The 112954-nt window shown below is 58.6% G+C and carries 107 protein-coding genes and 4 pseudogenes (2 of these 111 only partly in view); 70 read left to right on the forward strand and 41 right to left on the reverse strand.

Translation table 11 applies throughout. The annotated features are described in order from the left end of the window. The 19 genes and pseudogenes from hcp to MKR05_RS02360 form a co-directional block, all read left to right on the forward strand. Nucleotides 1-160, forward strand: partial view of a type VI secretion system effector Hcp gene (gene hcp / locus MKR05_RS02265; RefSeq protein WP_023289393.1) — the final stretch only. It extends 332 nt beyond the left edge of the window; only the last 160 of its 492 coding nucleotides appear in the window; its start codon lies beyond the left edge, outside the window; the stop codon is at nt 158-160. 265 nt (nt 161-425) lie between these two features. Next, nucleotides 426-3080: a type VI secretion system ATPase TssH gene (gene tssH / locus MKR05_RS02270; RefSeq protein WP_248569333.1), complete on the forward strand. Its 2655-nt coding sequence runs from the start codon at nt 426-428 to the stop codon at nt 3078-3080. Between the two features lies 1 nt (nt 3081). Next, complete coding sequence (locus MKR05_RS02275) at nt 3082-5451, forward strand: type VI secretion system Vgr family protein (protein ID WP_284118201.1); 2370 nt, start codon at nt 3082-3084, stop codon at nt 5449-5451. Between the two features lie 3 nt (nt 5452-5454). Continuing rightward, the gene (locus MKR05_RS02280) at nt 5455-6231 is read left to right on the forward strand and encodes a DUF4123 domain-containing protein (RefSeq protein WP_238875468.1); all 777 of its coding nucleotides are present in this window, start codon (nt 5455-5457) and stop codon (nt 6229-6231) included. A 24-nt stretch (nt 6232-6255) separates the two neighbouring features. After that, on the forward strand, nt 6256-6786 hold the full coding sequence (locus MKR05_RS02285; RefSeq protein ID WP_101995592.1) for a DUF3304 domain-containing protein: 531 nt from the start codon (nt 6256-6258) through the stop codon (nt 6784-6786). A 95-nt stretch (nt 6787-6881) separates the two neighbouring features. After that, nucleotides 6882-7407 (forward strand): annotated as a pseudogene (locus tag MKR05_RS02290) (DUF3304 domain-containing protein). A 542-nt stretch (nt 7408-7949) separates the two neighbouring features. Next, nucleotides 7950-8438: pseudogene (locus tag MKR05_RS02300) on the forward strand (DUF2345 domain-containing protein); the annotation flags it as partial. Further along, a complete protein-coding gene (locus tag MKR05_RS02305) occupies nt 8438-9217 on the forward strand; it encodes a DUF4123 domain-containing protein (RefSeq protein ID WP_182962048.1) in 780 nt (259 codons plus the stop codon). The pseudogene MKR05_RS02300 and the gene MKR05_RS02305, both read left to right, overlap by 1 nt. A 63-nt stretch (nt 9218-9280) precedes the next feature. Next, a complete protein-coding gene (tli1, locus tag MKR05_RS02310) occupies nt 9281-9802 on the forward strand; it encodes a T6SS immunity phospholipase A1-binding lipoprotein Tli1-KP (RefSeq protein WP_060590946.1) in 522 nt (173 codons plus the stop codon). 68 nt (nt 9803-9870) lie between these two features. Continuing rightward, entirely contained in the window at nt 9871-10401 is a 531-nt protein-coding gene (gene tli1, locus MKR05_RS02315) for a T6SS immunity phospholipase A1-binding lipoprotein Tli1-KP (protein ID WP_060590945.1), read from the forward strand. Continuing rightward, on the forward strand, nt 10389-12830 hold the full coding sequence (locus MKR05_RS02320; protein ID WP_182962047.1) for a DUF2235 domain-containing protein: 2442 nt from the start codon (nt 10389-10391) through the stop codon (nt 12828-12830). The genes tli1 (MKR05_RS02315) and MKR05_RS02320 overlap by 13 nt, the downstream gene beginning before the upstream one ends. Before the next feature lie 20 nt (nt 12831-12850). Next, complete coding sequence (locus MKR05_RS02325; protein WP_002902252.1) at nt 12851-13108, forward strand: PAAR domain-containing protein; 258 nt, start codon at nt 12851-12853, stop codon at nt 13106-13108. Further along, the gene (locus MKR05_RS02330; RefSeq protein ID WP_182962046.1) at nt 13105-14244 is read left to right on the forward strand and encodes a hypothetical protein; all 1140 of its coding nucleotides are present in this window, start codon (nt 13105-13107) and stop codon (nt 14242-14244) included. The genes MKR05_RS02325 and MKR05_RS02330 overlap by 4 nt, the downstream gene beginning before the upstream one ends. Next, nucleotides 14228-17656: an ImcF-related family protein gene (locus MKR05_RS02335; RefSeq protein ID WP_284118044.1), complete on the forward strand. Its 3429-nt coding sequence runs from the start codon at nt 14228-14230 to the stop codon at nt 17654-17656. Before MKR05_RS02330 ends, MKR05_RS02335 begins: the two co-directional genes overlap by 17 nt. Continuing rightward, nucleotides 17653-19245: a type VI secretion system protein TssA gene (gene tssA / locus MKR05_RS02340; protein ID WP_049015149.1), complete on the forward strand. Its 1593-nt coding sequence runs from the start codon at nt 17653-17655 to the stop codon at nt 19243-19245. The genes MKR05_RS02335 and tssA overlap by 4 nt, the downstream gene beginning before the upstream one ends. A 79-nt stretch (nt 19246-19324) precedes the next feature. Beyond that, a complete protein-coding gene (gene tssF / locus MKR05_RS02345; RefSeq protein WP_072413099.1) occupies nt 19325-21079 on the forward strand; it encodes a type VI secretion system baseplate subunit TssF in 1755 nt (584 codons plus the stop codon). After that, entirely contained in the window at nt 21043-22128 is a 1086-nt protein-coding gene (gene tssG / locus MKR05_RS02350; RefSeq protein ID WP_060590930.1) for a type VI secretion system baseplate subunit TssG, read from the forward strand. The genes tssF and tssG overlap by 37 nt, the downstream gene beginning before the upstream one ends. Then, complete coding sequence (gene tssJ / locus MKR05_RS02355; RefSeq protein ID WP_023289403.1) at nt 22106-22648, forward strand: type VI secretion system lipoprotein TssJ; 543 nt, start codon at nt 22106-22108, stop codon at nt 22646-22648. The genes tssG and tssJ overlap by 23 nt, the downstream gene beginning before the upstream one ends. A gap of 126 nt (nt 22649-22774) precedes the next feature. Further along, on the forward strand, nt 22775-23269 hold the full coding sequence (locus MKR05_RS02360) for a hypothetical protein (RefSeq protein ID WP_238875559.1): 495 nt from the start codon (nt 22775-22777) through the stop codon (nt 23267-23269). Between the two features lie 4 nt (nt 23270-23273). On the opposite strand, the gene MKR05_RS02365 is transcribed toward MKR05_RS02360, so the two are convergent. Further along, a complete protein-coding gene (locus tag MKR05_RS02365) occupies nt 23274-24029 on the reverse strand; it encodes an SDR family NAD(P)-dependent oxidoreductase (RefSeq protein WP_087824920.1) in 756 nt (251 codons plus the stop codon). Nucleotides 24030-24187: 158 nt separating this feature from the next. Between MKR05_RS02365 and MKR05_RS02370 the strand changes: the two genes are divergently transcribed. Then, entirely contained in the window at nt 24188-25066 is an 879-nt protein-coding gene (locus MKR05_RS02370; RefSeq protein WP_064154719.1) for an AraC family transcriptional regulator, read from the forward strand. A gap of 50 nt (nt 25067-25116) precedes the next feature. Here the strand turns inward: MKR05_RS02370 and MKR05_RS02375 are convergent, their stop codons facing one another. After that, nucleotides 25117-25323 carry a DUF1471 domain-containing protein gene (locus tag MKR05_RS02375; RefSeq protein WP_085550778.1) on the reverse strand — a complete coding sequence of 69 codons (207 nt, stop codon included), beginning with the start codon at nt 25321-25323 and terminating at the stop codon, nt 25117-25119. A 25-nt stretch (nt 25324-25348) separates the two neighbouring features. After that, nucleotides 25349-26278 (reverse strand): aromatic alcohol reductase, encoded by a 930-nt coding sequence (locus tag MKR05_RS02380; RefSeq protein ID WP_023289408.1) that lies wholly within the window; start codon nt 26276-26278, stop codon nt 25349-25351. Nucleotides 26279-26416: 138 nt separating this feature from the next. On the opposite strand from MKR05_RS02380, the gene MKR05_RS02385 reads away from it, so the two are divergent. After that, nucleotides 26417-27322, forward strand: coding sequence for a LysR family transcriptional regulator (locus MKR05_RS02385; protein ID WP_064157534.1), 906 nt, complete (start codon nt 26417-26419; stop codon nt 27320-27322). Between the two features lie 19 nt (nt 27323-27341). On the opposite strand, the gene MKR05_RS02390 is transcribed toward MKR05_RS02385, so the two are convergent. After that, the gene (locus MKR05_RS02390; RefSeq protein WP_072413103.1) at nt 27342-28265 is read right to left on the reverse strand and encodes a LysR family transcriptional regulator; all 924 of its coding nucleotides are present in this window, start codon (nt 28263-28265) and stop codon (nt 27342-27344) included. Between the two features lie 87 nt (nt 28266-28352). Between MKR05_RS02390 and MKR05_RS02395 the strand changes: the two genes are divergently transcribed. The 3 genes from MKR05_RS02395 (at nt 28353) to MKR05_RS02405 (ending at nt 30693) form a co-directional block, all read left to right on the forward strand. Beyond that, nucleotides 28353-29216 (forward strand): MBL fold metallo-hydrolase, encoded by an 864-nt coding sequence (locus MKR05_RS02395; protein WP_072413104.1) that lies wholly within the window; start codon nt 28353-28355, stop codon nt 29214-29216. After that, nucleotides 29216-30127, forward strand: a complete 912-nt coding sequence (locus MKR05_RS02400) for an NmrA/HSCARG family protein (RefSeq protein ID WP_214183791.1) — start codon at nt 29216-29218, stop codon at nt 30125-30127. The genes MKR05_RS02395 and MKR05_RS02400 overlap by 1 nt, the downstream gene beginning before the upstream one ends. A 206-nt stretch (nt 30128-30333) precedes the next feature. After that, on the forward strand, nt 30334-30693 hold the full coding sequence (locus MKR05_RS02405; RefSeq protein WP_049015170.1) for a hypothetical protein: 360 nt from the start codon (nt 30334-30336) through the stop codon (nt 30691-30693). Nucleotides 30694-30712: 19 nt separating this feature from the next. On the opposite strand, the gene MKR05_RS02410 is transcribed toward MKR05_RS02405, so the two are convergent. Then, nucleotides 30713-31888, reverse strand: a complete 1176-nt coding sequence (locus MKR05_RS02410) for an aminotransferase class I/II-fold pyridoxal phosphate-dependent enzyme (RefSeq protein ID WP_238875561.1) — start codon at nt 31886-31888, stop codon at nt 30713-30715. Nucleotides 31889-32108: 220 nt separating this feature from the next. On the opposite strand from MKR05_RS02410, the gene MKR05_RS02415 reads away from it, so the two are divergent. From MKR05_RS02415 to MKR05_RS02425, 3 genes are read left to right on the forward strand one after another with little or no spacing between them, the layout of a single operon-like run. Then, the gene (locus MKR05_RS02415) at nt 32109-32912 is read left to right on the forward strand and encodes a MetQ/NlpA family ABC transporter substrate-binding protein (protein ID WP_048297379.1); all 804 of its coding nucleotides are present in this window, start codon (nt 32109-32111) and stop codon (nt 32910-32912) included. 8 nt (nt 32913-32920) lie between these two features. Then, nucleotides 32921-33934: a methionine ABC transporter ATP-binding protein gene (locus tag MKR05_RS02420; RefSeq protein WP_032429140.1), complete on the forward strand. Its 1014-nt coding sequence runs from the start codon at nt 32921-32923 to the stop codon at nt 33932-33934. Beyond that, nucleotides 33927-34595 carry a methionine ABC transporter permease gene (locus MKR05_RS02425; protein ID WP_044522560.1) on the forward strand — a complete coding sequence of 223 codons (669 nt, stop codon included), beginning with the start codon at nt 33927-33929 and terminating at the stop codon, nt 34593-34595. The genes MKR05_RS02420 and MKR05_RS02425 overlap by 8 nt, the downstream gene beginning before the upstream one ends. A 44-nt stretch (nt 34596-34639) precedes the next feature. Here MKR05_RS02425 and MKR05_RS02430 read toward each other — a convergent pair whose 3' ends face one another. The 3 genes from MKR05_RS02430 to MKR05_RS02440 all read right to left on the reverse strand — a co-directional run bounded on the left by MKR05_RS02430 (nt 34640) and on the right by MKR05_RS02440 (nt 37223). Continuing rightward, nucleotides 34640-35839: an amino acid aminotransferase gene (locus MKR05_RS02430; protein WP_032452610.1), complete on the reverse strand. Its 1200-nt coding sequence runs from the start codon at nt 35837-35839 to the stop codon at nt 34640-34642. Between the two features lie 38 nt (nt 35840-35877). Next, on the reverse strand, nt 35878-36492 hold the full coding sequence (locus MKR05_RS02435) for a YitT family protein (protein ID WP_188201193.1): 615 nt from the start codon (nt 36490-36492) through the stop codon (nt 35878-35880). Nucleotides 36493-36743: 251 nt separating this feature from the next. Next, entirely contained in the window at nt 36744-37223 is a 480-nt protein-coding gene (locus tag MKR05_RS02440) for an Lrp/AsnC family transcriptional regulator (protein ID WP_023289419.1), read from the reverse strand. A gap of 334 nt (nt 37224-37557) precedes the next feature. Between MKR05_RS02440 and MKR05_RS02445 the strand changes: the two genes are divergently transcribed. Beyond that, nucleotides 37558-38937: an amino acid permease gene (locus tag MKR05_RS02445; protein ID WP_043522066.1), complete on the forward strand. Its 1380-nt coding sequence runs from the start codon at nt 37558-37560 to the stop codon at nt 38935-38937. Nucleotides 38938-39211: 274 nt separating this feature from the next. Here MKR05_RS02445 and MKR05_RS02450 read toward each other — a convergent pair whose 3' ends face one another. From MKR05_RS02450 to MKR05_RS02460, 3 genes are all read right to left on the reverse strand, one after another. Continuing rightward, entirely contained in the window at nt 39212-39406 is a 195-nt protein-coding gene (locus MKR05_RS02450; protein WP_004203980.1) for a hypothetical protein, read from the reverse strand. 236 nt (nt 39407-39642) lie between these two features. Beyond that, nucleotides 39643-40761 carry an oxidoreductase gene (locus MKR05_RS02455; RefSeq protein ID WP_117264909.1) on the reverse strand — a complete coding sequence of 373 codons (1119 nt, stop codon included), beginning with the start codon at nt 40759-40761 and terminating at the stop codon, nt 39643-39645. Continuing rightward, complete coding sequence (locus tag MKR05_RS02460) at nt 40724-41467, reverse strand: DeoR/GlpR family DNA-binding transcription regulator (protein WP_032452613.1); 744 nt, start codon at nt 41465-41467, stop codon at nt 40724-40726. The genes MKR05_RS02455 and MKR05_RS02460 overlap by 38 nt, the downstream gene beginning before the upstream one ends. Before the next feature lie 278 nt (nt 41468-41745). Between MKR05_RS02460 and zntB the strand changes: the two genes are divergently transcribed. From zntB to dbpA, 3 genes are all read left to right on the forward strand, one after another. Then, nucleotides 41746-42729, forward strand: a complete 984-nt coding sequence (gene zntB / locus MKR05_RS02465; RefSeq protein ID WP_032436262.1) for a zinc transporter ZntB — start codon at nt 41746-41748, stop codon at nt 42727-42729. Between the two features lie 336 nt (nt 42730-43065). Continuing rightward, on the forward strand, nt 43066-43242 hold the full coding sequence (locus MKR05_RS02470) for a hypothetical protein (RefSeq protein ID WP_369707506.1): 177 nt from the start codon (nt 43066-43068) through the stop codon (nt 43240-43242). A 14-nt stretch (nt 43243-43256) separates the two neighbouring features. After that, nucleotides 43257-44630, forward strand: coding sequence for an ATP-dependent RNA helicase DbpA (gene dbpA / locus MKR05_RS02475; RefSeq protein WP_044522571.1), 1374 nt, complete (start codon nt 43257-43259; stop codon nt 44628-44630). A gap of 45 nt (nt 44631-44675) precedes the next feature. On the opposite strand, the gene ttcA is transcribed toward dbpA, so the two are convergent. Together ttcA and MKR05_RS02485 are read right to left on the reverse strand one after the other, a co-directional pair. Next, complete coding sequence (gene ttcA / locus MKR05_RS02480; RefSeq protein ID WP_023289425.1) at nt 44676-45611, reverse strand: tRNA 2-thiocytidine(32) synthetase TtcA; 936 nt, start codon at nt 45609-45611, stop codon at nt 44676-44678. A 48-nt stretch (nt 45612-45659) separates the two neighbouring features. Continuing rightward, nucleotides 45660-46094 (reverse strand): annotated as a pseudogene (locus tag MKR05_RS02485) (tyrosine-type recombinase/integrase); the annotation flags it as partial. A gap of 446 nt (nt 46095-46540) precedes the next feature. Between MKR05_RS02485 and MKR05_RS02490 the strand changes: the two are divergent. The 3 genes from MKR05_RS02490 to MKR05_RS02495 all read left to right on the forward strand — a co-directional run bounded on the left by MKR05_RS02490 (nt 46541) and on the right by MKR05_RS02495 (nt 47614). Beyond that, nucleotides 46541-46861, forward strand: coding sequence for a TonB family protein (locus MKR05_RS02490; protein ID WP_071996700.1), 321 nt, complete (start codon nt 46541-46543; stop codon nt 46859-46861). Nucleotides 46862-47010: 149 nt separating this feature from the next. Next, nucleotides 47011-47148, forward strand: coding sequence for a hypothetical protein (locus MKR05_RS27015; RefSeq protein WP_349950190.1), 138 nt, complete (start codon nt 47011-47013; stop codon nt 47146-47148). Nucleotides 47149-47353: 205 nt separating this feature from the next. Beyond that, a complete protein-coding gene (locus MKR05_RS02495; protein ID WP_004203992.1) occupies nt 47354-47614 on the forward strand; it encodes a bacteriocin immunity protein in 261 nt (86 codons plus the stop codon). Nucleotides 47615-47905: 291 nt separating this feature from the next. On the opposite strand, the pseudogene MKR05_RS02500 reads toward MKR05_RS02495, so the two are convergent. From MKR05_RS02500 to nifJ, 5 genes and pseudogenes are all read right to left on the reverse strand, one after another. Next, nucleotides 47906-48073 (reverse strand): annotated as a pseudogene (locus MKR05_RS02500) (SOS response-associated peptidase); the annotation flags it as partial. Between the two features lie 326 nt (nt 48074-48399). Continuing rightward, nucleotides 48400-48834, reverse strand: coding sequence for a universal stress protein UspF (gene uspF, locus MKR05_RS02505; RefSeq protein WP_023289426.1), 435 nt, complete (start codon nt 48832-48834; stop codon nt 48400-48402). Between the two features lie 81 nt (nt 48835-48915). Beyond that, entirely contained in the window at nt 48916-49128 is a 213-nt protein-coding gene (locus tag MKR05_RS02510) for a KTSC domain-containing protein (RefSeq protein ID WP_023289427.1), read from the reverse strand. Between the two features lie 144 nt (nt 49129-49272). Next, nucleotides 49273-50397 (reverse strand): porin OmpK37, encoded by a 1125-nt coding sequence (ompK37, locus tag MKR05_RS02515; protein WP_044522574.1) that lies wholly within the window; start codon nt 50395-50397, stop codon nt 49273-49275. Between the two features lie 358 nt (nt 50398-50755). Next, nucleotides 50756-54283, reverse strand: coding sequence for a pyruvate:ferredoxin (flavodoxin) oxidoreductase (nifJ, locus tag MKR05_RS02520; protein WP_284118046.1), 3528 nt, complete (start codon nt 54281-54283; stop codon nt 50756-50758). A gap of 361 nt (nt 54284-54644) precedes the next feature. Here nifJ and MKR05_RS02525 point away from each other — a divergent pair, with 361 nt between their 5' ends. Next, nucleotides 54645-54908: a DUF333 domain-containing protein gene (locus tag MKR05_RS02525; RefSeq protein ID WP_008805145.1), complete on the forward strand. Its 264-nt coding sequence runs from the start codon at nt 54645-54647 to the stop codon at nt 54906-54908. A gap of 31 nt (nt 54909-54939) precedes the next feature. On the opposite strand, the gene hslJ is transcribed toward MKR05_RS02525, so the two are convergent. The 3 genes from hslJ to MKR05_RS02540 form a co-directional block, all read right to left on the reverse strand. Then, entirely contained in the window at nt 54940-55380 is a 441-nt protein-coding gene (gene hslJ, locus MKR05_RS02530; protein ID WP_023289430.1) for a heat shock protein HslJ, read from the reverse strand. Nucleotides 55381-55503: 123 nt separating this feature from the next. Next, nucleotides 55504-56493: a 2-hydroxyacid dehydrogenase gene (locus MKR05_RS02535; RefSeq protein WP_032452619.1), complete on the reverse strand. Its 990-nt coding sequence runs from the start codon at nt 56491-56493 to the stop codon at nt 55504-55506. A gap of 147 nt (nt 56494-56640) precedes the next feature. After that, the gene (locus MKR05_RS02540; protein ID WP_023289432.1) at nt 56641-57141 is read right to left on the reverse strand and encodes a DedA family protein; all 501 of its coding nucleotides are present in this window, start codon (nt 57139-57141) and stop codon (nt 56641-56643) included. Nucleotides 57142-57347: 206 nt separating this feature from the next. Here MKR05_RS02540 and MKR05_RS02545 point away from each other — a divergent pair, with 206 nt between their 5' ends. The 3 genes from MKR05_RS02545 to MKR05_RS02555 are packed head-to-tail and all read left to right on the forward strand — an operon-like array spanning nt 57348 to nt 60500. Next, nucleotides 57348-59987 carry a YdbH family protein gene (locus tag MKR05_RS02545; RefSeq protein WP_044522581.1) on the forward strand — a complete coding sequence of 880 codons (2640 nt, stop codon included), beginning with the start codon at nt 57348-57350 and terminating at the stop codon, nt 59985-59987. After that, nucleotides 59984-60169: a YnbE family lipoprotein gene (locus tag MKR05_RS02550; protein ID WP_004204017.1), complete on the forward strand. Its 186-nt coding sequence runs from the start codon at nt 59984-59986 to the stop codon at nt 60167-60169. The genes MKR05_RS02545 and MKR05_RS02550 overlap by 4 nt, the downstream gene beginning before the upstream one ends. 7 nt (nt 60170-60176) lie before the next feature. Then, nucleotides 60177-60500 (forward strand): YdbL family protein, encoded by a 324-nt coding sequence (locus tag MKR05_RS02555; protein WP_023289434.1) that lies wholly within the window; start codon nt 60177-60179, stop codon nt 60498-60500. Here MKR05_RS02555 and feaR read toward each other — a convergent pair whose 3' ends face one another. Next, on the reverse strand, nt 60501-61403 hold the full coding sequence (gene feaR, locus MKR05_RS02560; RefSeq protein ID WP_044522582.1) for a transcriptional regulator FeaR: 903 nt from the start codon (nt 61401-61403) through the stop codon (nt 60501-60503). Between the two features lie 948 nt (nt 61404-62351). On the opposite strand from feaR, the gene MKR05_RS02565 reads away from it, so the two are divergent. After that, nucleotides 62352-63071, forward strand: coding sequence for an HNH endonuclease (locus MKR05_RS02565; protein WP_048297387.1), 720 nt, complete (start codon nt 62352-62354; stop codon nt 63069-63071). Between the two features lie 36 nt (nt 63072-63107). Here the strand turns inward: MKR05_RS02565 and MKR05_RS02570 are convergent, their stop codons facing one another. Both MKR05_RS02570 and MKR05_RS02575 read right to left on the reverse strand, forming a co-directional pair. Then, nucleotides 63108-63473, reverse strand: coding sequence for a hypothetical protein (locus tag MKR05_RS02570; RefSeq protein ID WP_228703126.1), 366 nt, complete (start codon nt 63471-63473; stop codon nt 63108-63110). A gap of 403 nt (nt 63474-63876) precedes the next feature. Further along, entirely contained in the window at nt 63877-64182 is a 306-nt protein-coding gene (locus MKR05_RS02575) for a hypothetical protein (protein WP_135717097.1), read from the reverse strand. Nucleotides 64183-64387: 205 nt separating this feature from the next. Here MKR05_RS02575 and MKR05_RS02580 point away from each other — a divergent pair, with 205 nt between their 5' ends. From MKR05_RS02580 to MKR05_RS02590, 3 genes are read left to right on the forward strand one after another with little or no spacing between them, the layout of a single operon-like run. Then, nucleotides 64388-64732 (forward strand): hypothetical protein, encoded by a 345-nt coding sequence (locus tag MKR05_RS02580; protein WP_048297390.1) that lies wholly within the window; start codon nt 64388-64390, stop codon nt 64730-64732. A gap of 36 nt (nt 64733-64768) precedes the next feature. Continuing rightward, complete coding sequence (locus MKR05_RS02585; RefSeq protein WP_135717098.1) at nt 64769-65047, forward strand: hypothetical protein; 279 nt, start codon at nt 64769-64771, stop codon at nt 65045-65047. 57 nt (nt 65048-65104) lie between these two features. Continuing rightward, a complete protein-coding gene (locus MKR05_RS02590) occupies nt 65105-65734 on the forward strand; it encodes a hypothetical protein (RefSeq protein ID WP_177335654.1) in 630 nt (209 codons plus the stop codon). A gap of 25 nt (nt 65735-65759) precedes the next feature. Here MKR05_RS02590 and MKR05_RS02595 read toward each other — a convergent pair whose 3' ends face one another. Then, nucleotides 65760-66410 (reverse strand): hypothetical protein, encoded by a 651-nt coding sequence (locus MKR05_RS02595; protein ID WP_177335655.1) that lies wholly within the window; start codon nt 66408-66410, stop codon nt 65760-65762. Nucleotides 66411-66932: 522 nt separating this feature from the next. On the opposite strand from MKR05_RS02595, the gene MKR05_RS02600 reads away from it, so the two are divergent. After that, nucleotides 66933-67142, forward strand: a complete 210-nt coding sequence (locus tag MKR05_RS02600; protein ID WP_048297394.1) for a hypothetical protein — start codon at nt 66933-66935, stop codon at nt 67140-67142. A 138-nt stretch (nt 67143-67280) separates the two neighbouring features. On the opposite strand, the gene MKR05_RS02605 is transcribed toward MKR05_RS02600, so the two are convergent. The 3 genes from MKR05_RS02605 to MKR05_RS02615 all read right to left on the reverse strand — a co-directional run bounded on the left by MKR05_RS02605 (nt 67281) and on the right by MKR05_RS02615 (nt 68799). Continuing rightward, complete coding sequence (locus MKR05_RS02605; RefSeq protein WP_248569338.1) at nt 67281-67994, reverse strand: hypothetical protein; 714 nt, start codon at nt 67992-67994, stop codon at nt 67281-67283. Between the two features lie 156 nt (nt 67995-68150). Next, nucleotides 68151-68318 (reverse strand): hypothetical protein, encoded by a 168-nt coding sequence (locus tag MKR05_RS02610; RefSeq protein WP_167878997.1) that lies wholly within the window; start codon nt 68316-68318, stop codon nt 68151-68153. Between the two features lie 340 nt (nt 68319-68658). Continuing rightward, entirely contained in the window at nt 68659-68799 is a 141-nt protein-coding gene (locus MKR05_RS02615; protein ID WP_238875567.1) for a hypothetical protein, read from the reverse strand. 275 nt (nt 68800-69074) lie between these two features. Here MKR05_RS02615 and MKR05_RS02620 point away from each other — a divergent pair, with 275 nt between their 5' ends. Both MKR05_RS02620 and MKR05_RS02625 read left to right on the forward strand, forming a co-directional pair. Beyond that, nucleotides 69075-70574: an aldehyde dehydrogenase family protein gene (locus MKR05_RS02620; protein WP_023289436.1), complete on the forward strand. Its 1500-nt coding sequence runs from the start codon at nt 69075-69077 to the stop codon at nt 70572-70574. Between the two features lie 124 nt (nt 70575-70698). Next, nucleotides 70699-71589: an oxidoreductase gene (locus MKR05_RS02625; RefSeq protein ID WP_064154705.1), complete on the forward strand. Its 891-nt coding sequence runs from the start codon at nt 70699-70701 to the stop codon at nt 71587-71589. A 17-nt stretch (nt 71590-71606) separates the two neighbouring features. Here the strand turns inward: MKR05_RS02625 and MKR05_RS02630 are convergent, their stop codons facing one another. Genes MKR05_RS02630 through MKR05_RS02645 form a run of 4 tightly spaced genes read right to left on the reverse strand, consistent with a single transcriptional unit; the run spans nt 71607 to nt 75617 of the window. Next, nucleotides 71607-72338, reverse strand: coding sequence for a class II aldolase and adducin N-terminal domain-containing protein (locus MKR05_RS02630; RefSeq protein ID WP_032452631.1), 732 nt, complete (start codon nt 72336-72338; stop codon nt 71607-71609). 5 nt (nt 72339-72343) lie between these two features. Further along, the gene (locus tag MKR05_RS02635; RefSeq protein WP_032452632.1) at nt 72344-73174 is read right to left on the reverse strand and encodes an ABC transporter substrate-binding protein; all 831 of its coding nucleotides are present in this window, start codon (nt 73172-73174) and stop codon (nt 72344-72346) included. Between the two features lie 23 nt (nt 73175-73197). Continuing rightward, on the reverse strand, nt 73198-74070 hold the full coding sequence (locus MKR05_RS02640) for a phytanoyl-CoA dioxygenase family protein (RefSeq protein WP_044522589.1): 873 nt from the start codon (nt 74068-74070) through the stop codon (nt 73198-73200). Between the two features lie 26 nt (nt 74071-74096). Beyond that, nucleotides 74097-75617, reverse strand: a complete 1521-nt coding sequence (locus tag MKR05_RS02645; RefSeq protein ID WP_023289441.1) for an amino acid ABC transporter permease/ATP-binding protein — start codon at nt 75615-75617, stop codon at nt 74097-74099. Nucleotides 75618-76105: 488 nt separating this feature from the next. Between MKR05_RS02645 and MKR05_RS02650 the strand changes: the two genes are divergently transcribed. The 7 genes from MKR05_RS02650 to MKR05_RS02680 all read left to right on the forward strand — a co-directional run bounded on the left by MKR05_RS02650 (nt 76106) and on the right by MKR05_RS02680 (nt 82590). Next, entirely contained in the window at nt 76106-77020 is a 915-nt protein-coding gene (locus MKR05_RS02650) for a LysR substrate-binding domain-containing protein (RefSeq protein ID WP_004204026.1), read from the forward strand. Nucleotides 77021-77190: 170 nt separating this feature from the next. Continuing rightward, complete coding sequence (locus tag MKR05_RS02655; RefSeq protein ID WP_023289443.1) at nt 77191-78447, forward strand: NAD(P)/FAD-dependent oxidoreductase; 1257 nt, start codon at nt 77191-77193, stop codon at nt 78445-78447. Between the two features lie 26 nt (nt 78448-78473). Further along, a complete protein-coding gene (locus MKR05_RS02660) occupies nt 78474-78908 on the forward strand; it encodes a RidA family protein (protein WP_004190423.1) in 435 nt (144 codons plus the stop codon). Further along, nucleotides 78905-79579, forward strand: a complete 675-nt coding sequence (locus tag MKR05_RS02665) for a DUF1028 domain-containing protein (protein WP_087827656.1) — start codon at nt 78905-78907, stop codon at nt 79577-79579. The genes MKR05_RS02660 and MKR05_RS02665 overlap by 4 nt, the downstream gene beginning before the upstream one ends. Further along, a complete protein-coding gene (gene argE / locus MKR05_RS02670; protein ID WP_372405403.1) occupies nt 79557-80741 on the forward strand; it encodes an acetylornithine deacetylase in 1185 nt (394 codons plus the stop codon). The genes MKR05_RS02665 and argE overlap by 23 nt, the downstream gene beginning before the upstream one ends. A gap of 24 nt (nt 80742-80765) precedes the next feature. Next, nucleotides 80766-81584, forward strand: a complete 819-nt coding sequence (locus MKR05_RS02675; RefSeq protein WP_044522619.1) for a phytanoyl-CoA dioxygenase family protein — start codon at nt 80766-80768, stop codon at nt 81582-81584. Between the two features lie 22 nt (nt 81585-81606). Continuing rightward, complete coding sequence (locus MKR05_RS02680) at nt 81607-82590, forward strand: zinc-dependent alcohol dehydrogenase family protein (RefSeq protein ID WP_162543131.1); 984 nt, start codon at nt 81607-81609, stop codon at nt 82588-82590. 2 nt (nt 82591-82592) lie between these two features. Here the strand turns inward: MKR05_RS02680 and tynA are convergent, their stop codons facing one another. Continuing rightward, complete coding sequence (gene tynA, locus MKR05_RS02685; RefSeq protein WP_044522621.1) at nt 82593-84860, reverse strand: primary-amine oxidase; 2268 nt, start codon at nt 84858-84860, stop codon at nt 82593-82595. A 366-nt stretch (nt 84861-85226) separates the two neighbouring features. Then, nucleotides 85227-87272, reverse strand: coding sequence for a phenylacetic acid degradation bifunctional protein PaaZ (paaZ, locus tag MKR05_RS02690; protein WP_050534148.1), 2046 nt, complete (start codon nt 87270-87272; stop codon nt 85227-85229). 286 nt (nt 87273-87558) lie between these two features. Here paaZ and paaA point away from each other — a divergent pair, with 286 nt between their 5' ends. The 14 genes from paaA to MKR05_RS02760 all read left to right on the forward strand — a co-directional run bounded on the left by paaA (nt 87559) and on the right by MKR05_RS02760 (nt 99128). After that, complete coding sequence (gene paaA / locus MKR05_RS02695) at nt 87559-88488, forward strand: 1,2-phenylacetyl-CoA epoxidase subunit PaaA (protein ID WP_032452647.1); 930 nt, start codon at nt 87559-87561, stop codon at nt 88486-88488. Between the two features lie 11 nt (nt 88489-88499). Further along, the gene (paaB, locus tag MKR05_RS02700) at nt 88500-88787 is read left to right on the forward strand and encodes a 1,2-phenylacetyl-CoA epoxidase subunit PaaB (protein WP_023289451.1); all 288 of its coding nucleotides are present in this window, start codon (nt 88500-88502) and stop codon (nt 88785-88787) included. Between the two features lie 7 nt (nt 88788-88794). Continuing rightward, entirely contained in the window at nt 88795-89550 is a 756-nt protein-coding gene (paaC, locus tag MKR05_RS02705) for a 1,2-phenylacetyl-CoA epoxidase subunit PaaC (RefSeq protein WP_110237609.1), read from the forward strand. Between the two features lie 11 nt (nt 89551-89561). Next, nucleotides 89562-90059: a 1,2-phenylacetyl-CoA epoxidase subunit PaaD gene (paaD, locus tag MKR05_RS02710; RefSeq protein ID WP_186982917.1), complete on the forward strand. Its 498-nt coding sequence runs from the start codon at nt 89562-89564 to the stop codon at nt 90057-90059. Between the two features lie 7 nt (nt 90060-90066). Then, on the forward strand, nt 90067-91137 hold the full coding sequence (gene paaE, locus MKR05_RS02715) for a 1,2-phenylacetyl-CoA epoxidase subunit PaaE (RefSeq protein WP_023289454.1): 1071 nt from the start codon (nt 90067-90069) through the stop codon (nt 91135-91137). Then, nucleotides 91134-91901, forward strand: a complete 768-nt coding sequence (gene paaF / locus MKR05_RS02720) for a 2,3-dehydroadipyl-CoA hydratase PaaF (RefSeq protein ID WP_107112602.1) — start codon at nt 91134-91136, stop codon at nt 91899-91901. The genes paaE and paaF overlap by 4 nt, the downstream gene beginning before the upstream one ends. 2 nt (nt 91902-91903) lie before the next feature. Continuing rightward, nucleotides 91904-92692: a 2-(1,2-epoxy-1,2-dihydrophenyl)acetyl-CoA isomerase PaaG gene (paaG, locus tag MKR05_RS02725; protein ID WP_064157551.1), complete on the forward strand. Its 789-nt coding sequence runs from the start codon at nt 91904-91906 to the stop codon at nt 92690-92692. Next, complete coding sequence (locus MKR05_RS02730; protein WP_072413122.1) at nt 92693-94117, forward strand: 3-hydroxyacyl-CoA dehydrogenase; 1425 nt, start codon at nt 92693-92695, stop codon at nt 94115-94117. After that, nucleotides 94107-94529, forward strand: coding sequence for a hydroxyphenylacetyl-CoA thioesterase PaaI (gene paaI, locus MKR05_RS02735; RefSeq protein WP_023289458.1), 423 nt, complete (start codon nt 94107-94109; stop codon nt 94527-94529). The genes MKR05_RS02730 and paaI overlap by 11 nt, the downstream gene beginning before the upstream one ends. Further along, a complete protein-coding gene (gene pcaF, locus MKR05_RS02740; RefSeq protein ID WP_044522629.1) occupies nt 94529-95734 on the forward strand; it encodes a 3-oxoadipyl-CoA thiolase in 1206 nt (401 codons plus the stop codon). Before paaI ends, pcaF begins: the two co-directional genes overlap by 1 nt. 26 nt (nt 95735-95760) lie before the next feature. After that, nucleotides 95761-97077, forward strand: a complete 1317-nt coding sequence (gene paaK, locus MKR05_RS02745; RefSeq protein WP_023289460.1) for a phenylacetate--CoA ligase PaaK — start codon at nt 95761-95763, stop codon at nt 97075-97077. Nucleotides 97078-97176: 99 nt separating this feature from the next. After that, the gene (gene paaX / locus MKR05_RS02750) at nt 97177-98103 is read left to right on the forward strand and encodes a phenylacetic acid degradation operon negative regulatory protein PaaX (protein WP_178944469.1); all 927 of its coding nucleotides are present in this window, start codon (nt 97177-97179) and stop codon (nt 98101-98103) included. A gap of 9 nt (nt 98104-98112) precedes the next feature. After that, nucleotides 98113-98709 carry a phenylacetic acid degradation protein PaaY gene (gene paaY / locus MKR05_RS02755; RefSeq protein WP_023289462.1) on the forward strand — a complete coding sequence of 199 codons (597 nt, stop codon included), beginning with the start codon at nt 98113-98115 and terminating at the stop codon, nt 98707-98709. Nucleotides 98710-98720: 11 nt separating this feature from the next. After that, nucleotides 98721-99128 carry a GFA family protein gene (locus tag MKR05_RS02760; protein ID WP_023289463.1) on the forward strand — a complete coding sequence of 136 codons (408 nt, stop codon included), beginning with the start codon at nt 98721-98723 and terminating at the stop codon, nt 99126-99128. A 36-nt stretch (nt 99129-99164) separates the two neighbouring features. On the opposite strand, the gene azoR is transcribed toward MKR05_RS02760, so the two are convergent. After that, nucleotides 99165-99770, reverse strand: a complete 606-nt coding sequence (gene azoR, locus MKR05_RS02765; RefSeq protein WP_002902889.1) for an FMN-dependent NADH-azoreductase — start codon at nt 99768-99770, stop codon at nt 99165-99167. A gap of 203 nt (nt 99771-99973) precedes the next feature. On the opposite strand from azoR, the gene hrpA reads away from it, so the two are divergent. After that, entirely contained in the window at nt 99974-103876 is a 3903-nt protein-coding gene (gene hrpA / locus MKR05_RS02770) for an ATP-dependent RNA helicase HrpA (RefSeq protein ID WP_048334923.1), read from the forward strand. 60 nt (nt 103877-103936) lie between these two features. On the opposite strand, the gene MKR05_RS02775 is transcribed toward hrpA, so the two are convergent. The 6 genes from MKR05_RS02775 to MKR05_RS02800 form a co-directional block, all read right to left on the reverse strand. Next, on the reverse strand, nt 103937-104611 hold the full coding sequence (locus MKR05_RS02775) for an O-methyltransferase (protein ID WP_087824905.1): 675 nt from the start codon (nt 104609-104611) through the stop codon (nt 103937-103939). Beyond that, complete coding sequence (locus MKR05_RS02780; protein ID WP_284118048.1) at nt 104612-105991, reverse strand: efflux transporter outer membrane subunit; 1380 nt, start codon at nt 105989-105991, stop codon at nt 104612-104614. It abuts the gene before it with no gap. Continuing rightward, on the reverse strand, nt 105988-107073 hold the full coding sequence (locus MKR05_RS02785; protein WP_087824903.1) for an HlyD family secretion protein: 1086 nt from the start codon (nt 107071-107073) through the stop codon (nt 105988-105990). Before MKR05_RS02785 ends, MKR05_RS02780 begins: the two co-directional genes overlap by 4 nt. A gap of 28 nt (nt 107074-107101) precedes the next feature. Further along, nucleotides 107102-108754, reverse strand: a complete 1653-nt coding sequence (locus MKR05_RS02790) for an MFS transporter (protein WP_032452666.1) — start codon at nt 108752-108754, stop codon at nt 107102-107104. Next, on the reverse strand, nt 108754-109185 hold the full coding sequence (locus MKR05_RS02795; RefSeq protein ID WP_023289469.1) for a MarR family winged helix-turn-helix transcriptional regulator: 432 nt from the start codon (nt 109183-109185) through the stop codon (nt 108754-108756). The genes MKR05_RS02790 and MKR05_RS02795 overlap by 1 nt, the downstream gene beginning before the upstream one ends. A 133-nt stretch (nt 109186-109318) precedes the next feature. Beyond that, entirely contained in the window at nt 109319-110233 is a 915-nt protein-coding gene (locus MKR05_RS02800) for a LysR family transcriptional regulator (RefSeq protein ID WP_023289470.1), read from the reverse strand. A gap of 100 nt (nt 110234-110333) precedes the next feature. On the opposite strand from MKR05_RS02800, the gene MKR05_RS02805 reads away from it, so the two are divergent. The 3 genes in view from MKR05_RS02805 to MKR05_RS02815 are tightly spaced (at most 49 nt apart) and all read left to right on the forward strand, a layout consistent with a single transcriptional unit that may run on beyond the window. Further along, entirely contained in the window at nt 110334-111332 is a 999-nt protein-coding gene (locus tag MKR05_RS02805) for an aldo/keto reductase (RefSeq protein ID WP_023289471.1), read from the forward strand. Between the two features lie 49 nt (nt 111333-111381). Further along, nucleotides 111382-112569 carry an MFS transporter gene (locus MKR05_RS02810; protein ID WP_087824900.1) on the forward strand — a complete coding sequence of 396 codons (1188 nt, stop codon included), beginning with the start codon at nt 111382-111384 and terminating at the stop codon, nt 112567-112569. Then, nucleotides 112566-112954, forward strand: the beginning of a protein-coding gene (locus tag MKR05_RS02815) for an aldo/keto reductase (protein ID WP_023289473.1). The gene runs 676 nt beyond the window's last position; only the first 389 of its 1065 coding nucleotides appear in the window; it begins with the start codon at nt 112566-112568; the stop codon falls past the right edge of the window. The genes MKR05_RS02810 and MKR05_RS02815 overlap by 4 nt, the downstream gene beginning before the upstream one ends.

Consider the following 112954-nt stretch of genomic DNA (forward strand, 5'->3'; position numbering starts at 1 on the left):
GGTGAAAGTGAATCCCCTGATGCACGACATCAAAGACCCTGCCTACGAGAAGCACAACCATCTGGAACAGATCGAGCTGCGCTACGAGAAGATCATCTGGACCTATAAAGACGGCAACATCATTCATTCCGATAGCTGGAACGAACGCGCTACCGCGTAATTGCCCGTCATTCTTCGCGCCGGAGGCGCGTTGGCGGCGTTCGCTCACCCCGGTCGCATCGTTATCTATGCGACCGGGGAGTAAGGAGGGCCATCGCCTGATGCGGACAGCGTTTCTCTGTCCGCCGTTTTTTGCTGAATGCCTGAGATGCGGGTACTCAGCAAAGAAAAACACAATCTGCCTGCCTGACCCTGTGCGCTATGGGTTCCTGTTGGGGAACAGCGACGGGCGGTAGCGTGTCCGGAACCAATAAAGAGAGGATCTCATGGAAAATCCAGCCAGCCTGTTACGCCGTCTTAATCCCTGCTGTGCCCGCGCGATGGAGGGGGCGGCCTCGCTGTGCCAGTCCCGGGCGCACGCTGAGATCCTGCCCGAGCACTGGCTGCTCAAGCTGCTGGAACAGGGGGAAGGCGATCTGACGGTGCTGGCGCGGCGCTACGAATGGGATATGGATGCGCTATGGCAGGATCTGCTTAGTTGGCTGGATAAACAGCCGCGCTCGGTACGTCATCGTCCTCAGCTATCTGGCGCTATCCTGAAGCTAATGCAGGAGGCCTGGCTGATTGCCTCGCTCAGCGGCGAAGCGCAGATCCGCAGTGTTCACCTGTTGATGGCGCTGGTAGCAAAACAGAATCTGATCCAGTGCGATGGCCTGTGGCCGCTGTTAACCCTGGGCCAGAGCCAGCTGGAACGCCTGCGCCCCCTGCTGGATACCCAGTCCGACGAACGTCCGCAAGCGCAGCAGGAGACTGCGCTGGCGCAGCGTCATGGCGGGGACGTGGAGTTTGTGGGGCGTCCTGCGGACGGGGTACCGAACACGGATGGGCCCAACCCGGCGCTGCAGAACGCCCTCGACAAATTTACTCTCGACGTCACTGCCAAAGCCAGAGACGGGCAGATTGACCCGGTGTTCGGACGTGATACGGAAATCCGCCAGATGGTGGATATTCTCTCCCGGCGTCGTAAAAACAACCCGATCCTCGTCGGTGAACCGGGCGTGGGCAAGACCGCCCTTGTGGAAGGCCTGGCGCTGCGCATTGCTGAAGGCAACGTCCCCGACGCGCTGAAGCCGGTGTCGGTGCGCACCCTGGACCTCGGATTGCTGCAGGCCGGCGCCGGGGTCAAAGGCGAGTTCGAGCAGCGTCTGAAAAATATCATTGAGGCGGTGCAGCAGTCGCCTACGCCGGTGCTGCTGTTTATCGACGAGGCGCACACGATTATCGGCGCGGGCAATCAGGCCGGCGGGGCGGATGCCGCCAACCTGTTGAAGCCGGCGCTGGCCCGGGGGGAACTACGGACCATCGCCGCCACCACCTGGCGTGAATACAAGCAGTACTTCGAGCGCGATGCCGCGCTGGAGCGCCGCTTTCAGATGGTCAAGGTGGATGAGCCGGACGACGACACCGCCTGCCTGATGCTGCGCGGCCTGAAGCCCCGGTATACCCACCACCACGGGGTGCATATCACGGATGACGCGGTGCGTGCCGCCGTGACGCTGTCACGACGCTATCTCACCGGCCGCCAGCTGCCGGACAAGGCGGTGGATTTACTCGACACCGCCTCCGCCCGCCTGCGCATGAGCCTTGATACCGTGCCAGAGCCGCTGACCCGCCTGAAGGCGCAGCTCACCGCGCTGGCGATGGAGAAGCAGGCGCTGCTGGAGGATATCGCGCTGGGCAACAGCGCCCACGGCGAACGGCTGGCGTTCATTGAGCAGGAGGAGAACCGCCTTATCCTGGCGCTGGATACCCTCGAAACCCAATATGGTCAGGAGCTGCAGCTGACGGAGGCACTGCGGGCATGTCGTCGCGATATCTCCCGCCAGGGGGAAATCAACGACCTGCAAAACGCGCTTACTGCCGCCCAGCACGGCAATCCGCTGCTCGGGCTGGACGTCGACGTCCGCACCGTGGCGATGGTGATTGCCGACTGGACCGGCGTGCCGCTCTCCTCGCTAATGAAGGATGAGCAGACGGAGCTGCTGAGCCTGGAACAGAGTCTCGGCAAACGGGTGGTTGGCCAGGAGGCGGCCCTGAGCGCTATTGCCCGGCGCCTGCGCGCCGCGAAAACCGGCCTGACGCCGGAGAACGGTCCGCAGGGGGTGTTCCTGTTGGTCGGGCCGAGCGGCACCGGCAAAACGGAAACGGCGCTCGCCCTCGCCGATGCGCTGTTCGGCGGCGAGAAAGCGCTGATCACCATCAATCTCTCCGAGTACCAGGAACCGCACACCGTCAGCCAGCTGAAGGGTTCTCCGCCGGGCTACGTCGGCTACGGCCAGGGCGGGATCCTGACCGAGGCGGTGCGCAAACGCCCCTACAGCGTGGTGCTGCTCGATGAGGTGGAGAAGGCCCATCGCGATGTGATGAACCTGTTCTACCAGGTCTTCGACCGGGGGGTAATGCGCGACGGCGAGGGGCGTGAAATCGACTTCCGCAACACCGTGATCCTGATGACCGCCAACCTTGGCAGTGACCTGCTAATGCAGCTGCTGGATGAACAGCCTGAAGCCAGCGAATCAGACCTGCACGAGCTGCTGCGCCCGGTGCTGCGCGGTCACTTCCAGCCTGCGCTGCTGGCCCGCTTCCAGACGGTGATTTACCGTCCGCTGCCGGCGGCAGCGCTGCGCGGCATTGTCGGCATGAAGCTCGGGCAGGTGAGTCAGCGTCTGGCTTGCCATTACGGGATGACCGCCACCCTCAGCGAGAGCCTGTTCGACGCGCTGACCGAGGCCTGCCTGCTGCCGGACACCGGCGCCCGCAACGTCGACATTCTGCTCAATCAGCAGATCCTGCCGGCGCTGAGTCAGCAGCTATTGAGCCATATGGCGGCGGGGCATAAACCGAACCATGTGACGCTGGGGTATCACGAAGAAGAAGGCATCGTGATGGCGTTTGACGAGAGGGCAATCGCCGATGAGTAGCGTGAAATCGTTGTTGTTCAGCCACAACCACCATCTGCTTTCGGTGAAGGGATGTGAAGCCGGGCTTGATGTGCTGGCGTTTGAGGGCGATGAAGCCCTGAGCCAGCCGTTCCGCTATCGTATCGAATTCACCAGCGCAGACCATGCCATCAGAAAAGAGATGATGCTGATGAAGGCTGCCTCCCTGACGCTGCAGGCGCCGGTGGCTCAGGGCTTCGGCATCAATGTTCAGCAAGCCGTGCGGGTGATCCAGGGCGTGGTGACGGGGTTCGAACGGCTCGGCACCTCCAGGGATGAAACGCACTACGCGCTGACCCTCCAGCCGCGCCTGGCGCTGCTTAACCGCTCGCACCAGAACGCCATTTATCAGGACCAGTCCGTTCCGCAGATTGTGGAAAAAATCCTCCGCGAGCGCCACGGCCTGCGCGGTCAGGATTTTCTGTTCTCGCTGACAAAAACGTATCCGCGCCGCGAGCAGGTGATGCAGTACGGTGAGGATGACCTGCGCTTTATCACACGTCTGCTGGGTGAGGTGGGGATCTGGTTTCGCTTTACCGCCGACACGCGGCTGCACATCGACGTCGCTGAGTTCTGCGACAGTCAGCAGGGCTATGAGAAGGGGCTGACGTTGCCTTCGGTCCCGCCGTCCGGGCAGCAGTCGGCGGGGGTGGACGCGGTGTGGGAGATGGCATGCCGCCACCGCGTCGTGGAGCAGCAGGTCAGTACCCGCGACTACAACTACCGCGAGGCGACGGCCGACATGAACGCGCAGGTGGATGTCACCCGCGGGGAGACCACTACCTTCGGTGAGGCTTACCACTGGGGAGATAACTACCTGACCGCGGGGAATGTCCATGACCGCCATCCGGCGCCGGAGTCCGGGGCGTTTTACGCCCGGCTTCGTCATGAGCGTTATCTGAACGGCCAGACCCGGATGCAGGGCACCACCAGCTGCCCGACGCTCTGCCCGGGTCAGGTGCTGAAGGTGACCGGCGGAGAGGAGGTGGCCGGAGAGTTTGCTGATGGTGTGCTTATCACGGCGATGCACAGCCACGCCCGGCGCGATGCCGACTTTGCGGTGGAGTTTGCCGGCATACCGGACAGCCCGGACGTCGGCTACCGGCCCGAGCCCGGCGCCCGCCCGGTGATGGCCGGGACGCTGCCGGCCCGCGTGACCAGTACCCGGGAAAACGACACCTACGGGCATATCGACAAACACGGGCGCTACCGGGTGAATATGCTGTTTGACCGGGCGCGCTGGGAAACCGGGTTCGAGAGCCTGTGGGTCCGCCAGTCCCGTCCGTATGCGGGAGATACCTACGGCCTTCACCTGCCGCTGCTGGCGGGCACCGAAGTGGCGATTGGCTTTGAGGACGGCAACCCGGACCGGCCGTACATCGCCGGCGTGCTGCATGACTCGGCGCACGGCGACCACGTCACCATCCGCAACCACAAACGCAACGTCCTGCGCACCCCGGCGAACAACAAAATCCGCCTCGACGATGAGCGTGGAAAAGAGCATATCAAGGTCAGTACGGAGTACGGCGGCAAGAGCCAGCTGAATCTGGGGCACCTGGTGAACAGCGACAGGCAGCCGCGCGGCGAAGGCTTTGAGTTGAGAACCGACAGCTGGGGTGCCATCCGGGCGCAGAAAGGGATATTTATCAGCGCGGACGGCCAGGCCAGGGCACAGGGCCAGGTGCTGGAGATGGAGCCAACGGTCAGTCTGCTGAAAGGCGCGCTGAATCAGATAATCGAATGGGGTAGTATTGCCCAGATTCATCATAATTATTCACCGGACGCAGATTCACTGAGAGATTTTGTTGATGGTGCCAGTAACCTGAAAGAAGCGGCTTTATTGATGGTGGCCCCTAAAGGTGTTGCTTCTGTTACCCCTGGTACTGCGTTAATGCACAGTGGTAAAGGCCTCTACCTGCAAAGTCTGGGAGAGGTCAATATTGCAACCGCGCAGCGCCACTCAGTAAACGCCAGTAAAGCGATTTCGCTACTTTCACAACAGGAAGGGATCCGGCTGGTCTCGGCGAAAGGACCACTTGAAGTAGAATCACACGCAGACACACTCTCCCTTACGTCACTGAAAGACGTCACGGTTCAGTCAACACAAGGTCACCTGCAGCTAACGGCAAAAAACGGGATCACTATTGCATGTGGCGGCGCTTACATCCAGTTGACATCTCAGGGAGAAATTAAGGTTCATGGACCTGGCCTGTTAAGCATGAAAGGGCAACACAACATGGAAGGCCCTGCGAGCCAGGATTTCCCGTTGCCTGAACTACCATCATCGGTCTGCAAAGATTGTCTGAAACGGGCACAGGAAATCGCTCAGGGTTTTGTTCCAAGGGAGGTGTAAAAGATGGATTTAGTTTCTCCGTGGATAGACAAAATCAGAAAAACCTGCCAGCGTGCCGAGATAGACTATGTTGATGTGATAATCGATCAGTGTGCTGTTAATTTCTCTGTCCTGCCCGCACTTAATACTTTCAGTAACCCTATGATGTGGCAGTCGCTATATCATGGGCTACCTGAAGATATTTATCCTGAGGATGCGCCTGTACTGGTTCGGGTGAATTTATCGGACGCTGAACACGTTCACTGGTTACATAACCTTGCAGCAGAAATGATGGAGTCGGCTCCCCTGCTGATATGCGGTTCTTGCTGGTCGTTTGAACAGCTTGCTGATTGGCTGAGGGATTGTGTTGATGCGCAACATGAAGGTCGGGAGGGGATTTTCCGTTTCTGGGATACCCGTGTTTTTCCTTTCTTGTTCAGCCACATTCTTGATGCTGAGCAGCAAAAGCAACTGCTGATACCGGTCTTATTCTGGACATGGCTCGACTGTGACTATCAGTCTTCCATTCGGTTGGGGAGTGGTGAAATCCCGGAATCTGACAAGTCCGTGGTGCAAATCGAATTTACCGATAGCCAGTTTGAGAAACTCATGTGTGTCAGTGATACGAGCCAGTTTCTGAGATACGAGAGTGTGCCAGAAGGGATGTTTACTAACCGGCAAGCCGAATTTACAGCCTGTTATGAGGCGATGCTGACCGCAACAGAGCAGAGAATTGTTTTTGATGATAAGCGCAATGACTGGGTTATGGCGCAGGTTATTTCAAATAACTCTGTTACCTGATTAATCCCTCACAAGGAGTTTTAAATGAAATCTCCCTTTCTCTTTTTAGTTGCAGAGATATTTCTGTTAACGGGCTGTAATCAGCCTGCTGAATCAGATTCAGTCAGCGGCGGTGGTGGAACCATCGAGGCCATTAATCATACCCACTGGGCCATCAACCACTATAGTGTCAACGGGCAGTCCGGTGTCGATATTATCGGCCCGTGGCAGGGAGGAGGCGGTGCGGGTTGCTTTGGTGTGCCTCCAAAATGGGAACCGGGAATGACGGTAAAAATTGAGTGGGAAACAGGAGAAGCTTCAACAGATGGCTTTCCAGGATACGATCATTGGGATGAGTATCTTGAATGGGAAAAAAAAATAAAAGCAAGTTATGTAGAGCACAGTGCAATAGTGCCTGTTCCTGATTATAACGGCCAAAAAACCTGTGGCATCAAAATACACTTCCTTCCGTGCGACAAGATAAAAGTGACAACCAGTTGTTACGATTACGGTAATCCGAATTACCCGATTAAGGATCCGATTAAGATGGAGGAGCCTGAAGTATGTCCAAAATAAATTCAGGGCTGCCAGGGCATGGTTAGCTCCTTTTGACACATGGCTGGGATAGGAACCTGTAATCTCTCATTATCCCCTAAGCAAAGGAATGTTAAATGAAATCTCCCTTTCTCTTTTTAGTTAAAGCGGTATTGCTGTTAACGGGCTGTAATCAGCCTGCTGAGTCTGATTCAGTCAGCGGCGGTGGCGGAACCATTGAAGCTATCAACCATACCCACTGGGCCATCAACCACTTTAGTGTCAACGGGCAGTCCGGTGTCGATATTATCGGCCCGTGGCAGGGAGGAGGCGGTGCTGGTTACTTTGGTGTGCCTCCAAAATGGGAACCGGGAATGACGGTAAAAATTGAGTGGGAAACAGGAGAAGCTTCAACAGATGGCTTTCCAGGATACGATCATTGGGATGAGTATCTTGAATGGAAAAATAAAAGCAAGTCATAAAGAACACATTGCAGTAGTACCAGTTCCTGACTATAACGGCCAAAAAACCTGTGGCATCAAAATACACTTCCTTCCGTGCGACAAGGTAAAAGTTGCAACCAGTTGTTACGATTACGGCAATCCGAACTACCCGATTAAGGATCCGATTAAGATGGAGGAGCCTGAAGTATGTCCAAAATGAACCCAGACTTAACATGGTATCCACCTCACTTTCCAAAACAAGGGCGTTTACCAACAGATACAGCAGCAACGAAGCGAAACTGTAAACAGCAGGACAGCCATGAGCTGGCATACCGGAATGAGCTCTGTCACGCTGCGGGTAAAATCGTAGAGCCGCCTTGCTGTAAAACTCTGCATATCAGTTTATTTTTTGATGGTACAGGAAATAACTTAAATAACGATCTGTATATTGCCAGTCCTAAGCATACAACAAATATTGCTCGTTTGTTTCGTGCAACTATCGGTCAGGGTTATGCTGGTGGGGTTCAGGGACATACTGAAGAGTTGGTTGATTTAGCAGGAACGTCAGGCAACAAATATTATAAATATTATATCCCTGGGGTTGGCACACCTTTTCCAGAAGTTAATGACCTTGATTATAGTACGCCAGGCCTGGCTTTTGCGACCTACGGTGAAGAACGCGTCAACTGGGGGCTGCTACGGATTATTGACGCACTCAGAAGAACATCGGGTTTAACCGAGATTTCTGATGCCGAGTGTTATGCCGCCGTCACACCGGAAACGACCCTCCTGCACAGCGGTAACGGGCTGTATCTGCAGAGCCTGGGAGAGGTCAACATCACCACGGCACAGCGCTGTTCACTGAATGCCAGCCAGGCTATTTCACTGCTGGCGCAACAGGAGGGAATGCGGCTGGTCTCCGCCAAAGGCCCGCTGGAAGTAGAGTCGCACGGCGATATTCTGTCGCTGACCGCGCTAAAAGATATCACCGTCCAGTCAACTCAGGGGCATCTGCAGTTGACGGCTAAAAATGGCATCACCCAGGGGTGCGGCGGCGCATATATCCGTCTTACCCCGCAGGGAGAAGTACAGATCCACGGACCGGGGGTGATTAGCCTTAAGGGGCAGCACGATTTGCAGGGGCCGGTCAGCGAGGCGTTTCCCTTACCTGATCTACCGGCATCGGTTTGTAAAGAGTGCCTTAAAAAAGCCCAGGCGCTGGCGCAGGGCTTCGTGCCGCGGGAGGCATAATGACCAGACAATGGATTGAGGAGGTCGCCGGAACCTCTCGGGTTTTCGGAACGGATTATCTGCACGTCATTATCGATCAGGCAGGGGTGGATTTTTCCGTTATTCCGGCGCTGAATTCGCTGTCAGTTGAGTGGCAGTCGCTTTTTCATGGACTTCCGGAAGCATTTATCGTCGATGATGCTCCGCTGGTAGCGCGCTTTACGCTTGATGATCTTGAGCAAATGCGCTGGTTACAGGATATCAGCCAGCAACTTGCCAGCCAGGCGCCGCTGCTCCTGTTCTGCACATACTGGCCCTTTTCGGCGCTGGCGAACTGGCTCACGCAGTGCATGGATATTCTGCAGGAAGGGCGCAGCGGAATTTTACGCTTTTACGATACCCGGGTATTTCCGCTGTTGTTTACGCACATTCTCAGTGAAGAGCAGCAAGAGCCATTGATGCGTCCGGCCCTGTTCTGGGCGTGGCAGGATCTTGACGGGCAGGCGAAAGGCATCAAAGGCAGTGGTCTCCCACCGGAACGCGATGAAAAGGCGCCAAAAATAGAACTCAGCGATCGCCAGCTCGAGCATCTGATGTGTATCAGCGATGTCATCGTCCTGTTGTCACACTGTGCTCCGCCTGCGGGCATATTTGATTCAAGACAGTCGCTGTTTTCGGCCTGTTATCAGGGCATGGTGGAGGCGACACGCCAGGGCATTCTTCTGGATGACGCCCGTGAAGACTGGGTAATGAAAAAGTGGCTTGCCGACATAAAAACCAGTGAGAGACCTTCGGAATGAAAAGTCTGGTCTGGCTGAGTTCATCCCTCTTTTCATTACCCTCAAACCGACAGGGAGAGTCCGATGAAATCTGCATTAATCAGCCCGCTGCTGGCGGGGCTGCTGCTGTTAACCGGCTGTGTACAGCCAGCCGCCCGGGCCGGAGGCGGAACAATAAAAGCCATCAACCATACAAAGTGGGCGATCAACCACTTCAGCGTCAACGGCCAGTCGGGCATCGACATTATAGGCCCGTTCCAGGGAGGCGGTGGCGGCTGCTGCTTCAGCGTGCCCGCCCGTTGGACGCCGGGTATGACGGTACGCATTGACTGGGAAAGTGGGGAGGCATCGACTGAAGGTTTTCCTGGATTTGCTGATTACGAAAAATATAAAGCCTGGGAGAAAAAAATGAGCTCTCAGAATCGGCAGCACAGTAAAACCGTCCCGCTGCCCGACTATAACGGCCAGGAGGTGTGCGGTATTACGGTGCACTTTTTACCCTGCGATGACGTGAAGGTAACCACCAGCTGCTGGTCACCGAGAAATGCGAACTACCCGATAAAAGAGCCCGTCAGGATGAAGGAGCCGGCCGTCTGTCCGAAGTAGCTCGCCTTCGTTTCCCCGGGATGGCATCACCATTCCTTAATCACCCTCAAACCGACAGGGAGAGTCCGATGAAATCTGCATTAATCAGCCCGCTGCTGGCGGGGCTGCTGCTGTTAACCGGCTGCGCACAGCCTGCCGCCCGGGCCGGAGGCGGTGGCGGCGGCACCATTGACGCCATCAACCACACAAAGTGGGCAGTTAATCACTTCAGCGTCAACGGCCAGTCGGGCATCGATTCAATAGGCCCGTTTCAGGGGGGCGGTGGCGGCTGCTGCTTCAGCGTGCCCGCCCGCTGGACGCCGGGTATGACGGTGCGCGTTGACTGGGAAACTGGGGTGGGGTACTCCATGGACTTTCCGGGGTATCAGGATAGGCAAAAATACCTTGCCTGGAAAAAAGGAATTGATGCCCAAAAGAGGCAGCACAGCAAAACCGTCCCGCTGCCCGACTATAACGGCCAGGAGGTGTGCGGTATTACTGTGCACTTTTTACCCTGCGATGACGTGAAGGTAACCACCAGCTGCTGGTCACCGAGAAATGCGAACTACCCGATAAAAGAGCCCGTCAGGATGAAGGAGCCCCCCGTATGTCCGAAATAACCGAAACCCATGCCGCCTGGGTCCCGCCGTCGTTTCCACCGCAGGGACGTCTGCCGGGCCGGGCGCTGGAGGTTGGTCAGAACTACTATCAACAGAACAGCGACGAGCGGCGCTATCATCAGGAGCTGTGCCTGGCTGCCGGACGGCGCGTGGAGCCGCCGTGCTGCAAGACGCTTCATATCAGCCTGTTTTTCGACGGTACCGGCAATAACTTAAATCATGACTTTTTTATCGCGAACCCGAAACATCCGACCAATATCGCCCGGCTGTTTCGGGCGACTATTGGAACGGGTACGGCTGGCGGGGTGCCGTCTGATGATCAGAGCAAGCTGTTTGATGGAGACGGCGAGGGAGACGGGAAATATTTTAAATTCTATATGCCCGGCGTGGGCACCCCCTTCCCGGAAGTGAATGACCCCGACTATTCCACCATGGGTCTGGTGGGGGCAGTTAAGGGGGAGGACCGGATTAACTGGGCGCTGCTGCGCATAATCGATGTGCTGATGTTTAGTGCCACCGAAAAATGGCTGACCACCACAGAGAGTCGTCGTTCACTGAAAGAAATGAGCACCAACTGGAACCTGCTGGGGTTTGGCGGCAGCCATAACCGCTATGAAGAGTTCACTCGTTTGCTGAATGGTCTTGCCCCGAAACTGATGCCGATGCTGATTCAGCCTGAGCCGGGCAAGCCGAAACTGACAGGCATCAAACTGTATGTCTATGGTTTTTCCCGCGGCGCGGCAGCGGCGCGCACCTTTGTGCGCTGGCTGAGCGAACTGCTGCCCCCGCCGGCGGCGGAGGGTGAAAAACCGCCGCAGTGCCTGCAGACAGGCGGGATGCAGCTGCCCGTCAGCGTGGAGTTTCTCGGGCTGCTGGATACGGTGGCCTCCGTCGGGGTGGCGCATGTTGTGCCGGTTGCCGACGGGCATATGTCCTGGGCAGACGGCACGATGGAGCTGCCGGATGATGAAACCTATGGCGGGCTGATAAAAAAATGTGTTCACCTGGTCTCCGGGCATGAGCAGCGTCTCTGCTTTCCGCTGGACTCGGTGCGCCGGGCAAACGGCAAATACCCGCCCTGTGCCACTGAGGTGGTTTACCCGGGGATGCACTCGGATATTGGTGGAGGATATCCGCCGGGGGATCAGGGGAAAGCGAATGGTGAGGATGATGCACTGTTACTCTCACAGGTAGTTTTGCATGACTTATATGCTTCGGCATTTGCTTTTGGTGCGCCACTTAAAGTCCCACCGACCACATTACCGCGAGATCTAAACCGGCAGCTTTGGCGAGCCATGTCGCCCGATTTGCAGGAAGAATTTGTAATTGATACACCACTAGTCAACCGCTTCAACGCCTGGCGCGAACTCACTCTGGGCCAAACCACGCCGAAAACGTTCGATCCCGAAGCAGCCTCTCACTACGAACCACTTGCCGCCGGCGGCAGCCTGGAAACCGTCATTGCTGAGCAGATGGCCTGGATCACCGCCTGGCGCATCGACCGCTATGCCAGAGGCTCGATGCTGAAAACGCCATTCTATCAGCGCGCCACGAATACCGAAGCGCTGCCTGCCGCGCGGAAGGCGGCAGAAGAGATTCGTGATGAAAAACAGGCGGCGGTGCTCAGGGCTCGCCAGAACCAGATAGCAAACCAGCCTCCTGACAGGATGGATGAGCTGGTTCTGCAGCCGGGTGTGAAGGATTTTGACCCAAAGATGGATCAAACCCAACTGTTCGACGCGGCGAAGGAGTTCGGAAAGGATTACCACGACGGTTACCGTATCCCGGAGAACCTGGCGCAGCTGGTGCTGGATACCGTGCTGCAGCCGGTGATTTTCATTCTGAATACCGATGATGAAGCGCAGGAATACCGGCGCATGAAGCGTGACGGAGAGGCCCGGGTGGCCGTCCTGTTCCCCGCGGCCGGGGAGGCCAGCAACGCGGAGCAGCCTGCCGGGCTGGTGAGGGCGCTGTTTGATGACCAGGTGCATGACTCACGCGCCTGGTTTATGTATGCCGTGCTCGGCACGCGCGAGATGTGGACCGGCTACTTCCGCTACCGGATGATTTACTTCGGCGAGCGCTGCAGTAAGCCGCTCTCGCCGCTGGTGCTCGCCGGAGACCTGGTGGGTTTTGCGACCGTGACTGCGGGCGTCGTGCTCAGTTTCCGGCAAAAGTCCCTGACCGGCAAGCTGGCCGGGCTGGCCGCTACAGGCGCCGTGCGCTCGCTGGAGGTGGCGGTGCTGGACAAGATAACCGGGGAAGCGCTCCCAGAGCTGCCCGGAGGGGAGCAGTTGCGGGCCTTTACCCACGAGCCGGGGACCGTTGTCGCACAGCAAAAGGCGCGGAAAGCGGAACAGCAGATGGCGCGGGGGCAAGCCGCGCTGCCGGCCAGCTGGCTTGAGGACGTTCTGACGACAACGGTCTGAACGCGGATAAGGAGGATCCGATGAATAAAGTCATCCGCAAAGGAGATACCCTGCGGGAGTATGGTGGCAGGGTGCTGATGGGGCATTATCAGTGTTTTGGTCTGGGATTCGCCTGCAAGGGCGACCCGGTCAAGTGTAACAAACACGGTATGACGACCATCGCTGAAGGCAGCGCGCGAACCACTATTGATGGCCAGCCGGTTGCGCTCCACGGTCATCGCTGCGCCTGCGGCTGCACGCTGGTCAGCTCTAACCCAGACTGCGGGGTTGATCAGTGAGGCCGGTACCGGAGTATCCCCCGTACAAATACGCGCGACCGCCTGGTACGGCCAGGTGGCTATCGGTTTCGGCCCTGCTGGTTCTGCTTAGCGGCGGGATCAGCGCTTTACTTCCCTCGTCAGAAGGAAAAAGCGCCCTGGCCGGCACCGGGATCCTGTTGGCCCTGGCGCTGGCAGGTACCGGCTGGTTGATCCGGCTGCTGTACTACCGCATGAGCGTGCATAACGCCAGGTTCTATGACCAACTGGTGGCATACGAACAACAGCAATGGTGGGCGGAGCATCGGCAGCCGATCGGGTTACAGGACGGTCTGCTGCTGGGCCCCGCGGGCAAAACGACCACTGACTGGCTGCGGGTGCTAAGCCGTCACGAGCGTCCGCCAGAGGAAGAGAACGAGGGCGGCGGCAGGGCGCTGCGAGCACCATACCTTTCAGTTTCTGAGGCTATCGCCCGCGAAAAACGGCTGGCGGAACTACTGGTGATGGAATGGCAACGACAGCGCAGTGAAAGAACGCTTACTCCGCCGCTGCGTTGCTACTGGCAGGGAACGGAACTCGCCTGGCAGGCGTTTCGTGCACAGATGACCCTCACTGTTGCGCAGATGACACTACCATCCAGCCCGCATACCTGGTGTGGGGAGGCCAGCCTCGCGGAGATAGCACACACTCTGGCCGAAGCTGACCCCCACGACACTGTGCTTATCGCCGGATGTCAGGTGGTTGTCGCCCAGACGGGGGCGGTGCAACCCGCCGGAGAGTCTGCGGTACTGTGGCTCGCCGGACGGGACGGTCCGGTGCACCTGACCAGGGGGGAAACCTATTGCGCAGAAAAAGGGGAGGCCCTGACTGCTGTAGCCGCTCGTGTGCTGGAGCAGAACGAACTGAGCGGCCCCCCGGAAGCCTGTGCGCTGTTTTTTCAGCCGGGACTGGAAGCGCTGGCGCACAGCGGTTGGGATATCAACCTGTATCGCCAGGATGCCTGTTGGGGAGACATCGGCGAGATGGAAGGCTTGACCGTTCTGTCGCTGGCGGCGATCTACGCCGCGCACTACCAACAACCGTGTGGCTGGATAGCCCGCGATCCCTTGAATACCCTCGCAATTGGAATTGTAAAACCTGATGGACAACGTCAATAAACCTGCAGCTATCTCTGTGGCGGCTACGGTTATCGTCAGTATTGCTGCGGTCACGCTTCTGGTGCTCCTGGGCGGGCTGGCATGGTGGCTGTGGGCGATGGATCATGCCACGCAGTGGGAAACGCTGCGCCCGTTTATCGCCATGGGCTTTATTATCTGGGGGATGGCGCTCAGCCTGCTGGTACTGGGGTTTATGGCCTTTCGACTGCTGATAAAAGATAAGGTTAAGCCTTCAGCAGCGCCTGTGCGGCAACCCGCCAGGCCCGATGGGCGCGAAGCCCTTTATGCCCCGCTGAAAAAGCATCTTCACGCACGTTACCGCCTGCGCTGGCACCGCAAAGTCCGCCTGCTTTTAGTCACCGGCGACGATGCAGCAATCGAACAACTGGCGCCTGGTCTGCGCCAGCAGCGCTGGCTGGAGGGCCAGCGTACCGTTCTGATTTACGGCGGCAGTCTGCTCTCCGAACCCGACGGTCAGCAATACGCCGCGCTACGCAAGCTGCGCCGCGGCCGTCCTCTGGACGGGATTGTGCGGGTGATGCCATCGTCTCTCACCCTGACGCCGCAGATAAGCGAAAACGACCTGCGCGGGCTGGAAAAAATTAGCGAACTGCTGGGCTATGCCGCCCCGGTTTGGCTGTGGAAACTGTGCGGCAGTGAGTGGTCGCAGGCTGACCGCGCGGTGCAGGCGGTAGGGGTTAGCTTCCCGTTACGCGCTACCGAGGACGATGTCGCCCGTCAGCTTGCGCAGATGCTGCCCACGCTGCGGGAGCAGGGGATGCGCCAGATCGCGGAGGAGACCCGCCACGACTTCCTGCTGCGTCTGGGGCAGCAGTTTCTCGACGGGGGGATCGCGCAATGGCGCTGGCAGCTGGCGCCATGGCTGACCGCCTCGCGACAGCGGTTTGCGCTGCGAGGCCTGATGTTTAGCCTGCCGGCGCCTCGTACCGTAGATCCTTATCAGGAGGCTGATACCTCGCCTGCGGGCCAGCCTCATCTCCTGACGCTGCCCGCCACCTGGCAGGGAATCGTCGATGACTGCCGCCGTTTACACGGGCATCACGTGGGAATGGCGTGGGAGCGGGGCCTGGCGTGCGGTTTGATGGCTATCCTCGGCCTGTGGGCGGCGGGACTGCTGCTCTCCTTTACCCTTAATTACAGCCAGATTGTTTCGGTAGCGGGAAAAGCCCGTGACCTGGTGACCCACCCCTCTGTTTCTGACTATCAACTGACGGCCCTCCATGCCCTGCGCAATGAGGCCGGCCGTCTCGTGCACGATGGGCAGAAGGGAGCGCCCTGGTATCGGCGCTTTGGTCTGGACCATAATCAGCAACTATTAGACGCCGTCCTGCCCTGGTACGGCGTGGCAAACAACCGCCTGATACGTGACCCGGCCAATGTCGCGCTGCGGCAGGCGCTCAGCGCGCTGGTCAACTCCGCACCCAATAGCGACCAGCGAGCCCGGCTGGCGAAACCGGGCTATGACCAGCTGAAAGCCTGGCTGATGATGGCTCGTCCGGATAAAGCCGATGGCGCCTTTTTCGCGCAGACCATGAAAACGGTCCAGCCAACGCGAAAGGGGATCTCGACCGGACTGTGGCAAAGTCTGGCGCCGGATCTGTGGGCCTTTTATCTCTCCCTGCTGCCCGAGCGGCCAGAGTGGAAGATCATCCCGGATGCACAACGTGTCAGTCAGAGCCGTCAGGTTCTGTTGCAGCAGATAGGTCGCCGCAATGCCGAAAGCACCTTGTATGAGAACATGCTCAAATCCGTGCGTCGTAATTTTGCCGATGTATCGCTGGAAGACATGACCAGTGGCACCGATGCGCGCCGCCTGTTTACCACCGATGAAGTGGTCCCGGGGATGTTTACCCGCCAGGCATGGGAAGGCGGCATTCAGCAGGCCATTGATAAGGCAGCCAGCTCGCGCCGGGAGGAAATCGACTGGGTGCTGAGCGATTCGCGCAAAACGGTGTCGACAGACCTGTCGCCGGAGGCGCTGAAAGCGCGTCTGACCCGACGCTACTTCACCGATTTCGCTGGCAGCTGGCTGAATTTTCTCAACAGTCTGCGACTTAATCCGGCGACCACCATTGCTGATGTTACCGACCAGCTCACGCTGATAAGCGATGTCCGCCAGTCGCCGCTGATTGCCCTGATGAATACCCTTGTCTGGCAGGGGCAGGCGGGGCAACAAAGGGAGGGGCTGTCGGACAGCCTTATTAAATCGGCCAAAGATCTGGTGGGCGGAAAAGACAAGCCGGTCATCGACCAGTCGGCAGCCGGGCCGCAGGGGCCTCTGGATGACACGTTCGGCCCACTGCTCCAGCTAATGGGGAAAAACACGGGCAACAACGTCATGTCGGCCGACAGCACCCTGAGCCTGCAAACCTATCTGACCCGCATCACCCGCGTGCGCCTGCGTCTGCAGCAGGTTGCGAATGCCTCCGATCCGCAGGAGATGATGCAGACCCTGGCGCAGACCGTCTTCCAGGGGAAAAGCGTCGACCTGACCGACACGCAACAATATGGCAGTCTGATTTCGGCAAGCCTTGGCGAAGAGTGGAGTGGCTTCGGTAACACTCTGTTTGTGCAGCCGCTGACTCAGGCCTGGGAAACCGTGCTTCTGCCGTCGGCGGCCAGTCTGAATGATAAATGGCGCCGATCGGTAGTCGCCAGCTGGCACACCGCTTTTGACGGCCGCTTTCCGTTTGCCGCCAGCAAAAGCGACGCCTCTCTGCCGATGCTGGCTGAGTTTGTGCGCAAAGACAGCGGGCGAATCGAACGTTTTCTTACGACGGAGCTGAACGGTGTTCTGCATAAAGAAGGTAGTCAGTGGGTGCCGGATAAGGTCAACAGTCACGGCCTGGTCTTTAATCCAGCCTTTCTGCGCGCCATCAACCAGCTAAGCCAGCTGTCCGACATTCTTTTCACCGATGGCAGCCAGGGCATCAGCTTCGAATTGCAGGCCAGGCCTGTTGCACAGGTCGTGGAGACACAGCTGACGATAGACGGCCAAAAGCTGCGCTATTTCAATCAGATGGCCGACTGGCAGACTTTCCGCTGGCCGGGGGAAACGTATAAACCCGGCGCTCTGCTGACCTGGACCACCGTCAATGCGGGCACGCGTCTGTTTGGTGACTACAGCGGAACCTGGGGTTTTATTCGCTGGCTGGAGCAGGGTAAACGCCAGCAGCTCGAACGCAGCCAGTGGATGATGAGCTTCACCGCTCCGGATGGCCGCACCCTGCAGTGGGTACTGCGCTCCCAGCTTGGGAGCGGCCCGCTGGTGCTTCTGGCGCTGCGCGGATTGACCCTGCCGGATCAGATTTTCACTGTCGATGCGGCTGAGAGCGCACAGGCCCTGACGGCGGGGGTAGGGAATAGTGACATGGATGAGATGGAAAAATGAGTATTTTACAAAATCTGGTTGCCGCCAGTCAGTTGGATGAAAGCGTACTGCGCCAGCAGGCCCGGTCACGCCAGGAAAACTGGCAGTCATGGCTTGCGCCAATCAGTGATAGCCAGCCCACCGGGGATGATCCGGGCTATGACGATGATTTTCAGCGTATCCGCGAGGAGGTCAATAAGATCTCCGGCGTCGATACCGAACTGATTTGCCAGCTCGCAGAAAAACTGCTGACTCATACCTGCAAGGATCTGCGCGTGATCACCTTTTACGTGTGGGCGCGTCTGCAGCAGGATGGCGAAACCGGTCTGGCCGAGGGCGTTACGCTGCTTGCGGCAATGCTTGAGCGGTTTGGGGATATGCTCCATCCCCAACGTGAACGTAGCTGCAAATCGGCGCTGGAATGGCTCGGCAGTCGCCGGATGTCGGACAGTCTGTCTCTTTATCCGGAAGTCGACATGACCACTATGCAGGTCATTATCGGGGCGTTATTGCTGACGGAAGCCTCTTTTGCTGTATTGGCTGAGGCCTCTCGCCCCGATCTTTCCGGGCTATATCAGCTCCTGGAGAACCGACTGGTGCAAAGCGGCGGCGCCCGCAGCCTGGTGCCGCAGACCAGCCGCGAAGAACACGATCTGCTGCCCCAACATGCAGACACCGCACCGGTAATGCATACCGTCACGTCAGGACGTGATTTGCTCGACCAGGTTAAAGTGCTGGCGAAATATCTGCGTGAGTGTCCCGGCGGATGGCTGGCAGGTCATCATCTGATGAAGAGTGTGCGTTGGGATACTTTAACGGAATTACCGCCGCTGGATGCCTCCGGCCGGACCCGGCTATTGCCTCCAAAGCCGGAGAGTAAAGCCCATCTTAAGCGGTTGTATTTACAGAAAAGCTGGTCAGAACTGCTGGAGCATACGGACACGCTGTTGGCGCAAGGCGTCAATCATCTGTGGCTGGACGTGCAGTGGTACGCCTGGCAGGCGCTGCTGAAACTGGATGCTGACACTGTACGGGCCGATATCCTGTGCCGGGATATGAAAGGGCTACTGGCTCGTCTACCGGGGCTGGAAACCCTGGCGTTTAACGATGGTACGCCATTCGCCGATGAAGTGACGCTCAACTGGCTTAACGAACATGTTCTGGATGAGATGGCCGGATGGCAAGGTGAGCCGGTGATGGCGGCGACCAGCACTGATGAGGTGCTGTCGCTGGAGGCAGAAGTGCTCGCCCGCGCGGACGATGAAGGTATTGAGTCGGCGCTGAACTGGTTACAGGCGCAACCGGGCTATACCACCAGCCGCAATCGGTGGCTGATGCGCTTATTGATGGCGCGGGTCAGCGAGCAGTACGGAAAAAATGAAATAGCGCTGCATCTGCTGGCGGAACTCGACAGCCGTGCCCGGGAAATGACGCTCGAACAATGGACGCCGGAGCTTATCTTTGAGATCAAAGCCCGCCGACTCCGGCTGCTAAGAGGCAAGGCCGGGCGCAGTGAGGCAGAAAAAAATCGCTTGCAGCCAGAGATGGAGTCTTTGCTTGCCGGGCTTATCGCTCTGGATCCCGCTCGCGCTGCGGTGCTGTGCGCATAATTGACGCGTCAACCGCACCTTATTACTTGCATCTGCTGTCTTCTGCATATCTGAAAGCTATTACTTCTTCTGGTGACTTATGGACGATTTAACCCTGCGTTATTACGACGCTGAAATGCGCTACCTGCTGGAAGCGGGTGAAGAGTTTGCCCGCGCTCATCCTGAGCAGGCGGCAATGCTCAATCTTGACAAAGCGGGCGCCCGCGACCCCTTTGTCGAGCGTCTGTTTGAAGGTTTTGCCTTCCTGATGGGCCGCATGCGCCAGAAGCTTGATGACGACCTGCCCGAACTCACCGAAGGCGTGGTTAGTCTGCTGTGGCCACATTATTTACGTACCATTCCTTCCCTGTCAGTCGTGGAATTCACCCCCGACTGGCAGGAAATGAAAGAGCCGATGACGATGGCCAAAGGCTTTGAAGTGCTTTCCCGGCCGATCGGTGAAAAGGGCACGCGCTGTCGGTACACCACCACCAAAGCGATCGCTCTGCAGCCGTTGTCCCTGGAGCGCGCTCAGCTGACCACCGATACGGATGGCCGGTCGGTGATCACGCTGCGCTTTAACTGCAGCAGCCTGACGGACTGGCGCCGGATCGATCTCAGCCATATCCCGCTCTACTGCAACGCCGATGCGCCGCTGGCCTGCGCCATGCACGAGGCCTTTACCCTCAAGGTGGCCAGGATGTGGCTGCGCGTACCCGGTGAGGAGGACAGAAAGCCGCTGGACGGGTATTTCAGCGCGCTGGGATTTGGCGAGGATGACGGCCTCTGGCCCGAAGATAGCCGCAGTTTTCGCGGCTACCAGCTGCTGCTGGAGTATTTTACCTTCCGTGAAAAGTTCATGTTCATCGACCTGCGCGGGCTGGAGACGGTGGCTTTCCCGGCCGGGATGGCGTGGTTTGAGATCGACGTCGTGCTGGCGGAACGCTGGGAACATGACTTCCGCTTCAGCGAAAAGCAGCTGCGCCTGCACTGCGTACCGGCGATCAACCTGTTCCCGCTCGAGTCCGATCCGCTGACCATCAATTCCCTGCAGACAGAATACCTGCTGCGCCCACTGCGCGTGCAGGACGGCCACACTGAAATTTACACCGTCGATTCCGTGATCTCCTCGAGCCAACAGGCTTACGCGCCGTTCTCAAGCTTTCGTCACAAAGGCGGCATGATGCGTCATGACGCGCCTGATTATTACTATCATACCCGGGTGCGCCGTGGCCCCTCCGGGTTGCATAACACCTGGCTTATCGTCGGCGGGGAAGCCTTTGACAATCATACCGTACCGGAAGATGAGAGCCTGTCGCTCACCCTCACCGGAACCAACGGCCAGCTTCCGCGTCGTGCGCTGCAGAGCACCGTGCTCGATACGGTGATGAAAACCACCTCGGCCAGCGTCGCGGTTCGTAACCTCTGCGCGCCGACGCTCCCGTGCTATCCCCCTGCCCAGGATCGTTTTCACTGGCGGGTGCTGAGCCATCTGGGCAGCAGTTTTCTTTCCCTGATGGACAACGCTGAAGTCCTGCGCGGCACCCTGGCGCTGTATGAATGGACCGACAGCGAGATGAATCGTCGGCGTCTGGAAGCCATCCTCGACGTGAAGCACCGCGCAACAGAGCGCTTTGCACAGGGCCATCTGGTGCGCGGCGTGCAAATTGAAGTCACCCTCGACAGCCGCGGCTTTGCCGGACGAGGCGATATATGCCTGTTTGGCGAGATGCTCAGCCGCTTCTTTGCGCTCTACACCGATATCTACTTGTTCAACCGCCTGATTATCATTCTGCAACCAACCGGAGAACGACTGGAATGGGAAGAGAAGCACAGCCGACGCATTCCCGGCTGATGCCGCGTCTGGAGGCCGACCTGCCGCGGATCAATTTTTACCGCTTTTGTCAGCTTCTGGAACGTCAGCACCCCGATAAACCGCTGATGGGGGCGACCAGCCATCCGGCTGACGATCCGGTACGTTTTTATCCGCATCCGGGGATGGGATTCCCCGCCAGCGAACTCCGAGCCGTGGAATACGATGAGGCCAATGACAGCGGGCCGCCGGTCATTCGCACCACCTTTATGGGCTTGTACGGTGTCGATTCGCCGCTCCCGACGGCCTGGCTCGATGATATCGCCCAGCGCAGGGAAGGGCATGAAGCGCTGCAGGGGGTGCTGGATATCTTCAGTCACCGGATTATCACGCAGTATTACCGCCTCTGGCGGAAATACTGCTGGCCCGCCACCTTTGAGCCCGGCGGTACCGACCGCCTGTCACAGTCGTTGCTGGGTCTGGCGGGGCTGGGCATCCCCGGCACGACGCGGCATATCGCCTCGCCAGCGTCGCGCTTTCTGGCGCTGACTGGCGTGCTGCGTCAGCCGGGCAAAACTCAGCAGGGGATCCAGGCTCTGGTCACGCTGCTGGCCCCGAAGACCACCGTCAGGGCGAGCCCTTACTGCCTGCGTCCGGTGGCGGTCAGCCAGCCGCTGGGCTTTTACGGCGATGACGACTTCTTACTGGACGGCAATACCCCGCTGGGTGACGAAGCGATGGACAGCAGTAGCCAGCTCCTCGTCGCCCTTATCACCGATAATCCCGAGGAGGCGCAGGGCTGGAAGCCTGATGGCCCGCTGTTTCGGGACTTTCTCATCCTGCTGCGGGTGTATCTGGGCTGGCGATTCCGGGCCAGAATCACCCTGACCGCGCCGACCCGACTGCTGGCTGTCCCGCCGCTGGGGGACGGACCGTTCTGGCTCGGTATGAACGGCGTGCTGGGCGCTGGAGAGGGCGAGAGTCAGGATGATATCCCACAGACATTTACCACCGAACTGGGCACCTATACCGGCCTGCAGCCTGCCACCTCATCGCAAGGAAACCGACGTGTTACGTATAAGTTTGATTAAAACCGCCTGCCTGCTGTCCCTGCTAGCGCTTTGCCTGAGCGGATGCGGGCTCACCCAGCGCGTCTCGGAGGGAACAAAATCCGCCTTCAACGCCGTTTTTTATAAGCAAATTAATACGCTGCATCTGGATTTTACGGCGCGCGAAGCGCTCAACACCGATGCCAGAGAGAATCACTCGCTCTCCGAACCGGTGGTGGTGCGCATCTATCAGCTTAAAGATCGCCGGACCTTTGACCGGCTGGTTTATCAGCAGCTGCTGGAGGAGGGGGATATTCTGCTCGCCGCCGATCTCCTCGCCAGTCGCGACGTAGTGATCAACCCCGGAGGGGACGCCAGTCTCAATATGCCGCTGGAAACGCAGGCGAAGTTCGTGGCGGTTGTCGGCCTGTTCCGCCATCCGGATACAGAAAGAAATACCTGGAAGCAGGTGCTGGCGCGTGAGGAATTGGATCCTGACAAGCCACGTATTTTTACCGCCGAAACTAACCAGCTAAGGCTCAGGCCTGAAGCGGCGAAGTAACGTCGAAAACAAATTTCTGCGGCGGGTCCATCGTGGCGATTGGCCCGTAATCTTCGTTAACCAGCGAACTGGCGGTAACCATCCTCATCCAGCCTCACCGGTTTCATCACAGCACAGGGAGATAACGTGACAGCGAGGGAGCGTTTTTTTAAGAAACTGCAGCACCAGCAAAATCCGCTGCGGACAACCACCTTCGATGGGGCGGCGGCCGCGGATATTGCCATGTTTCGCCAGCAGATGGCGGCGCTCGCCCGGCAGGTGAATCAGTGGTTTGACGGAACGGGCATCGAGGTGGTGGTTTCGACCCGCCACCTCCACGATCTGAGCACCCTTGGCTACAGCCTCAATAGCGGCATCTGCCGCTACGATATCCCCACTCTCCGCCTGCAAAACGGCGAGCGCAGCGTCAATATCGTGCCGCAGCAGCTGTGGGATGGCGTGGAAAAGGGGGTCGTGACCCTGAGCCTTGAGACACCTGGCGGGGCGGGCTCCCGGGAGGTGTTTTATCTGAGCCTGGCCCCGGACGGCGGCTGGTTGATCCGTCAGGCGCGCCAGCCCCCGGAGGCGCGACAGATTCTCACCGAAGACCGCTTTTTTATGGCGATCGACAGCCTGGCCTGACTGGTCAGATGGTCTGTCCGCCCGATACCTCGATCCGCTGGGCGGTCACCCAGCGGTTATCGTCGCGCAGCAGGCTGGCGATCATCGGCCCAATATCCTCGGGAACGCCCACCCGTCCCAGCGCCGTCATCGCGGCAAACTGCGCGTTAATCCCCGAGTCGTCCCGCACCAGTCCGCCGCCAAAGTCGGTGGCGATAGCGCCGGGGGCGACGGTATTGACGGTGATGCCGCGCCCGCCCAGCTCGCGGGCCATGTATACGCTCAGCATCTCCACAGCCGCTTTGGCCGCGGCGTAGGCGGAGAAGCCAGGATAAGAGACGCGGGTCAGTCCGGAGGAGAAGTTAACGATCCGTCCGCCGTCAGCCAGCAGCGGCAGCAGGGTTTGAACGAGGAAAAACACCCCCTTAACGTGGACGTTAAACAGCCCATCGAACTGCGCCTCGCGCGTTTCGGCCAGCGGGGCAAATTCGCCGTGTCCCGCGTTATTGATCAGATGGTCGAAGGTGTCCCGTCCCCAGACGCTGCCCAGCGCAGCGCGCAGGCTGTCTGCGAAGGCCGGAAAGCTGGCGGTCTGCGCCATATCCAGCGGCAGGGCGATGGCCTTGCGGCCGAGGGCGTGAATGTCGGCCACCACCGCTTCCGCCTGTTCAATATTGCCGCGGCAGGTGACGATGACGTCCCCACCCTGGCGGGCGATATCCAGTGCGGTCTGACGGCCAAGGCCGCGGTTGGCGCCGGTGATAAGTGCAATCTTAGTCATGTTCGATCCTCTCTGGTGTGTGGAGTCCTTACAATAGGGGGTGGCTACCAGACCGGGTTGCCCAATCCTTGTTATTTTTTGCCCATTCCTCTCAATACCCTCTCTTCTGGTGGGAAATAGCGCATAATGAGGCTTTAAAACTTGCCTGAAAGGATCTTATGCGCGACGAACTCTTCGCTCTCTGCCGCCGGTATGCCGATGCTCATGTCGATAGCAGCGGGGTGGCGGTTACCCCGGTTCCCGGCATCACTCTGGTGCGGGCCCTGCACCCAGGCGATCTGCAGGCGGCCATCGCCAGGCCGCTGGTGGCCATGCTGCTGCAGGGGCGCAAAAGCGTGACCACCGGCCTGGCAAGTTTCGACTATGGTCCGGGGGAGGCGATGGTGATCGCCGCGGATGTCCCCACCACCAGCCAGATCACCGAGGCCAGTCAGCGTTTTCCCTATTACGCGCTGGTGCTGGAGCTGGATCTGGCTATCCTGCGCGAGCTGCAGGAGGTGGGACCGTCAGGGGCGGATGAGGCGCCCCGCGTCGGTATCGAACCGATGAATGCCGACGTGACGGACGCCGCTTACCGGCTGGCAAGACTGTTTGATCAACCGGGGGCGCTGGCGGTGTTAGGCGAAGGGCTGCGGCGGGAGCTGCATTACTGGCTGTTGCAGAGTGTTCACGGGGCGGCCATCCGGGCGCTGGGCGTCGCAGACAGCCATTCGGCGCGGATCCGCCGGGCGGTGGCGGTGCTGCGCCGGGATTTTATGCAGCCAGTCAGCGTCGACGCGCTGGCCGACGCCGCCGGGATGAGCGTTTCGGTCTTTCACCGTCATTTCCGCGCCATGACCACCTTGTCGCCGCTGCAGTTTCAGAAGCAGTTGCGCCTGATCCACGCCCGCCGCCTGATGCTGGCGGAAGGGATGAGCATTGCGCAGGCGGCCGGCGAAGTGGGCTATATCAGCGTGTCGCAGTTCACCCGGGAATACGCTCGCCTGTACGGCGCGCCGCCGGGCCGCGACCGTCGACGGGAAAGAATGAGCGCCTGATCTGGCGCGCGGGCTGGCGGCGGCTCCTCCCTGAGCCGGATAGCGGTGGTTCAGTGGTCGAGTGTCGCCGTGATGTGCACTTTGTTACCCATTCGCGCCTCAATGATCCGATAGGCGGTTGCGCCCTCGCGGGCGGCCTGCTGGCGAATTTTACTTTCCGCGTGGTCCAGGGTATCGCCGGTGGCGGTGAGGGTCCTGGCGTTGACCGCCAGCGGCAGCAGGCAACTCAATACGATCAGTGGAATCAGCTTGTTCATCGTCATTCTGTCCTGTGAGAGAAAATCAGCGCGCGGCCTGCAGCCAGCCGGCAATGTCCTGGGTCGGCAGATGGTGGCGGGTATTCCAGGTGTCGCCCATCGGCCACCACACGCCATCCCCCCGGGCGAAGGCGGCGCGATAGCGCAGCATGGCGTTATCCGGGTCTGTCCGCAGCTGGTCCAGCAGGGCGGGCAGGGTGTGAACGGCTTTGCTGAACGTCTGCTGCGTCACGCGCTCCACGGTGTCCGCCAGCTGCCGGTAAGAGGTCGTTTCGCCGGCAACAAACGTCACCTCGTTGACGATCCGCGGCTGATGCAGATAAATCGCGGTGGTCAGGCGGCCAATATCCGCCGGCGAGGTAACGGTCACCTGGGTGTCCCAGCTGCCAAGGGCGTGAAGGGTTCGGGCGGATAAATTCACCACATCGAAGTCTGGCTCGAAGAGAAAGCTGGTAAACATGCCGGTGGAGATAATGACCCACTCCGTGGCCTGCTGCGCGCGCAGCAGGGTCCGGACATCATACTGCTCGTCCCAGACCGGCTGGCCGCTGCCTTTGCCGACCACATCGTAATTGACGCCAAACTGCCAGGGAAAATAGCGAGGCACTCCGGCGGCCAGCACCGCGCGGGTAATTTTCAGCTGCGTCCCCGGACCGGCGACAAAGCCCATGCAGTTAATCACGGTGCTGTACCCGCGAAACGCGCCGGTCAGGGTCTCCAGTGAACTACCGGCGATGTCGACGGCGAGAAAGGCGGCCCCGGCGTCGGCCAGCGCCCGGTGGCTTGCCGAACGCAGCTGGCCGGTTTCATCCCAGGCCGCCGGCGAGACGATCACCGAGACCGCGCCCTGGCGCTGGATCACCGCTGGCACCAGCGCATCCAGTACGGCGGCTCCCAGTTGTCCCGCTCCCAGAACTAATACCTTTTCCTCAAGATTAATATCATCAGTTTTCATTTTAACTCCTTGCTCAGTTAAGCCTTGTATTCACTGGCTACAGGCTCAGTGTAGGGGGGAGGGCATCATTCGATAAGAACAGGATTTCGGGTTAGACTGTTCGTCATAATGGGATAATAACCGTCGGGGGAGCACCAAATGGACAGACTGGATGCCATGCAGTTGTATGTTGCGGTTGTGGATGCCCACAGCTTCGCCCGGGCGGCGGAGGCGCTGGGGCAGCCGCGCTCAACGGTGTCGCGGGTAGTGAAGGAGCTGGAAGCCTGGCTTGGGGCGCAGCTTCTTCAGCGCACCACCCGCAAGCTCAGCGTGACGGCGGAGGGGCGTCGGTATTACGAAGAGTGTAAACGGCTGCTGGCCGAAATGACGGCGATGGAAGCCTCCTTTCCCGGCCGCTCGGCGCAGCCCGCCGGGCGGTTCAAGGTGGGGATGCCGCAATCTCTCGCCCGGCACTGCGTTTTGCCGAGGATCGGCGAGTTTCTGCAGCAGTATCCCGACCTGGAGCTGATCCTCTGCTCAAGCGACAACGTGGAAGATATTATCCAGGAGGGATTCGACTGCGTGATCCGTACCGGGCAAATCGAAGATTCCACCACCCTGGTGGCGCGCCCTCTGGCCCGCTACCGCTGGATGGTCCTCGCCTCGCCGGCCTGGATAGCGGCCCACGGCCGGCCGCAGAGCATTGACGATCTGCACCAGCACCGGGCGGTGGGATACCTGAACCACCGTACCGGGCGGACCATCGACTGGCTTTTCTCCCTCGATGACGGCGACTGCGCGATCCGCATGCGGGAGACGCTGGTGGTCGACGATACCGATGCCTATATCCAGGCCGGCGTTCAGGGGCTGGGCCTGATCCGCGTCGCCAGCTATCTGGCGCAACCCTGGCTGCAGAGCGGCGCGCTGGTCGCCTGTCTGGAGCAGGCCGCGTCTGATCTTCCCCTGTCGCTGGTCTATCCGCAAAACCGCTATCTGCCGCCGGCGGTGCGCGCGTTTTACGACTGGAGCAGGTGCGTTCTGCAACCCCCGCTCAGCGAGGCCTGATGACGGGGCATCGGCCCGGTTATTGGCCGCGCATGGCCTGTTTTATCCTCGCTATCAGCCAGTTCAGCGCCGGATCCTGCGCCCGGCGTTTGTGGCGCAGTATACACAGGGTAAATTCCGGGTAGGCCACCGGCGGGGCGTCCGCGCGCAGCGCATACTGCGCCTGCCAGCGTTGCGCCAGCCCCTGGGGGACGGTGGCGAAGAGCGGCAGGGTGGTCAGCAGGAGGGGAAAGGTGGAGAAATTCTGCGTGGCGAAGCGCACGCGCCGCGCGAGTCCCTGACTGGCGAGCTGGCGATCTATTTCCCCGTGGCCGGTTTCGCGATAGGCCACCATCACATGTTCCCAGGCGATGAAATCGCCCACCGACAACGGCCCGCGGCAGGGGATCTGCTGCGGCGACCAGAGGGTGGTCACCCCCATGCTCATCACCGGTTCGCTGACGATCTCCCCGCGGCTCTGCTTGTTGAGGGACACCGCGACATCAATGCGATCCGCCTCCAGCAGCTGGCGTACCTGGAAGGGGTCGGCGGCGAGTGTCTGGAGCGACACCCGGGGCGCCTCCTGCATCAGTCCGGGCAACAGCTGGGGCATCAACCAGTGTTCGCTCCAGTCGCTGAGGCCGACGCGGAAAAGCTGCTGCGCGCTGGCGGGGGAAAACTCCCCGGCGCCAAACATTGCCGAATGCAGGTGTTCCATCAGCGGCTGCAGCTCGGTCATCAGCGCTTGCGCCCGCGGGGTCGGCAGCATGCCTCTGGCGCTGCGCACGAACAGCGGATCGTCAAACATCTCGCGCAGCCGTTTCAGCGCCCCGCTGATGGCCGGTTGGCCAAGATGCAGCGCCTCTGCGGTGCGGGTAACGCTGGCTTCGCGGTACAGCACCATCAAGACCGTCAACAAATTCAGATCGATACGACTAAAATCATTTTCAATGATTTTCTTCATTATGATAATCAATTTGAATGTGGGTTATCCCGGCAGCATAGTGAATATCACCCCGGTAAATCAACCAGCGCAATTCGCGCGGAGGGAGTGATGCAAACTTACCAGACAGGCGACAGCCTGATATTCAAAGTGCCGGAACGCGAGATTAGCCTGCAGCCGGCGGCGCTCTATCCCGCGGCGTTCCCTGTGACGGAGGCGGACGCCGATAATCAGCCAATCGCGCTGTCAATCCACAGCTGGGTGGTACAGACTCCCCACGATCTGATCGTTATCGATACCGCCACCGGCAATGGTCGGGAGCGCGGCGGCAATCCGCTCTATCATCAACTTAACACGCCCTATCTGGAGAATCTCCGCGCCGCGGGAGTGAACCCGGAGGAGGTGACCCTGGTGCTACTGACCCACCTGCATACCGACCATGTCGGATGGAATACCGTCTGGCGGGACGATCGCTGGGCGCCGCTGTTTCCCAACGCGCGCTACCTGTGTTCGGCAAAAGAGCTCACGCGGGTGAAGAACAGCGAACGCTACCGGGCGCTGTGGCTCGACAGCCTGCTGCCGGTGATCGAGGCTGGCCAGCTGGAGACCGTGGATGTGGCGGCCAGGCCGCTGGTCGGCGGACGGATCGCCTTTATCCCTACCCCCGGCCACAGTCCGGACCATGCCGCGCTGATCCTCTCCTCTGGCGATGACTACGCCTGTTTCTCAGGCGATCTTCTTCATTCCCCGCGCCAGTTTACCCATCCGCACTGGAGCTCGGCGTTCTGCGGCGATCCCCGGCAGGCGGAACGCTCGCGACGCGAGATGATGGCGTGGTGCGCAAGCCATCATGCCCAATGGTTCACCGGGCATTTCGCCGGACCCTCCTGCGGTTGGCTGGAGGAGGACAGGCCAGGGGAGTATCGCTGGCGAGACGCCGGAGAACGATCTGCTGACGAGGGGGAACGGTGATGAATAATGCCCAAATCGTATTGGTTTTTGGCGCCACCGGCCAGCAGGGCGGCTCGGTGGCGCGGGCGCTGCTGCACCGCGGCTGGCGAGTGCGGGCGCTGGTCAGGGATCCTTTCTCCGCCGGGGCTGTCGCGCTGGCGGCGCGGGGAGCCGAGCTGGTCGTGGGCGCCTTTGAAGACCGGGCGGCAATGCGGGCGGCGATGGCCGGGGTCGACGGCGTCTTCAGCGTGCAGCCCAGCTCGCCGGGCGGGACGGTAACCGATGAGCAGGAGGTGCGCTACGGGATAACCATCGCCGACCTTGCCGTCGAGTGCGGGGTGAAGCATCTGGTATACAGCTCCGGCAGCGCGGCGGGGGAGACGCCGACCGGCGTAGCGCATTATGACACCAAAGCGGCGATTGAGCGGCATATCCGCCGCCTGCCGCTGGCGGCGACCATCGTGCGGCCCGCCACCTTTATGGAGCTGCTGGTGATGCCCGGTTTTGGCCTTGATGAAGGTCATTTTCACTTTTTTATGCTGCCGGAGGGGAGGATGCAGGTGCTGGCGGTGGAGGATATCGGCCAGCTTGTCGCAGCGATTTTTGCCGCGCCGGCGCGGTTTGCCGGCAAGACGTTCGAGATCGCCAGCGACAGCGTGACCGGTCATCAGCTCGAGGCGTTATTCTCCGCGGCGGCGGGACGGCCGATCCCCTATTCGCGATTTTCCGACGAGGTGCTGGCCGCCAGCCCTTTTCTGCACAAGCTGACCGGGCTGGTGGACGACGGGCGGCTGGCGGGGCACGCCGACCTCGACGCCCTGCGCCAGCTGCACCCGCAGCTGCACACCTTCGCCGGCTGGCTGGCGGGCCCCGGCCGTCCCGCCTTCGAGCGGGCGCTGACCAGCGGGACCCGCTGGGCGTTTAATCGTTAAAGACGGCTATATCCTTCCCGCCGGCGTCTCGTTGTCTGGCCCGGCGGATGAGCTGAGCAGGGAAGGCCTGCAGGTCGTTAAGACAACGCACGAGGAGTCTGAGTGTAAATTATTTTGCGGTTTTTGCTGGCAACGATAGGTGAAAGTGAACGTCCAGAATTTTCAGCCGCTTAGAATGGAGGAAACTCTCTGGGATCGCCTGAATAATGACAATTTACCGATGGGCCTCGGCCTGCCTGTTAAGCATAACCTGCGCCGCTACGGCGGCGGAATTTAAAACCATCGAGGCCGATCTGCTGGCCTCCAACCGGCTGTTCTGTATGACCGGCTATGACCATAAGCCGATCGGCGTGGCGTGGGAGAGCGTCAAATCCAGCCGCTATCAGCCACAGTCGGATGGCGACCGTATTTTCAGCGACACCGTCTCCCGGCGCTTTCTGGAAGAGGAGAATAAGACCGCCTTTTACAATGGCGCCAAATATCGCGTACTGGGTAAACCCGCCAGCGCCTGCTATGACTATTCCGCCGCGCGTATTCAACGCATGGCGGGCTACCTGAAGATGTAACGACTCCGCGAGGCGGGCGCTAAAACAGCGCCAGCCGGGCGAGACGGTCCAGCGCCTTGCGCAGCGCGTCGTCCCCAGCCGTCAGACTGATGCGAATAAACCCTTCACCCCCATCGCCAAAACCAGTGCCTGGCGCCACCAGAATATGCGCCTCCTGCAGCAGCAGGCGGGCAAACTCCTGTGAACGGTACCCGGGCGGCACGCTCAGCCAGAGGAAGAAAGTACCTTGTGCGGCACGAACCGGCCAGCGCAGTGCGGCCAGTCGACGCAGAACCCACTCCCGGCGCTGATGATACACCGCCGTCAGCTGCGCAATCCGTTCTGCCGGCAGGCTGAGCGCGGCGATTGCTGCATCCTGAATGGCGCCAAACACCGTGCTGTAGCTGTGGGTGTGCAGTTTTTTAAACGCCCGGATAATCGAGGCGTTGCCGACCGCGAAGCCGAAGCGCCAGCCGGCCATATTAAAGGTCTTGGAGAAGGTGTAGGTCTCCACTCCCCACGCTTTCGCGCCTGGCTGAGAGAAAAGGCTCAGCGGCGCATCTCTGGCCGCGCTGCCGATGGCCGCATAGGCAAAATCGTGCAGGATCGGCACCTGGTGACGTCGGGCAAACTGCAGGGCGCTGGCGAACAGCGCCGGCGTGGCGAGGGTGCCGGTGGGGTTATGCGGATAGTTAAGCACCACCAGCCCGGCCTGGTGAGCTACCTCCCGGGGGAGGTCGTTAAAATCCGGCAGGAAGTGGTTCTCAGCCCTGAGCGGCAGGCCATAAAACGCCGCCTGGGACTGCAGCGCCGCTGAGCGGTAAATGGGATAGCAGGGATCGGTGGAGATGAGGTATTGTCCGGGACGGAGCAGCGCCCGCGGGATGCCGCCAATACCGATATGCGAGCCCTGAAATACCGCGACTTCGCTGTGCGGATCGAGTTCCACATCATACTGGCGGCGATAAAAATGGGCGATCGCTTCGCGGACCTGCGGCTTGCCCCAGAACGACGGGTAGCCATGGTTTTCACGACGATGAATGGCGCTCTGCAGCGAGTCAATCACTTCCGGCGGCGTGGGCTGATCCGGACTGCCGCTGGAGAGGTCGATCAACGGCAGCGCGTCGGTGTTGACCTCCGCAGCCAGTTTTTCCAGCAGGCTGAACAGATTCTCTTCCAGGGCGTCCACCAGTGGTGAAGCAGCGAAATCAGGCATAATTTTCCCGGTTTACGTTATCAATAATCTGCCATCTTTAAGGGATTTATTGCGCCTGGCTAAATAACAATATATGCAAAGGATTATTGTTTTTAGGATATGTCGGGATGGCAAAAGTTTATGAGGAATAAGCAAAAGGAAATCCGGCGTTCTGGCTTACAACCCGCTTTCGGCTGTGATTTAATCGCTCAATATCGCCAACCTTCCAGGAAAATACCTTATGAACAAGTCAGTTGCGCTCGGAATGACGCTCGCCCTGTTATCCGCTTCCTCCTTTTACGCCACCGCCGATCAAATTATTCGCATCGGCTTTAACCCCGGACCGTATAAAGAGCAATTTGAAAAAGGGGTCGCCCCCTATTTATTGAGTAAAGGATATAAAATCGAATATAAAGATTTCAGCGACGGTATTCAGGTCAATGACGCGGTAGCTCGCGGCGATATCGAAGCGAATATTATGCAGCATCCGGTATACCTGAAAGCGATCAATGAGCGACTGGGGATCGATAACGTCGGCATTGTGCAGGTACCCACGCCGCCGATGGGTCTGTACGGCGGCAAACTGACGACCCTGGGCACCCCGGCAGCCGGCACGGTGGTGTCGGTGCCAAACCAGCCGTCGAACGAATATCGCGCGGTACTGGTGCTGGAAAGCCTCGGCTGGGTGAAGATTAAACCGGACAGCGATCCCGCCACCTTTTCGCAGCGTAACATCGTTGCCAACCCCTATAACATCGTGCTTAAGGAGATGGACAATGCCCAGCAGGTTCGCGCGCTGCCGGACGTCGACTATGGCCTGATTCAGGGCAATTTCGCCGTCTCCAGCGGCATGGCGCTTACCTCGGCATTAAAGCTGGAGGCCGCTACCAGCCATTTTATTAACGTTGTGACCGTTGCCGGTAAAAATCAGAAGGCGCAGTTTGCCAAAGATATCATCGACGGCTATCACTCTGCCGATTTCAAAAAATATATTCTCAGCCATCCGCAGTATGATGGTTACCTGCTGCCTGATTATTTAAAATGAATAACGCGATGATAGAATTTCGCCATGTCAGTAAAACCTTTAACAGAAAAGGGCATCCGGTTCTGGCCCTGCAGGATATTAATCTCAGTATCGACCGGGGCGATATTTTCGGCATTATTGGCTACAGCGGCGCAGGAAAAAGCACCTTATTGCGGCTGATCAATCGTCTGGAAACGCCGGGTGAGGGCGAGGTGGTGTTGAATGGTGAGTCGCTCCAGGACTGCAGCGGCCAGCGCCTGCAGGCGATCAAAAAAGATATCGGCATGATCTTTCAGAATTTTAATCTGCTGAATTCGAAAACGGTATTTCATAACATCGCTATCCCGCTTATTTTACAGGGACGCGACAAGGCCTTTATCCAGGCGCGGGTTGCGGAGCTGCTGGCGTTTGTCGACCTGAGCGACAAAATGCACAGCTACCCGAATGAGCTGTCGGGAGGGCAAAAGCAGCGGGTCGGTATCGCCCGGGCGCTGGCCACCAACCCGTCGGTGCTGCTGTGCGATGAAGCCACCTCGGCACTCGACCCCCATACTACGGTACAGATCTTATTGCTGCTGCAGGAGATTAATCGCCGCTATGGCATCACCATTGTGCTGATTACGCATGAAATGTCAGTGATCCAGACAATCTGTCACAAGGTGGCGGTGATGCAGGCCGGGCGCATTGTTGAGCAGGGGACGGTTTTCGATCTCTTTGCCCAGCCGCAGCATCCGGTCACCGCCAGTTTCGTGCAGTCGGTGGTGCACGATCGTCTGCCGCAGCGGGTGGCGTCGCTCCTGCAACGCGACAACGGCGCCCGGGCTTTACGCCTCGAATTTATCGGCGCGACGGCCCGGCAGCCGATCATTAACCGCCTGATCCGCGAGTATGCTGTCGAGGTGAATATCCTGTTTGCCAGCATGTCCGAAGTTCAGGGCCGGATACTGGGATTTATGATTGTGCAACTCCTCGGCGAGCCTGACGAAACCGAACGCGCCATCACCCATCTGGCCGACGCAGGAGTGAAAATCATCCATGTTTGATCTTATTGATACCGCCATTACCGGCGAGCAGTTTCTGCTGGCGCTGCATGATACCCTGATTATGGTCGCCATCTCACTGGGCTTTGGCGCGTTGCTCGGCGTCCCGCTGGGAATTGTGCTGGTGGTTTGTCGTCCTGGCGGCATCGTGGCCAACCCGGTGGTGCATCAGGCGCTGAATCCGCTGATTAACGTGCTGCGCTCGCTGCCGTTTATCATTTTGCTGATTGTGATCCTGCCCTTCACCAGGCTGCTGGTGGGCACGACTATCGGCACCGCGGGGGCCATCGTGCCGCTGATCGTTTTTGTCGCCCCCTATATTGCCCGGCTGGTGGAGAGCTCGCTGCTGGAGGTGGATGAGGGGATCCTTGAGGCCGCAGACGCCATGGGCGCGACCCCTCTGCAGACCGTCTGGCATTTCATGCTGCCGGAGGCGGCGGCGTCGTTGATTCTGGCCCTTACCACCGCGACCATCGGTCTGCTTGGCGCGACCGCCATGGCGGGAACGGTGGGCGGCGGCGGGATCGGCGACCTGGCGATCACCTACGGCTATCAGCGTTTCGACGCCTTTGCCACCCTCACCACCGCCCTGGTGCTGATTGTTATTGTCCAGCTTATTCAGACGCTGGGCACCCGCCTGGCTCGCCGACTGCGTCGCGAATAACTGCGATACCGCGCCGGGGTTGCCCCGGCCAGCGGGAAAGCGGATCAGCGTGCGCAGACCGCGGCGAAGGCGCTGGCTACCCGCGCAATATTGCCGTGGTTGAGCCCGGCCACGCAGACGCGACCGCTGGCAATCAGATAGATGCCATGCTCTTCACGCAGAACGTCTACCTGATCGGCGCTAAAGCCGGTGTAACTGAACATGCCGCGCTGGGTCAGCAGATAGGAAAAATCCACCGCCGGCAGGGCTGCCTGCAGAGCCTTCACCAGCGCGACGCGCATGGCGCTGATGCGGGTGCGCATGGCCTCCACTTCCCCCTGCCACAGGGCATTCAGCTCGGGATCGTTGAGCACCTGCGACACCACCTGGGCGCCAAACCCCGGCGGGCTGGAGTAGTTGCGGCGCACGGTGGCTTTCAACTGGCCCAGCACGCGCCCGGCGGCATCGGCGTTGTCACAGACCACCGACAGGCCGCCGACACGCTCGCCGTACAGTGAAAAAATCTTCGAGAACGAGTTGCTGACCAGCGCCGTCAGTCCGGCGCTGGCGATGGCGCGTATGGCATAGGCATCTTCATCCAGCCCGCGGCCAAAACCCTGGTAGGCAATATCGAGGAACGGGATCAGCTCCCGGGCGATCAACACCTCAATCACCCGATCCCACTGCTCGGGGGCGAGATCGGCCCCCGTCGGATTATGGCAGCAAGGATGGAGCAGCACGATGCTGCGCGGCGGGAGCTGCTGGAGTGCGGCAAGCATCGCGGGGAAATTGACCCCACGGGTGGCGCTGTCGAACCAGGGATAGGTATGCACCTCGAAACCCGCCCCGGCAAAGATGGCGACATGGTTCTCCCAGGTTGGATCGCTGACCCAGACCGCGGAGTCGGGGAAGTAGCGCTTGAGGAAATCAGCACCCACCTTCAGCGCGCCGGAGCCGCCCAGCGTCTGGATGGTGGCGATGCGTCCGGCACGCAACGCCGGATGGTGTTCGCCAAACAGCAGCGTCTGGACCGCGCGGCGATAGGGAGCCAGTCCCTCCATCGGCAGATAGAGGCTGGCCTTGTGCAACTGGCTCTGCAGCCGGTCAGCGGCCTGACGGACCGCCTCCAGCTGAGGAATGATGGCCTGCTCGTTATAGTACAGCCCGATGCTAAGGTTAACTTTGTCTGCCCGGGGATCCTGTTGAAAGGCTTCCATCAGCGACAGGATAGGATCGCCCGCGTAGGCGTCAACGTTCTGGAACACAGTGGTTACTCCTGAAATGACCGTTAAAGGTGAAGCCATTACACCGCGTAGCGTCCTGGGCGGTGGTTCATGGCGATAATCGAATTCAAAATCACGGCGCCGAGGACAGAGACCAGCAGCATCGGCAGGCTAACCACCCACAGGGAGGCGGTGACGATGCAGGCGTCCACCACCATCTGGAATTTACCGGCGCGGATGCCGCTTTTATCCTGCAGATAGAGGGCCAGAATATTGACGCCGCCGAGGCTCGCTTTATGGCGGAACAGCACCACAAAGCCGATACCGACCATGATGTTGCCGAAGAGGGTGGCGTAATAGGGGTTCAGGCGATCGACATGGATAAAGTAGCCGTGCAGGTCGGAGAACAGCGACACCAGTCCGACCGCGCAGAAGGTTTTCAGCGTGAAGGCGGCGCCCATCCGCCGGACGGAGAGCCAGTAGAAGGGCAGGTTAATGGCGAAGAAAACCACGCCGAACGGCAGGTGGGTGGCGTAGTGGATCAGAAAGGCCATGCCTGCCGTCCCGCCGGTCAGGGCGCCGGCCTGGCGAAACAGGATAATGCCAAAGGAGATCATCAGCGTGCCGAACAGCAGCGCCAGGGCATCCTCCAGCCAGGTGTGGGTCAGTTTTTCATGGGAAAGGACGTTATCCATAAATAAGCACTATCTTTTCGTTAACAAGGATAAGCTCTTGTTTGCAAAAATCGCACCAGAGGAGCGTGCCCGGGCGATTGGTTGCGGAAAAAATAGCCGTGGTTTAGCCTAACCTGTTGTTCTGTCGGAAAGAGAAAATCGCACGGGTCGTGCGCATAATGGTTATGAAATGCGTAAATTGTGCGAATTTACTGCTTATCACGCATTGACTGGCCCCGCATCTGCACCAGCGCAGGGCACTATGCTCCGGTTCAGCGCAGCGAGGGCGTGCCCGGCATCAGCTGGCCGTTCTCCTTCAGGCGGTTGAGCACGACGGCGGTTTTCAGATGAGCCACCCCTTTGTTTTGCGCCAGAATATGGCTGATCAAATGGCTTAGTCCGGGCAGGTCCGGGACCGTTACCCGCAGCAGATAATCGGCGTCGCCGGTGGTTTTCCAGGCGTCCAGAATGGCGTCCACTTCACTGAGCATCTGATGAAAGCTCTCCACGCATTGCGGGGTGTGATTCAGCAGGCGCACCTCAATCAGGCCAAGCATCTCCTGCCCGGCGGCATCCGGCGCCAGACGCGCATGGTAGCCGAGGATAAGCTGCGCCTGTTCAAGGGCGATACGGCGGCGCGAACACTGGGAAGCGGACAGGCCGATAAGCTCGCTAAGCTCCTGATTGGTCAAACGGCCATTGGCCTGCAGCAGGGTAAGAATTTTCAGATCATAGTCGTCGATGTTGTACATAGTGGCCACTAGCGGAACGTAAAAGTGGCTACCAGCCTAACAGTTTTTTGCCTGGCGTGAAGCCTGACCCGACGGCGGCAAACCGGATGCACCAAAACGGGTCAGCTTCATGCATTAAGCCACTGGTTTTCTCATGATCTGTGCGTCATCTGGCCAATTTTCGCGCGTTATGCGCCAGGTCAGCGCCGCGATGACCAGCTTTCAGAACGAACTGGAAAATAATATTTCAATATAATTCAATGAATTATTTTTGACCTGACGCTCCGCGACGATCCGCTGGCCTGAAAGTTGCTACCGGCGAAAGTGACTTTTTACAGACAGGGGCAGGTCAGAGATGACAACGCAGCAAGAGCATCAGTTAAAGCGCGGGTTAAAAAACCGCCATATCCAGTTGATCGCCCTCGGGGGGGCGGTCGGCACCGGACTGTTTTTAGGTATCGCGCAAACGATCCGTATGGCAGGCCCCTCGGTCCTGCTGGGATACGCCATCGCCGGGGTTATCGCCTTCTTTATCATGCGTCAGCTTGGCGAAATGGTGGTAGAGGAGCCGGTGGCGGGGTCGTTCAGCCATTTCGCCAACCGCTACTGGGGGCCCTTCGCCGGGTTTATGTCCGGCTGGAATTACTGGGTGTTGTACGTGCTGGTAAGCATGGCGGAGCTGACGGCGGTGGGCATCTATATTCAGTACTGGTGGCCGGAGGTACCCACCTGGCTGTCGGCGGCAATCTTCTTCGTGGCGATCAACGCCATCAACCTGACGCACGTCAAAGTGTATGGCGAGCTGGAGTTCTGGTTCTCGATTGTCAAAGTGGCCGCTATCATCAGCATGATCGCCTTTGGCTGCTATCTGTTATTTAGCGGTCACGGCGGGCCGGCGGCGACGGTGGCCAACCTGTGGCAGGACGGGGGATTTTTCCCTAACGGTATCACGGGCTTAGTGATGGCCATGGCGGTGATCATGTTCTCCTTCGGCGGGCTTGAGCTGGTGGGGATCACCGCGGCGGAAGCCGACGAACCGCATAAAACCATTCCCAAAGCCACCAACCAGGTGATCTACCGTATTCTGCTTTTTTATGTGGGGTCGCTGGCGGTCTTGCTGTCACTCTACCCGTGGCGGAACGTCGTGGAAGGGGGAAGCCCCTTTGTGCTGATCTTTCACGCCATTGACAGCAATATTGTGGCCAACGCCCTCAATCTGGTGGTGCTCACCGCCGCGCTGTCGGTCTACAACAGCTGCGTCTACTGCAACAGCCGGATGCTGTTCGGCCTGGCTCAGCAGGGCAACGCCCCGCGCGCGCTGCTGCGGGTGAACCACCGCGGGATCCCGTTGACCGCCCTGGCGGTGTCCGCCGTCGCCACGGCGCTTTGCGTGGTGATTAACTATGTGATGCCCGGGAAAGCCTTTGCCTTGCTGATGGCCCTGGTGGTGGCCGCCCTGGTCATCAACTGGGCGATGATCTGCATCACTCATCTTAAGTTCCGCCGCGCCATGCAGCGGGCCGGGAAGGTAACGGCTTTCCAGAGTTTCGCCTATCCCCTGACAAACTGGCTGTGTCTGCTGTTTCTCGCCGGGATCCTCGGGGTGATGTATCTGACCCCGGACATCCGCATCTCCGTCTGCCTGATCCCGGTATGGCTGCTGATCCTTGCCGCAGGCTATCTGCTGCGCAGGAAAAGCGCGCCGGAGCCGGTGGCGGCGCTGGAGGAGCGGTAGTCGCCGACGCCCTGCCTGGCGGCAGGGCGATATTGTGTCGACTAAAAAATCACGGGGAAATAGATAATTACGATAAATGACATCTCACGTTATCGGTCTGAAAATTGACAAAAGCGTGGGGCAGACAGCCTGGGGTTCTGGCTGGTCGTTATCCTGTTTATCGCCGGTGGGGAAGGAGAGCCGCCAGCGGGAACGAGGGCCGTGGCGGCGGAAGGGGGGAGATCAACGGCAGGCGCGTCGGCCAGGCCTTCGGTATACCGCAACAGGCTGCCTGTTAATCCACGTTAGTAAAATAATCGCGCGCGGCGGTCTCGACGCGCTTCGCGTCCAGCCCGGTCTTCTCAGTGATCTGCTCGATAAACGGTTTAAATTTTTCGTCCATCACGTTCCCTCCTTCCCAGTGGGCGACGTAGAATTTGCACTGATAGCGATAAAAATGGAGAGTGGTATCTCCTAACGTGTAGTACATGAGCTTCTCCTGTCCGGTATTGCGGTCACCGCGTCCACAGCGTCAGCAACCTTGTTCTCATCACGATCGATCTGTTCTCTATCCTCCTCCCAATTGGCTGAAATTTCCAGCGGTGCTTTAGGCAAAAAGGCAGGATAAAGAAAGGATAATCTGCTGACAGGCAGTGATTATTTCTGCAGTCGGGGTGGCGATCCGGTTACCTGCGGGCCGCACAGATAACCGGAGTAACGACAGGCTTAGCGCAGCGCGTTGCGCTCGTCGTCGGTCAGGTCGAGGGTCTGCGCCACGCCGCTTTCTGCAGAGCGTGCCGCCGCTTCCAGGACGGCCATCACCGCCAGCGCCTGCACCGGCGGCACCGGATTGGCGATCAGGCCCTTCAGCGCGTCGCGGATCTGCATATAGTACTGGCGCTGATCGCCCGGCGGGGTAGGCTGGGTTTGGGTCTGCAGCGAGGCGTCATAGATAACCAGCCCATCCTCATCCTCTCCCCAGCCGGCGCTTCCCGGCACCACACCCGCCAGCAGCTGGCTCTCCTGCTGGTCGGCCCGCGCTTTAACAACGCTGCCTTTATCGCCATGCACCGTGAAGCGCGAGGAGCCCCCCGCGACCAGCATGCTGCAGTGGAGGATCGCTTTATGCGCCGGGTAGTTTAAGACCACATGCGCCCAGTCGTTGATCTCCGCGCCGTCGCGCAGGGTGGCGATATTGCCCTGTACCGACTGCGGCAGACCAAACAGCTGCAGCGCCTGATCGATCAGGTGCGGCCCAAGATCGAACCATAAACCGCTGCCGGGGACGTTCTGCTCGCGCCAGCGGACGCGGACTTCCGGGCGGAAACGGTCGAAATGGGACTCAAAATGTTTCACCGTGCCGATGGCGCCCTGCTCAATAACCTGACGGATACCGAGATAGTCGCTGTCCCAGCGGCGGTTATGGAAGACGGAAAGCAGCCGCTGTTTCACCTGCGCCAGGGCGATCAGCTCCCGGGCCTCCTGCATATCAAGGGTAAAGGGTTTGTCCACCACCACATGCTTGCCGGCGTTCAGCGCCAGGCGGGCCAACGGCGCGTGCGTGGCGTTGGGGGAGGCGATAACCACCAGATCGACATCCGGGTGCTGGACCGCCGCTTCCGGGGAAGCGATCACTGTGACGTCCGGCAGGTCGCGTTTGACTTTCTCTTCATCGCGCGAGGCGACGAAGGCCAGGTTCAGGCCCGGCACCGAACGGATAAGCGGCGCGTGGAAAGTCTTACCGACGAAGCCATAGCCAATCAGGGCGATATTTATCGTGTTGTTACTCATCAAGTTCTCCACGTTGTTAAGCGTCAGCAATATGTACAGAGAGGGCAGGGTCATCCCCCAGCTCAGGCCAGGGACGATCGAGGAAAAGATGGTGAATGTCGCTGAGACCGGCCACCAGCCAGGGTTCGCAATGGTTGACTTTGGTATGGTCCGCCACCAGCCAGTGTTCCGCGCTGGCGGCGAGCATGGCGCGTTTTACGTCCGCATCGGCCTCCTGGCTGGCGCTCAGGCCCAGTTCGGCATGCAACGCGCAGGCGCCGAGAATCGCGATATCGGCGCGGTAGCGCGCCACCAGCGACAGCGTGGCGCTGCCGGCGAACAGCCGCTGTTCACTGTCCCACTGGCCGCCAAGCAGGATAAGCTGGATATCGGCGCGGTCGCTGAACAGCTGGGCGATATCCAGCGAAGCGGTGATCACGGTCATGGGGCCTTTCAGCTGGGTAGCGACGGCCAGCAGTGTGCTGCCGGCGTCGAGAAACAGCGTCGAGCCGGAGGGGATGCGCGCGGCGACCTGCTGGCCCAGACGCTGTTTCGTTCCGGGGAGCAGGGCGTTTCTTCCCTGGCGCGTCATCGCCGGGACGTTAAGCGCGATGGCGCCGCCGTGGCTTTTCTGCAGTACCCCCTGGTTTTCCAGCTCACTGAGATCCCGGCGTATGGTATCGGCCGACACCTGCAGCGCATCAACCAGTTCGCTGATGCTCAGCTGACCGGTTTCACTCAGCCGGTCAAGGATGTGTTTTTGTCGCGCGAGCTTATGCATGGCGAGGGACTCCGCAAATTGACGCAATAAACGGCATAATACAGCAAAAGGCCGCAAAATAAACCGCAAAAGGTCGCAGTGAACCGCGCAAAACCTGAAGAACTTGATTTCACTACACTTTAACGTTAAATGAGGAAAGCGGGCGTGGCCCGGGGGAAAGCGCTTTTTAATGAAGCGATTAGCCTCTTTCACCGGGCAATAAACAGCGAAAAAGCGCGCTTTCGCGTACCTTATACAGAGCGCGCGCAATGCGACAGGCATGGATTAACGGAGGTTGAGTGGACGCGATTAAAGGCTCGGAGTTGCAGATACCGGACGCGATCTTCGCGTGGGTGCTCGACGGGCAGGGGGGCGTGAAGCCGCTCGCCGATGACGATATTATCGACAAAGAGAAACCCTGCTGGCTGCATCTCAACTATACCCATAGCGACAGCGCCGACTGGCTGGCGGCCACCCCGTTGCTGCCCAATAACGTGCGCGATGCCCTGGCGGGCGAGAGCACCCGACCGCGGGTGACGCGGATCGGCGACGGGGCGTTGATTACCCTGCGCTGCATCAACGGCAGCACCGATGAACGGCCAGACCAGCTGGTGGCGATGCGTCTGTATATGGATGAGCGGCTGATCGTCTCCACTCGTCAGCGCAAAGTGCTGGCGCTGGACGATGTGCTGGGCGACCTGAAGGAGGGCAATGGGCCGACGGATGGCGGCAGCTGGCTGGTGGAAGTCTGCGACGCGCTGACCGATCATGCCAGTGAGTTTATTGAACAACTGCATGACCGAATTATCGACCTCGAAGACGACCTGCTCGATCAGCAGGTGCCGCCGCGCGGTTTTCTCGCGCTACTGCGTAAGCAGCTGATTGTGATGCGTCGGTATATGGCGCCGCAGCGCGATGTTTACGCCCGGCTGGCCAGCGAACGCCTGCCATGGATGAGCGACGATCAGCGGCGGCGGATGCAGGATATCGCCGAGCGGCTGGGGCGCGGGCTGGACGAGATCGACAGCTGCATTGCCCGGACGGCGATCATGAGCGATGAGATCGCCCAGATTATGCAGGAGTCGCTGGCGCGGCGGACCTATACGATGTCGTTGATGGCGATGGTGTTTCTGCCCAGCACCTTTTTAACCGGCCTGTTCGGCGTCAACCTCGGGGGGATCCCAGGTAACAGCTGGCATCTGGGCTTTAGCCTCTTCTGCCTGATGTTAGTCGTTGTCATCGGTGGTGTTGCGTGGTGGTTACATCGCAGTAAATGGTTGTAAAGAATCGCCTTTTGGCAGCGACGATGCCGGGAAAACCCGGCAATGTTTGAGCGAAATCAATAAACCCTCTACCCATTCAGGGCAATATCTCTCTCGCAGGTGAATGCAACGTCAAGCGATGGGCGTTGCGCTCCATATTGTCTTACTTCCTTTTTTGAATTACTGCATAGCACAATTGATTCGTACGACGCCGACTTTGTTGAGTCGGCTTTTTTTTTTGCGCTCTCCTGACCAGCTTCTACGCTTACTAAGACACCCGACGGTCTTCAGGCCGTTTACGCCTGCGGGTACGCCCGTATCACTTTCCGGGAGGCCACTATGCATTACGCTTCAGGGCTGACAGCCCAGTCCATCCCCATCTCGCCCGAGCCGAACGATCCGGTTCCTTTACCCGATCCGCGACCGCGCCCGCAGCCGCAGCCCGATCCGCCGCCTGATGAAGAGCCGATTAAATTGTCGCATCAGGCGCGGAGATCTGCGAGGATACGCGCCTGCAGATCGTCTGTCCTTTAATACGAGAATACATTGTGACCGCTTTTTCTACCCTGACTGTTTTACCTGCCGCCCAATTAGCCAACCTTAACGAGCTGGGTTATCTGTCGATGACGCCGGTTCAGGCCGCCGCCCTGCCGGCGATCCTCGCGGGGAAAGATGTGCGCGTGCAGGCAAAAACCGGCAGCGGAAAAACGGCCGCCTTCGGGCTGGGCCTGCTGCAGCATATCGATCCGTCGCGCTTTGAGACCCAGTCGCTGGTGCTGTGTCCGACCCGTGAACTGGCCGATCAGGTTGCCGGCGAGCTGCGCCGTCTGGCGCGCTGCCTGCCGAACATCAAGATTTTGATGCTCTGCGGCGGGCAGCCGTTTGGCGCTCAGCGCGATTCACTGCAGCACGCCCCGCATATTATCGTCGCCACCCCGGGCCGTCTGCTCGATCATCTGCAGAAGGGGACGGTTTCTCTCGACGCGCTGCAGACCCTGGTGATGGATGAAGCGGACCGCATGCTCGATATGGGCTTCAGCGATGCCATCGACGAGGTGATCCGCTTCGCGCCGGCTGACCGGCAGACGCTGCTGTTTTCCGCCACCTGGCCTGCGGCGATCGCGGCGATCAGCGGTCGGGTGCAGCGTCATCCGGAAACGATTGAGATTGACAGCGTCGATGCGTTACCGGCTATCGAACAGCAGTTCTTTGAAGTTTCCCGCCACGGCAAGATTGCGCTGCTCCAGCGTCTGCTCAGCCAGCATCAGCCGGCGTCCTGCGTGGTGTTCTGCAATACCAAGCGCGATTGCCAGGCGGTCTGCGATGCGCTCAACGCCGCCGGGCAGAGCGCATTATCGCTGCACGGTGACCTCGAGCAGCGCGACCGCGATCAAACGCTGGTGCGCTTCGCGAACGGCAGCGTTCGGGTTCTGGTGGCGACCGACGTCGCCGCCCGCGGCCTGGACATCAAATCTCTCGCGCTGGTGGTGAACTTCGAGCTGGCCTGGGATCCGGAGGTGCATGTTCACCGCATCGGCCGCACCGCCCGCGCCGGCGAACAAGGCCTGGCTATCAGCTTCTGCGCGCCGGAAGAGGCGCAGCGCGCCACCATTCTGGCCGACATGCTGCAATTATCCCTTAACTGGCTGCCGGCGCCGACGGGCAACGCTATCACGCCGCTGACGGCGGAGATGGCGACGCTGTGCATCGACGGCGGAAAAAAGGCGAAAATGCGCCCGGGGGATGTGCTGGGAGCGTTGACCGGAGATATGGGGTTTGATGGCGCTGATATCGGCAAAATTACCGTCCACCCGGCCCACGTCTATGTGGCGATCCGCCAGAATATGGCGCAGAAAGCGTATAAGCAGTTACAAAACGGCAAGATCAAAGGTAAAGCCTGTCGCGTACGACTGCTGAAGTAAGGGCAGAATAGCGCGTCTCAGGCGGCGGCCTGAGACGCTTTCGGGTTACTTCACTTCCACTACGTTCAGACGCAGCTCATCTAACCGGGCGTCCTCTTCCTCCGGCTGCCAGCCGGCAGGCTGCAGGGGAATCTCTTCCCGGTCAAACGCCAGATCGCCGCCGTCCACCACCTCAGAACCGTGGGTGATGCCTTTAAAATCAAACAGATTAACGTCGCTCAGGTGCGAAGGCACCACGTTCTGCATCGCGCTAAACATGGTTTCAATGCGTCCCGGATAACGCTTATCCCAGTCGCGAAGCATATCGGCGATCACCTGGCGCTGCAGGTTAGGCTGCGACCCGCACAGGTTGCATGGAATGATCGGGAAGCCCTTGGCCTGGGAGAAACGCTCGATGTCTTTTTCACGGCAGTAGGCCAGCGGGCGGATGACGATGTGTTTGCCGTCATCGCTCATCAGCTTCGGCGGCATCCCTTTCATCTTGCCGCCGTAGAACATATTCAGGAACAGCGTCTGCAGGATGTCGTCGCGATGATGGCCGAGGGCAATCTTGGTGGCGCCGAGTTCGCTGGCGGTACGGTAGAGAATGCCGCGACGCAGGCGAGAGCAGAGCGAGCAGGTGGTTTTCCCTTCCGGGATCTTCTCTTTGACGATGCCGTAGGTATTCTCTTCGACAATCTTGTATTCAACGCCCAGCTGCTCAAGATACGCCGGCAGAATATGCTCCGGGAACCCGGGCTGTTTCTGGTCGAGGTTCACCGCCACCAGCGAGAAGGAGATGGGCGCGCTTTTCTGCAGGTTACGCAGGATCTCCAGCATGGTATAGCTGTCCTTGCCGCCTGACAGACAAACCATAATGCGGTCGCCTTCTTCAATCATATTGAAGTCGGCGATCGCCTCACCGACGTTGCGGCGCAGACGTTTCTGCAGCTTGTCGATGTTGTATTTCTCTTTCTTTGTAAGTTCTTGATTTTCTTGCATTATTAACATTCTCAAAATCTTAAAGGGGCATATAGGGGGCAAAACGTGTTAAAGCCCAAGCCGGGAATTCAACATAGAAACCTGGTCGCCGTTCATTTCTTCTATCCATGTACTATAAACGTCGTACACCATTTGCGCGTTTTCATGCCCCATCTGATTGGCTATAAAAGACGGGTTTGCGCCAGCCGTCAGGAGCCAGCAGGCAAAAGTATGCCGCGTATGGTACGGATTCCTGCGGCGAATGCCAGCGCGTTTTACTGCAGCTTCCCATCTGCTGCCTATGCTGCTGTGCGAGTAGCAGGGTTTTTGCTCGCCTTTCCGTCTCCGCGGCATGAAAACAAGTCGCAAATTCTGTTCCTCGCTTGAGCCGTATTCCCTGTGGTGAAACGTGATAGTGGCGACCGGATGTCCAGCTGTCAGTTCATGCTGCGCTTTGAGCGCGTCCAGGGCAGGGCCGAGCAATTGTATCGTCCGGTTTCCTGCTGCTAATGCCATACCGAGGCCTTTTGCTGAGGCGCTGGTGAGAGGTAACTCGCCGGAGATGTGCCGGGCGTGAGAAACCGTAAAAGCACCTGGGAAGCAATAAAATACCCGGCAATCAGTGCCGGGTTTTGGGGCTCACATAAGATTGGAAATCTGGCTGTAAGAGAGGTGTTTACTTTACTTGATTCTAAATGATAAGTCGAAACTCCTCATTTTTTAATGGAATATAGGTGAATGGAAGCGTTATAGGGAAGGAGTAGCCCTGCGGAAGAATGGCGATGCCTCAATCCCCCGCAGAACGCAAAGCGCGCAGCTAACCCGGCTGTGATATATAATCCCCTCCATACCAGCGGGGATGTAGAAGTGGAGCCGCATTCTCAGGCGTTGCATGAAAAAGGCGTATTAGAGATCTATAGACATAAGGAAAACAACAATTGGTATCGGTTATGAAAAAAACATTACTTCTGGTTTGCGCTGTTCTTATATCAAACTTGGCACTTGCTGCAGAAAATAAAGAAGAAGTTGTGCCTGTGCGGATAAGTTGCCCTAATCCTTATTATCCAGTTTCTGCCATGGCTAATCGGATTAGTGGCACTGTAAATTACGCTGCCTCAGTAAATGAAAAAGGGGAAGTAACTTCTGTTGAGACAACTGGTGCTGAGATCTTTTTTAGAGAAACAAGATCAGCAATGAGAAAATGCAAGTATGAGCCCGGAAAGCCAGGCATTGCGCGTGGAACAATAAGATTTCGTCCATCTCAACCGTAAATACTGCTAGCCTGCCTGGATTTTCTGTACTGAGAGATCTAGCAGCCTGATGCTCTTGCAATGGGAGTCGAGCCAAGTGATGTTATGTTGGCAAGCTCTAGAGATTTACCTGGCAAAATCACTGGTTAAGGGGAGCAGGTTAGTCATGGTTGGCTGAAAAAAACGGAGACGAGTCAGGCTCTCCTGTTCCCGGTGTGATTGCTGAAAAATTTCGTGGCTGTGAGTTTTCGAACTTTCATTCATTCGGAGAGCTTTCAGGAAGGCGGTTTCTGATACCACTGAGCTAACTGAGCGGTTTGACAAGCTAGCTTAGGGGGTATCAAGTTAGAAACATGGTCGTTCATTCGTAAAATGAGCATGTCGGGGGAAGGCTTAAACATGAATTAGAACACGCAAAAGCTATTAAAATACCGGTGATGTGTATGGTATTGAGAACTGGCGAGTTATGATGCACAAAAAGCCATGTCGAAGTTCACTAAGCAATGGTGGTAAATGATGGACAATAAAAAAAGCATTTCTGATTACACCGAATCTGAGTTTTTAGCTTTTGTGAAAAAGATATTTAATCCGGATAATACAACCGAAGATGAAGATGTGCAAAATGTTTTAGAGTTTGAACGTATCACTGAACACCCTGATGGTTCTGATGTAATTTTCTATCCTCCAAAGGGCCGAGAGGATAGTCCGGAAAGGGTTGTTAAGGAAGTGAAAGAATGGCGGGCCAGGAATGGCAAGCCTGGTTTCAAAGAGTAGCTGATCGGTACAGTTGCGTTATCTTACCTATCTTAACGTGATAATAGATGACTTCTGATTGAAACTCGCGCCGGCGGTTTTTTATTACGTTGAATTTATTATCGATGAAAGTAGTTCACAATTTTGATTTTTTATCAACCAGCCCTAAAGATGCCGTCGGAGCCTGAGCAACTTCCTTAACTTATGCGCTTTGAGGGCATTCCCGATGCAAAAGGCAATCAGAACACCAAGGTCTGCTTTCAGCATAGTGCGGGTATTATCAGGTTATTGGATTTTAATAGCCTCAATCAATTACGCCCCCTGATTCCTAACGTTGTCCACCGCTCGGAAAACGGGGTGCCATGTGAAATGATCAGCAGGTACCGCACCATCTGCAATTATCTCATTCACCTCTTTTCCTCGAATAGCCTGCCTCATCCATTCCCGGGTGGATTCAGGTGCCAGGACCAGCGGCCGGCGGTGTGGGGGGCTGGCTGTATGTAAATACAAAATAAATTCAGTTGGTTGGGGAGCACAACTTATTGATGTTGTACATTTTTGCTGATTTCTTGATTTTGCAGCATGTAATAGTGGCTCAATTCATAGTGTGGCATCAGAAGAGCACGCGTTCTGCCAGCCGCTGGACAACGTGGCGCTGGCGCGTAGCAATTAATGAGGTCTGACGGACAACCGTGGCGTGTATGGTACGGATTCAGGGGCGGAATGTCAGCATCTTTCCGGCACTTTCGGCTGGGGGCAGGGGCAGAAGTAAAAATAAAAAGCCCGCCGGGCGGCGGGCTGAGGCGTTAGCGAACGACCAGCACCGAGCACTCGGCGTGGCGGACCACCGCGGCGGCGTTGGAGCCCAGCAGATAGGTGGTAATATCCGGCCGGTGCGAAGCGATGATCACCAGGTCGGCGGGTAGCGACCTGGCGAGGGCCAGGATCTTATCTTTTGGCGATCCTTCGGCAACGTGAAAATGTTTCCGATCTTCCGGGATAGAGAACTGCTTCGCGAGCTCTTTAAGCTGCGTTTCCGTCCCTTCGCGCAGCTCATCCATACCAGGCAGTTCGGCGGTATAGGCCATTCCCAGTGAGGCATAATAAGGCAGGGAAGGGATAACGGAGAGGAAATGGACCTCAGCGTCGTCAATCCGCGCTTCCGATTCAACGTGACTGATAATGCGTTCAGTAAATTCTTTATCAGAGATATCGATGGGGACAAGAATCATTCTGCTCATAAAACCTCCTGTTTAAGTATCCCCTCATATTGTACGGCATTATGGCACGTTTTGTATCATGACCGCAGTCACACTTTGACATTAACGTGGCTTGCGTTCGGGGAATTTTCCCTTTATCACGCCGTCATAAAATCGGCCTTTTGACACCACCTGTAAAAAGTCACGAAAAATACGCGGTGGAACCCCGGTATATTGCAACGGCGGCTGGTGATAAAAACAGATTTCCAGCGTGGCGGAGGCGTCATCATAGGCGACAGAGATAATTCGGGAAGATTTTACCGGGTGATGATGCATGATGGACGTCCTCGGGCAGGCACTGACTGAGCACGACTATATCACTAAGCGGACGGCTATTTTAAGCTGTGGGATATATTGTTTTGTTTTAGCTGCTGCGATGCAGAGAGAGAGAAAGCCCGCCGGAACCGGCGGGCTGGCGCATCAGAACTGGTAAACCAGGCCCAGCGCGACGATGTTGTCGGTAGAAATACCGTTGTCTTTGTAGAAGCTGTCGTTGTCATCCAGCAGGTTGATTTTGTAATCAACGTAGGTGGACATATTACGGTTGAAGTAATAGGTGGCGCCGACGTCCATATATTTGACCAGATCTTTATCGGCGTAGCTGCCGGTATTATAGAGATCTTTGCCTTTGGACTGCAGGTAGGAGATAGCCGGACGCAGACCGAAGTCGAACTGATACTGAGCAGTGACTTCGAAGTTTTGCGTCTTGTTGGCCACGCCGTCATTGCCGTACGGGGTCATGTTGCGGGTTTCAGAGTACATGGTCGCCAGGTAGATATCGTTGGCGTCGTACTTCAGACCGGCAGTCCAGGCTTCGGCTTTATCGCCGCGGGCGTTGGTCTGGGTCATCTGGTCGTTGGTACGGTCAGAAGAGGTATAGGCCGCAGCCGCGCTGATGCCCATGCCGAAGTTATAGGAGGTGGAGAGACCGAAACCGTCGCCGTTGTCAAAGCGAACATCGCTGTCGCTGCTGCGGTTGTTGGTGCCGACGTTGATATCCTGGGCGTTCTGGCCTTCGTTTTTACCCTGATACTGCAGGGCGAAGTTCAGACCATCCACCAGACCGAAGAAATCGCTGTTGCGGTAGGTCGCGACGCCGTTGGCGCGGCCTGCCATAAAGTTATCCGCATAGGTGTAAGAGTCGCCGCCGAACTCCGGCAGCATATCGGTCCAGCCTTCGACGTCGTACAGCACGCCGTAGTTACGACCATAGTCGAAAGAACCGTAATCGCCCACTTTGATACCGGCGAAGGCCAGACGGGTCCACGCCTGATCGCCGGCGCTTTCGGTATTGTTGGCCTGAACGTTGTATTCCCACTGGCCGTAACCGGTGAGCATATCGTTGATCTGGGTTTCGCCTTTAAAGCCAAAGCGAACGTAAGTTTGGTCGCCGTCTTTTTTCGAGTCGCTGGAGAAATAGTGCAGACCGTCTACCTTGCCATAGACATCTAATTTATTTCCGTCTTTATTATAAATTTCCGCCGCGTGCGCAGCGCCAGCGGCTAATAAAGCCGGAATAACGAGGGCCAGTACTTTTCTTTTCATGAAGAAATTCCTTTAACTGTTTTTATGTTCTAGCTTCCGGGAAGGAAGTGAACTCATGCTAAAGGAGCGGTCTGAGATATGGTAAGACTCAATTGTTACGATATAAGTAAAATCTAAATAAAATACTTCTGAAGTAATGGTGATAATTGTGGTGAATATATCTACAAATAATATACAAAATAAAAATTATACATATTCAGTTTGATCGCGTATTATTCGGGCGTTATATGCCTTTATTGTCATGCCAAGCATTTTTATTTGCCGTCTCATTCTGCGGAATGATTTTGTTTATCGGTAAAACGACAAGCCCGAACTTTATGTTCGGGCTTTTTTTATGACTGCGGGAGGAAAAATAACCTTAGCTCTCGCTCGGTGATTTCTCCGCTTTGCCCGCCAGCTGGGCGAGGAAGTCGTAGCGCTTCTGCAGGTCGGCGGCCGCGTCTTTCCATAGTTGCTCCGCCACTTCCGGCTGCTGCGCATTCAGGCGACGGAAGCGTTGCTCATTGAGCAGCGTCTCAGCCAGGGCGTCTGACGGTGGGCGGGAGTCCAGCGCCAGCGGGATCTTACCTTCTTCCGCCCGACGCGGGTCGAAGCGGTAGAGCGGCCAGAAGCCGGTAGCGGTCAGCTGACGCATCTGATCGTGGCTGAGCGCCAGATCGTAGCCATGCTCTTCGCAAGGACTGTAGGCGATGATCAGCGACGGCCCCGGATAGGCTTCCGCTTCCTGAATCGCTTTCACCGTCTGGTTCAGCTGCGCGCCCAGCGAAATCTGCGCCACATAGACATGACCGTACATCATCATGCTGACGCCAAGATCTTTGCGCGCCTTGCGTTTACCGTGCTCGCCAAACTTAGTGACCGCTCCCAGCGGGGTGGCTTTTGACGCCTGGCCGCCGGTGTTGGAGTAACACTGGGTATCCAGCACCAGAATGTTGACATTTTCCGTCAGGCTCAGCACATGGTCCAGACCGCCGAAGCCGATATCGTAGGCCCAGCCGTCGCCGCCGATCAGCCAGACGGATTTCTCCACCAGCGCGTCGGCATCGGTCAGCAGCTCTTCAGCGCCTTGCACGCCGGCCAGCGCCTGACGCAGGGCTGCCACCTGTTCGCGGCGCGCTTCCGGCGTCGCCTCGGCATGCAGCGCCGCGTTCAGCTCTGCCGGCAGCTGGTCGGCGAATTCGCTCAGCAGGCGCATCACGCGCTGGCGATGCTGGTCGACGGTTAAGCGGAAGCCGAGCCCGAATTCAGCGTTATCCTCAAACAGCGAGTTGGCCCACGCCGGGCCGCGGCCGTTGGCGTCGGTCGTGTACGGGGTCGAGGGCAGGTTGCCGCCGTAAATGGATGAGCAGCCGGTGGCATTGGCAATCAGCATCCGGTCGCCATACAGCTGGGTCAGCAGTTTGATATACGGTGTTTCGCCACAGCCCGAGCAGGCGCCGGAGTATTCAAACAGCGGGCTGATCAGCTGCGAAGTGCGGATATCAATCCGCTCCAGTTTGCTACGGTCGATTTCCGGCAGGTTGAGGAAGTAATCGTAATTCACTTTCTCCTCTTCCACATGCTCCAGGCGCGACATCATATTGATGGCCTTGATCTCCGGGTTCTGGCGATCTTTTGCCGGGCACACTTCCACGCACAGGTTGCAGCCGGTGCAGTCTTCCGGGGCGACCTGCAGAACGTATTTCTGCCCACGCATATCGCGGGATTTAACGTCCAGTGAGTGCAGACTGGCAGGGGCGTTCTCCATGTCCTCGGGCGCGACCACTTTGGCGCGGATTGCCGAGTGCGGGCAGGCGGCAACGCAGTGGTTACACTGGGTGCAAAGCGCTTCCTTCCAGATCGGGATCTCTTCGGCGATGTTGCGTTTCTCCCAGCGGGTGGTGCCCATGGGCCAGGTGCCGTCCGGCGGCAGGGCGGAGACCGGCAGCGCATCGCCGAGGCCGGCCAGCATGGCGGCAGTAACCGTTTTGACGAAATCCGGCGCGGCGTCGGAGACCACCGGCGGGCGGTTCGGACTGCTGGCATTCACCGGATGCAGCGGCACTTCCGCCAGGGACTCGCGGGCCAGGGCCAGCGCCTGCCAGTTACGTTCCACCAGCTCCTGACCTTTGCTGCTGTAGCTTTTGGCGATGGCCGCCTGAAGTTCCGCCAGCGCGCTTTCGCCTGGCAGGATGTGAGTCAGATGGAAGAAGGCCATCTGCATCACGGTATTAATGCGCGCCCCGAGGCTACATTCGCGGGCGATCTTCGCCGCGTTGACCACGTAAAAACGCGCTTTTTTCTGATTCAGGGTGGCCTGCACTTCCTGCGGCAGGCGGGACCAGACTTCATCGGCGCTGTACGGCGTGTTGAGCAGGAAAATGCCGCCGGGCTTCAGCCGCTCGGCCATCTGGTATTTATCGATAAACTGCAGCTGGTGGCAGCCAACGAAATCGGCCTGCGAAATCAGATACGAAGAACGAATCGGCTTTTCGCTGACCCGCAGATGGGAGACGGTCAGGCCGCCCGCCTTCTTCGAGTCATAGACAAAGTACCCCTGGGAGAACCACGGGGTGGAGTTGCCGATGATTTTGATATTGTTTTTGGTGGCCGACACGCTGCCGTCGCTGCCGAGGCCGTAGAACAGCGCTTCGAGCTTGGCCTCTGCCGGCAGGGTATTTTCGCCCAGCGGTAGCGACAGGTTGGTCACGTCGTCGTAAATGCCGACGGTAAAGCGCGGCTTCGGCTGGGCGGCCTGCAGCTCATGGAATATCGCCAGCACGCATTCCGGACCGAACTCCTTGGAAGAGAGACCGTAGCGGCCGCCGATGGTCCGCGGCAGCGTCTCGCGCTCGCCGCGGTTAAAGGCTTCCGCCAGGGCGGTCATCACGTCGAGATACAGCGGCTCCGCGTGCGCGCCAGGTTCTTTGGTGCGATCCAGCACCGCCACCACCCGGGCGCTCTCCGGCAGCGCTGCCAGCAGGTGGGCGGCGGAGAACGGGCGATAGAGGCGGACCTTCAGTACGCCGACTTTCTCGCCGCGGCTCAGCAGCTCATCGACCACCTCTTCGCAGGTGCCGATGGCCGAGCCCATAATGACGATGACGCGCTCCGCCTGCGGATGGCCGTAAAACTCAAACGGTTTGTACTGGCGGCCGGTGGCGGCGGCGAAGTCGTCCATCGCTTTCTCGACATGATCATAAACCGCGTCGTACCACGGGTTGGTGGCCTCCCGCGACTGGAAGTAGGTGTCAGGGTTGGCCGAGGTCCCGCGGATCACCGGGTGTTCCGGATTGAGCGCGCGCTGGCGATGCTCAGCGATTTTTTCCTGCGGCAGCAGGGTGCGAATCGTGTCATCCGCCAGCGGGGCGATTTTGTTGATTTCGTGCGAGGTGCGGAAACCATCAAAGAAATGAATAAACGGCACCCGGCTTTGCAGAGTGGCGATATGCGAGATCAGCGCGAAATCCTGCGCTTCCTGAACGCTGCTGGCGCACAGCATGGCGCACCCGGTCTGGCGGACCGCCATCACATCGGAATGGTCGCCGAAAATCGACAGCGCGTGGGTGGCGACAGTGCGGGCGGCGACGTGCAGGACAAACGGCATCAGCTGGCCGGCCAGTTTGTACAGCGTGGGGATCATCAGCAGCAGGCCCTGCGATGAGGTAAAGGAGGTGGAGAGGGCGCCGGTCTGCAGCGCGCCATGTACGGCGCCAATGGCGCCTGCCTCCGACTGCATTTCGACCACGCGGGGCACATCGCCCCAGACGTTTTTCAGCCCATTGCCGGCCCAGGCGTCGGCCTGTTCCGCCATCGTTGAACTGGGCGTGATCGGGTAGATGGCGATAACTTCACTGGTGCGAAACGCGACGGAAGCGACCGCGCCATTACCATCAATAGTAATCATAGGAAGACACCCTTACATTGCGCAAAAGAATGGACGCGTAAAACCGCGACGCGCCCTGTAATTATATGAGAGGTAGTTTAGCAAACCGTTGATGCCGCCATTTTTGCATTTGTGTCCTCAATGCGGCGGCCACCCGTGACCAGATCAATATTTTGCGCGTTTCGCGGAGAAAGTGGCTTTCCAGGGCGTGAAGGCTAGCGATTGTCCGGTGGCGAACCCGGGGGAGATCAACCTTTAGGCAGAAATTTGCTAGAAAATGTTAATGAGACGCATAAATACGTACTTCCCCTCTCGACGCCGCGCGCCACGCTGCCTATTATTCTTGGGTTTGCTTTTTAAGACGTTTCCGAGGGGAGAGAAAATGCGAGCTGCGATATTAGTGGGATGTGCGGCGCTGTTGCTGTCGGCGTGCAGTAGTGAACCCGTTCAGCAGGCCACGGCGGCGCACGTCACGCCAGGAATGCGGGCGGCGATGAGCGACGCCGGCCAGGCCAACTGCGCCATGATAGGCGGCTCGTTATCGGTGGCTCGTCAGCTCGATGGTTCGGCGATCGGCATGTGCGCGTTGCCGAACGGTAAACGCTGCAGCGAGCAGGCGCTGGCGGGCGGAAGCTGCGGCTATTAATGGCAGCCCCGCAGCGGGTTCACCACGCCGGCTAGTGCATCAGGTCGGCGAGTTTATAGACCAGCGTCTGGTCGGCGGTCGCCAGCGTCAACTGGTTTTCCGTCAGATCGACCTGCGCGCCCTCGCGCAGCATCTTACCAATGGTCGCGTCAAGGGTATTGAGCTGGGCATCGTGGCACAGCATCCGGGTCATCGCCAGCGATTTAACCTTCAGCTCGCCGTCCGACACCTTACCTTCCCCGCTGAAGCCGTTGCACATATTGCCCGAAACATACATATTGCCCGTAAGAGCCGTCTTCTCGCCGAAGCTCAACTCCAGCGGCCGGTCGCCCGCGTTCACCGCCTGGCCGTTGACGCTGGTCAACACGAAACGATGATGCTGTAGCTGTTCCGCGCCGGTGGACACCTTACTGTTATAGACACAGCCGGACAGCAGCAACCCTGCCGCCAGTAATGCCGCAAATTTGTTCATTTTTACTCCAAAACATTCACATTACTAATAAAACAAAGCCAGTGTAACGGTATCGCAGCGGGGATCTGTGGGGATTATCTGAATGTGCTCCCCCCGGGGAGAGGAGCACAAAAGGGAAAGGAATCAGACGATAGCGTTCGGGCAGGTTTCACCGTTGGCGACCTGCTGCAGATTGCCCAGGGTGGTCTCCGAAATGCTGATCAGCGCCTCGGCGGTGAGGAACGCCTGATGGCCGGTGAACAGCACGTTGTGGCAGGCGGAGAGGCGACGGAAGACGTCGTCCTGGATCACGTCGTTGGATTTGTCTTCGAAGAACAGATCGCGTTCGTTCTCATAAACGTCCAGCCCCAGCGCGCCGATTTTCTGGTGCTTCAGGGCATCGATGGCCGCCTGGGAATCGATCAGCGCGCCGCGGCTGGTGTTAATCACCATCACCCCGTCCTTCATTTGATCGAAGGCCTCGCGATTGAGCAGATGGTAGTTTTCGTCGGTGAGCGGGCAGTGCAGGGAGATCACGTCCGACTCCTTGTACAGCGTGGCCAGGTCAACATATTCCACCCCCAGCTCCAGCGCGGCGGCGCTTGGGTACGGATCAAAAGCCAGCAGACGCATGCCGAAGCCTTTAAGGATCCGTAGCATCGCCACGCCAATTTTCCCGGTGCCGATCACCCCGGCGGTTTTGCCGTACATGGTGAAACCGGTGAGGCCTTCGAGGGAGAAATTGGCATCACGGGTACGCTGGTAGGCGCGGTGGATGCGGCGGTTAAGCGACATCATCATGCCGATCGCATGTTCAGCGACCGCTTCCGGCGAGTAGGCCGGGACGCGCACGACGCGCAGGCCAAGCGCTTTCGCCGCCTCGAGGTCGACGTTGTTAAACCCGGCGCAGCGCAGGGCGATATACTTCACGCCGTGAGCCTTCAGCTCCTCCAGCACCGGACGGCTGCCGTCGTCATTGACGAAGATGCATACCGCTTCGCAACCGTGGGCGGTTTTGGCGGTTTTCTCTGTCAGCAGGAAGTCGAAGAATTCCAGTTCAAAGCCGTAGGTATCATTAACGTGCTGCAGGTACTTTTTATCGTACTGCTTCGTACTGTAAACCGCGATTTTCATAAGACTTTTCTCCAGTGATTATAACGTCACGGTAGCATATTTAAAATAATCGTACAATTATTAAAAAATAGTTTAAATAGCAGGTGCTTATCCTAATTCTAGAGCATATCGCGGATTTGCGGAATCTCTTTGAAAGACAAAGTTTTTTCACCATAAACTCAGGCTTAAAGCACCGGGGGAGAGTAGCAGAAACGGCCACAGCAGACCGGAGGTGACGTTAGCCAGCTGAAACGACCACAGCGGCAGGCCGCTGGCGCCGCTGACCAGGGGCAGGGTGGCGCGCAGGGGAGAGAGGAAGCGACTGAAAAAGACCGCCCACAGCCCGCGGCGCTGAAAAAAGAGTCGACTGCGGGCCAGCCGCTCGGCGGTCAGCCAGCGCAACTGCGTGAGGCGGTGACGATAGCGAACGCCTAACCACCACGAGAGCCAGAATCCGCCGATGGCGCCGAGGCTGGCGCTGGACCACATTAACAGGAAATGACCGAGGCTGGCGGACGCGAATGTCCCCAGCAGCAGCAGGCCGGAGGTGCCCGGGATCGCCAGCGACACCAGCGCGCAGGATTTAGTGAAAGTGAGCAGGAAAACCATCAGTAATACCAATGGATAGTGGCCCTGTGCGCTCTCAATGAGCGAGATAATTAACGACACTGTCTCTCCCGCAAGCAAAACCGAACTGGCTGGAGTGTGGCAGGTAGCGCTTAAACAAAAGCTAAATAGTGACGAGCGATCGCCGCGCCGCGATACCGGCTGGCAACTATGCTTTAACAGGTCGCAAACTTTCACTCACTGGTCGAACGTGTCACAATGGGCGCCTTTCGGCTTTTACTTATGTTGAATCAGGATATTAACTGCCCATGAAGGGTAAATATAAAGCCGCCATCGCGCTGGTGTTAGCGCTGGTGTTACTGCCGCTAACCCTGCTGTTGACGCTGACCCACTGGGTGCCGACGCTGGCGGGCATCTGGCTGCCCGTGGGGACTCATATCGCTTTGCAGGAGAGCCCGCGTCTTACGCGCTCCGCCCTGCTGATCCCCGATCTACGCTATCTGGTGGGCGACTGTGAACTCGCCCGGGTGACCGATGCCCGTCTCTCGCGCCCCAGCCGCTGGCGGCTGCATATTGGCCAGCTGGAGATCAACAGCGCCTGCCTGAGCAAACTGCCGGCCAGCGATCCCGCGCCGGGGTCGCCGCGCACCCTCGCCGAATGGCAATCAATGCTGCCCTACAGCTGGTTAACCATTGAGAACCTGCGGCTGTCGCCGTGGGAAAAATGGCAGGGGCGGCTGGTGATGTCCTTGACGCCTGCGCAGCAGGATATCGGCTTCGCCGGGAACGATTTGAGCCTGCAGGCGCGCCTGCGCGGCCAGGCGCTCACTGTCAGCCAGTTCAGCGCCCGGCTGACTGACGATCAGCCGCCGGTGAAGCTGGTGGGGACCTTCCATCTGCCGCTGGTGCCGGATGGCCTGCCGGTCGATGGCCAGATGCAGGGTACCTTCGAATTTCCGCAGACCGCAGAATGGATCGATGCCGAGCTGGCGTGGCAGCATAATCGCGGCCAGCTGCTGGTCACCCCGCGCGGCGAGGTGGAGCCCATTCTCGACCTGCCGTGGGAGATCACCCCGGAACGGATCACCATCAGCGACGGACGCTGGCGCACCCGCTACCAGGCGTATCCGCTGAGCGGCCGAGTGGCGCTGTCGGTCGGTAACTGGCAGCAGGGCACGGAACAGATGATCGTCAGCGGCCGCTTAAATGTGCTCACCGAGGGGCATGCCGGCAAAGGCAACGCGGTGCTGAATATCGGCCCGGGCAAGTTAAGCATGGATAACAGCGACCTGCCGCTGCGGCTCACCGGCGAGGCCAAGCTGGGAGAGATGATCTTTTACGCCGCGCTGCCGGCCCAGCTCAGCGGGTCGCTGGTCAGCCCGCAGCTGGCGTTTCACCCCGGGGCGCTACTGCGTTCGCGCGGGCGGGTGATCGACGCGCTGAACATTGACGAAATCCGCTGGCCGCTGGCCGGGGTGAAGGTCACCCAGCAGGGCGTCGATGGCCGCCTGCAGGCGATCCTCCGCGCCCATGAGCAGCAGATGGGCGACTTTACGTTGCACCTGGACGGCCTGGCGAACGATTTTCTGCCCGACAGCGGCCGCTGGCAGTGGCGCTACTGGGGCGAGGGGCATTTCACGCCAATGCAGGCGCGCTGGGATGTGAAGGGCAGCGGTGAGTGGCGGGACAATGCCATTTCGCTGAGCAGCCTCTCCACTGGCTTCGATAAGCTCGAGTACGGCACGATGCGGGTCAGCACGCCGCGTCTGACCCTCGAGCAGCCGATTCGCTGGCTGCGCGACGCTGAGCATCCGCGGCTGACCGGCGCGCTGTCGCTGGATGCGGCAAAAACCACCTTCTCCGGCGGCAGCTATCTCCCGGCGTCGACGCTGAAATTCGCTCTCGACGGCCGGGACCCGACGTGGTTCCAGTTCACCGGCGCGCTGCACGCCGATACCATTGGCCCGGTGCGGTTGACCGGGCGCTGGGATGGCGAACGGCTGCGCGGCCAGGCCTGGTGGCCTAAACAGTCGCTGACGGTATTCCAGCCGCTGGTGCCGCCGGACTGGAAGATGAACCTGCGCGAAGGCAGTCTCTATGCGCAGGTGGCCTTCTCGGCGGCAGCCGGGCAGGGATTTGAGGCGGGCGGTCATGGCGTCCTGAAGGGCGGCAGCGCCTGGATGCCGGATAACCAGATCAATGGCGTCGACTTCGTTCTGCCGTTCCGCTTCAGCGATGGCCACTGGCAGCTGGGCACCCGCCGTCCGGTCTCCCTGCGCATTGGCGAAATCGTCAACCAGGTCACCGCGCGCAACCTGACGGCGGACCTGCAGGGCACCTGGCCATGGAGCGAGGCCAATCCGCTGCAGCTTAGCGACGTCAGCGTCGACCTGTTAGGCGGCAAGCTGACCCTGCTGCAGCTGCGCATGCCGCAGCGCGACCCGGCGCTGATCCGTCTGCAGCACATCTCCAGCAGCGAACTGACCAGCGCGGTCAAGGTGAAGCAGTTCGCCATGTCCGGGGCGGTGAGCGGCGCGCTGCCGCTGTGGCTGGAGAACAATCAATGGATTATCCACGACGGCTGGTTGCGCAATGACGGACCGATGACGCTGCGGCTCGATAAAGACACCGCCGATGCGCTGGTGGCGGACAACGTCTCCGCCGGGGCGGCGATCAACTGGCTGCGCTATATGGAGATCTCCCGTTCATCGACGCAGATTAACCTCAACAATCTGGGCGTGCTGACGCTTAAGGCCGCCATCAACGGCACCAGCCGGGTGGACGGGAAAAGCAGTACCGTGCATTTAAACTACGCTCATGAGGAGAATATTTTCGATCTGTGGCGCAGTTTACGCTTCGGCGACAATTTACAGGCGTGGCTTGAGCAAAATGCCACGCTGCCCGTGCGGCGCTGTACGGACGGTAAGACATGTAAGGAACCTAAATGAAGAAGCTGTTACTGGCCATAGTGGCGTCGATGCTGCTCGCCGGCTGTACGCCGCGTATCGAAATTGCGGCGTCGAAAGAGCCCATCACCATCAATATGAATGTCAAAATTGAGCATGAGATCCATATCAAGGTCGATAAGGATGTGGAAAACCTGCTGAAATCCCGCAGCGATTTGTTCTGAGGCGACGATGAGAAAACGACTGTTAACCGCGGCGCTGGCGCTGACTCTGCTCAGCGCGCCCGCGCTGGCGTTGACCCTGAACGAAGCGCGCCAGCAGGGGCGGGTGGGAGAGACGCTGAACGGCTATCTGGCGCCGCTGCGTCAGGATAAAGAGACGCTGGCGCTGGTGAAGCAGATTAACGCCGCGCGCAGTGAAAGCTACCAGCAGCTGGCGGATGACAACAATCTGCCGGTGGATGAGGTAGCGAAAATGGCCGGACAGAAGCTGGTGGCCCGCGCTCAGCCCGGCGAGTACGTTCAGGGGCTGAACGGCCAATGGCTGCGCAAATAGTTAGCGGCAGCGCTTGCGGTATTCGCCCGGCGAGACGCCGAAGCGCTGCTTAAAGGCGGTGGAGAAATGGCTGTGGTCGCTGAAGCCCCAGCGGTAGCCGATCCCCGCCAGCTTTTCGTCGTCATGGACGTTCTGTAACGCCCGGGCGCACAGATCCAGCCGCCGGTTCTTAATATACTGCGCCACTACCAGCCCTTTGTCGGCAAACAGCCGGTAGAGGCTGCGCACCGACATTCCCGTCTCGCTGGCCAGCCACTCCGGCCGCAGGTGTTCCGACTGAATGGACGCATCGATTAACGCAATGATCTTCTGAAACTGCTGGTCCCGCCGGGACGGGGTCGGCTCGCGCTGGCGCAGCATCGGACGCAACAGGCAGGCGATCGCGTCCAGCGCCGCCTCACTCTCGCTGGCGGAGAGCGTCGTGCCGCCCATACTCTCCAGCAGCAGTCGCTGACTGAGCTGCACCATCGGCAGAGACTTGTCCAGCCGGCAGGCGGTGGCGATCTCGCCCGTCGGCGCCACCCGCTGGCGCGGCAGCAACAGCGAAGCCTGACGCGAGGTCTGCTGCCAGACGATAGAGCACGGGCGGGCGGCGTCGATCAGCGTGATATCCCCCGCCGCCAGGGTCACCTGGCGATCGTCCTGTTCGATCACTGCTTCGCCGGCGAGCTGAAACACAGTATAGAACCAGGCGTCGTTATCGCGTTTGATCTCATTGCGCGTGCGGTAGAGATTGACGCCGGCGGCGGTGACCGTGCTGACTTTGAGACTGCCGGCGTAGCGGGCGTCAATCTCACCGTGAAAGCGTCCCTCCAGCGGCCGGGCGGCGAAATGGCCGCAGACCTGATTGATCGTCGCCAGCCAGCGCTGGTAGGCCAGCCCCCCCTCAGCCGTGGTCATCATTCGCCGTTCTCCTGTAATAATAATGTTTCTGCATTGTTGCATTTATGCCGCCTCAGGCAAGGGCGCGAGGGCGGGTATATGAAAGAACTATTACCTGAAGAACAGTTTCATTTTGACAAAAGAATATTTCAATCTATCTCAATAAGTTAGTTACTTATTTCTGTATATCTATACAGTTCTGGTGTGCGCGTGTTCACACATGGATTATATTAAACTCCCGACTAAAACTTACTGTTTATCAATTGGTTAGCCTGGATGCCGCTTTGAAGATATTTTATTTGATACTGTGAACTCGATCGTTGAGTGCACACGAATAGGACGTACTAAAGCTGTTACTAAGTTGTACAGAAACGGGAAATTGGCAGCGGTGAGAACCATCACTGCGGAAGGTACTACATATGCTTTTAAAGGAGATAACTGATGGACCAGAAGATCAAAGACGAGTTATTGAAAGTAGGCATCACTGAACATCTACTGCCAGTGATTGAGCGGCTGTTTAGTCATACTGCGGGAAGGTTCTGTGAGAATTTTGTTTAGCAAGAATGGGCTTCATTGGATTTTCCGGGATTAATCTATCACCCACTGCATGACACTGCATATTACGTAATCAATACAGGTAATTAGTCAGATGCTATTCTGAACAACATAGAGTTTGGGGCATTCGTATCAATGATGACGATCAACAACCTTTGTTGGAAGTTCGAAAACACAGATTACTGCGAGAAGCTATGCGATTTGTACTATCAAACGAAGGAATCATTCTATGATAACTTTAAGAATCGATCCTTATTTTGACTTATTGATTAAAATACAATGAGTTAGCTGGAGAGTGTTTTATGGCTTGGTTCAAAAAATACTACAATGCAGTCCTGAGCCATAGATTTCCATTTTATTGTTTACTTCTGCTGATAAAATGAACTCTTGTATAAAACGGGTTAAGGTCATCATATGCTGAACAATATAGAAAGAATGAAATATGCATTAACCGAATGGGCTATTAAAGAGGGCGTATTTGATGATGCAACTTTCTATACTCAAAAGGATTGGAAAGAACGTGGAGAGGATTTTCACAATGATGCGGTGATGGTGCTTGTTATCGATGGTAGTGGATTATTCCATCTGCTTAATTATGGCTGTGACACAACTGAATTTGAGGATTTGGTTGAATCCTTTGGGTTCTTCTATGAACAAGGTTATAGCTGGAGCGTTGGATTTTATCCTGTAGATGACTATGACTACAGAAGACAGACCGGAAGTTACCGTTCTAAATTACGTGATCCTCGGTGGTTAAGGAAATCAGAGTTAGTTAAAAAACAAGCGGGGAATCACTGCCAAGATTGTGGAGCAGTGGGACGTCTCGAAGCTCATCATTGTTATTATACGACGATGAGCAAAGGTTATGAACCATGGGAGTATCCTCTGAGCGCATTCAGAGCTCTTTGCCCTACATGTCATGATAAGCGTCCAATACCTGAAATCAGAGCACGTGCGTTCTTGGCAAGATTAACTCATTCCCAACTAACTGGATTGCTTGAGGGATTGGACAATGGTTTTAATCGATTTGAAGCAGATTCTTTTATTAAGTTTATGAAGAAGGCCACTTTTGACAAGAAGCGCATGGAAGAAGCGTTATTACTTCTAAAGAAAAATGGTGAAATCTATGATTAATGATTGCTTTTGATAAAAAGGACCTAACGGTCCTTTTTATTTGACAGACGTCCAACGTGCTTCACTATTCCACTTACCAATTCGAGCAAAGAAACTGTCATTTTCATTCCCAGGATAAGCACGAAGGACACCATCTGATGCGTGATTACGAGCTGATTTTTTAAGTACAGCCCAGATACTATGTAAAGTTGCTTCTGTTTCGTTCTTACATTCTGCGTCATTATAATCAAGTTGAATGCTTAACTTATCAATGACACCAGTAAAAATGTTAAAACTCGTCTGAACTGAACCGTTGTTTGGGTTAATAAAGCCAATATCAATTTTTACTTCAGAGTTATCAAGAGCTTTGGAACGAATAAGGCTGATATACTCATTACGCACGTTTGATAGATGAACTGTCATGCCAGTGTTATTAATCTCTTTACTTTCTTGAATAGTACTAATGTCCGTAAAATCACCAGTGGCAAGGTAAGTCTTTCCTTGATATTGAACATCAAAGTAAGCGTCTGTAATGAATGGTTCTTGGTATCATGAGTTTTGATACTTACGAAGTGGAACAAAGCACCAACAGAAAATAACTGGCTAAGACTTAGCGAAGTAAGACTGGTGCCGTTAAAATCGTTATACACCCTGATAAAATCAGGGTTCTTGCATAACTCTTCAAATCTTTGTTTGATATTATTAATCCCAAATATTAGATGTTTTCCGTTGCTGTGAATGATATTTTACTAATGCTTTTCAAATCGTAAGGTATAAATTCATTCGTCAGAATAAACTCACCACGAGGGTTCTGATATTTAACAGTCTAGCCATTCTGAATATTCTTTATTAAAACAAGGAATAACTTCATTGGTTTCCCTGAAACAACATCTTCTGTTACAGTATGAAGTTTTTTATGGTATTCAAACTGTATGATTGTACCTGCTTCCAATGTACCAGAGAAACCATTAACTACAACCTGTCGAGCACCGGGCTGAATGGTCTGTGTTGAATTAACAGAACCGCGAACTGTACCAGTATATTGACCAGCATAACTAATGTTAAATTCAAAAGGATGACCATACATATGTTTGGCAATAAAATTCTGAATTAATGAAATATCTTTAGCCATATAGTTAGCGTTAAATTCTAAGTTGTAGTACTGAATGCCTGTGTATCTTCGTTGGTATTTTCCTGAAACTGCTCTGTTTCCAATAAACGGAGCAGTAGGTATAGATGGAAAAGGAAATCAACCAAAAGACCTGTCGAGTATTTGCTATACTACTTGAGACGAAGAAATTCAGCTTCAGCAGCAGGAACTTCATGAGCAGTTCCAGATGTTGTACGAGAACAACCAGTCGATGTATGAAGCTGGTCTGGTACAGCATGATGATATTCTTAAACAGAAACAACGCCTTGACCAAGCGTATGCTATTAAATCTCAAGCTATTGAACGTCAATCTGCACAGCAGAAACTTCAAATCCCTAATGATTTAACTTCTGCTATAAGCTCGGCTATGACGGGTATGTTAGGTGAGAACAACAAAGCTGCTCAAGTAATGTTTGCAGTGTCTAAAGGAGTGGCTATTGCAAATGGTATGATGAACGCTCATGAGTCTGCTACGACTGCTATGGCCAAATATCCAGGACCATTAGGGTATGCGCTGGCGGCGTCATCATAGGCTCGTGTTCTTACTGAAGTAATGCAGATGAAATCTATGTCGCTCAGTCAATTCCATGATGGTATTGATAATGTTCCTAACACAGGTAGTTATTTGCTTCAAGAGGGTGAGCAAGTAGTAGATAATCGGTTGAACCAAGACCTAAAAGACTTCTTAGGTAAACAACAGACTGGTAAAACAGACAGTCAACCAATCGATGCATCTATCCATATCTCTGGATCTGTGAATGGCGAGCGTGAGTTAATGCAAATAATGAAACGTCAACAAAAAATCCTAGCTGATATTGTTCAAGATGCTAATCGGCGTAGAATGTAAAAGGTACCTACGGGTCCCTTTTGTAATTATTTGAACGCTAACTATTTGGTGGGATGTATGTTAGATAATTTGGTCAAGTCCCAATTGCTTAGGGCAGATCTTGTAGCTGCTGATGAGCATTTCGTTGCGCACGGATACAACGACATGACTGGGATAGTTCTACTCAAATCAGCATTAGTTGCCGTGTCGAATCTAGTTGATTTTGAACCATCAATTAGTCGTTTATACAAGGAAGCACCACATCTATCGGCGTTCTACAAAACTGCTTCTAAGGAGTTTAAGTTCGCTAAGTACTTACGTAATAAATTTGCTGGGCATATACATCCTGAACTGTTAGCCAAGGCTATAGAGTGGAAGCCTGAGCTTAGGTTCCTCGCAGATAGAATGGATGAACAACAAATCATGTGGTTTTGCAATCTTTGCGTGCTCGAAACAGCAATAAACACATACGTTGATCAAAGCGGAGAGCATCTGGTTTTTGACTCCGAGACTGACTTATTCTTCCCTGACGACCAAACACGTTTTAGATTGTTTTTAGAGAAAATAATTAAGACGGGTGTTCAGTATCTTACTGAACTGGGAATTGTGCTAAGAAGTAAAATAGATAAGCCAGTAGAAGGGTTAGAGTCTCTTGAGTATTGGAAAACTGCGGGATTAACAGAGTTCAATTTTATTGCTAAACAATAAGGGACATTGTCCCTTATCATATCGATTAGTCATTATCAACGGAGTTAATAACAACTTGGGCGTAAGACATTATCTTTTTAGCAAGCCCCATTACATCAGGCAAGCAAATCTTATGTTTTTCGGATAATACTAAAATCTCTTCAGCTTGATCTTCTTTTCTTGTGCCGGGATCTGGATAACGACCAGCCCAGTAAACAAAGTGAGTTAAGAGTTTAAGGATGACTCTGTCTTTTGTAGTAAGATCAGGAATAAAGTTTGCTAGATCATGCAGTCTATGATGCTGATAATTTCTTTCCTCAATGATGTATGCATTAATTCCTTTTTCAATGATAATCATCGATTTTAACGCTATTTCGAGAGCATAGCCAATTAGCATTAATCCAGTCGCTCGAAATTGCCCATCACAAATACCACGAATTGGTTCAGGCATACTGTCGAAACTAGGATTCGCTTTAAGAACTAAAAGGGCTGCTTGACTTAATGCTTCTGCTTGAGACATCCATAAGATAGGGTTTTTTAATTCTTCGGTAGTCGAGGGTTTAGTTATATCAATATCAGTATTAGCAAGGATAGAGCCAATGATACCAAAGCGTTGTGCGGCTAAAGTGCTGTATCCTAATGGATCGGCTTGAAATCTATTGCTATCAGGCATTATAAAGCTCTTCAAATCATCCATTTTATGCCTCGATTGTTATTGCAGTTAGTGGTGTGTTGGCTATAGATTTTAGTAATAAGATACATCTATAACTGAAAGATATCAATGCCATTAATGACAGGGATTTAATGTTAAATGATTCCTGTGCAGAAAATGCATAATCATTTCGGGGCATAATGAAAGGCGGGATGTTTCGGGACCGCATCCTTTAGTTAACCTGTAAAATTTTAATTCCATTGCAATTCAAGTTGGACTTTTGGGTTTACAGTCTCGTGAATTCATAGACACACGTTAATAAATATCGTAGCTGTACTAAATTATTAATTTAATAAACTACAGGAGAAATTCTGTGGCTCGAAAAAAATATGTCTCGATGGCTGATATGGAACGTCGTTATGGTTATACATTCAACGCGATTAAAGCATGGCGTGCTGAAGGTCTACCGTACTCTGAAAGTCCTAACGGAGTTCCTGAAGAAGAGGGCACTCAGCGGATTATCAAAAATAAAATTGAACCGCTGCGTAACACATCAGTTAAAAGGAGATGGACCTTGAAAAACTCCGCGAACAAAAAGCTAAAGCTGACTTAGCTCAGTACGCTGCGCAAGAAAAATCAGGCGAGTTAATCTCAACTGATTACGTTCAGTCTGAGCTTAATAAGTTCAGTGTTAACCTAAAAGATACGTTAAGACTTATTCCTTCAAAACACGCGATTGATTTGATTGAACACGCTGACTCTGTTGTTGACCTTTAACAACGACTACGTGAAATCATCGATGAAGAACTTCTAAAGGTATCAGAGTTGTTTGAGCCTGAACTTGAAAATGATGAAGAGTCAATGACCGATACCACCATTGACTCTTGATGACAGCTAATTTGAGAATGCATTAGTTTATGGCAGTGTTGCAGTATTATTTTCGTAATCGATAACGATTTCTTCTATTGCTTTGATATAACGTTCAAATTCACTAATGACATACGGAAGAAAATCATTGCGCATTATAACAGTATCATAGTCATTAACTTCAATTCCCTGCGCTCTTCGTATGGATTTTAATAACCGTTTCTCTTTATCTGTTTTCTTCGTTTTTTTATCTAGTGTTTCATTGTATTTATCGGCTATACCATCATTATGAATCATGATGTTTCTCAATATTGTGAGATGATCTGTGTCTGATAAGTTTTTCGCACCGTACACTTTTTTTAGTATATCTTGAGTTTTTTCAATAACACCCTTATTTTTGAGTTCATCATTGCAATTGCTACGGCTTTTCAAAAAATCAAGACATCCAATCATGCGATGCTCAAACAATCCATAGATTGTAAGAAAGGCCGAACGTCGAGTAAGTTGGGTTATTAAATGCTTATACTCAAATTTTACTTCATCGTAATCGAGACCGATACATGAACCACATTCATAGTAAGTTTCTTGAAATGTATGCCATTCGCCATCAGGATCGCAGAACTCATCGGGGTACTCTCCTTCATGAATAGCCCCTGGTTGATCCGCTTCCTTAACAGCGAGAGCTATATTCTTTTCTGCTTGCTCCGCGAGCATCTTCATCACACGAATAGAAGATGATGCTTCCCACAACTGAAATTTCATTAGAATATGTTTCATTGTTTTAATTGTATCCATTAGAGTGCTGTATGTGTGTAGAATATATCTTAATTAAGATAGGCTATATCATATTCTAAAAATATTGTCTAAGCAAGTTTTTGTCTAAAGCGTTATATGTTTTTAGATTTGTAGATTATTAAATTATTTTAACCTCCGAGCCTTTTCTTTACATAACTTAGAAATTATCTCCCAATAATCTGAATGTTCTTTGTTATACATTGAGCGAAGTTTGATTGGCTCTCTTACTTGATTAGAAGATAATTGCTCAAGTTCATTAATTAATGAATCTACTTTTTGTTCTATGTTCATTGGTATTCCTTAGTGGTTTTAAGATTAGATAAACTGGAAGTAAAGCTACAAATAATACGCTTGTGATACAGAACCATACTGCTGTTAGTACAATACAGAGGCATCCAAAAAGAAATTTCATAAGTTCTCCTAGGGGCAGAAGCCTCTGGTAACGATGTGCTGTTCTAAAAGGTTGTTTAATTACGATTGATAGACATATTCTGATTATAATAACCGTCTTGAATTCCTGATGGAGCATCACCAATTTAGAGGGAGTTTTCCCACAGTCTTTGCAAGGAGCGGTTTCACGCTCAGAGATTTTCCTGATTGTCTAAACTTACCATGAGTAGGGCAGTAATAACTATACGTTGGCATTTTTGACCTTATTGAACATCCGTTCAATTGTTTCGATTGATTTAACGTGTTTTAACAGTTCGTCTTTAGATATTTCATTGTTGAGATATTTTTCGTAGATAACATCAAGTGCTTGGTCAACGTTCATATTTTCTCCATTGATTTGATATAGATATTTATTACGCTGAAACCTTAGATAACTACAAGTTCACCAGAGTTAATCTGATTTTTCTTAATGCTGTACAACATCGGGTTATGAACTCGATGTGAACGAAGTTCTTCTTCCGGCACATTTCTGTCAGGGCAGGCGACGGAATTGCGGCGACTGTCACAGCGGTGCAAACGAATGTCACAGAGAAAAAAGCGCCAGCCGCCAACCGGACATAGACTGAAAGCACTATCCGCGAAGAATAAGGAAAGGGTATGTCCACCTCTCAGATAGCGCTGCTTGCCAGCGTCCAGCAGTTTTTAGACCGTCAGCATGGCCTGTATATCGACGGCGCTCCCTGCGCCGCGCAGAGCGAAAACCGGTTAACCGTCTGGGATCCGGCCACCGGGCAGGCGATCGCCACCACCGCCGACGCCAGCCCGGCGGATGTCGACCGGGCGGTGATGTCCGCCTGGCGCGCCTTCGTCGATCGCCGCTGGGCCGGTCGCACCCCGGCCGACCGTGAGCGCATCCTGCTGCGCTTTGCCGATCTGGTGGAGGCGCACGGCGAGGAGCTGGCGCAGCTGGAGACCCTTGAGCAGGGTAAATCCATCGCCATCTCCCGCGCCTTCGAGGTCGGCTGCACCCTGAACTGGATGCGCTACACCGCGGGGCTGACCACCAAAATCAGCGGCCGGACGCTGGACGTCTCGATCCCGTTCCCGCAAGGGGCCCGTTACCAGGCGTGGACCAAAAAAGAGCCGGTGGGGGTCGTGGCGGGCATCGTCCCGTGGAATTTCCCGCTGATGATCGGCATGTGGAAGGTGATGCCGGCGCTGGCGGCGGGCTGCTCGATCGTCATCAAACCCTCGGAAACCACCCCGCTGACCCTGCTGCGGGTGGCGGAGCTGGCGACCCAGGCGGGCATTCCTGACGGGGTGTTCAACGTGGTCACCGGCAGCGGCGCCGGCTGCGGCGCGGCGCTGACCTCGCATCCGCAGGTGGCGAAGGTGAGCTTTACCGGCTCGACGGCCACCGGGAAACAGATTGCGCGGGTGGCCGCCGACCGACTGACCCGCGTGACGCTGGAGCTGGGCGGCAAGAATCCGGCGATTGTGCTCAAAGACGCCGATCCCCAGTGGGTCATTGAGGGGCTGATGACCGGCAGCTTCCTCAACCAGGGACAGGTCTGCGCCGCCAGTTCGCGGATCTACATTGAAGCGCCGCTGTTTGACACCCTGGTCAGCGGTTTCGAGCAGGCGGTGAAATCGCTGCAGGTGGGACCGGGGATGCAGGAGACGGCGCAGATCAACCCGGTGGTCTCCCGGGCCCACTGCGACAAGGTGGCGGCCTACCTCGAAGAGGCCCGCCAGCAGAAGGCGGAGCTTATCAGCGGCAGCGCCGGGCCGGATGCCGGGGGGTACTATATTCCGCCGACGCTGGTGGTCAACCCGGACGCCGGGCTGCGCCTTACCCGCGAGGAGGTGTTTGGCCCGGTGGTGAACCTGGTGCGGGTGGCTGACGGCGAGGAGGCGCTGCGCCTGGCCAACGACAGCGATTTCGGCCTGACCGCCAGCGTCTGGACCCGCGACCTGACCCAGGCTCTCAACTATACCGACCGCCTGCAGGCCGGGACGGTATGGGTCAACAGCCATACCCTGATTGACGCCAACCTGCCGTTCGGCGGCATGAAGCAGTCCGGTACCGGTCGCGATTTCGGCCCGGACTGGCTCGACGGCTGGTGCGAAACCAAATCGGTCTGCGTGCGTTACTAGCCCTCCGTCGGGGAAGGCGCATCGCTTTTCCCAACATCCCGCTTGCCGACCTCCGCGCTTTCTCGCTACTGTGGAGGGCAATCTTTGCCCGCGCAGGGCGGTGAATGATGAGGAGGTCTTCGGCATGACAGCATTTCCTGAGGTTGCACTAATTGGTCCCGGCGCCATCGGCACGACTATCGCCGCCGCTCTGTTTGCGGTGGGGAGGGCGCCGATGGTTTGCGGGCGCACTGCCCATTCGTCGCTGGTGCTGCGCACTGATGAGGGTGAGATCGTGGTGCCCGGCCCGGTGCTCACCGACCCAACGGCGATAGCCGCCCCCTTCGACCTGGTGTTTGTCGCGGTGAAGGCCACCCAGACGGAGGCCATCGCCCCCTGGCTGACGGCCCTGTGTTCGCCGGACACCGTGGTATGCGTGCTGCAAAACGGCGTCGAGCAGCGCCAGCAGTTTGCCCCTTTGACCGGCGGCGCGACGGTGCTGCCGTCGGTGGTCTGGTTTCCGGCGCAGCGCGACGCCGATGCTTCCGTCTGGTTGCGCGCCGCGCCGCGACTGACGCTGCCGGACCTGCCGGGGGCGGAGCGGGTGCAGCAGGCGCTGGCGGGAACCCGCTGCGCGGTGGAGCTGGCGGCCGATTTTACCACCGTGGCCTGGCGTAAACTGCTGCAGAACGCCGTCGCCGGACTGATGGTGCTGACCGGACGACGCGCCGGGATGTTCGCCCGGGAGGAGATCACCGCTCTCGGACTGGCCTATTTGCGCGAATGCCTGCAGGTGGCGCGGGCGGAAGGGGCCGTCCTGAGCGACAGCGTGCCGGAGGAGATCATCGCCGGTTTTCATCGGGCGCCTGCCGACCTGAGCACCTCTATTCTGATCGATCGCCTGCATGGCCGACCGCTGGAGTGGGATATTCGTAACGGGGTGGTGCAGCGTCGCGGGCGTCAGCACGGCATACCGACGCCGCTCAGCGATATCATCGTGCCGCTGCTGGCGGCGGCCAGCGACGGCCCGGGCTGACCCGGGCTGGCGCGGGGTTAGTCCACCAGGGAGGGATCGAGGTCGATCATCAACTGCTTCATCTCGGCAAAGTGCTGCCGGGAGAAATCGGCAATCTTCTCCCAGTCCTGGGCGGTTTTTTCCGCCACCGCGTCTGACAGCACCTTCAGCGGCTGGCCGGTTGACCAGGCGGTGATCAGGATCTGACAGGCGCGCTCGAGGGTCCAGATATCGTCGAACGCTTCGCCGATGGTCGGGGCGGTCACCAGCACCCCGTGGTTGCCCATCAGCAGACGGCGTTTATCCGCCAGCAGCCCCGCCAGCCGGGCCCCTTCTGCCGCGGTGTCCGCCATCCCGCCGTACAGCGTATCGACGGCGACCCGGTTAAAATAGCGGGCCGTGTTCTGGTCGATGGGCAGGATCTGCGGCGTCGCCAGACAGGCGAGGCTGGTGGTGTACACCGGGTGCAGATGCAGCACCACCCGCACGTCCGGCAGCCGCTGATGGATCTGCCCGTGAATAGCCCACGCGGTGGCATCGACGTCAGGGCGCGCGGCGCAGCTTTCATCATCGGCGTTCAGCACCAGCAGATCGCTGGCGCGGATGCGCGAAAAGTGTTTCCACTTCGGGTTCAGTAAAAACGTCTTCCCGTCGGCGGAGAGCGCGGCGCTGAAATGGTTGGCCACCGCCTCATGCATGCCAAGATGGGCAATGATGCGAAAGGTGGCCGCCAGGTCGATGCGGATCTGCTCTTCATCGGTATCGCGCATGGGCATTACTCCGCTTTTGGCATCAGGGTCTGCAGATCCTCTGCCGTCGGCGCCTGGAAGTGATATTTCTTCAGCAGGGCGGCGTATTCCGGCGTGGCGCTGTATTTTTTCAGCGCCTCTTCAAGGGCGGTTTTCACCTCAGTGTTGCCTTTTTTAACGCCAAAGCCGTTCAGCACCGGATAGATCAGGGTGTCAGAGGCGATCACCACCCGGTCGCCCAGCTTTTCCACCACCCCGCGCGCTACGGCGGCATCGGTGATCTGCGCATCCACTGCGCGCGACAGCAGCGCCTGGGTGGTCTGCGGGTCGGTGGTATAGACGCTCAGCGCAATCGGCTTCAGCCCCTTCTTCACGCAGTAGTCGGCGGAAAGCTTCTGCAACTGCGCCAGCCACGAGGTGGCGCCCATCGAGCCGATTTTATGCCCGCAGAAGTCTTCCGGGGTCTTTGGCTGATAGTCGCTCCCTTTACGGGCGAGGATCGCTTCCCCGCTTTTCAGGTACGGCACCATGTCGATCACCTTCAGGCGCTCGGCGGTAATGTACATCGACGAGTTGGTGATATCGAAGCGCCCGCCCTGCAGTCCGGGGATCAGGTTGGGGAAGCGGGTATCGATATTCACCGCCTCGCGGCCCATGCTCTTCGCCAGGCCGTCGAGCAGTTCAATATCAAACCCCGCCGGCTTATTGTTCTCCATATACTCGTAAGGGAAAAAGGTCATGTCCGAACCGGCGGTGATTTTGCCGCTTTGCTGGAAGGCCAGCGCGTTCAGGGATGTCAGAGCCCCCGCTGCGCAGAGCAGCAGAGCCAGCGGGCGTGGTGCGAAAAAGCGTGTCATAAAACCTCCGGAGTGTGGGCGAATTACATGCTGGCGCGATCGGCACCGGCCTGCTGAACAAAAAACGAAGCGCCGCGCGGCTTCTGCGGCAGACGAAGCTGGTTATCGGTGCTGCGCACCAGACCGCTCTCTTCCCCGGCCACCAGCTGGCCGGCATGGCGGCTCGGCAGCGGGTTTTCGCCGAAGGGCAGCGCATCCTCGGCGGCGTAGACGCTGATGAACAGGGTGCGCGGCAGGGCGGTTTCGTTGGGGCTGGAGGCGTGCAGCAGGCGGGTATGCATAAAGCAGACTGAGCCCGCCGGGCCAAAACAGGCCTGCGGCTGCTGGCAGTGAGCCGTCACCACCTCGTCATCCACCGCTCCGGTGAAGCGCCCCTCCTGCCAGTGGGACCACAGCGGCCCCTGATGGCTGCCCGGCACCACGTTGAGCGGGCCATTCTCCGGCGTCACCTCGCTGACCATCAGCAGGGCGGTGATGATGTCGTCATTGCTGTGCGGGGTGAAGAGGAAATCCTGATGCCATTTCACCTCGGTGGCGGTGTGCGGCAGCTTGGAGTTAATTTTGCTGTGGTGAAAGCGGGTGCCGCTGCCGCCGATCAGCTGCGCGGCGATGGTCGCCATCCGCGAGTTGAGTGCAGTATGGCGATACGCCTCGGAGATCTCCGTCGGGGAGGCGACCCGGCGCAGCGACGGATGGTCGGGAGCATGGTCGCGCTCAATATCGAAGCGCGGCCGCCCGTCGAGGGTTTCCCCCCACGCCGACGCGTGGCGGCGGCTCTCCTCGACCCAGCCGTCAAAATCGCTCTGCAGAGTGGCGATGTCGGCGGCGGAAAGCACCCCTTCGACCACCAGATAACCCTGCTGATGAAACTGCTCAATTTGCCACTGCGCAATCATAGTTTTTCCTCTTCACGTCCCGATAGTTAAGCCAGAGAAACATCTTTCAGAAAGGCCTCGACCCGCGGGTGTTGCCCGCTGCGCATCGCCTGCGGCGTGTCATCGCACACCACCCGGCCTTTCTCCATAAACACGATCCGGTCAGACACTTTGAAGGCGAAGTTCATCTCGTGGGTGACGATGACCATCGTGATGCCTTCGTGGGCCAGGGATTCGATAACCTGCAGCACTTCATTCACTTTTTCCGGATCCAGCGCCGAGGTGGGCTCATCGAACAGCATGATCTGCGGACGCATCATCAGGGCGCGGGCGATTGCCACCCGCTGCTGCTGACCGCCGGAGAGCTGGTGCGGATACTTCCAGGCGTGTTCCAGCATGCCCACCTTGTGCAGCAGCTCGCAGGCGTGCTGGCGCAGCTCCGCGTCGCTTGCCAGATGGTGATAGCGCGGGGCCAGCAGCAGATTGCCGAACACGGTCAGATGCGGGAACAGGTTGAAGCTCTGGAACACCATGCCGATATTCAGACGGTGTTCGGCATTCTCCATAAAGCGCGGCTTCTGCTGCCCTTGACGGTCGAGATGAATAAAGGGCTGGCCGTTAATCTGAATTTCGCCGTTGTCGATCTGCTCAAGACCGTTCAGCAGGCGAATGAGGGTGGTTTTTCCCGAGCCCGACGGGCCGATGACCGACACCACTTCGCCGGGCTGGATCTGCAGGCTCACCGCCCCCAGCACTTCGACGTTGTTGTAGGCCTTATGCAGCTTAGAGGCCTGCAGCGCCGGCTCATGGCCCTGGGAGACGCTGCGCGCCATCGCCGGGCGGCGGGCGGTCGCCAACTGCTGCATCTCGGCATCCACCGGCCGGGCGGTGTCGCGTCGGGTGACATCGAGGTAGTTCTCCAGCCGTTTCAGCAGAAAATCGAACACCGTGACGATAAAGATGTAATAAAACGCCACGGCGGTCATGGTCTCCATGACCAGAAAGTTCTGCGAGTAGAGCTGCTGGCCGACCATCAATATTTCGGTCAGGGAGATCACCGACACCAGCGAACTGAGCTTCACGATGGCGATATACTCATTGGCCAGCGCCGGCAGGGCGACGCGCAACGCCTGGGGAATGATCACCCGCCACTGGATCCCGGCGTAGCGCAAACCCAGGGCCCGCGCGGCTTCACTCTGCCCGCGGGGGATGGAAAGCAGCCCGCCGCGATGGATCTCGGCGATATAGGCCGCTTCGCTGAGGACCATCGCCAGCAGGCCGGCCCAGAAGGGGTCGTTCAGCACCGGCGCGAAGGAGGGCAGCGCCTGCGGCATGTTGTAGACAAAAATCAGCAGGACCAGCAGCGGCATACTGCGAAATAACCAGATATACAGCCGGGCAGGGGTGGATAACCAGCCGCGCGGCGACTGTTTAGCCAGCGCCAGAATAAATCCGAGCACAATACTGCAGCCCCAGGTCAGCAGACTTAATTTAATGACGGTCCAGGTGGCCCACCAAAAATCGGCATCGCTGAGCAGACTTAACATGTAGTTCCAGTTAAACGTCATGGGCTATTTCACTCGTCATAATTAACCTAAATGAAAGCGGCTCGGCTGTGCATTAATGGGGAGCCGCCGGTGTTCATCGTGAGAATACACTATGCTGGCAGGATGCTTTCAGAGGCAATTAGTAAATTTTTGGTCTTTAAGTTTAAAAAAACTATACAGCGTTATTAACGATATGGAATTTAAAGTGATTATCAGGACACTTTGCGTAAACAATTTAAAAACAATAGCTGTAATTCAATAACGCCATTTTATGCAGACAGGTTATTTTGCGTGAAACTGGGGCGACCTCTGCCTGCTCAATGTGCAGCGTGATGCATGATGGTGCAAACGGGGAAATAAACCGCGCCGGCGCGGGAGGAGAAAAAATAATATCGCCCCCTGGCGGGCAATGCGCCGCCATTCTTCGCGGGTGGCACGCGGATTGCTTGGGACTTAGAGGAAAACTATTCCCCGCGTGCGCCGGACCATATTTTATCAATGGTGATGCTATGAACCGATTTACCCTGAAGCAGCTCAAATATTTCGTCACCGTGGTGGAGACGGAGAGTATCGCCGAGGCCTCCCGCCAGCTGCACATTGCGCAGCCGTCAATTTCCATTGCTATTAAGAATCTGGAGAGCACCTTCGACCAGCAGCTGTTTATTCGCCACCATGCGCAGGGCGTCTCACTCACCTCCAGCGGTCGGCGGATCTACGATAAAGCGAAGGAGCTGCTGCGCCTGTCGTGGGAATTTGAGCAGAATTCGCGAGCGGATAAAGAGCTGGTTTCTGGCATGATCTCCATCGGTTGCTTTGAGTCGGTGGCCCCGCTGTATATGCCGAAGCTGGTGGCCGGGTTTAAGAAATGCTATCCGGAAATTACGCTGCATCTGTATGACGGCGAACAGCATGAGCTGATGCATGGCCTGCACCGTGGCCGCTTCGACCTGGCGCTGGTCTATGATCTGGAGCTCGGCCACTCGATCAATAAAGAGCGGCTTAATGCTCCGCATAAACCCTACGCGCTGCTGCCCGCCGCGCATCCGCTGGCGCAAAAGGCGCAGGTGACGCTGCAGGAGCTGAGTCGCGAGCCGATGATCCTCCTCGACGCGGTCCCGAGTAAAAACTATTTCATCTCCATCTTTAAGGAAAAGGGCTATCACCCGGAAGTGGCTTACAGCTCCCCCTCTATCGAAATGGTGCGCTGTATGGTCGGTCAGGGGCTCGGTTTTTCGGTGCTGGTCACCCGGCCCTGCTGCGATATGACCTACGATGGCGAAAGGGTGGTACAGCGGGATATTGCCGACGACATGCCCGCCTCAACCTTAATTATGGCGCATCTCGCTAATAATGAACCGACGCGGCCGACGCAACTGTTTATGGATTATTGTCGCAGTATCGAATTAACCCCCTCTCACGGCTGAAATAATGCCTGTCGATCCGGCAGGCGTTATTTTTTCTGTCGCCACTCAGCCTCGTAAAATTCTATTCAGTCGATCGTTTTATAATATTTTACCAATTCGTCACAGTTAAATAACCTGAAAGCCGTCAATTCCGGCGACCTCGTCGGCAACTGTGCTTGAAGGATAGAGAAATGACTGAACAGATAACCGAGATCGATACCCTGGTGGTCGGCGCGGGGCAGGCGGGCGTCGCCATGAGCGAGCATCTGACCCGGCTGGATATCCCCCATCTGGTGCTGGAGAAACAGGGTATTGCCCAGGCCTGGCGCAGCGGGCGCTGGGATTCGCTGGTGGCCAACGGCCCGGCCTGGCACGATCGGTTTCCGGGGATGGTGTTCCCTGACTGCCCGCCGGACAGCTTTGTCGGCAAAGAGCAGGTTGCGGACTATTTTGCCGCCTATGCCCGCAGCTTCAATGCGCCGATCCGCACCGGGGTGGAGGTGTACAGCGCCGAACGCCTCGCCGGGCGGCCGGGCTTTCGTGTCGACACCTCCGAGGGGGTGATTGAGGCGCAGCGGATCGTGGCGGCTACCGGACCCTTCCAGCGCCCGACGATCCCGGCCATCGCCCCGCAGAGTGAGGCTATTCAGCAGCTCCATTCGGCGCACTATTTTAATCCGCAGCAGCTGCCGGAGGGCGGCGTGCTGGTGGTGGGGGCCGGATCCTCCGGCGTGCAGATTGCCGATGAGCTACAGCGTGCCGGACGCGCGGTGTGGCTGTCGGTGGGGGCGCACGACCGGCCGCCGCGTCGCTATCGCCAGCGCGATTTTTGCTGGTGGCTCGGCGTGCTGGGGATGTGGGACGCTGCGGCCAATGCGCCGGGGAAAGAGCATGTCACTATCGCGGTGAGCGGCGCGCGCGGCGGCCATACCGTCGATTTTCGCCAGCTGGCGCATCAGGGGGTCACCCTGGTGGGGCAGACCCGCGGCTTTGACGGCGCCAGGGCACTGTTCCACCCCGACCTGGCGGAGAATATCCGCCGCGGCGATGCCTCCTATCTTGCGCTGCTCGACGCCGCCGACGACTGGGTCGCGCGCAACGGTTTGGATCTGCCCGAAGAGCCCTCCGCCCGTGACTTTCTGCCCGACCCGGCCTGCGTCAGCGACCCGCTGCTTAGCCTCGACCTGGCCGAGGCCGGGATCGGCGCGATCATCTGGGCGACCGGGTATACCACCGATTATCGCTGGCTGAAGGTCAACGCCTTCGATGACGCGCAGCGGCCGCAGCATCACCGCGGCGTGTCGACGGAGCCGGGGGTCTATTTCCTCGGCCTGCCGTGGCTGTCGCGGCGCGGGTCCACCTTTATCTGGGGCGTCTGGCACGATGCCAAATATATTGCCGACCAGATCGCCATTCAGCGCCAGTATCAGCGCTACCAGCCGTCCTGATAACCGATTCCTGAAGGAGTGCTTTGATGCCAACCCATACCCGTATTCGCATGTTTAACACCAAAGAGACCTACCCAAACCAGGCGCTGAATAACGATCTGTGCCAGGCGGTGCGGGCGGGGAATACCGTCTACGTTCGCGGCCAGGTCGGCACCGATTTCGCCGGCAACCTGATCGGCCTCGGTGACCCGCGGGCCCAGGCGGAGCAGGCGATGAAGAATGTCGAACAGCTACTGAAAGAGGCCGGCAGCGACCTCTCGCATATCGTCAAGACCACCACTTATCTGATCGACCCACGCTATCGCGAGCCGGTCTATCAGGAGGTGGGCAAATGGTTGAAAGGGGTCTTCCCCATCTCCACCGGGGTGGTGGTGTCGGCCCTGGCGCAGCCGCAGTGGCTGATGGAGATTGACGTCACGGCGGTGATCCCCGACGACTGGCAGGGGGAGGCGGCAGAATGACCCTCTCCCTTACCGCCCGCTGCCCGGAAACGGGTCAGTTGGGCATCGCCATTAGTTCATCGAGCATGGCCGTCGGGTCGCGCTGTCCCTGGCTGCTGCCCGGCGTGGGGGCGGTTTCCAGCCAGAATATTACCCTGCCGTCGCTGGGGCCGCAGATCCTCAGCGCGATCGAGGCGGGGGCCAGCGTTGAGCAGGCCATGAAGCAGGCTCTGGCGGAGGATCGCTTTCGCGAATATCGCCAGGTCGCGGCGATTGACGCCAACGGCGACACAGCGGTGTTCAGCGGGGAATTCACCCTCGGGATCGGCGGCGCCCTGGCGGGGGATAACTGCGTGGCGGCGGGCAATATGCTGGACAGTCAGGGCGTGATCGCCGCGATGGTGGGCGCCTTTGAGGCCGCCACCGGTGAGCTGGCCAGCCGGCTGCTGGCCGGGCTGCGCGCCGGGATCGTCGCCGGGGGCGAGGCCGGCCCGGTCCACTCGGCGGCGGTGAAGGTGGTGGATGATTACCCATGGCCGGTGGTCGACCTGCGCATTGACTGGGCGGAGGCGGATCCGCTGACGGCCCTTGAGCAGCTGTGGCTGGCGTGGGAGCCGCAAATGGAGGCCTATATTACCCGGGCGCTCGACCCGCGCGAGGCGCCGGCCTATGGCGTGCCTGGCGATGAATAACACGCCGGGAGCGATCCTTGCCGCGCTGCTGGCCTTTGATACCACCAGCCGCCATTCGAACCTGGCGATGATCGACTGGATCGCCGATTTTCTCGCCGCCCGCGGCGTGACGTCCCGCCGCTTTTATGACCCGTCGGGCGGTAAGGCCAATCTCTACGCCCGGCTGGGGCCGTCCGGCGGCGGCGGGGTGATGCTCTCGGGCCACACCGACGTGGTCCCGGTGGACGGGCAGGACTGGAGCGTGCCGCCGTTTAGCCTGACCGAGCGCGATGGCCGCTACTACGGCCGCGGCAGCGCCGATATGAAGGGCTTTCTCGCCTGCGTGCTGGCGGCAGTGGATGACTTTCTGGCGGCGCCGCTGCGGATGCCATTGCATCTGGCCTTCTCTTATGATGAAGAGGTCGGCTGTCTCGGCGTGCGCAGCCTGGCGGCGTTTCTGCAGGCCTCGCCGGAGAAACCGGCGCTGTGCCTCATAGGCGAGCCGACGGAGATGCAGCCGGTGTTCGGTCATAAAGGCAAACTGGCCATGCGCTGCTGTATCGAGGGCCAGGCCTGCCATTCGGCCTATGCCCCACAGGGCGTGAACGCCATCCGCTACGCGGCCAGGCTGATTAATCGCCTGGATCGGCTGGGCGCGGGTCTGGCCCGGCAGCAGGACAGCCGCTTCTCGCCGCCCTTTAGCACCCTGCAGGTGGGCACCATTCAGGGCGGCGCCGCGCTGAACATCGTCCCGCAGTCCTGCCGCTTTGATTTTGAGATCCGCTACCTGCCGGGGATGCGTCCCGAAGCGGTCACCGAGGCGCTGGCGGCCTACGCCCGCCGCCGGCTGCTGCCGGAGATGCGCCGGGTCGGCGGTGAGAGCGACATCCAGTTTCAGCTATTGAGCCACTACCCGCCGCTGCTCAGCGATCCGCAGTCCGACTTCGCCCGCTGGCTGGCGCAGTGGTGCGGCAGCGATCGGTTTTCCACCGTGGCGTTCGGCACCGAAGGGGGGCTGTTCGATGAGATGGGCGTCGCGACCCTGGTCTGCGGGCCGGGCAGCATGGCCCAGGGCCATAAGGCCGATGAGTACATCAGCATCGACCAGACCGAACGCTGTATGACGATGCTGGGCCAGCTGTGCGCCTGGATGCGCGCCGAGCCCGCAGAACCGCTTACCTGATCCACCCACACAGGAACCCAAGCGATGCACAATCAACACTCTCCCCATATCGATCAAGCGACTGTCGACCGCTGGCAGGCGGATGGCGTGGTATTACTGAAGGGCGTTTTTACCCCCTGGGTTGAGCGCCTCGCCGAGGGGGTCACGGCGCTGATGGCCAGCCCCAGCGAATATGGTCATGCGCGCACGGTGATCCCCAAAGATGGCTCGCCGCCTTTCTTTCAGGATTACTGTAACTGGTCGCGGATCCCAGCGTTTAGCGAGTTTGTCTTCCAGTCGGCGGCCGCGGAGATCGCCGCGGCGCTGATGCAGTCGCAGACGGCGAAATTTTTCCATGAGCATACGCTGGTCAAACCCGCCGGAGGCAGCACGGTTACCCCCTGGCATCATGATCAGCCGTACTATTGCGTCTCCGGCCGGCAGAACGTCAGCTTCTGGATCCCGCTGGACCCGGTAGCGGAGGCCACCTCGCTGCGCTGCATTCGCGGGTCGCATCGCTGGGAGGCGGAGTACAGTCCCACCCGCTTCAATGGCACAAAGCTCTACGAACACACCCGGTTCAGCGCGCTGCCGGATATCGACGCCCATGAGGATGAGTACGATATCGTCAGCTGGGCGCTGGAGCCGGGGGACGCGGTGGCCTTCCATTTTCGCACCGTCCATGGCGCCCGCGGCAACCCCGGGGCGCGGGCGCGACGGGTCTTCTCCGCCCGCTGGGTGGGGGATGACGCCGCGTTTGCCGACCGCGGCGGCGTGACCTCGCCGCCGTTCCCCGAACTGACTCTGCGGGACGGCGACCCGCTGGATTCGCCACTGTTCCCCCAGGTCTGGCCACCGGCGTAAGCGGCTGCGGACGGGATCTGCTATGATCCCGCCTTTCGTTGTCTGGAGCCTGTCGATGTTCAATGACGCCATTGTTTATGACCGCTACGGGCCGCCGGCCGCGGTGCTATCGCTGAAACGCACCCCGCTGGCGCCGCTGGCCGGCGGACGGGTGCGGGTCAGGATGCGCTATGCCCCGGTGAATCCCTCAGATCTGATCCCCATTACCGGCGCCTATCGCCACCGTACCCGACTGCCGGCCGTGCCCGGCTACGAAGGCCTTGGCGAGGTGGTCGCCGCGCCGTTCGGCAGCCGACTGACCGCGGGCCAGCGGGTGCTGCCCCTGCGCGGGGGCGGCACCTGGCAGCGGTTTATCGATCTGGATGAGACCTGGCTGGTGCCGGTTCCCGCGGCGGTGGACGATCTGCTGGCCGCCCGCGGGTATATCAATCCGCTGACCGCGATGCTGATGCTCAGACGCTGGCCGGTTGCCGGGAAACAGATCGTGCTGACCGCCGCCGCCTCCTCTTGCGCCAGCCTGCTGGGGCAGTGGGCGCTGGCCATGGGCGCCCGTTCGGTAAGCGGGATTATTCGCTCGCCGCAGCATCGGGCGCGTCTGGAGCAGGCCGGGATCTATCCGATCCTCGAGGCCGACCGGGCGCTGGTGGAGAAGGTCAGCCAGCACAGCGATCTGGTGTTTGACGCGGTGGGCGGGGAGCTGGGGAACACGCTGTTGTCGGTGCTGCCCGCGTCGTCGACCCTGATCTCCTATGGCTTATTATCCGGACGACCGCTGATCCAGACGCGCGCCAGCGCGGCGGTGCGCAAGTTTCATCTGCGGGAGGCGCTGCCTGGCCTCAGCGTGGCGGCATGGCGGGCGGCTTTCGACGAAATCTGGCAACGGCTGCCGACGACCACGCAACCGCCGGCCCGGCGGGTGGCGTTGAACGACTGGCGGGAAGCGATTGCCGCCGCCGGCCAGCCGGGAAGAGGCGGTAAAATCCTGCTCGATTTCACCGTGGGTTAAGATTACTGTTTCTTCCCGCCGAGGGTCGGCGTTTCGTCAAAGAAGTTCCATGGCTTCAGCAGGGCGTGCGCCCATTCGGTTGGCATGATCGGCCACTCTTCAGCCCGCGCCACGTGGGTGGTGCCGGTGGTGATCCACACCACGTCATCCTGGTGCGTCAGCGACTCATCGTCCTTCGCATACTGGCCTAACCCGGTATCGTGAGCGGAGCGGTTGGGGTATTTGCCTTCCGGATAGCGTTCGCTCGGGTGGTAGCGCGTCACCCACAGCTGTTTATCCATAAAGCTCAGACGATGGTAGATCCACTCGTCCGGGGCGAATTTGGCGCCGGTCGCCGCCGGATGGGTGCCGCCGGCGTAAGGGATGATCTGGTAAGAGACCGGGTTGCCCATGCGGTTCTCTTTGCTGGTGTTGCTCAGCAGGCGAATCGTGCCCGGGTCGAATTTCTGCGCCGCTTTCTGTTCGCTGTCGATCGTGTACTGATTCACCTGCATGGTGCTGGTGCGCGGGCCGCCGGCGGTGTTGGGCTTCACTTCCGGGTCCATCGCCACCAGGGTGTTGTTTTCGCCGTCCACGTCGAGGTCGAGGCGGAAGTTATAGATATGCTGGTGGGTGGTGCCGACAATATTATGGTCGATCAGCGTTCCGTAGCGGGTATCCTCTTTGGCGCTGGGGTCGTGCATGGTCTTCGCCAGCACGCCTTTCACCGCCTCAATCCCGGTGGCGCCGGCGTCGATACCGATGGTGCCGTTGTCGTGGAATACCCAGTCAAAGATATAGTCGTAGTTGCCGACGGTGCTGATCCAGCGCACCACCAGCTCCCGGCGCTCGGTACTGACGTTGGGCTTGCCCATCTCCAGGTGCTTATATTCCGGCCCGGCGTAGCGCTCGAAGATGGCGACAGCGTGCGGGATGGTGGTCGGCGCGCCGGTGTAGTCGGCGATGGTTTCATCCAGCAGCACCGCATTCGACGGCGCGTCTTTGCCGCGTACAATCGGCGAGGTCAGGGTGCCCATGCCGTAATCGCCGGAGTCCAGATAGGCTTTGAAATACCAGCCGACGTCGGGGTCGCCGTAGGGGACGATCATCCCGCCGAGGGAACCTTCATACATCACCTGGCGTTTTTTGCCGTTATCGTTGTAGGTCACCGTCGAGAGGATGGGCCCGACGCGCGAGTTAAGACGCAGGTGGAAATCCCAGTTCCGCCAGTGAATGGTATCCCCGGTAATGGTGTAGTTTTTGCCTTCCGGTTCAGTAATATCCAGCGGTTTCACCGCCGGGGCGTTGCGGTCCCGGCCATCATACGGCCGCGGTTCCATCGGCACCGGGATCACCGGGCCTTCCTCGATTTTGATGATTTTCTTCGCTTCCAGGTCGACCACCGCCACCAGGTTTTCAATCGGGTGCGCCCAGTAGTTGCCGTCGCCGGTATCGAGATAGCTGACCACCTTCAGCAGGCGCGCATCCTGCTGCAGACCATCTTTGCCATCGAAGTAGCCAACGGTGAGCGGGGTGGTGACCACTTTTCCAGGATCGGTAATCCCGTGCTTTTTCAGCACCGTCGCGAATTCACTGCTGGCGTTGATGATGTTTTGCACGCTGGCGAAATCATCGAGCAGCACCATGCCGTGGGCGCCTTTGATCGGCGTCCATGAGAGGATTTTTTTGTGTTGCAGATCGACCACGGCCTCCATCACCTGTTTGCCATCCAGCATCACCACATCGGCAGTGCGCGGCGCATCCACTGGCGTACCCTGCAGGGCGAAGGCCCATACCGCCGCTTTATCCGGCTCATGCAGGGAAATTTCGCTAAACCGGGTATTAGGCTGGAATTCCGGCGCGGCTTTGACAATGGTCACCGCGTCGCTGATTTCCGCCGCCGAGAGCGAGTTTAATGGGTGAGGGCGCTTTTCCACTTGGAAGGTCTGGTCGAGACCGGACTGGAACACGTCGTTGATAAAGGTATCGGAGACCCAGGCTTTACCGTCCTTCATCACCACCGGCACCGGCAGATCAAGGGTTTTGCCGTTGACGATCGCGGTTTTAGCGCCGGGCTTCACTTTGACGTAAGCGCCGTCTTTTATCAGGGTAAACATTTGCGCATAGTCGTCCCACTGCACGTCAGCGCCAAACGCCTCCAGCGTTTTATCCAGTGGCACCATGTGCGCCTCGCTGCCGTGAGCGAAGACCGGGGATTGCCAGGCGCAAACCACCGCCACGGCCAGCGCCAGCGCGGTTTTACGAGGGGAAAATTTCAAGCCGTTTGCCATGATGACCTCATCTTATTGTTGTGTTGTCTTTTGCCGCTGCGAATGTCGGCTTTGTCACCCTTAAGCTACCAGCCCGCGGCGCCGGGGCGTTTGTTTGCTCTTGCCAGGTTATTTGTCAGGTTTGCCAGACGGACGTAAAAAATGCCTCCGCAGAGGCATGGAGCACGTGCGCCGGTTTTGTGCCGGGTGGCGGCTGCGCCTTACCCGGCCTACCTGTCCGGGTCTGACTGCCAGTAGGCCCGCGCAAACTACGCTGAAGCCGCAGATAACATAAAGGACTTCCCGCGGCGAAACCGTTGCAAACCGCTTGCAGTCTCAATGGCTCAAGAAACGGCCAACAGAGCGCCAGCGGTCAATTTTCCGCCATTACGCCGGGAAATCCCCCTGCTGGCGCGCCACCAGGGTCAGAATGGAATACAGCGCCACCGCCTGCTGGTGCTGGTTGAAAATCTCCACCGCCCATTCCACCACGCCGGTAGCTTTCTCCTCGGCGCTACGCTGACGTTTAACGGTTTTCCGCTTACAGGTCAGACGCACCTGGATGGTGTCTCCCGGCTTGACCGGTTCAATAAAGCGCAGGTTTTCCATGCCGTAGTTAGCGATAACCGGCCCGACGCCGGCATCGACGAACAGACCGGCCGCCGCGGAGATCAGGAAATAACCGTGGACCACGCGCTCGCCGAAAATCGAGTCGGCGGCGGCGATTTTGTCCATGTGGGCGTAGAAATGGTCGCCGCTCAGACAGGCGAAGTTAACGATATCCGCTTCGGTCAGGGTCCGCCGCGGGGTCAGCAAACTGTCGCCGGGCTGGATCTCTTCGAAATATTTGCGGAACGGGTGTATGCGGTCTTCGCTCACCTGGGCGCCGCGCACCCACTGCTGGCCAATGGTCGCCAGCATCGTCGGGCTGCCCTGGACGGCGGTGCGCTGCATATAGTGTTTCACCGAACGCAGTCCGCCGAGCTCTTCGCCGCCGCCGGCGCGGCCGGGGCCGCCGTGCACCAGCTGCGGCAGCGGCGAACCGTGGCCGGTTGACTCGACCGAGGACGCCTCGTTCAGTATCTGAATACGGCCATGGGCGCGGGCGGCGCCGAGGATAAACTCGCGCGCCAGTTCGCCGCTGGCGGTGACCAGCGTGCCCGCCAGGCTGCCGCCGCCGGCACGAGCCAGCGCCAGGGCATGCTGGCGATCCTGGTAGGGCATCAGGGTCGCCACCGGACCAAAGGCTTCAATGGCGTGAACCGCCGGGGTTTCATCCGGCTGCGCGCAGTAGAGCAGCGTCGGCGGGAAAAAGGCCCCGGCCGCGCTGAGGTCCGCCTGTCCGCCAAGCAGCGCTTCGCAGCCGGCGGCAATCAGTTTATTGACGCTCTCCTGAACGTCCTGACGCTGCTCGTGATTAACCAGCGCCCCCATCTTAATCCCTTCCTGCGCCGGGTCGCCGACGGTCACTTTATGCAGGCGGGCGATCAGCGCATCGCTAACCGCATTGATCTGCGCCAGCGGGACGATGATGCGGCGGATAGCGGTACATTTTTGCCCGGCTTTCGCCGTCATCTCGCGGACCACTTCCCGGATAAACAGCGCGAACTCCGGCTGCTCCGGCGTGACGTCTTCGCCTAACACACAGCAGTTGAGCGAATCCGCTTCCATGGTAAAGGGAATCGATTTGGCCACCAGGTTGGGGTGCGACCGCAGCTGCTGGCCGGTGGCGGCTGAGCCGGTAAAGGTCACCACGTCCTGGCTGTCGAGATGGTCGAGCAGATCGCCCGCGCCGCCGCAAATCAGGCTGATGGCGCCTTCCGGCACCAGGCCGCTGTCGACAATCGCCTTCACCATGGCCTGGGTGAGCTGGGCGGTAGCGGTGGCCGGTTTAACGATCGCCGGCATGCCGGCCAGCCAGGTGGGGGCCAGTTTTTCCAGCATTCCCCAGCAGGGGAAGTTGAAGGCGTTGATATGCACAGCGACGCCTGATTTTGAGGTCAGCACGTGACGGGCGGCAAAACCGCCCTGTTTAGAGAGCGGGATCAGCTCGTCTTCCGGCCACAGGATATCGTCCGGCAGTTCGCGACTACCGAGCCCGGCATAGGTGAAAAGGGTGCCGATGCCGCCTTCGATATCCACCCAGCTGTCGGCGCGGGTGGCGCCGGTTTGCGCGGAAATCGCGTAGAACTGGTCTTTCTGCTCCAGCAGATGTTTCGCTACCGCTTTTAACATCGCGCTGCGTTCAATAAAGGTCATGGCTTGCAGAGCCTGACCGCCGCGCTCAATTGCGAAGCGGCGCGCCTGCGCCATATCCAGGCCTTCGCTGGTCACTTCCCACAGCGCCGCGCCGGTGATGGCGTGATGGATAGTACGGGCGCGGCCCCGGCCGGTCTGCCAGGCGCCGGATAAGTAGCTGGCTAACTGCTGCATCGCGAATCTCCAAATATGTTACGTGGAATGTCTATAAATAGTTCTTTTATGAATCATAAAATGCAAGCTCGTATTTAATAAATTATTAACATTGTGATCGCGATGACGTTATGTTTTTGGCCTAATTAACTGTATTTGTTGTGGTTTACAAAAGGTTTTGCGGAGGCTATCACAAAAAGAGTAAACAAAATTTGTGGTTTTCTTTAACCAATATGTAACCTTCAATAAACAAAGTGATTCACATAAACGGTTGTGATGTGAATATCGGAATCATAAAGGTGATGACGTGACAGAAGAACAACGCTTTGACCAGCGCATCGCGCAGGAAACGGCCATCGAACCGCAGGACTGGATGCCGGATGCCTATCGTAAAACCCTGATCCGTCAGATTGGTCAGCATGCGCACTCGGAAATCGTCGGCATGCTGCCGGAAGGCAACTGGATCACCCGGGCACCCACTCTGCGCCGCAAAGCGATCCTGCTGGCTAAAGTGCAGGATGAGGCCGGCCACGGGCTGTATCTCTATAGCGCCGCGGAAACCCTCGGCTGCGCGCGGGAAGATCTGTATCAGAAGATGCTCGACGGGCAGATGAAATACTCCTCCATTTTTAACTACCCGACGCTGAGCTGGGCCGATATCGGCGTGATCGGCTGGCTGGTCGATGGGGCGGCCATCGTCAACCAGGTGGCGCTGTGCCGGACGTCCTACGGCCCCTATGCCCGGGCGATGGTCAAAATCTGCAAAGAAGAGAGCTTTCACCAGCGCCAGGGATTCGAAGCCTGCATGGCGCTGGCGCAGGGTAATGACGCTCAGCGGCAGATGCTGCAGGACGCCATTAACCGCTTCTGGTGGCCGGCGCTGATGATGTTTGGCCCCAACGACGACAACTCGCCGAACAGCGCCCGCAGCATGGCGTGGAAAATCAAACTGCATTCCAACGACGAGCTGCGTCAACGCTTCGTCGACAACACCGTGCCGCAGGTGGAGATCCTCGGCATGACCGTCCCGGACCCGGAGTTGCACTTTGATGAAGCCAGCGGCCACTACCGCTTCGGCGAGATCGACTGGCAGGAGTTTAACGAGGTAATTAGCGGCCGTGGCGTGTGCAACCACGAGCGGCTGGCCGCCAAGCGTAAGGCCTGGGAAGAGGGCGAGTGGGTTCGCGAAGCCGCGCTGGCCCATGCGCAAAAACAGCAGGCCCGCAGCGCGGCATAAGGAGAGACAACATGAGCAAAGTTTACTGGCCGTTATATGAAGTGTTCGTTCGCAGCAAACAGGGGCTTTCCCATCGTCACGTCGGCAGCCTGCATGCCGCCGACGATCAAATGGCGCTGGAGAACGCCCGCGACGCCTACACCCGCCGCAGCGAAGGCTGCTCCATTTGGGTGGTGAAGGCCAGCGAAATCGTCGCCTCGCAGCCGGAAGCGCGCGGCGAATTCTTCGACCCGGCGGAAAGCAAAGTCTACCGTCATCCGACCTTCTATACCGTGCCGGACGGCATGGAACACATGTGAGGCGGCGATGAATAACCCCAATCCTGTAGCCACCTACGCTCTGCGTCTTGGCGACAACGGCCTGGTGCTGGCCCAGCGCTTAGGCGCCTGGTGCGGCCATGCCCCGGAGCTGGAGATCGATCTCGCATTGGCCAATATCGGCCTCGATCTGCTTGGCCAGGCGCGCAACTTTTTGAGCTATGCCGCCGAGCTTAACGGCTGCGGCGATGAAGATACCCTGGCCTTTGGCCGCGATGAGCGCCAGTTCAGCAACCTGCTGCTGGTGGAGCAGCCGAACGGCAATTTTGCCGACACCATCGCCCGCCAGTTCTTTATCGACGTCTGGCACGTCGCCCTGTACAGCCGGCTGGTGAACAGCCGCGACGCGCAGCTGGCGGCCATTGCCGCCAAAGGGCTGAAAGAGGTGCGCTACCACCAGCGCTTCAGCCGCGGCTGGCTGGAGCGTCTTGGTCACGGCACCGAGGTTTCAAATCGCAAAATGCAGCAGGCGGTCGACAATCTGTGGCGCTTTACCGGCGAACTGTTCCTTGCCGATGACCTGGAGCTCAGCCTGGCCGGGCAGGGCATTGCGGTTGATCCGCGCGAGCTTCAGGCCGAATGGCAAAGCACCGTGCATACCGCGCTGCTTGACTCAGGCTTACCGGTCCCGCAGGAAGCGGCCTTTCGCAGCGGCGGCAAACAGGGGCTGCACAGTGAACATCTCGGCCCGCTGCTGGCGGAGATGCAATATCTGCAGCGTTCCCATCCCGGCCTGCAGTGGTAAGGGAGGGGACGATGCAACGTTTAGATGACATCGCTCCCGCCGAGGTGCGCGCCATCTGGGGAGTGTTAAGCGCGATCCCGGATCCGGAAGTGCCGGTACTCACCATCACCGATCTCGGCATGGTGCGTAGCGTCGCGCGCCACGGCGACGGCTGGGTGATTGGCTTTACCCCGACTTATTCAGGATGTCCGGCGACGGAGCATCTGCTGAGCGAGATCCGCGCGGTGATGAGCGAGCATGGTTATCTGCCGGTCCACATCGTCCTGCAGCTGGACCCGCCGTGGACCACCGACTGGATGAGCCAGGAGGCCCGCGAGCGCCTGCGCCAGTACGGCATCAGCCCGCCGCAGGGGCACGCCTGCCACGCGGAAATGCCCGCCGAGGTGAGCTGTCCGCGCTGCGGCAGCACCCACACCTCGCTGATTAGCGAATTCGGTTCCACGGCCTGCAAAGCGCTCTATCGCTGCGACAGCTGCCGGGAACCCTTTGATTACTTTAAATGTATTTGAGGTTGCCATGACGACGTTCCATGCGCTTAAGGTGGCGAGAGTCGAGCCGGAAACCCGCGATGCGGTGACCATTACGTTTGCGATTCCGCAAGCCCTGCAGGCGGAGTACTGCTTTCGTCCGGGCCAACATCTGACGCTGAAAGCCCGACTGGGCGGTGAAGAGCTGCGCCGCTGTTACTCCATCTGCCGCAGCCCTACGCCGGGAGAGATCAGCGTCGCGGTCAAAGCCATCGACGGTGGGCGCTTCTCGCGCTTCGCCCAGCACGCTATCCAGCAGGGGATGGAGCTGGAGGTGATGGTGCCGCAGGGGCATTTCGGCTATCAGCCGCAGGCTGAACGGCAGGGCGACTATCTGGCGATCGCCGCCGGCTCCGGGATCACGCCGATGATGGCGATCGTTAGCGCCACCCTGGCTACCGAGCCGCACAGCCGCTTCACGCTGATCTACGGCAACCGCAGCAGCCACAGCATGATGTTCCGCCAGGCGCTGGCCGATTTAAAAGACCGCTATCCGCAGCGCCTGCAGGTGGTGCATCTGTTCAGCCAGGAGTCGATGGACAGCGATCTGCTGCAGGGGCGCATCGATGGCGACAAACTGCGCCAGCTCGCGGACCATCTGCTGGATTTCAGCCGTTTCGACGAGGCCTTTATCTGCGGCCCGGCGACGATGATGGATGAGGCGGAAACGACCCTGCGCGAGCTCGGCGTGCCGGAGCACGCCATTCATCTCGAACGCTTCAATACGCCGGGCGGCAGCGTTAAGCGCGCCGCCGGGGTGCAGGCGGAAGGGCGCACGGTAACCATCCGCCAGGACGGGCGCGATCGGCTGATCGCCCTCAGCGCCGAAGACGACAGCATTCTGGATGCCGCATTGCGCCAGGGGGCAGACCTGCCGTTTGCCTGCAAGGGCGGGGTGTGCGCCACCTGTAAATGCAAAGTGCTGCGCGGCGAAGTGGCGATGGCCGCCAACTATAGCCTCGAAGCGGATGAGCTGGCGGCGGGTTACGTGCTGAGCTGCCAGGCGCTGCCCACCAGCGGCGACGTGGTGGTCGACTTTGACGCGCGGGGGATGGCATGAGCGAGCTGATGATCCACCGCCATGGCCGGGTGCTGCAGCTGACGCTCAACCGTCCGCAGGCCCGCAACGCGCTGAACAATGCCTTATTAACCCGGATTGCCGAGGCGCTGGAGGCCGCGGCCGCTGATGACAACGTCAGCGTCTGCGTCATCAGCGGCAATCCGCGCTTCTTTGCCGCCGGAGCCGACCTGAACGAGATGGCGGAGAAAGATCTCCCGGCGACCCTGGATGATATCCGCCCGCGGCTGTGGGCGCGTATCGATGCCTTCCCCAAACCGCTGATCGCCTCGGTCAACGGTTACGCCCTCGGCGCGGGCTGCGAGCTGGCCCTGCTGTGCGACCTGATTGTCGCCGGGGACAACGCCCGCTTTGGCCTGCCGGAAATTACCCTCGGCATCATGCCGGGCGCTGGCGGCACCCAGCGGCTGATCCGCAGCGTTGGCAAGGCGCTGGCCAGCCGGATGGTGCTGAGCGGTGAGAGTATTGACGCCGGTCAGGCGCAGCAGGCCGGGCTGGTGAGCGATATCCATCCGGCGGCGTTAACCGATGAATATGCCCTGCAACTGGCGACCACCATCGCCCGCCACGCGCCGCTGGCGCTCCGGGCGGCGAAACAGTCGCTGCGCCTGTCGCAGGAGGTGAGCCTGCAGGCCGGTCTCCAGCAGGAGCGCCAGCTGTTCACCCTGCTGAGCGCCACCGAAGACCGCCGCGAAGGCATCGACGCCTTCTTACAAAAACGTACCCCGGACTTTAAAGGACGCTAATCGTGGAAGCTTTCATTCTCAGCGCAGTGGAACAGGGCGTCATGACCATTACCCTCAATCGCCCGGACCGCCTCAACAGTTTTAACGACCTGATGCATCAACAGCTGGCGGAATGCCTGAAGCAGGCCGAGCGCGACGACGGCGTGCGTTGCCTGCTGATCACCGGCGCCGGCCGCGGCTTTTGCGCCGGCCAGGATTTGAACGACCGCAACGTCGACCCCAGCGGCCCGCCGCCGGATCTCGGCCTGTCGGTGGAACGCTTTTACAACCCGTTAGTGCGTCGTCTGGCGGCGCTGCCGAAACCGGTGATTTGCGCGGTCAACGGCGTAGCCGCTGGCGCAGGGGCCACCCTGGCGCTGGGCTGCGATATCGTGCTGGCCGCGCGTTCGGCCAAGTTTGTGATGGCCTTCAGCAAGCTCGGGCTGGTGCCGGACTGCGGCGGCAGCTGGTTCCTGCCGCGGGTGGCCGGCCGCGCGCGCGCCATGGGGCTGGCGCTGCTGGGCGATAGCCTCAGCGCGGAACAGGCCGCGCAGTGGGGGATGATCTGGCAGCTGGTGGATGATGCCGAACTGGCGGACACCAGTCTGCAGCTGGCGCGCCATCTGGCGGCTCAGCCGACGTTGGGTCTTGGGTTGATTAAAAAGGCGCTGCTGGCGGCGGAAACCAACGGTCTCGACGCGCAGCTGGACCTGGAGCGCGATTATCAACGCCTCGCCGGGCGCAGCGATGATTACCGCGAAGGGGTCAGCGCATTTCTGGCCAAACGGCCACCACTGTTCAGCGGGAAATAGATGATGACGACATCCATAGCCAACGTGGCGGTGATCGGCAGCGGCACCATGGGGGCCGGCATCGCCGAAGTGGCGGCTGCCGCCGGGCATCCGGTGCTGATTTACGACATCGATCATCAGGCCATCGCCCGGGCGATAGAGGGTATTGCCAGGCGGCTCGCCTCACGGGTCGAGCGCGGCAAACTGGCGTCAGAGCAGGCCGACGCGCTGCTGGCACGCCTGCATCCGGCCCACGATTTAGCCGCGCTGGCCGACGCAGATTTAGTGATCGAAGCGGCCTCTGAACGCCTGGAGGTAAAAACGGCGCTGTTCGCGCAGCTGGCGACGATCTGCGCGCCGTCAACGTTGCTCACCAGCAACACCTCGTCGATTTCGATTACCGCCATCGCCGCCGGGGTAAAGCATCCCGAACGCGTCGCCGGGCTGCACTTCTTTAATCCGGCGCCGGTCATGAAGCTGGTGGAGGTCGTCAGCGGCCTGGCGACGTCTGCGGAAGTGGTGGAGCAGCTGTGCCAGTGCGTGAGCGGTTGGGGGAAACGGCCTGTGCGCTGCCGCTCGACGCCCGGCTTTATCGTTAATCGCGTGGCGCGTCCATTCTACGCCGAAGCCTGGCGGGCGCTGGAGGAGCAGGTGGCCGCCCCGGAGGTTATCGATGCCGCTTTGCGTGACGGCGGCGGTTTCCCGATGGGGCCCCTGGCGCTGACGGACCTGATTGGCCAGGACGTTAACTTCGCCGTGACCTGCTCGGTATTTAACGCTTTCTGGCAGGACCGCCGCTACCTGCCATCGCTACTCCAGCAAGAGCTGGCGCTGGCCGGGCGGCTGGGCAAAAAGAGCGGCCATGGCGTCTATCGCTGGCCTGTGGAAGTCAGGACGGCGGCGGCGCTGCCGCCGGTTGCCCATGGCGCTCAATCCGTCATCACTATAAGTGACAGTGTCACTGAGCTGGACGAGCTGCTGTTGCTAGAGACCGAAGGCGAGACTGCCCTGGCGCTGAGCGTTAAGCATCGCCGTCCGGTGGTGGTGTATGACCTGTGCGCCAGCGATACGGTGGTGCTGGCCGCAGCGGCGACCAACGCGCCGGCGGCGACGGACAAAGCGGTGCACTACTTCCAGCAGCAGGGCAAGAACGTGCTGCGTATCGCCGATTATCCCGGCCTGCTGGTGTGGCGCACGGTGGCGATGCTGATTAACGAAGCGCTGGATGCACTACAGAAAGGGGTGGCCAGCGCACAGGATATCGATACCGCCATGCGTCTGGGCGTCAATTACCCGCAGGGCCCGCTGGCGTGGGGGGACAGCCTCGGCTGGCGCCGCGTGCTGCGCCTGCTGGAGAACCTGCACCACCATTATGGCGAGGAGCGCTATCGCCCCGGCTCCCTGTTGCGCCAGAAGGCGCTGATGGAGAAGCACCATGAGCAATGACGCCTGGCGCAACGCGCGCGCGATGTATGAAAAAGATACCTGCGCCAGAACGATGGGGATCGAACTCATCGAAATGGACGACGGTTTTGCGCAGATGACCATGACCGTCTCGCCGGACATGCTTAACGGCCATCAAACCTGCCACGGCGGTCAGCTATTTACCCTTGCCGATACCGCTTTCGCCTACGCCTGTAACAGCCAGGGGCTGGCGGCGGTGGCTTCGGCGGCCAGCATTGATTTTCTCCGCCCGGCGTTTGCCGGCGACCGGCTGGTCGCCACCGCCAGAGTCAAACAGCAGGGCAAGCTGACCGGGGTCTACGACATTGAAATTGTTAATCAACAGCAAAAAATTGTGGCCCTGTTTCGCGGCAAATCGCACCGCATCGGCGGCACAATCACAGGAGAAGTGTAATGCGCGAGGCCTTTATTTGTGACGGGATCCGCACGCCGATTGGCCGCTACGGCGGCGCGCTGGCCAGCGTGCGCGCCGACGACCTGGCGGCGATCCCGCTGCGTGCGCTGCTGAGCCGCAACCCCCGGCTTGACCCGACAGCGATCGATGATGTGATTTACGGCTGCGCGAATCAGGCGGGCGAAGATAACCGTAATGTGGCGCATATGGCGACGCTGCTGGCCGGCTACCCGCACACCGTGCCGGGTACCACCCTCAACCGCCTGTGCGGCTCCGGGCTGGACGCCGTCGGTTTTGCCGCCCGGGCGATCAAAGCCGGCGATGCCGATCTGCTGATCGCCGGCGGCGTGGAGTCGATGTCGCGCGCGCCGTTTGTGATGGGGAAGGCCAGCGCGCCGTATCAGCGTCAGGCGGAGCTGTTCGACACCACCATTGGCTGGCGTTTTGTGAACCCGCTCATGGCGCAACACTTCGGAACTGACAGCATGCCGGAAACGGCCGAGAATGTAGCTGAATTGTTAAATATCAGCCGCGCCGATCAGGATGCTTTCGCCTGGCGCAGCCAGCAGCGCACGGCGCAGGCCCAGCGCGACGGCATTCTGGCGCAGGAGATCGTGCCGGTGCAGGTTGTCGGCCGGAAAGGCGCGCTTAGCGACGTGCGCGAGGACGAGCATCCGCGACCGGAAACCACGCTCGAGCAGTTGGCGCAACTGAAAGCGCCGTTCCGTCAAGGCGGCGTCATTACCGCGGGCAATGCTTCCGGGGTCAACGACGGCGCCGCGGCGCTGATCATCGCCAGCGAACAGCAGGCCGCTAGCCAGGGGCTCACGCCGCGGGCGCGGATCGTGGCGATGGCGACGGCGGGCGTCGAGCCGCGCCTGATGGGGCTGGGGCCGGTACCGGCGGTGCGTAAAGTGCTGGAGCGGGCGGGGCTCAATATTAACGATATGGATCTGATTGAGCTGAATGAGGCCTTCGCCGCCCAGGCGCTGGGGGTGCTCAGACAGCTCGGCGTGCCGGACGATGCGGCGCATGTGAATCCCAACGGCGGCGCCATCGCTTTAGGCCATCCGCTGGGCATGAGCGGCGCGCGTCTGGCACTGAGCGCCAGCCTTGAGCTGCAGCGCCGCGGCGGGCGCTATGCGCTGTGTACGATGTGTATTGGCGTGGGTCAGGGCATCGCCATGATCCTCGAGCGAGTGTGAGCTAATTTACCTGCGAGTACCCTACAATGATAACTACTACAAAATTAGATCCGATTGAAACCGCCTCGCGTGATGAGCTGCAGGCCCTGCAAACCCAGCGTCTGAAGTGGACGCTGAATCATGCGTATAACAATGTGCCAATGTATCGTCGTAAATTCGACGCCGCAGGCGTGCACCCTGACGACTTCCGCGAACTGAGCGACCTGACCAAATTCCCGTGCACCACCAAACAGGATCTGCGCGACAACTATCCCTTCGATACCTTCGCGGTGCCGATGGAGCAGGTGGTGCGCATTCATGCCTCATCCGGCACCACCGGCAAACCGACGGTGGTGGGTTATACGCAAAACGATATTGATAACTGGGCCAATATCGTCGCCCGTTCGCTGCGCGCCGCCGGCGGCACGGCGAAAGATAAAATTCACGTCGCCTACGGCTACGGCCTGTTTACCGGCGGCCTTGGCGCGCACTACGGCGCGGAACGCTTAGGCGCGACGGTGATCCCGATGTCCGGCGGACAGACCGAAAAACAGGCGCAGCTGATCCGCGATTTCCAGCCGGATATGATCATGGTGACGCCGTCATACTGTCTGAATCTGATTGAAGAGCTGGAGCGCCAGATGGCCGGCGATGCCCGCGGCTGTTCATTACGCGTCGGCGTCTTTGGCGCCGAGCCGTGGACCCTGGCGATGCGCGCGGAGATCGAGCGCCGGCTGGGGATCACCGCCCTGGATATTTACGGTCTGTCAGAGGTGATGGGCCCGGGGGTGGCGATGGAGTGTCTGGAAACCGTTGACGGCCCGACCATCTGGGAAGACCACTTCTTCCCGGAAATCGTTAACCCGGACGACGGCACGCCGCTGGCCGATGGCGAACACGGCGAACTGCTGTTCACCACGCTGACCAAAGAGGCGCTGCCGGTGATCCGCTACCGTACCCGCGATCTGACGCGCCTGCTGCCGGGCACTGCGCGCACCATGCGCCGTATGGATCGCATCAGCGGACGCAGCGACGATATGCTGATCATCCGCGGGGTTAACGTCTTCCCGTCGCAGCTGGAAGAAGAGATCCTTAAGTTTGAACACCTGGCGCCGCACTACCAGCTGGAGGTGAATCGCCGCGGCCATCTCGATTCGCTGGCGGTGCGCGTGGAGCTGAAAGAGAGCGGGCTGGCCCTGAGTCACGAACAGCGCTGCCAGATTTGTCACCAGCTGCGCCACCGCATTAAGTCGATGGTCGGGATCTCCACCGATATCACCATCGTCAACTGCGGCAGCATTCCGCGCTCTGAAGGCAAAGCCTGTCGCGTATTCGACCTGCGTAAAGCGGTGGTCAGCGGTTAATTCTCTCCCAGATAACCCGGCTGAGGCCTTTACGCCGTAGGCCGGGAATTTCCTGTGCTATGATTCATAAAGGAAAAATATAACAACAGAATGAATCAGATGAGCAAACTCGACGCCTTTATTCAACAAGCGGTGACGGCGACGCCGATCAGCGGCACGTCATTAATCGCCTCGCTGTATGGCGACGCCTTATTACAACGCGGTGGGGAAGTGTGGCTGGGCAGCGTCGCGGCGCTGCTGGAAGGATTAGGCTTCGGCGAGCGTTTCGTCCGCACCGCACTGTTTCGCCTCAATAAAGAAGAGTGGCTCGATGTCGTCCGTATCGGCCGCCGCAGCTTCTATCGTCTGAGCGACAAAGGGCTGCGCCTGACCCGACGCGCGGAACATAAAATTTATCGCGCGAACGCTCCGGAATGGGACGGCACCTGGCTGCTGCTGCTTTCGGAAGGCCTGGAGAAAAATGTGCTGGCCGACGTCAAAAAGCAGCTGCTGTGGCAGGGGTTTGGCGCGCTGGCGCCGAGCCTGTTAGCCTCGCCGTCGCAAAAGCTGGCGGATGTCCAGTCGCTGCTCCATGAAGCGGGCGTCGCCGAAAACGTCATCTGTTTTGAAGCTCACTCGCCGCTGGCGCTCTCCCGGGCGGCGCTGCGCAGCCGGGTGGAGGAGTGCTGGCATCTCACCGAACAAAACGAGATGTATGAGGCTTTTATCTCGTTATTCCGGCCGTTACTGCCGCTGCTGCGCGACTGCGAACCCGCGGAGTTAACGCCGGAACGCAGCTTTCAGATCCAGCTCCTGCTGATTCATTTCTATCGCCGGGTGGTGCTCAAAGATCCGCTGCTGCCGGAAGAGCTGCTGCCGGCGCACTGGGCGGGGCAAACCGCCCGCCAGCTGTGTATCAATATTTACCAACGGGTGAGTCCCGGCGCGCTGGCGTTCGTCAGCGAGAAAGGTGAAAGCTCGGTCGGCGAGCTTCCCGCGCCGGGCCCGCTCTATTATCAGCGCTTTGGCGGTTTGCCGGGCGCATAAGGAGGTTGCATGCCGATTTATCAGATTGATGGACTGACCCCGGTGGTGCCGGAGGAGAGTTACGTCCACCCGACCGCGGTGTTGATTGGCGACGTGATCCTCGGCAAAGGGGTCTATGTTGGGCCCAACGCCAGCCTGCGCGGCGATTTTGGCCGCATCGTGGTCAAAGACGGGGCCAATATTCAGGACAACTGCGTGATGCACGGCTTCCCCGGCCAGGATACGGTGGTGGAAGAGGACGGACATATCGGCCACGGCGCTATTCTGCACGGCTGCGTGATTGGCCGCAACGCGCTGGTGGGGATGAGCGCGGTGATTATTGACGGGGCGACCATCGGCGAAAACAGCATTGTCGGCGCCTCGGCCTTTGTGAAAGCCAACGCTGAGATGCCCGCCAACCATCTGATCATCGGCAGCCCGGCAAAAGCGATTCGCGTCCTGAGCGAACAGGAGCTGGCGTGGAAAAAACATGGCACCCGTGAATACCAGGTGCTGGTGGAACGTTGTAAGCAGACGCTGCATCAGGTCGAGCCATTACGGGAAGTGGAAGAGGGGCGTAAGCGGCTGGAGTTTGATGAAAACCTGCGGCCAAAATCCTCAACCTGAGGGGGAAATATATGGCAGAGAAATTATCCGCTCACTGTCACTGCGGTGCGGTGGCGTTTACCGTTGAACTCAGCGACGGCTTCAATACCGCTCGGCGCTGTAACTGCTCATATTGTCGAATGCGCGGGGCGGTCGCGGTCTCTTCGCCGCGTTCAGGCATAGAGGTGGTACGCGGAAGGGATAAGCTCACCGAGTATCGCTTTAATACAGGTGAAGCCGTGCACTTTTTCTGCTCGGTATGCGGGATCTACACCTTTCATCAACGGCGTTCAAACCCACAGGAGTATGGGGTGAATGTGGCCTGCATTGACGGCGTTTCGCCTTTCGATTTTTCCTGCGTGGAGGTCAACGACGGGGTGAATCATCCAAACGATGGCGGCGGAGGCGTGGTGGGGTATTTGCGCTACGAGAAAAAGTAAAACACTCCTCCCGCAGGAAGCGAGAGGAGTGAAATATTAGGCTGCAACCACGCTGTCGATGGCCGCTTTCGCGTCAGACTGCGCTTTGGCCGCGACTTCCGGGCCGTAAGCGATACCTTCGGCGAACACGAAGTTCACGTCGGTGATGCCGATAAAGCCGAGGAAGGTGGACAGGTACGGGGTGACCAGGTCGGTCGGGGTATCTTTATGGATACCGCCGCGGCTGGTCACGACGACCGCGCGTTTACCGGTCACCAGACCTTCCGGCCCTTTCTCGGTGTAGCGGAAGGTCACGCCGGCGCGAGCCACCAGGTCAAAATAGTTTTTCAACTGCGTCGGAATGTTGAAGTTGTACATCGGCGCAGCGATAACAATCACATCATTGCCTTTCAGTTCGGCGATCAGCTCGTCGGAAAGGGCCAGCGCTTCCTGCTGACGCGGCGTCAGCGGCGCGTCGCTCGGACGCAGGGCGCCAACCAGTTCACCATCCAGAACCGGGATCGGATTAGCGGCCAGGTCACGCACGGTGATCTCGTCGCCCGGGTGTTTTTCCTGCCATTGTTCAACAAAATAGTCGGAAAGCTGACCAGATTGTGAGTACCCTGCCAGAATACTGGATTTCAGAACTAATACTTTGCTCATGGGTGTTTCCTTTTTTAATGTGATTGACGGGTCAGTGCCCTGGTGCTTGATGACACTGTATTCACAATCACGCTACAGAGATAGCGCAATATATCGAATCCTATGTTCAGATTTTTTGAACAAGGCACAGATGGCACAGATGTGGTACTCTAAGGCAATACTTCAAAAGAGATTTTCCCGGCAGAGCTCTGCCCGATAACGCTATGACAGAACAACAAAAAATCACCTTCCCCCAGCTTTATCAACAGCTCGACGGCCTGATGCTGCGCGACAAAACGCGCTTTGCCCGCCGTCTGCACGGCGTGAAGAAGGTTAAAAATCCTGAATCGCAACAGGCCATCCTCCAGGAGATGGCGCAGGAGATAAGCCAGGCAGCCGGTAAAGTCCTGCTGCGCGAAGCGGCGCGACCGGCCATCACCTATCCGGAAAACCTGCCGGTTAGCCAGAAAAAACAAGAAATTCTCGAGGCGGTACGCGATCACCAGGTGGTGATTGTCGCCGGGGAGACCGGTTCGGGTAAAACCACCCAGCTGCCAAAAATCTGCATGGAGCTGGGCCGCGGGCTGAAAGGGCTGATCGGCCATACCCAGCCGCGTCGTCTGGCCGCGCGAACCGTCGCCAACCGTATCGCCGAGGAGCTGCAAACGGAGCCGGGCGGTTGTATCGGCTATAAGGTCCGCTTTAGCGATCACGTCAGCGACAACACCATGGTCAAGCTGATGACCGACGGTATTCTGCTGGCGGAGATCCAGCAGGATCGCCTGCTGATGCAGTATGACACCATCATTATCGATGAAGCGCACGAGCGCAGCCTGAACATCGACTTCCTGCTCGGCTACCTGAAAGAGCTGCTGCCGCGCCGTCCTGACCTGAAAATCATCATCACCTCGGCGACCATCGACCCGGAACGTTTCTCAAAGCATTTCAATAATGCGCCGATTATCGAAGTCTCCGGGCGGACTTACCCGGTGGAAGTGCGCTACCGGCCGATAGTGGAAGAGGCGGACGATACCGAGCGCGATCAGCTGCAGGCGATCTTTGATGCTGTCGACGAGCTGGGGCGCGAAGGGCCGGGGGATATTCTGATCTTTATGAGCGGCGAGCGGGAGATTCGCGATACCGCCGATGCGCTGAATAAGCTGGATCTGCGCCATACCGAAGTGCTGCCGCTGTACGCTCGCTTGTCCAACAGCGAGCAGAACCGCGTCTTCCAGCCGCACAGCGGACGGCGCATCGTGCTGGCGACCAACGTGGCGGAAACCTCGCTGACCGTGCCGGGCATCAAGTACGTTATCGATCCCGGTACCGCGCGTATCAGCCGCTACAGCTACCGCACCAAGGTGCAGCGCCTGCCGATCGAGCCGGTTTCCCAGGCCTCCGCCAACCAGCGTAAAGGCCGCTGCGGCCGCGTCTCGGAAGGGATCTGTATTCGTCTTTATTCAGAAGACGATTTCCTGTCGCGCCCGGAATTTACCGACCCGGAAATTCTGCGCACCAACCTGGCGTCGGTCATCCTGCAGATGACCGCCCTGGGCTTAGGCGATATCGCCGCCTTCCCGTTCGTTGAAGCGCCGGATAAGCGCAACATTCAGGATGGCGTGCGCCTGCTGGAAGAGCTGGGCGCGATCACCACCGATGAGCAGGCCACCGCCTATAAGCTAACGCCGATGGGCCGCCAGCTCAGCCAGCTGCCGGTGGACCCGCGCCTGGCGCGGATGGTGCTGGAGGCGCAGAAGCACGGCTGCGTGCGGGAAGCGATGATCATCACCTCCGCGCTGTCGATTCAGGATCCGCGCGAGCGGCCGATGGATAAGCAGCAGGCCTCCGACGAGAAGCACCGCCGCTTTCACGATAAAGAGTCTGATTTCCTCGCCTTCGTCAATCTGTGGAACTACCTCGGCGAGCAGCAAAAGGCGCTGTCGTCGAATCAGTTCCGCCGCCAGTGCCGGGTCGATTTTCTGAACTATCTGCGCGTGCGCGAGTGGCAGGATATCTACACCCAGCTGCGTCAGGTGGTGAAAGAGCTCGGCCTGCCGATCAACAGCGAACCGGCGGAATACCGCGAGATCCATACTGCGCTGCTGACCGGTCTGCTGTCGCACATCGGCATGAAGGATGCCGATAAACAGGAGTTTACCGGCGCGCGTAACGCCCGCTTCTCCATCTTCCCGGGGTCCGGTCTGTTTAAAAAGCCGCCGAAGTGGACGATGGTGGCGGAACTGGTGGAAACCAGCCGCCTGTGGGGCCGCATTGCCGCCCGCATTGAGCCGGAGTGGGTGGAGCCGGTCGCGCAGCACCTGATCAAACGCTCATACAGTGAGCCGCACTGGGAGCGGGCGCAGGGCGCGGTGATGGCGACGGAAAAGGTCACCGTCTATGGCCTGCCGATCGTTGGCGCGCGTAAGGTCAACTACAGCCAGATCGACCCGGCGCTGTGCCGCGAGCTGTTTATCCGCCACGCGCTGGTGGAGGGTGACTGGCAAACGCGCCACGCCTTCTTCCGGGAGAACCTGAAGCTGCGCGCGGAAATCGAAGAGCTGGAGCATAAGTCGCGCCGCCGTGACATTCTGGTGGATGACGAGACCCTGTTCGAATTCTACGACCAGCGTATCAGCCACGACGTCATCTCCGCCCGGCATTTTGACGCCTGGTGGAAGCAGGCCAGCCGCGACACCCCGGATCTGCTCAACTTTGAGAAGAGCATGCTGATTAAGGAAGGGGCGGAGCAGGTCAGCAAACTGGACTATCCGAACTTCTGGCACCAGGGCAATCTGAAGCTGCGTCTGACCTATCAGTTCGAGCCGGGCGCCGACGCCGACGGCGTGACGGTGCATATTCCGCTGCCGCTGCTTAATCAGGTGGAGGAGGCCGGGTTTGAATGGCAGATCCCGGGTCTGCGCCGGGAGCTGATTATCGCCCTGATAAAATCGCTGCCGAAGCCGGTGCGGCGCAATTTCGTCCCGGCGCCCAACTATGCGGAAGCGTTTCTTGGCCGGGCGACGCCGCTGGAGCTGCCGCTGCTCGACTCCCTCGAGCGCGAACTGCGGCGGATGACCGGCGTGACCATCGACCGCGAAGCCTGGCAGTGGGATCAGGTGCCCGATCACCTGAAAATCACTTTCCGGGTGGTGGACGATAAAAACAAGAAGCTGCAGGAAGGGCGCTCGCTGCAGGCGCTGAAAGAGGCGCTGAAGGGCAAAGTTCAGGAGACGCTGTCGGCGGTCGCTGATGACGGCATCGAGCAGAGCGGGCTGCATATCTGGAGCTTTGGCACCCTGGCGGAGAGTTACGAACAGAAGCGCGGCAACTATAAGGTGAAAGCCTGGCCGGCGCTGGTGGACGAGCGCGACAGCGTGGCCATCAAGCTGTTTGATAATCCACAGGAACAGCAGCAGGCCATGTGGCGCGGTCTGCGTCGCCTGCTGCTGCTTAACATTCCGTCGCCGATTAAGTATCTGCACGAGAAGCTGCCGAACAAAGCCAAGCTCGGGCTCTATTTTAACCCGTACGGAAAAGTGCTGGATCTGATTGACGACTGCATCTCCTGCGGCGTTGATAAGCTTATCGACGAGGCGGGCGGGCCGGTGTGGACGGAAGAGGGCTTTAGCCAGCTGCATGATAAAGTTCGCGCCGAGCTCAACGAGACGGTCGTGGAGATCGCCAAACAGGTCGAGCAGATCCTCACCGCGGTGTTCAATATCAACAAACGGCTGAAAGGCCGGGTGGATATGACCATGGCGCTGGGGCTGTCGGACATCAAAGCGCAGATGGCGGGGCTGGTTTACCGCGGCTTTGTCACCGGCAATGGCTTCCGTCGTCTTGGCGATACGCTGCGCTATCTGCAGGCGATTGAAAAGCGTCTGGAGAAGATGGCTATCGATCCGCACCGCGACCGCGCGCAGATGCTGAAAATCGAGAGCGTGCAGCAGGCGTGGCAGCAGTGGCTGAATAAGCTGCCGCCGAACCGCCGTGAGGACGACGATGTCCGGGAGATCCGCTGGATGATCGAGGAGCTGCGGGTGAGCTTCTTCGCCCAGCAGCTGGGGACCCCGTACCCTATCTCGGACAAACGCGTGCTGCAGGCGATGGAGCAGATTACGCCGTAACCTGGCCGGTTGTCCCCGGTGGCGCTGCGCTTACCGGGGCGACGGGCCAGGCGTCCACGCTTAAGTGTTGACCCACGCCAGGGTAAAGCCGTCCCAGCCTTTCGTGCCCACGGTTTGCAGCGCCGTTGCCGTCAACCGTGGCTCGGCGCCCATCATCTCAATGAACTGACGCACGCCCTGAACGCGCTCGTCGGCGCTCTGTGGGTTGACCACTTCGCCGTCGCGTACCACGTTATCGCCAATAATTAAGGTTCCCGGGCGGGAATAACGCAGCGCCCAGCGCAGATAATGGGGGTTATTCGGCTTATCGGCATCGATGAAGATCAGGTCGAAAGCGGGACATTCGCCAAGCGCCTCCAGGGACTGTAGCGCGGGCCCCTCCCGCAGCGTGACCCGCTGGTCAACACCCGCCAGCTGCAGATTCTCCCGCGCCACGCGGGCATGATGCGCGTCGGCCTCCAGGGTGAGGAGTTGGCCGTCGGCAGGAAGCTCGCGCGCCATCCAGATGGTGCTATAGCCGCCGAGGGTGCCGATCTCCAGGATCCGCTTAGCCTGGGTAAGCCGTACCAGCAGGGCGAGAAACTGACCCTGATTGGCGGCGACATCGTGTGCCGGGAGCCCGGCACGATGGTTGTTTTCCAGTACCCGATCGAGCACAGGATCGCTGGGAATTAAGGCCTCAATCAAATAATTGTCTACTGCAGACCACTGTTGTTGCATATGACGCTTCCCCATTTAGCTCCCTGATGAGTCAGACCAGCCGCCTCCCAGCGCCCGGTATAGATCGATCTGCGCCAGCAGCAGGTTATTCTTCACCTGTACCACGCTAAGCTGGGTGGAGAACAGCGTTCGCTGGGCATCAAGCACATCCAGATACGAAGAGTAGCCGTTACGGTAGCGGTTCTGCGCAATGCGCAATGTTTCTTCCGCCACCGCCTCCTGCCCCTGCAGTTCGGTCAGCTGTTCGCCGTAGCGGCTAATGGCGTCCAGGCTGTCATTGACCTCTTTGAACGCGCCGCGCACCGTTTTCTCATAGCTGTACAGCGCCAGGTTGCGCTGGGCCATCGAGACATCCACCTGGGCATTTAACGCCTGGCGGTTAAGCAGCGGCGCCAGGATGCTACCGCCAATGCTCCAGAGTCGCAGCGGGTTGTCCAGCAGATCCGGCAGCGTCCGGTCCTGCAGGCTGCCGGTGGCGGTCAGGTTGATAGACGGCAGCAGCTGCGCCTGGGACGAGGCCAGGGTGGCATCGGCGGCGACCAGCTGACGCTGGGCCTGTACGATATCCGGGCGGCGGTTGAGCAAGGTGGACGGCAGCTGCGAGGGCAGACGCAGCGGGGTGAGCCCGGCGAATTCGCCGCGTTTTATCGCGCCGGGGTTATCCCCCAGCAGCACGCTGAGGGCGTTTTCCTGCTGCGCAATCTGGTGCTGCAGCGGCGGGATCTGCGCCCGCGTGGAGCGCAGCTCCGAATCCGCCTGCATCAGCTCAAGGCGCGAGGTATACCCGGTTTCATACTGACGTTTGGCCAGGCGCCAGGCGTCTTCCCGCGCCTGGAGCGTCTGCTGCGTGACCCGCAGTTGCTCATCCAGCGACAGCAGCGTCACGTAGCCCACGGCCACCGAGGCGGCGACGCTCAAATTGGCCGCGTCGGCAACGGCTTTCTGCGCCTCGAGGCTGGCCCCGGCGGCGCTGGCCGCGCTGCGGTTCGCGCCCCAGATATCGACATCATAGCTGGCGGTCAGGCCGCCTTTGTACAGCGTACTGTGGATCGGCAGGCCGGTGGCGGCGGACTGCGCGCGGGCGCGGGTGCCGGTCAGGCTGGCATCCAGCGAGGGGAAAAGACTGCTGTCGGCGGCATACGCCCGCGCCTGATACTCATTCACCCGCTCGCGGGCGATCAGCACATCGCTGTTATAGCGCAGCGCCCGGTCGACATACTGATTCAGCGCGCTGTCATGAAAATTGCGCCACCATACGCCTTCCACCGGGCTGGCAGGGCCAACGTCGGCCCGCCAGGCGGCAGGGATGGCGAGCGTCGGCTGGGCGCGCTGCACATCGGCGGACTGACAGCCGACCAGCGCCAGGACGATGGCAAGGGTGACCGGGCGGATCATGGTTGCTTCTCCGCGCGGGTATCAATGGTCACCTGCACCGACATGCCGGGGCGCAGGCGCTCGCTGTTTCGTTGCCCCTCGTTAACCGTGATGCGTACCGGGATGCGCTGGGCGATCTTGACGAAGTTGCCGGTGGCGTTGTCCGGCGAAATGGCGCTGAACTCCACCCCGGTCGCCGGGGAGATACTCTGCACCTTGCCGCGGAAGGTCTCGCCGTTGAGCGCGTCAACGGTGAAAGTAACCGGCTGGCCGATACGCACATCGGCCAGCTGGGTCTCTTTCAGGTTGGCGATCACCCAGTGCTGCGGCGGCACCAGCGAAGTCAGATGGGTTCCGGCGCTGACGTAAGCGCCAAGACGCACCGAAATCTGCCCCAGCTGGCCGCCGGTGGGGGCGATGATCTGCGTATTCTGCAGGTCGATCTGCGCCAGCTCGAGGGCGGCTTTGGCGCTGGCCACGTCGGCCTCCAGTGAATCGCGATTGACGATGGTCGATTCGCGGTCCTGGCGCGACATCTCCAGCGCCGCTTTCGCCTGTTCAATATCCGCTGCCCCCTGGGCGGCGCTGGCGCGGGCGGAATCCCGCTCGCGGATCGACAGCGATCCATCGGCGGTCAGCTCCTGCACCCGTTTTAAATCAGCCTGGATTTTCAGATTCTGCGCGCGGGCGTTCTGCAGCGCGGCTTCATTTTTGGCGATCGTCGCCTCGGCGCTTTTGCGCTGCTGCAGGTTGTTGCGCAGCGCCGCCTCCTTCATCGCCAGGGTGGCCTGGGCCTGGTGCACCCGCTGCTTATAGATGCGATCGTCTATCTGGAACAGCACCTCGCCCGGCTGAACGATGGCGAAATCCTTGACGTTGACGGCAGTGATGTAGCCGTTGACCTGCGGACTGATAAAGGTGGTCTGCCCGCGCACGTAGGCGTTGTCGGTAAACTGGCTATGGCGGGTGAACGGCGGCAGTTGCCAGGCATAGAGGATCACCAGTACGCCGACGAGGCCTATCGCCGCGGCGGTAAAAATGGAGACCACGCGAATGTTGTTCCGGGTGTTGGCCTGTTGTTTGGCCGCATCCTGCTGACTCATAACGACTCCAGAGATGAAATGATGATAATTATTTGCTGCCGGTGGCGCGTTTTAAGGCGATACGGGCGGTCAGTCGTAAGCGAATTAAGCGCCAGAAAACCCACACTAACGTCCCGGCGGAGATCGCCGCCGTCAGCAGATAGGTGTCATTCCAGGCGAGAATATTGGCCTGCAGCGTCGCGGCGTTTTGCAGCAGGGTGGTGGCCTGGACGTTAAGCAGCGTGCTGTCGCCGATCTGGCTCTGGTACATCTGGCTGTACTGCTGCAGCCGCTCGACGATCAGCGGGTTGAGCGTGGTGATCTGGTCCGCCAGCTGGCTGGAGTGAAATTTCTCCCGCCAGGTCTGAAAGGTGCCGAGTATCGCCGACCCCAGCAGACCGCCGATGTTCTGGCTCATGCCGAACAGCACCGAGAAGCTCACCAGGTTGCGCGGATCGGCGAACACCCCGCCAATACCGGCGAGCATCGCCGGCGCCAGAAAGAAGGCGCTGCCGAAGCCAAGCAAAAACTGGCTGAACATCAGCTGTTCCGGACGGGTGAGGGCGTTGGACTGGCTGTCGAGCAGCGAGGCCACCATGATCAGCGCCAGGGCGGTAGCGGTCGGCCAGTAGAGCTTCTGCGGGTTAAGCGTCAGGCAGCTGGCGATGATCCCGCACAAAATGCCGGCGAAAATTGACCACGCGAGGTTGGTCATCTGTTCGTTTTGCAGGCCAACGTACTGCAGCCAGCCGATCACCCCGGTATTCTGCTCCGCCAGCACGATGCGGATCAGCAGCATAATCAGACCCAGGCGCAGGATACTGCCGCTGGAGAGCCATTTGGTATTGAGCAGAGGATTGCTGCGGTTATGCTCAAAGGCGATGGCGGCGACGATCAGCACCACCGCCGCGGCCAGCGACCAGCCGATCCACGGCGCTTCGAACCACCACTCGAGCCGTCCCAGCGAGAGCACCGCGCAGACCAGCGCCATGCCGGGGGCCAGCAGGAAGAAGGTAATAAAATCCTTCTTCTCGAACACCTTTTTACGATCGCTCGGCGGCAGCTTCAGGGCGATGACGCAGGCCAGCGACACCAGCGCCAGCCCCAGCTCAAAGAAGTAGAGCCCGCGCCATTCATCGATCTGCAGCAGCTCGGTGGAAAAGAGGCGCGCCAGCGGAATGGCCAGCGACGAGCCGGTGATACCGATAGTCAGCCCTTTCAGGCGGTGGCGTGCGGGCCAGGCCTGCACCTGATAGTAGATCCCCAGCGAGCTGAGCGCCGCGGCCACCATGCCGTGGGCGGCGCGGACCATCATCGCCGAGCTGAGATCGTTGACGAACAGGTGGAAGAAGGTGACCAGCACATAGAGCACCAGAAAGCCTTCGGTAAAGGCGCGCAGCCCGAACTGCTGACGAAATTTCACCAGCAGCAGGTTAATGGAGACGTTGGTCATGACATACACCGCCGGCAGCCAGGCGATCTCCGTCGACCAGGCGGCGAAGGTGCCCTGCAGCAGCTGCAGATTGGCGGTGACCACCGCGTTGCCCAGCGCGCCGGTGAGGCACACCAGCAGTCCGACCACCCCGTAGGCCAGGCGCTTCGCCGGGCTGTGCAGCGGCGTCGATGGCGAGCCGAGCAGGGCCGGTTTTTCATGCGGCGCCCAGTCATGAGGGACGTAGGGGTTACTCTGGCGACGGGGCATTATTTCTTCTCCACTTCGCGCAACAGCTTTTCCAGCACCCGCTGAGTTTGTTCACGCTCCTGCGGCGTGATCGCCGTCAGGATCTCTTCACGCAGATCGTCCGCCACCGTTTTGACCTGCTCGAAGAGGGCCTGCCCCTGGTCGGTGACCACCAGCAGCCGCTTGCGTTTATCGCGGTCGGTGGTGACGCGCTCCACCAGGCCGAGGGCCACCAGGCGGTTGATCAGCGGCACAATGGTCGGGCTCTCCACTCCCAGCTCCTGCGCCAGTTCGCTTTGCGACAGCGGCTGGTGGTGGCGGGCGATGGCGGCGACCGCCACCCAGCTGGCCTGGCTGAGACCGAGGTTTTTCAGCCGACGATTAACCGCCAGCCGCCAGTGATGGGCGGTCAGATATAAAAGATGGGAGAAGTTAAGCTGTCGATGGTCCATAGGTCGTCTGCAAAATCGTTAGAGCTCTAACGAGTTTATGTCTGACAACCGGCGGAATTCAAGGGAAAGGATAAAAAAGGGTTAACGGTGTGTGCGTTTATTGTGGCGACAGGAGGATACCCCCTCAGGCCATTTACTCATGGAGGATGCTCTTATTCTGCGCCATCACCCAGGTGATAAAAGCGCGCAGGGGCGCGGGAATATGTTTGCGACTCGGATAGTAGACGCAGAAATGATCCGCTGGGTAGCGGTAGCTGGGTAATAAGCGGACCAGACTGCCGGCGTTCAGTTGCGCGGACACCAGCGACTGATAGACAAAGGCGATCCCCAGTCCGCTCTCCGCCGCCTGGATCATCGCCGTATCGGAATCGACGACCAGATCGCCCTTGACGGCGACTTCGCCTGGCTCGCCGTCGGGGCTGATAAATTCCCACCGGTACTTTTCGCCGCTGGGAAAACAGCGGTTGATGCAGCGGAAATTGACCAGCGACTGCGGGGTGTCGGGCGCTCCGGCCTCGTGGAGATAGTCCGGGCTGGCCACCGGGATCAGCGACAGCTTCTCGCCAAAGGGGATGGCAATCATATCTTTGGGCACGTCCCGGGAATAGCGAATGCCAGCGTCAAAACCGGACTCGATAATATTCACTTTCCGATCGGTGGTAAACAGCTCCAGCGTCACGTCAGGATAGGCGGTTTTAAAAGCAATAAAATAGCGCTGAAAGAAAAGGTCGAGAACAATGCGCGGTAAATTGACTTTCACCACCCCTTCCGGGGTCAGACGGTGATAATTCAGACTGTCGACCACCCGGCGATAATCATTCACCACCGGCGTCATATTATTAAGAAATTCCTCACCCACCGCGGTTAAAGACAAACTGCGCGTCGAGCGATTGAGCAGGCGCACGCCTAATTTTTCTTCCAGATGATTAATAGCGCTGGTGAGGGCCGGCGGTGAAAGATTTAATGCTCTGGCAGCTTGCCGAAAACTGCCATGTTTCACTATGAGTATTAATATTTCAATTTGTTGCAAATCAGGCAACGTTTTCATTGTTAATTTCCAGCTAACACCGCGTTCGGAATAGATTAATTGTTATCAATGTAAAAGGGAAGTATATATTTAATAACATTCAGCACGTAAGGAAAATAAGGTGAAAACACGTTATCTCGGAAAAGAGAAGTTCCAGGTTTCCGCATTGGGTCTCGGGTGTATGGGAATGAGTTTCGCCTATGGCGGCGCTGAGGAGTCGCAGGCGATTAATACCATCCATGCCGCAGTGGACATGGGGGTGACCTTCCTGGATTCCGCTGAAGTGTATGGGCCTTTTGACAATGAAGTCCTTGTTGGGAAAGCGATTAAAGGCATCCGCGATAAGGTGCAGATTGCCACCAAATTTGGCTTTCGTATTCTGCCGACCGGCCAGGGGCTGGAGCGGATGGCCGGCGTCGACAGCCGTCCGGAACATATTCGCGAGGCGGTGGAAGGGTCGCTGAAGCGGCTGAATATCGAGACCATCGATCTGCTCTATCAGCACCGCGTCGATCCCGCGGTGCCGGTGGAAGAGGTGGTGGGCACCATGGCCGACCTGGTCAAAGAGGGTAAAATTCGCCATATCGGGCTGTCGGAAGTGTCAGCCCAGACGCTGCGCCGGGCCTGCAAGGTGCATCCGATCGCCGCGGTGCAGACGGAATACTCGCTATGGACCCGTGAGCCGGAGGGCGGCATCCTCAAGGCCTGCCGCGAGCTGGGCGTGGGCTTTGTCCCTTACAGTCCGCTGGGCCGCGGCTTCCTGACGGGCCAGATCACCGACCCCGGCGTCTTCGCAGCCGATGATTTTCGTCGCAATCTGCCGCGCTTCCAGGCCGAAACCATGCGCAAAAACCAGCAACTGCTCGACCGTCTGCAGCAGGTCGCCAGCCGCTACGAGGCCACCCTGGCGCAGATGGCCCTCGCCTGGGTGATGAGCAAAGGGGAAGATATCGTGCCGATCCCCGGGGCGCGAAAAATGAACCATCTGCGCGATAATGCCGCTGCGGCCGATATTATGCTCTCCCCTGAGGATATTCTCGCCATCGATCATATTTTCGCTCCCGAAAACGTCGCCGGATTACGCTATAACCAGGGCGACTTTAATTTAATCGATAAATAATCTCCTGAATACGCTCCTCCCGCCGGTCTGGCGGGAGATAAGGTAACTTATGACTATTGCTGTTTCCCGTCCGGCGGGATTGCCTGCGGCGGTGTATGCGCTTTCCGTGGGTTCATTTGGTATTGGCACCACCGAATTTGTGATTATGGGTTTATTACTCGATGTGGCCCATGACTTTCATATATCCATTACGCTCGCCGCCTGGTCTATTACCGCTTATGCCTGTGGGGTGGTGATTGGCGCGCCGCTGCTTACGCCGCTATTAAGCCGTTATCGCAAAAAACCTGCGCTGTTATTTTTAATGATCTTATTTTCCATTGGAAATTTAGGCTGTGCGATCGCCGGTAATATGACCATGCTAATTATTGCCCGGGTAATAACTGCGTTCGCTCACGCCTCGTTCTTCGGAATAAGCTCGGTCTATGCCGCGGAGCTGGCGCCGGTGGATAAACGGGCTTCGGCGGTCTCCGCCGTGTTTCTCGGCGCCACCCTGGCCAATATTCTGGGCGTGCCGCTCGGCGCCTGGGTGGGGCAGTACCTTGGCTGGCGCTATACCTTCTATATGGTCACGCTGATCGGCATTCTCTCCGCCCTGGCGGTGATCGCCCTGGTGCCTGGCCGTCAGGCGCAGCCGTCGGCCCGGAGCCGGATCCGCGATGAGCTGAAGGTGCTCCGTCATCCCGCGGTGCTGCGCAGCCTGCTGATCACCGCCCTCGGGTTCTCCGGCGTCTTCGCCGCCTTCACCTACATCGCGCCGATGCTGAAAACCGTCACCGGGATGAGCGACCACCTTATTCCGCCGGTGCTGATGCTGTTCGGCGTCGGGATGGTCGCCGGGAATCATCTTGGCGGCCGACTGACCGACGGCGGCGTCCGCCGGGCGCTGCTGCTAACTCTCGCCTTGCTGAGCGTCGTCCTGTGTCTTTTCCCGTGGGCGATTCAGACGCTGCCCGGCGCCTGCGCGGCGGTGTTTCTGCTGGGGGCGGCGATGTTCTCCACCATTCCGCCGCTGCAGATGCAGGCCCTGGACAGCAGTGAGAGCGGCAAAAGCATGGTCTCTTCGTGCAATATCGCCGCCTTTAACCTCGGCAATGCCGGCGGCGCCTGGTTTGGCGGGCTGCTGCTCGCCTCCGGCGTCGCTCTCTCTCACATTCCCCTGGCCGGCGCTTGCCTGACCGCCAGCGGATGGGTTATCGCTAGTGTGACGTTGTCACCTTTAAAAGGAAGTCAAGCATGAAGTATCGATATTTAGGTTCCACCGGGCTGTCGGTTTCGGAGCTCTGTTTTGGCGCCATGACGTTTGGCGAGAAAGGGGCCTTTCTCGGCGCGCCGGGGCGCAACTGGTCGGAATTCGGCGTGGTGCCTGAGCAGACGGCCTACGACCTGGTGTACAAAGCGCTGGACGCCGGGATTAACTTTTTTGATACCGCGGACTGTTATAAGAACGGCCAGGGCGAAGAGCTGCTCGGCAACGCGCTGAAGGGAAAACGCCAGCAGGTGATTATCGGCACCAAAGGACGCTGGCAAACCGACCCCAACCCGAACGCGCTGGGGGCGTCGCGCTACCATATCATCAATGCCGTCGAGGCCAGCCTGCAGCGGCTGAAGACCGATTATATCGA

It is taken from the genome of Klebsiella sp. K5-204 (assembly GCF_030128585.1).
Taxonomy (GTDB): Bacteria; Pseudomonadota; Gammaproteobacteria; order Enterobacterales; family Enterobacteriaceae; genus Klebsiella; species Klebsiella quasipneumoniae.

Excerpts from the sequence above, each read along its gene's own strand:
- MKR05_RS02680 (WP_162543131.1), top strand. The coding sequence starts at position 81,607 with ATGATCCCGCCTTTCGTTGTCTGGAGCCTGTCGATGTTCAATGACGCC.
- MKR05_RS02640 (WP_044522589.1), bottom strand. The coding sequence starts at position 74,070 with ATGATTGCGCAGTGGCAAATTGAGCAGTTTCATCAGCAGGGTTATCTG.
- MKR05_RS02335 (WP_284118044.1), top strand. The coding sequence starts at position 14,228 with ATGGACAACGTCAATAAACCTGCAGCTATCTCTGTGGCGGCTACGGTT.
- MKR05_RS02435 (WP_188201193.1), bottom strand. The coding sequence starts at position 36,492 with ATGGATAACGTCCTTTCCCATGAAAAACTGACCCACACCTGGCTGGAG.
- tynA (WP_044522621.1), bottom strand. The coding sequence starts at position 84,860 with ATGGCAAACGGCTTGAAATTTTCCCCTCGTAAAACCGCGCTGGCGCTG.
- MKR05_RS02810 (WP_087824900.1), top strand. The coding sequence starts at position 111,382 with ATGACTATTGCTGTTTCCCGTCCGGCGGGATTGCCTGCGGCGGTGTAT.
- tli1 (WP_060590945.1), top strand. The coding sequence starts at position 9,871 with ATGAAATCTGCATTAATCAGCCCGCTGCTGGCGGGGCTGCTGCTGTTA.
- paaK (WP_023289460.1), top strand. The coding sequence starts at position 95,761 with ATGATAACTACTACAAAATTAGATCCGATTGAAACCGCCTCGCGTGAT.
- MKR05_RS02390 (WP_072413103.1), bottom strand. The coding sequence starts at position 28,265 with ATGAAGAAAATCATTGAAAATGATTTTAGTCGTATCGATCTGAATTTG.
- MKR05_RS02605 (WP_248569338.1), bottom strand. The coding sequence starts at position 67,994 with ATGAAATTTCAGTTGTGGGAAGCATCATCTTCTATTCGTGTGATGAAG.
- MKR05_RS02595 (WP_177335655.1), bottom strand. The coding sequence starts at position 66,410 with ATGGATGATTTGAAGAGCTTTATAATGCCTGATAGCAATAGATTTCAA.
- paaX (WP_178944469.1), top strand. The coding sequence starts at position 97,177 with ATGAGCAAACTCGACGCCTTTATTCAACAAGCGGTGACGGCGACGCCG.
- MKR05_RS02565 (WP_048297387.1), top strand. The coding sequence starts at position 62,352 with ATGCTGAACAATATAGAAAGAATGAAATATGCATTAACCGAATGGGCT.
- MKR05_RS02460 (WP_032452613.1), bottom strand. The coding sequence starts at position 41,467 with ATGCATAAGCTCGCGCGACAAAAACACATCCTTGACCGGCTGAGTGAA.
- tssG (WP_060590930.1), top strand. The coding sequence starts at position 21,043 with ATGGGAAGAGAAGCACAGCCGACGCATTCCCGGCTGATGCCGCGTCTG.
- MKR05_RS02400 (WP_214183791.1), top strand. The coding sequence starts at position 29,216 with ATGAATAATGCCCAAATCGTATTGGTTTTTGGCGCCACCGGCCAGCAG.
- MKR05_RS02780 (WP_284118048.1), bottom strand. The coding sequence starts at position 105,991 with ATGATCCGCCCGGTCACCCTTGCCATCGTCCTGGCGCTGGTCGGCTGT.
- MKR05_RS02385 (WP_064157534.1), top strand. The coding sequence starts at position 26,417 with ATGGACAGACTGGATGCCATGCAGTTGTATGTTGCGGTTGTGGATGCC.
- MKR05_RS02610 (WP_167878997.1), bottom strand. The coding sequence starts at position 68,318 with ATGAACATAGAACAAAAAGTAGATTCATTAATTAATGAACTTGAGCAA.
- MKR05_RS02550 (WP_004204017.1), top strand. The coding sequence starts at position 59,984 with ATGAAGAAGCTGTTACTGGCCATAGTGGCGTCGATGCTGCTCGCCGGC.
- MKR05_RS02645 (WP_023289441.1), bottom strand. The coding sequence starts at position 75,617 with ATGACGTTTAACTGGAACTACATGTTAAGTCTGCTCAGCGATGCCGAT.
- MKR05_RS02420 (WP_032429140.1), top strand. The coding sequence starts at position 32,921 with ATGATAGAATTTCGCCATGTCAGTAAAACCTTTAACAGAAAAGGGCAT.
- MKR05_RS02575 (WP_135717097.1), bottom strand. The coding sequence starts at position 64,182 with ATGGCTAAAGATATTTCATTAATTCAGAATTTTATTGCCAAACATATG.
- MKR05_RS02380 (WP_023289408.1), bottom strand. The coding sequence starts at position 26,278 with ATGAAAACTGATGATATTAATCTTGAGGAAAAGGTATTAGTTCTGGGA.
- MKR05_RS02650 (WP_004204026.1), top strand. The coding sequence starts at position 76,106 with ATGAACCGATTTACCCTGAAGCAGCTCAAATATTTCGTCACCGTGGTG.
- MKR05_RS02305 (WP_182962048.1), top strand. The coding sequence starts at position 8,438 with ATGACCAGACAATGGATTGAGGAGGTCGCCGGAACCTCTCGGGTTTTC.
- MKR05_RS02785 (WP_087824903.1), bottom strand. The coding sequence starts at position 107,073 with ATGAGTCAGCAGGATGCGGCCAAACAACAGGCCAACACCCGGAACAAC.
- MKR05_RS02280 (WP_238875468.1), top strand. The coding sequence starts at position 5,455 with ATGGATTTAGTTTCTCCGTGGATAGACAAAATCAGAAAAACCTGCCAG.
- MKR05_RS02555 (WP_023289434.1), top strand. The coding sequence starts at position 60,177 with ATGAGAAAACGACTGTTAACCGCGGCGCTGGCGCTGACTCTGCTCAGC.
- MKR05_RS02570 (WP_228703126.1), bottom strand. The coding sequence starts at position 63,473 with ATGACAGTTCATCTATCAAACGTGCGTAATGAGTATATCAGCCTTATT.
- ttcA (WP_023289425.1), bottom strand. The coding sequence starts at position 45,611 with ATGCAAGAAAATCAAGAACTTACAAAGAAAGAGAAATACAACATCGAC.
- MKR05_RS02445 (WP_043522066.1), top strand. The coding sequence starts at position 37,558 with ATGACAACGCAGCAAGAGCATCAGTTAAAGCGCGGGTTAAAAAACCGC.
- paaD (WP_186982917.1), top strand. The coding sequence starts at position 89,562 with ATGCAACGTTTAGATGACATCGCTCCCGCCGAGGTGCGCGCCATCTGG.
- hslJ (WP_023289430.1), bottom strand. The coding sequence starts at position 55,380 with ATGAACAAATTTGCGGCATTACTGGCGGCAGGGTTGCTGCTGTCCGGC.
- MKR05_RS02635 (WP_032452632.1), bottom strand. The coding sequence starts at position 73,174 with ATGACACGCTTTTTCGCACCACGCCCGCTGGCTCTGCTGCTCTGCGCA.
- MKR05_RS02510 (WP_023289427.1), bottom strand. The coding sequence starts at position 49,128 with ATGCATCATCACCCGGTAAAATCTTCCCGAATTATCTCTGTCGCCTAT.
- MKR05_RS02455 (WP_117264909.1), bottom strand. The coding sequence starts at position 40,761 with ATGACCCTGCCCTCTCTGTACATATTGCTGACGCTTAACAACGTGGAG.
- nifJ (WP_284118046.1), bottom strand. The coding sequence starts at position 54,283 with ATGATTACTATTGATGGTAATGGCGCGGTCGCTTCCGTCGCGTTTCGC.
- MKR05_RS02790 (WP_032452666.1), bottom strand. The coding sequence starts at position 108,754 with ATGCCCCGTCGCCAGAGTAACCCCTACGTCCCTCATGACTGGGCGCCG.
- MKR05_RS02665 (WP_087827656.1), top strand. The coding sequence starts at position 78,905 with ATGACCCTCTCCCTTACCGCCCGCTGCCCGGAAACGGGTCAGTTGGGC.
- MKR05_RS02365 (WP_087824920.1), bottom strand. The coding sequence starts at position 24,029 with ATGACTAAGATTGCACTTATCACCGGCGCCAACCGCGGCCTTGGCCGT.
- tssA (WP_049015149.1), top strand. The coding sequence starts at position 17,653 with ATGAGTATTTTACAAAATCTGGTTGCCGCCAGTCAGTTGGATGAAAGC.
- MKR05_RS02800 (WP_023289470.1), bottom strand. The coding sequence starts at position 110,233 with ATGAAAACGTTGCCTGATTTGCAACAAATTGAAATATTAATACTCATA.
- paaC (WP_110237609.1), top strand. The coding sequence starts at position 88,795 with ATGAATAACCCCAATCCTGTAGCCACCTACGCTCTGCGTCTTGGCGAC.
- MKR05_RS02425 (WP_044522560.1), top strand. The coding sequence starts at position 33,927 with ATGTTTGATCTTATTGATACCGCCATTACCGGCGAGCAGTTTCTGCTG.
- MKR05_RS02320 (WP_182962047.1), top strand. The coding sequence starts at position 10,389 with ATGTCCGAAATAACCGAAACCCATGCCGCCTGGGTCCCGCCGTCGTTT.
- MKR05_RS02630 (WP_032452631.1), bottom strand. The coding sequence starts at position 72,338 with ATGCGCGATACCGATGAAGAGCAGATCCGCATCGACCTGGCGGCCACC.
- tssH (WP_248569333.1), top strand. The coding sequence starts at position 426 with ATGGAAAATCCAGCCAGCCTGTTACGCCGTCTTAATCCCTGCTGTGCC.
- MKR05_RS02285 (WP_101995592.1), top strand. The coding sequence starts at position 6,256 with ATGAAATCTCCCTTTCTCTTTTTAGTTGCAGAGATATTTCTGTTAACG.
- MKR05_RS02675 (WP_044522619.1), top strand. The coding sequence starts at position 80,766 with ATGCACAATCAACACTCTCCCCATATCGATCAAGCGACTGTCGACCGC.
- MKR05_RS02375 (WP_085550778.1), bottom strand. The coding sequence starts at position 25,323 with ATGAACAAGCTGATTCCACTGATCGTATTGAGTTGCCTGCTGCCGCTG.
- MKR05_RS02760 (WP_023289463.1), top strand. The coding sequence starts at position 98,721 with ATGGCAGAGAAATTATCCGCTCACTGTCACTGCGGTGCGGTGGCGTTT.
- MKR05_RS02775 (WP_087824905.1), bottom strand. The coding sequence starts at position 104,611 with ATGGGGAAGCGTCATATGCAACAACAGTGGTCTGCAGTAGACAATTAT.
- MKR05_RS02415 (WP_048297379.1), top strand. The coding sequence starts at position 32,109 with ATGAACAAGTCAGTTGCGCTCGGAATGACGCTCGCCCTGTTATCCGCT.
- MKR05_RS02625 (WP_064154705.1), top strand. The coding sequence starts at position 70,699 with ATGACAGCATTTCCTGAGGTTGCACTAATTGGTCCCGGCGCCATCGGC.
- tssF (WP_072413099.1), top strand. The coding sequence starts at position 19,325 with ATGGACGATTTAACCCTGCGTTATTACGACGCTGAAATGCGCTACCTG.
- paaY (WP_023289462.1), top strand. The coding sequence starts at position 98,113 with ATGCCGATTTATCAGATTGATGGACTGACCCCGGTGGTGCCGGAGGAG.
- uspF (WP_023289426.1), bottom strand. The coding sequence starts at position 48,834 with ATGAGCAGAATGATTCTTGTCCCCATCGATATCTCTGATAAAGAATTT.
- argE (WP_372405403.1), top strand. The coding sequence starts at position 79,557 with ATGGCGTGCCTGGCGATGAATAACACGCCGGGAGCGATCCTTGCCGCG.
- hrpA (WP_048334923.1), top strand. The coding sequence starts at position 99,974 with ATGACAGAACAACAAAAAATCACCTTCCCCCAGCTTTATCAACAGCTC.
- MKR05_RS02370 (WP_064154719.1), top strand. The coding sequence starts at position 24,188 with ATGCGCGACGAACTCTTCGCTCTCTGCCGCCGGTATGCCGATGCTCAT.
- MKR05_RS02535 (WP_032452619.1), bottom strand. The coding sequence starts at position 56,493 with ATGAAAATCGCGGTTTACAGTACGAAGCAGTACGATAAAAAGTACCTG.
- MKR05_RS02620 (WP_023289436.1), top strand. The coding sequence starts at position 69,075 with ATGTCCACCTCTCAGATAGCGCTGCTTGCCAGCGTCCAGCAGTTTTTA.
- MKR05_RS02495 (WP_004203992.1), top strand. The coding sequence starts at position 47,354 with ATGATGGACAATAAAAAAAGCATTTCTGATTACACCGAATCTGAGTTT.
- MKR05_RS02615 (WP_238875567.1), bottom strand. The coding sequence starts at position 68,799 with ATGAACGTTGACCAAGCACTTGATGTTATCTACGAAAAATATCTCAAC.
- MKR05_RS02410 (WP_238875561.1), bottom strand. The coding sequence starts at position 31,888 with ATGCCTGATTTCGCTGCTTCACCACTGGTGGACGCCCTGGAAGAGAAT.
- MKR05_RS02600 (WP_048297394.1), top strand. The coding sequence starts at position 66,933 with ATGGACCTTGAAAAACTCCGCGAACAAAAAGCTAAAGCTGACTTAGCT.
- paaE (WP_023289454.1), top strand. The coding sequence starts at position 90,067 with ATGACGACGTTCCATGCGCTTAAGGTGGCGAGAGTCGAGCCGGAAACC.
- MKR05_RS02325 (WP_002902252.1), top strand. The coding sequence starts at position 12,851 with ATGAATAAAGTCATCCGCAAAGGAGATACCCTGCGGGAGTATGGTGGC.
- MKR05_RS02795 (WP_023289469.1), bottom strand. The coding sequence starts at position 109,185 with ATGGACCATCGACAGCTTAACTTCTCCCATCTTTTATATCTGACCGCC.
- MKR05_RS02490 (WP_071996700.1), top strand. The coding sequence starts at position 46,541 with ATGAAAAAAACATTACTTCTGGTTTGCGCTGTTCTTATATCAAACTTG.
- MKR05_RS02660 (WP_004190423.1), top strand. The coding sequence starts at position 78,474 with ATGCCAACCCATACCCGTATTCGCATGTTTAACACCAAAGAGACCTAC.
- MKR05_RS02525 (WP_008805145.1), top strand. The coding sequence starts at position 54,645 with ATGCGAGCTGCGATATTAGTGGGATGTGCGGCGCTGTTGCTGTCGGCG.
- MKR05_RS02405 (WP_049015170.1), top strand. The coding sequence starts at position 30,334 with ATGACAATTTACCGATGGGCCTCGGCCTGCCTGTTAAGCATAACCTGC.
- MKR05_RS02590 (WP_177335654.1), top strand. The coding sequence starts at position 65,105 with ATGTTAGATAATTTGGTCAAGTCCCAATTGCTTAGGGCAGATCTTGTA.
- MKR05_RS02545 (WP_044522581.1), top strand. The coding sequence starts at position 57,348 with ATGAAGGGTAAATATAAAGCCGCCATCGCGCTGGTGTTAGCGCTGGTG.
- paaZ (WP_050534148.1), bottom strand. The coding sequence starts at position 87,272 with ATGCAGCAGTTAGCCAGCTACTTATCCGGCGCCTGGCAGACCGGCCGG.
- ompK37 (WP_044522574.1), bottom strand. The coding sequence starts at position 50,397 with ATGAAAAGAAAAGTACTGGCCCTCGTTATTCCGGCTTTATTAGCCGCT.
- MKR05_RS02730 (WP_072413122.1), top strand. The coding sequence starts at position 92,693 with ATGATGACGACATCCATAGCCAACGTGGCGGTGATCGGCAGCGGCACC.
- paaB (WP_023289451.1), top strand. The coding sequence starts at position 88,500 with ATGAGCAAAGTTTACTGGCCGTTATATGAAGTGTTCGTTCGCAGCAAA.
- feaR (WP_044522582.1), bottom strand. The coding sequence starts at position 61,403 with ATGATGACCACGGCTGAGGGGGGGCTGGCCTACCAGCGCTGGCTGGCG.
- paaI (WP_023289458.1), top strand. The coding sequence starts at position 94,107 with ATGAGCAATGACGCCTGGCGCAACGCGCGCGCGATGTATGAAAAAGAT.
- paaF (WP_107112602.1), top strand. The coding sequence starts at position 91,134 with ATGAGCGAGCTGATGATCCACCGCCATGGCCGGGTGCTGCAGCTGACG.
- azoR (WP_002902889.1), bottom strand. The coding sequence starts at position 99,770 with ATGAGCAAAGTATTAGTTCTGAAATCCAGTATTCTGGCAGGGTACTCA.
- MKR05_RS02580 (WP_048297390.1), top strand. The coding sequence starts at position 64,388 with ATGTTGTACGAGAACAACCAGTCGATGTATGAAGCTGGTCTGGTACAG.
- MKR05_RS02585 (WP_135717098.1), top strand. The coding sequence starts at position 64,769 with ATGTCGCTCAGTCAATTCCATGATGGTATTGATAATGTTCCTAACACA.
- MKR05_RS02450 (WP_004203980.1), bottom strand. The coding sequence starts at position 39,406 with ATGTACTACACGTTAGGAGATACCACTCTCCATTTTTATCGCTATCAG.
- pcaF (WP_044522629.1), top strand. The coding sequence starts at position 94,529 with ATGCGCGAGGCCTTTATTTGTGACGGGATCCGCACGCCGATTGGCCGC.
- tli1 (WP_060590946.1), top strand. The coding sequence starts at position 9,281 with ATGAAATCTGCATTAATCAGCCCGCTGCTGGCGGGGCTGCTGCTGTTA.
- MKR05_RS02655 (WP_023289443.1), top strand. The coding sequence starts at position 77,191 with ATGACTGAACAGATAACCGAGATCGATACCCTGGTGGTCGGCGCGGGG.
- MKR05_RS02440 (WP_023289419.1), bottom strand. The coding sequence starts at position 37,223 with ATGTACAACATCGACGACTATGATCTGAAAATTCTTACCCTGCTGCAG.